The 112,124-nt window shown below is 61.1% G+C and carries 110 protein-coding genes, 4 tRNA genes and 2 pseudogenes (1 of these 116 running past the window's edge); 48 read left to right on the plus strand and 68 right to left on the minus strand.

Annotated elements, in window-relative coordinates; translation table 11 throughout:
• Both BB029_RS15790 and BB029_RS15795 read left to right on the plus strand, forming a co-directional pair.
• Positions 1–612, plus strand: the 3' portion of a protein-coding gene (locus BB029_RS15790) for a hypothetical protein (protein ID WP_065939905.1). Its footprint begins 15 nt before the window's first position; only the last 612 of its 627 coding nucleotides appear in the window; the start codon falls outside the window, past its left edge; it ends in the stop codon at positions 610–612.
• Between the two features lie 147 nt (positions 613–759).
• Positions 760–2,499: a dipeptidase gene (locus tag BB029_RS15795; protein WP_065939995.1), complete on the plus strand. Its 1,740-nt coding sequence runs from the start codon at positions 760–762 to the stop codon at positions 2,497–2,499.
• Between the two features lie 62 nt (positions 2,500–2,561).
• Here the strand turns inward: BB029_RS15795 and BB029_RS15800 are convergent, their stop codons facing one another.
• The 5 genes from BB029_RS15800 to BB029_RS15820 form a co-directional block, all read right to left on the minus strand.
• On the minus strand, positions 2,562–3,299 hold the full coding sequence (locus BB029_RS15800; protein ID WP_065939906.1) for a hypothetical protein: 738 nt from the start codon (positions 3,297–3,299) through the stop codon (positions 2,562–2,564).
• Positions 3,300–3,443: 144 nt separating this feature from the next.
• Positions 3,444–3,519, minus strand: a tRNA-Gly gene (locus BB029_RS15805).
• Between the two features lie 3 nt (positions 3,520–3,522).
• Positions 3,523–3,598: transfer RNA gene (locus BB029_RS15810), tRNA-Glu, on the minus strand.
• Between the two features lie 105 nt (positions 3,599–3,703).
• A tRNA-Gly gene (locus BB029_RS15815) sits at positions 3,704–3,779 on the minus strand.
• A 3-nt stretch (positions 3,780–3,782) separates the two neighbouring features.
• A tRNA-Glu gene (locus BB029_RS15820) sits at positions 3,783–3,858 on the minus strand.
• A 359-nt stretch (positions 3,859–4,217) separates the two neighbouring features.
• Between BB029_RS15820 and BB029_RS15825 the strand changes: the two genes are divergently transcribed.
• Together BB029_RS15825 and BB029_RS15830 are read left to right on the plus strand one after the other, a co-directional pair.
• Positions 4,218–4,988 carry a hypothetical protein gene (locus BB029_RS15825; protein WP_065939907.1) on the plus strand — a complete coding sequence of 257 codons (771 nt, stop codon included), beginning with the start codon at positions 4,218–4,220 and terminating at the stop codon, positions 4,986–4,988.
• A 126-nt stretch (positions 4,989–5,114) separates the two neighbouring features.
• On the plus strand, positions 5,115–5,927 hold the full coding sequence (locus BB029_RS15830; protein WP_065939908.1) for an alpha/beta fold hydrolase: 813 nt from the start codon (positions 5,115–5,117) through the stop codon (positions 5,925–5,927).
• A 34-nt stretch (positions 5,928–5,961) separates the two neighbouring features.
• Here BB029_RS15830 and BB029_RS34295 read toward each other — a convergent pair whose 3' ends face one another.
• The 4 genes and pseudogenes from BB029_RS34295 to BB029_RS15845 form a co-directional block, all read right to left on the minus strand.
• Positions 5,962–6,843, minus strand: a complete 882-nt coding sequence (locus tag BB029_RS34295) for a methyl-accepting chemotaxis protein (RefSeq protein ID WP_371914624.1) — start codon at positions 6,841–6,843, stop codon at positions 5,962–5,964.
• A pseudogene (locus BB029_RS34300) lies at positions 6,823–7,929 on the minus strand (HAMP domain-containing protein); the annotation flags it as partial. The pseudogene BB029_RS34300 and the gene BB029_RS34295, both read right to left, overlap by 21 nt.
• A gap of 115 nt (positions 7,930–8,044) precedes the next feature.
• Positions 8,045–9,457, minus strand: a complete 1,413-nt coding sequence (locus BB029_RS15840; protein ID WP_065939910.1) for a PLP-dependent aminotransferase family protein — start codon at positions 9,455–9,457, stop codon at positions 8,045–8,047.
• Positions 9,458–9,659: 202 nt separating this feature from the next.
• Entirely contained in the window at positions 9,660–10,421 is a 762-nt protein-coding gene (locus BB029_RS15845) for an SDR family oxidoreductase (protein ID WP_065924512.1), read from the minus strand.
• A gap of 228 nt (positions 10,422–10,649) precedes the next feature.
• On the opposite strand from BB029_RS15845, the gene BB029_RS15850 reads away from it, so the two are divergent.
• On the plus strand, positions 10,650–11,657 hold the full coding sequence (locus BB029_RS15850; protein WP_065939911.1) for an NADP-dependent oxidoreductase: 1,008 nt from the start codon (positions 10,650–10,652) through the stop codon (positions 11,655–11,657).
• Between the two features lie 49 nt (positions 11,658–11,706).
• On the opposite strand, the gene pyrF is transcribed toward BB029_RS15850, so the two are convergent.
• Positions 11,707–12,405, minus strand: coding sequence for an orotidine-5'-phosphate decarboxylase (gene pyrF, locus BB029_RS15855; protein ID WP_065924510.1), 699 nt, complete (start codon positions 12,403–12,405; stop codon positions 11,707–11,709).
• A gap of 208 nt (positions 12,406–12,613) precedes the next feature.
• Here pyrF and BB029_RS15860 point away from each other — a divergent pair, with 208 nt between their 5' ends.
• Positions 12,614–13,429 (plus strand): response regulator, encoded by an 816-nt coding sequence (locus BB029_RS15860; protein WP_083236427.1) that lies wholly within the window; start codon positions 12,614–12,616, stop codon positions 13,427–13,429.
• Complete coding sequence (locus BB029_RS15865) at positions 13,429–14,466, plus strand: HAMP domain-containing sensor histidine kinase (RefSeq protein ID WP_065939912.1); 1,038 nt, start codon at positions 13,429–13,431, stop codon at positions 14,464–14,466. The genes BB029_RS15860 and BB029_RS15865 overlap by 1 nt, the downstream gene beginning before the upstream one ends.
• On the opposite strand, the gene BB029_RS15870 is transcribed toward BB029_RS15865, so the two are convergent.
• The 8 genes from BB029_RS15870 to BB029_RS15905 all read right to left on the minus strand — a co-directional run bounded on the left by BB029_RS15870 (position 14,463) and on the right by BB029_RS15905 (position 20,660).
• Positions 14,463–15,524 carry an AI-2E family transporter gene (locus BB029_RS15870; RefSeq protein ID WP_027607081.1) on the minus strand — a complete coding sequence of 354 codons (1,062 nt, stop codon included), beginning with the start codon at positions 15,522–15,524 and terminating at the stop codon, positions 14,463–14,465. The genes BB029_RS15865 and BB029_RS15870 overlap by 4 nt on opposite strands.
• Before the next feature lie 71 nt (positions 15,525–15,595).
• On the minus strand, positions 15,596–16,414 hold the full coding sequence (locus BB029_RS15875; protein ID WP_065939913.1) for a DUF4892 domain-containing protein: 819 nt from the start codon (positions 16,412–16,414) through the stop codon (positions 15,596–15,598).
• 102 nt (positions 16,415–16,516) lie between these two features.
• The gene (locus BB029_RS15880; RefSeq protein WP_065939914.1) at positions 16,517–17,371 is read right to left on the minus strand and encodes an alpha/beta hydrolase; all 855 of its coding nucleotides are present in this window, start codon (positions 17,369–17,371) and stop codon (positions 16,517–16,519) included.
• Positions 17,368–18,171, minus strand: a complete 804-nt coding sequence (locus BB029_RS15885) for an alpha/beta fold hydrolase (RefSeq protein WP_027607078.1) — start codon at positions 18,169–18,171, stop codon at positions 17,368–17,370. The genes BB029_RS15880 and BB029_RS15885 overlap by 4 nt, the downstream gene beginning before the upstream one ends.
• A gap of 97 nt (positions 18,172–18,268) precedes the next feature.
• A complete protein-coding gene (locus tag BB029_RS15890; protein WP_027607077.1) occupies positions 18,269–18,712 on the minus strand; it encodes a hotdog fold thioesterase in 444 nt (147 codons plus the stop codon).
• A gap of 118 nt (positions 18,713–18,830) precedes the next feature.
• The gene (gene sixA / locus BB029_RS15895) at positions 18,831–19,280 is read right to left on the minus strand and encodes a phosphohistidine phosphatase SixA (RefSeq protein ID WP_065939915.1); all 450 of its coding nucleotides are present in this window, start codon (positions 19,278–19,280) and stop codon (positions 18,831–18,833) included.
• Positions 19,277–19,624 (minus strand): DUF4389 domain-containing protein, encoded by a 348-nt coding sequence (locus BB029_RS15900; RefSeq protein ID WP_065939916.1) that lies wholly within the window; start codon positions 19,622–19,624, stop codon positions 19,277–19,279. The genes sixA and BB029_RS15900 overlap by 4 nt, the downstream gene beginning before the upstream one ends.
• A gap of 10 nt (positions 19,625–19,634) precedes the next feature.
• Positions 19,635–20,660 (minus strand): NAD(P)H-dependent glycerol-3-phosphate dehydrogenase, encoded by a 1,026-nt coding sequence (locus BB029_RS15905; protein ID WP_065939917.1) that lies wholly within the window; start codon positions 20,658–20,660, stop codon positions 19,635–19,637.
• 195 nt (positions 20,661–20,855) lie between these two features.
• Between BB029_RS15905 and BB029_RS15910 the strand changes: the two genes are divergently transcribed.
• From BB029_RS15910 to fabB, 5 genes are all read left to right on the plus strand, one after another.
• On the plus strand, positions 20,856–22,976 hold the full coding sequence (locus BB029_RS15910) for a TonB-dependent siderophore receptor (RefSeq protein ID WP_083236428.1): 2,121 nt from the start codon (positions 20,856–20,858) through the stop codon (positions 22,974–22,976).
• Position 22,977: 1 nt separating this feature from the next.
• A complete protein-coding gene (locus BB029_RS15915; protein ID WP_065939919.1) occupies positions 22,978–23,907 on the plus strand; it encodes an ABC transporter substrate-binding protein in 930 nt (309 codons plus the stop codon).
• Positions 23,904–25,805, plus strand: a complete 1,902-nt coding sequence (locus tag BB029_RS15920) for an ATP-binding protein (RefSeq protein ID WP_065939920.1) — start codon at positions 23,904–23,906, stop codon at positions 25,803–25,805. The genes BB029_RS15915 and BB029_RS15920 overlap by 4 nt, the downstream gene beginning before the upstream one ends.
• 249 nt (positions 25,806–26,054) lie before the next feature.
• On the plus strand, positions 26,055–26,570 hold the full coding sequence (fabA, locus tag BB029_RS15925) for a 3-hydroxyacyl-[acyl-carrier-protein] dehydratase FabA (protein WP_003210552.1): 516 nt from the start codon (positions 26,055–26,057) through the stop codon (positions 26,568–26,570).
• An 11-nt stretch (positions 26,571–26,581) separates the two neighbouring features.
• Positions 26,582–27,802 (plus strand): beta-ketoacyl-ACP synthase I, encoded by a 1,221-nt coding sequence (gene fabB, locus BB029_RS15930; RefSeq protein WP_027607070.1) that lies wholly within the window; start codon positions 26,582–26,584, stop codon positions 27,800–27,802.
• Between the two features lie 106 nt (positions 27,803–27,908).
• Here the strand turns inward: fabB and BB029_RS15935 are convergent, their stop codons facing one another.
• Entirely contained in the window at positions 27,909–28,931 is a 1,023-nt protein-coding gene (locus BB029_RS15935) for an amidohydrolase family protein (RefSeq protein ID WP_065939921.1), read from the minus strand.
• Positions 28,932–29,071: 140 nt separating this feature from the next.
• On the opposite strand from BB029_RS15935, the gene BB029_RS15940 reads away from it, so the two are divergent.
• Positions 29,072–29,488 carry an OsmC family protein gene (locus BB029_RS15940; protein WP_065924497.1) on the plus strand — a complete coding sequence of 139 codons (417 nt, stop codon included), beginning with the start codon at positions 29,072–29,074 and terminating at the stop codon, positions 29,486–29,488.
• 64 nt (positions 29,489–29,552) lie between these two features.
• On the plus strand, positions 29,553–30,419 hold the full coding sequence (locus BB029_RS15945) for a pirin family protein (protein WP_065939922.1): 867 nt from the start codon (positions 29,553–29,555) through the stop codon (positions 30,417–30,419).
• Between the two features lie 46 nt (positions 30,420–30,465).
• Here BB029_RS15945 and BB029_RS15950 read toward each other — a convergent pair whose 3' ends face one another.
• The 4 genes from BB029_RS15950 to BB029_RS15965 form a co-directional block, all read right to left on the minus strand.
• Positions 30,466–31,194: a dienelactone hydrolase family protein gene (locus BB029_RS15950; protein ID WP_065939923.1), complete on the minus strand. Its 729-nt coding sequence runs from the start codon at positions 31,192–31,194 to the stop codon at positions 30,466–30,468.
• Between the two features lie 179 nt (positions 31,195–31,373).
• Positions 31,374–33,278 (minus strand): molecular chaperone HtpG, encoded by a 1,905-nt coding sequence (gene htpG, locus BB029_RS15955; RefSeq protein WP_065939924.1) that lies wholly within the window; start codon positions 33,276–33,278, stop codon positions 31,374–31,376.
• A gap of 89 nt (positions 33,279–33,367) precedes the next feature.
• Positions 33,368–33,820 (minus strand): PaaI family thioesterase, encoded by a 453-nt coding sequence (locus BB029_RS15960; protein ID WP_065939925.1) that lies wholly within the window; start codon positions 33,818–33,820, stop codon positions 33,368–33,370.
• A complete protein-coding gene (locus BB029_RS15965) occupies positions 33,817–34,293 on the minus strand; it encodes a PaaI family thioesterase (RefSeq protein ID WP_027607063.1) in 477 nt (158 codons plus the stop codon). Before BB029_RS15965 ends, BB029_RS15960 begins: the two co-directional genes overlap by 4 nt.
• Before the next feature lie 158 nt (positions 34,294–34,451).
• Here BB029_RS15965 and BB029_RS15970 point away from each other — a divergent pair, with 158 nt between their 5' ends.
• On the plus strand, positions 34,452–34,703 hold the full coding sequence (locus BB029_RS15970; protein WP_010211724.1) for a hypothetical protein: 252 nt from the start codon (positions 34,452–34,454) through the stop codon (positions 34,701–34,703).
• A gap of 94 nt (positions 34,704–34,797) precedes the next feature.
• On the opposite strand, the gene BB029_RS15975 is transcribed toward BB029_RS15970, so the two are convergent.
• The 11 genes from BB029_RS15975 to sdhC all read right to left on the minus strand — a co-directional run bounded on the left by BB029_RS15975 (position 34,798) and on the right by sdhC (position 48,730).
• Complete coding sequence (locus BB029_RS15975) at positions 34,798–35,535, minus strand: DUF599 domain-containing protein (protein WP_065939926.1); 738 nt, start codon at positions 35,533–35,535, stop codon at positions 34,798–34,800.
• A gap of 143 nt (positions 35,536–35,678) precedes the next feature.
• Complete coding sequence (brnQ, locus tag BB029_RS15980) at positions 35,679–36,992, minus strand: branched-chain amino acid transport system II carrier protein (protein WP_065939927.1); 1,314 nt, start codon at positions 36,990–36,992, stop codon at positions 35,679–35,681.
• 355 nt (positions 36,993–37,347) lie between these two features.
• Positions 37,348–38,229: a succinate--CoA ligase subunit alpha gene (gene sucD / locus BB029_RS15985; RefSeq protein ID WP_003172813.1), complete on the minus strand. Its 882-nt coding sequence runs from the start codon at positions 38,227–38,229 to the stop codon at positions 37,348–37,350.
• Positions 38,229–39,395 (minus strand): ADP-forming succinate--CoA ligase subunit beta, encoded by a 1,167-nt coding sequence (gene sucC / locus BB029_RS15990; RefSeq protein ID WP_003233235.1) that lies wholly within the window; start codon positions 39,393–39,395, stop codon positions 38,229–38,231. The genes sucD and sucC overlap by 1 nt, the downstream gene beginning before the upstream one ends.
• Positions 39,396–39,599: 204 nt before the next feature.
• On the minus strand, positions 39,600–41,036 hold the full coding sequence (gene lpdA, locus BB029_RS15995) for a dihydrolipoyl dehydrogenase (RefSeq protein ID WP_027607060.1): 1,437 nt from the start codon (positions 41,034–41,036) through the stop codon (positions 39,600–39,602).
• A gap of 101 nt (positions 41,037–41,137) precedes the next feature.
• Positions 41,138–42,364, minus strand: coding sequence for a 2-oxoglutarate dehydrogenase complex dihydrolipoyllysine-residue succinyltransferase (gene odhB, locus BB029_RS16000; RefSeq protein ID WP_065939928.1), 1,227 nt, complete (start codon positions 42,362–42,364; stop codon positions 41,138–41,140).
• Between the two features lie 44 nt (positions 42,365–42,408).
• Positions 42,409–45,240 carry a 2-oxoglutarate dehydrogenase E1 component gene (locus tag BB029_RS16005; RefSeq protein WP_065939929.1) on the minus strand — a complete coding sequence of 944 codons (2,832 nt, stop codon included), beginning with the start codon at positions 45,238–45,240 and terminating at the stop codon, positions 42,409–42,411.
• 261 nt (positions 45,241–45,501) lie between these two features.
• Positions 45,502–46,206 carry a succinate dehydrogenase iron-sulfur subunit gene (locus BB029_RS16010; protein WP_003172807.1) on the minus strand — a complete coding sequence of 235 codons (705 nt, stop codon included), beginning with the start codon at positions 46,204–46,206 and terminating at the stop codon, positions 45,502–45,504.
• An 11-nt stretch (positions 46,207–46,217) separates the two neighbouring features.
• A complete protein-coding gene (gene sdhA, locus BB029_RS16015; protein WP_053255229.1) occupies positions 46,218–47,990 on the minus strand; it encodes a succinate dehydrogenase flavoprotein subunit in 1,773 nt (590 codons plus the stop codon).
• 3 nt (positions 47,991–47,993) lie between these two features.
• The gene (gene sdhD, locus BB029_RS16020; RefSeq protein ID WP_003172805.1) at positions 47,994–48,362 is read right to left on the minus strand and encodes a succinate dehydrogenase, hydrophobic membrane anchor protein; all 369 of its coding nucleotides are present in this window, start codon (positions 48,360–48,362) and stop codon (positions 47,994–47,996) included.
• The gene (gene sdhC / locus BB029_RS16025; RefSeq protein WP_003172804.1) at positions 48,356–48,730 is read right to left on the minus strand and encodes a succinate dehydrogenase, cytochrome b556 subunit; all 375 of its coding nucleotides are present in this window, start codon (positions 48,728–48,730) and stop codon (positions 48,356–48,358) included. Before sdhC ends, sdhD begins: the two co-directional genes overlap by 7 nt.
• 365 nt (positions 48,731–49,095) lie before the next feature.
• Here sdhC and gltA point away from each other — a divergent pair, with 365 nt between their 5' ends.
• On the plus strand, positions 49,096–50,385 hold the full coding sequence (gene gltA / locus BB029_RS16030; RefSeq protein WP_027607056.1) for a citrate synthase: 1,290 nt from the start codon (positions 49,096–49,098) through the stop codon (positions 50,383–50,385).
• A 163-nt stretch (positions 50,386–50,548) separates the two neighbouring features.
• On the opposite strand, the gene BB029_RS16035 is transcribed toward gltA, so the two are convergent.
• The 3 genes from BB029_RS16035 to BB029_RS16045 all read right to left on the minus strand — a co-directional run bounded on the left by BB029_RS16035 (position 50,549) and on the right by BB029_RS16045 (position 53,629).
• Positions 50,549–52,207: a cation acetate symporter gene (locus BB029_RS16035; protein ID WP_065939930.1), complete on the minus strand. Its 1,659-nt coding sequence runs from the start codon at positions 52,205–52,207 to the stop codon at positions 50,549–50,551.
• A complete protein-coding gene (locus tag BB029_RS16040) occupies positions 52,204–52,515 on the minus strand; it encodes a DUF485 domain-containing protein (protein ID WP_027607054.1) in 312 nt (103 codons plus the stop codon). The genes BB029_RS16035 and BB029_RS16040 overlap by 4 nt, the downstream gene beginning before the upstream one ends.
• Positions 52,516–52,777: 262 nt before the next feature.
• On the minus strand, positions 52,778–53,629 hold the full coding sequence (locus BB029_RS16045; RefSeq protein ID WP_027607053.1) for a glycine betaine ABC transporter substrate-binding protein: 852 nt from the start codon (positions 53,627–53,629) through the stop codon (positions 52,778–52,780).
• Between the two features lie 332 nt (positions 53,630–53,961).
• Between BB029_RS16045 and BB029_RS16050 the strand changes: the two genes are divergently transcribed.
• Positions 53,962–55,515, plus strand: a complete 1,554-nt coding sequence (locus BB029_RS16050) for a glycosyl hydrolase family 17 protein (RefSeq protein ID WP_065939931.1) — start codon at positions 53,962–53,964, stop codon at positions 55,513–55,515.
• Between the two features lie 35 nt (positions 55,516–55,550).
• On the opposite strand, the gene BB029_RS16055 is transcribed toward BB029_RS16050, so the two are convergent.
• Complete coding sequence (locus tag BB029_RS16055; protein ID WP_065924484.1) at positions 55,551–55,919, minus strand: hypothetical protein; 369 nt, start codon at positions 55,917–55,919, stop codon at positions 55,551–55,553.
• Between the two features lie 236 nt (positions 55,920–56,155).
• Between BB029_RS16055 and BB029_RS16060 the strand changes: the two genes are divergently transcribed.
• From BB029_RS16060 to BB029_RS16075, 4 genes are all read left to right on the plus strand, one after another.
• Positions 56,156–57,454 (plus strand): serine/threonine protein kinase, encoded by a 1,299-nt coding sequence (locus BB029_RS16060; RefSeq protein ID WP_065939932.1) that lies wholly within the window; start codon positions 56,156–56,158, stop codon positions 57,452–57,454.
• Positions 57,447–58,235, plus strand: coding sequence for a VacJ family lipoprotein (locus BB029_RS16065; protein WP_027607049.1), 789 nt, complete (start codon positions 57,447–57,449; stop codon positions 58,233–58,235). Before BB029_RS16060 ends, BB029_RS16065 begins: the two co-directional genes overlap by 8 nt.
• 192 nt (positions 58,236–58,427) lie before the next feature.
• A complete protein-coding gene (locus BB029_RS32910; protein WP_141696556.1) occupies positions 58,428–58,907 on the plus strand; it encodes a hypothetical protein in 480 nt (159 codons plus the stop codon).
• 211 nt (positions 58,908–59,118) lie between these two features.
• The gene (locus tag BB029_RS16075; RefSeq protein ID WP_065939933.1) at positions 59,119–59,622 is read left to right on the plus strand and encodes a hypothetical protein; all 504 of its coding nucleotides are present in this window, start codon (positions 59,119–59,121) and stop codon (positions 59,620–59,622) included.
• Positions 59,623–59,694: 72 nt separating this feature from the next.
• Here BB029_RS16075 and BB029_RS16080 read toward each other — a convergent pair whose 3' ends face one another.
• Positions 59,695–60,609: a DUF808 domain-containing protein gene (locus tag BB029_RS16080; RefSeq protein ID WP_065939934.1), complete on the minus strand. Its 915-nt coding sequence runs from the start codon at positions 60,607–60,609 to the stop codon at positions 59,695–59,697.
• 135 nt (positions 60,610–60,744) lie between these two features.
• On the opposite strand from BB029_RS16080, the gene BB029_RS16085 reads away from it, so the two are divergent.
• The gene (locus tag BB029_RS16085) at positions 60,745–61,350 is read left to right on the plus strand and encodes a TetR/AcrR family transcriptional regulator (protein WP_065939935.1); all 606 of its coding nucleotides are present in this window, start codon (positions 60,745–60,747) and stop codon (positions 61,348–61,350) included.
• A gap of 119 nt (positions 61,351–61,469) precedes the next feature.
• Here BB029_RS16085 and BB029_RS16090 read toward each other — a convergent pair whose 3' ends face one another.
• Positions 61,470–61,910, minus strand: a complete 441-nt coding sequence (locus BB029_RS16090; RefSeq protein ID WP_065939936.1) for a heme-binding protein — start codon at positions 61,908–61,910, stop codon at positions 61,470–61,472.
• 256 nt (positions 61,911–62,166) lie between these two features.
• On the opposite strand from BB029_RS16090, the gene gcl reads away from it, so the two are divergent.
• The 8 genes from gcl (at position 62,167) to BB029_RS16130 (ending at position 71,464) form a co-directional block, all read left to right on the plus strand.
• Positions 62,167–63,942 carry a glyoxylate carboligase gene (gene gcl, locus BB029_RS16095; protein WP_065939937.1) on the plus strand — a complete coding sequence of 592 codons (1,776 nt, stop codon included), beginning with the start codon at positions 62,167–62,169 and terminating at the stop codon, positions 63,940–63,942.
• 10 nt (positions 63,943–63,952) lie between these two features.
• Positions 63,953–64,735, plus strand: a complete 783-nt coding sequence (gene hyi, locus BB029_RS16100) for a hydroxypyruvate isomerase (RefSeq protein ID WP_065939938.1) — start codon at positions 63,953–63,955, stop codon at positions 64,733–64,735.
• 200 nt (positions 64,736–64,935) lie between these two features.
• The gene (locus BB029_RS16105; protein WP_065939939.1) at positions 64,936–65,826 is read left to right on the plus strand and encodes a 2-hydroxy-3-oxopropionate reductase; all 891 of its coding nucleotides are present in this window, start codon (positions 64,936–64,938) and stop codon (positions 65,824–65,826) included.
• Between the two features lie 52 nt (positions 65,827–65,878).
• Complete coding sequence (locus BB029_RS16110) at positions 65,879–67,159, plus strand: glycerate kinase (RefSeq protein ID WP_065939940.1); 1,281 nt, start codon at positions 65,879–65,881, stop codon at positions 67,157–67,159.
• Positions 67,149–68,564 carry a pyruvate kinase gene (gene pyk, locus BB029_RS16115; RefSeq protein WP_065939941.1) on the plus strand — a complete coding sequence of 472 codons (1,416 nt, stop codon included), beginning with the start codon at positions 67,149–67,151 and terminating at the stop codon, positions 68,562–68,564. Before BB029_RS16110 ends, pyk begins: the two co-directional genes overlap by 11 nt.
• A 67-nt stretch (positions 68,565–68,631) precedes the next feature.
• Positions 68,632–69,507, plus strand: a complete 876-nt coding sequence (locus BB029_RS16120; protein ID WP_065939942.1) for an urea transporter — start codon at positions 68,632–68,634, stop codon at positions 69,505–69,507.
• A 31-nt stretch (positions 69,508–69,538) separates the two neighbouring features.
• Complete coding sequence (locus tag BB029_RS16125; protein WP_027607039.1) at positions 69,539–70,363, plus strand: ion transporter; 825 nt, start codon at positions 69,539–69,541, stop codon at positions 70,361–70,363.
• Between the two features lie 96 nt (positions 70,364–70,459).
• Entirely contained in the window at positions 70,460–71,464 is a 1,005-nt protein-coding gene (locus tag BB029_RS16130) for a sulfate ABC transporter substrate-binding protein (protein WP_065939943.1), read from the plus strand.
• 55 nt (positions 71,465–71,519) lie between these two features.
• Here the strand turns inward: BB029_RS16130 and BB029_RS16135 are convergent, their stop codons facing one another.
• Positions 71,520–72,134: a DUF5666 domain-containing protein gene (locus BB029_RS16135; RefSeq protein WP_065939944.1), complete on the minus strand. Its 615-nt coding sequence runs from the start codon at positions 72,132–72,134 to the stop codon at positions 71,520–71,522.
• 141 nt (positions 72,135–72,275) lie between these two features.
• On the opposite strand from BB029_RS16135, the gene BB029_RS16140 reads away from it, so the two are divergent.
• Positions 72,276–73,472: an MFS transporter gene (locus BB029_RS16140; protein ID WP_065939945.1), complete on the plus strand. Its 1,197-nt coding sequence runs from the start codon at positions 72,276–72,278 to the stop codon at positions 73,470–73,472.
• Here BB029_RS16140 and BB029_RS16145 read toward each other — a convergent pair.
• Positions 73,469–73,873, minus strand: a complete 405-nt coding sequence (locus BB029_RS16145; RefSeq protein WP_065924469.1) for a type II toxin-antitoxin system HicB family antitoxin — start codon at positions 73,871–73,873, stop codon at positions 73,469–73,471. The genes BB029_RS16140 and BB029_RS16145 overlap by 4 nt on opposite strands.
• An 11-nt stretch (positions 73,874–73,884) precedes the next feature.
• A complete protein-coding gene (locus BB029_RS16150; RefSeq protein ID WP_065939946.1) occupies positions 73,885–74,073 on the minus strand; it encodes a type II toxin-antitoxin system HicA family toxin in 189 nt (62 codons plus the stop codon).
• 194 nt (positions 74,074–74,267) lie between these two features.
• Here BB029_RS16150 and BB029_RS16155 point away from each other — a divergent pair, with 194 nt between their 5' ends.
• A complete protein-coding gene (locus BB029_RS16155; protein WP_065939947.1) occupies positions 74,268–75,149 on the plus strand; it encodes a LysR family transcriptional regulator in 882 nt (293 codons plus the stop codon).
• A 30-nt stretch (positions 75,150–75,179) separates the two neighbouring features.
• Here BB029_RS16155 and BB029_RS16160 read toward each other — a convergent pair whose 3' ends face one another.
• The 4 genes and pseudogenes from BB029_RS16160 to BB029_RS16170 form a co-directional block, all read right to left on the minus strand.
• A complete protein-coding gene (locus BB029_RS16160; RefSeq protein ID WP_065939948.1) occupies positions 75,180–76,655 on the minus strand; it encodes a M10 family metallopeptidase C-terminal domain-containing protein in 1,476 nt (491 codons plus the stop codon).
• 395 nt (positions 76,656–77,050) lie between these two features.
• On the minus strand, positions 77,051–77,623 hold the full coding sequence (gene phnN, locus BB029_RS16165) for a phosphonate metabolism protein/1,5-bisphosphokinase (PRPP-forming) PhnN (RefSeq protein WP_065939949.1): 573 nt from the start codon (positions 77,621–77,623) through the stop codon (positions 77,051–77,053).
• A pseudogene (locus BB029_RS33820) lies at positions 77,623–77,739 on the minus strand (PhnM protein); the annotation flags it as partial. The gene phnN and the pseudogene BB029_RS33820, both read right to left, overlap by 1 nt.
• A 129-nt stretch (positions 77,740–77,868) precedes the next feature.
• The gene (locus tag BB029_RS16170; protein WP_083236431.1) at positions 77,869–78,459 is read right to left on the minus strand and encodes a histidine phosphatase family protein; all 591 of its coding nucleotides are present in this window, start codon (positions 78,457–78,459) and stop codon (positions 77,869–77,871) included.
• A gap of 68 nt (positions 78,460–78,527) precedes the next feature.
• Here BB029_RS16170 and BB029_RS33265 point away from each other — a divergent pair, with 68 nt between their 5' ends.
• The gene (locus BB029_RS33265) at positions 78,528–78,701 is read left to right on the plus strand and encodes a DUF6124 family protein (RefSeq protein ID WP_168166822.1); all 174 of its coding nucleotides are present in this window, start codon (positions 78,528–78,530) and stop codon (positions 78,699–78,701) included.
• A gap of 175 nt (positions 78,702–78,876) precedes the next feature.
• On the opposite strand, the gene BB029_RS16175 is transcribed toward BB029_RS33265, so the two are convergent.
• The 10 genes from BB029_RS16175 to ccmA all read right to left on the minus strand — a co-directional run bounded on the left by BB029_RS16175 (position 78,877) and on the right by ccmA (position 86,228).
• Positions 78,877–79,272 carry a hypothetical protein gene (locus BB029_RS16175; protein ID WP_065939950.1) on the minus strand — a complete coding sequence of 132 codons (396 nt, stop codon included), beginning with the start codon at positions 79,270–79,272 and terminating at the stop codon, positions 78,877–78,879.
• A gap of 16 nt (positions 79,273–79,288) precedes the next feature.
• Positions 79,289–80,473 (minus strand): c-type cytochrome biogenesis protein CcmI, encoded by a 1,185-nt coding sequence (ccmI, locus tag BB029_RS16180; protein WP_065939951.1) that lies wholly within the window; start codon positions 80,471–80,473, stop codon positions 79,289–79,291.
• Positions 80,466–80,939, minus strand: a complete 474-nt coding sequence (locus BB029_RS16185) for a cytochrome c-type biogenesis protein (RefSeq protein ID WP_065939952.1) — start codon at positions 80,937–80,939, stop codon at positions 80,466–80,468. Before BB029_RS16185 ends, ccmI begins: the two co-directional genes overlap by 8 nt.
• Positions 80,936–81,472, minus strand: a complete 537-nt coding sequence (locus tag BB029_RS16190; RefSeq protein ID WP_010211784.1) for a DsbE family thiol:disulfide interchange protein — start codon at positions 81,470–81,472, stop codon at positions 80,936–80,938. The genes BB029_RS16185 and BB029_RS16190 overlap by 4 nt, the downstream gene beginning before the upstream one ends.
• A complete protein-coding gene (locus tag BB029_RS16195; protein ID WP_065939953.1) occupies positions 81,469–83,457 on the minus strand; it encodes a heme lyase CcmF/NrfE family subunit in 1,989 nt (662 codons plus the stop codon). Before BB029_RS16195 ends, BB029_RS16190 begins: the two co-directional genes overlap by 4 nt.
• Before the next feature lie 3 nt (positions 83,458–83,460).
• The gene (ccmE, locus tag BB029_RS16200; protein ID WP_027607026.1) at positions 83,461–83,916 is read right to left on the minus strand and encodes a cytochrome c maturation protein CcmE; all 456 of its coding nucleotides are present in this window, start codon (positions 83,914–83,916) and stop codon (positions 83,461–83,463) included.
• Complete coding sequence (ccmD, locus tag BB029_RS16205; RefSeq protein WP_003172771.1) at positions 83,913–84,089, minus strand: heme exporter protein CcmD; 177 nt, start codon at positions 84,087–84,089, stop codon at positions 83,913–83,915. Before ccmD ends, ccmE begins: the two co-directional genes overlap by 4 nt.
• Positions 84,086–84,841: a heme ABC transporter permease gene (locus BB029_RS16210; RefSeq protein ID WP_065924459.1), complete on the minus strand. Its 756-nt coding sequence runs from the start codon at positions 84,839–84,841 to the stop codon at positions 84,086–84,088. Before BB029_RS16210 ends, ccmD begins: the two co-directional genes overlap by 4 nt.
• Positions 84,842–84,927: 86 nt before the next feature.
• Positions 84,928–85,596: a heme exporter protein CcmB gene (gene ccmB / locus BB029_RS16215; protein WP_065924458.1), complete on the minus strand. Its 669-nt coding sequence runs from the start codon at positions 85,594–85,596 to the stop codon at positions 84,928–84,930.
• On the minus strand, positions 85,593–86,228 hold the full coding sequence (gene ccmA / locus BB029_RS16220) for a cytochrome c biogenesis heme-transporting ATPase CcmA (RefSeq protein WP_065939954.1): 636 nt from the start codon (positions 86,226–86,228) through the stop codon (positions 85,593–85,595). Before ccmA ends, ccmB begins: the two co-directional genes overlap by 4 nt.
• A gap of 199 nt (positions 86,229–86,427) precedes the next feature.
• Here ccmA and BB029_RS16225 point away from each other — a divergent pair, with 199 nt between their 5' ends.
• Positions 86,428–88,005 carry a flagellar hook-length control protein FliK gene (locus BB029_RS16225; protein ID WP_065939998.1) on the plus strand — a complete coding sequence of 526 codons (1,578 nt, stop codon included), beginning with the start codon at positions 86,428–86,430 and terminating at the stop codon, positions 88,003–88,005.
• Complete coding sequence (locus BB029_RS16230) at positions 88,002–88,331, plus strand: EscU/YscU/HrcU family type III secretion system export apparatus switch protein (protein WP_065939955.1); 330 nt, start codon at positions 88,002–88,004, stop codon at positions 88,329–88,331. Before BB029_RS16225 ends, BB029_RS16230 begins: the two co-directional genes overlap by 4 nt.
• A gap of 220 nt (positions 88,332–88,551) precedes the next feature.
• On the opposite strand, the gene glp is transcribed toward BB029_RS16230, so the two are convergent.
• Entirely contained in the window at positions 88,552–89,778 is a 1,227-nt protein-coding gene (gene glp, locus BB029_RS16235; RefSeq protein ID WP_065939956.1) for a gephyrin-like molybdotransferase Glp, read from the minus strand.
• Positions 89,762–90,301, minus strand: coding sequence for a molybdenum cofactor biosynthesis protein B (gene moaB / locus BB029_RS16240; RefSeq protein WP_027607019.1), 540 nt, complete (start codon positions 90,299–90,301; stop codon positions 89,762–89,764). Before moaB ends, glp begins: the two co-directional genes overlap by 17 nt.
• A 76-nt stretch (positions 90,302–90,377) precedes the next feature.
• Here moaB and mobA point away from each other — a divergent pair, with 76 nt between their 5' ends.
• Both mobA and BB029_RS16250 read left to right on the plus strand, forming a co-directional pair.
• A complete protein-coding gene (gene mobA, locus BB029_RS16245) occupies positions 90,378–90,980 on the plus strand; it encodes a molybdenum cofactor guanylyltransferase MobA (RefSeq protein WP_065939999.1) in 603 nt (200 codons plus the stop codon).
• Between the two features lie 81 nt (positions 90,981–91,061).
• Positions 91,062–91,283, plus strand: coding sequence for a YgdI/YgdR family lipoprotein (locus BB029_RS16250; protein ID WP_010211805.1), 222 nt, complete (start codon positions 91,062–91,064; stop codon positions 91,281–91,283).
• A 55-nt stretch (positions 91,284–91,338) separates the two neighbouring features.
• Here the strand turns inward: BB029_RS16250 and BB029_RS16255 are convergent, their stop codons facing one another.
• The 3 genes from BB029_RS16255 to BB029_RS16265 all read right to left on the minus strand — a co-directional run bounded on the left by BB029_RS16255 (position 91,339) and on the right by BB029_RS16265 (position 92,943).
• Complete coding sequence (locus tag BB029_RS16255; protein WP_065940000.1) at positions 91,339–92,229, minus strand: pseudouridine synthase; 891 nt, start codon at positions 92,227–92,229, stop codon at positions 91,339–91,341.
• A 67-nt stretch (positions 92,230–92,296) separates the two neighbouring features.
• On the minus strand, positions 92,297–92,632 hold the full coding sequence (locus tag BB029_RS16260) for a hypothetical protein (RefSeq protein WP_003209087.1): 336 nt from the start codon (positions 92,630–92,632) through the stop codon (positions 92,297–92,299).
• Positions 92,633–92,706: 74 nt separating this feature from the next.
• Positions 92,707–92,943 (minus strand): glutaredoxin family protein, encoded by a 237-nt coding sequence (locus BB029_RS16265; RefSeq protein WP_065939957.1) that lies wholly within the window; start codon positions 92,941–92,943, stop codon positions 92,707–92,709.
• Between the two features lie 194 nt (positions 92,944–93,137).
• Here BB029_RS16265 and BB029_RS16270 point away from each other — a divergent pair, with 194 nt between their 5' ends.
• Positions 93,138–94,874 (plus strand): monovalent cation:proton antiporter-2 (CPA2) family protein, encoded by a 1,737-nt coding sequence (locus tag BB029_RS16270; RefSeq protein ID WP_256558332.1) that lies wholly within the window; start codon positions 93,138–93,140, stop codon positions 94,872–94,874.
• On the opposite strand, the gene BB029_RS16275 is transcribed toward BB029_RS16270, so the two are convergent.
• A complete protein-coding gene (locus BB029_RS16275; RefSeq protein ID WP_065940001.1) occupies positions 94,861–96,069 on the minus strand; it encodes an ammonium transporter in 1,209 nt (402 codons plus the stop codon). The genes BB029_RS16270 and BB029_RS16275 overlap by 14 nt on opposite strands.
• Before the next feature lie 347 nt (positions 96,070–96,416).
• Between BB029_RS16275 and BB029_RS16280 the strand changes: the two genes are divergently transcribed.
• The 8 genes from BB029_RS16280 to BB029_RS16315 all read left to right on the plus strand — a co-directional run bounded on the left by BB029_RS16280 (position 96,417) and on the right by BB029_RS16315 (position 105,195).
• Complete coding sequence (locus tag BB029_RS16280; protein ID WP_012723021.1) at positions 96,417–96,731, plus strand: YqjD family protein; 315 nt, start codon at positions 96,417–96,419, stop codon at positions 96,729–96,731.
• Between the two features lie 3 nt (positions 96,732–96,734).
• Entirely contained in the window at positions 96,735–97,118 is a 384-nt protein-coding gene (locus BB029_RS16285) for a phage holin family protein (protein ID WP_065939958.1), read from the plus strand.
• Complete coding sequence (locus tag BB029_RS16290) at positions 97,115–97,453, plus strand: hypothetical protein (RefSeq protein WP_065939959.1); 339 nt, start codon at positions 97,115–97,117, stop codon at positions 97,451–97,453. Before BB029_RS16285 ends, BB029_RS16290 begins: the two co-directional genes overlap by 4 nt.
• Positions 97,454–97,543: 90 nt before the next feature.
• Complete coding sequence (locus BB029_RS16295) at positions 97,544–98,707, plus strand: EAL domain-containing protein (protein WP_065939960.1); 1,164 nt, start codon at positions 97,544–97,546, stop codon at positions 98,705–98,707.
• Positions 98,708–98,778: 71 nt separating this feature from the next.
• Positions 98,779–100,110 carry a deoxyguanosinetriphosphate triphosphohydrolase gene (locus BB029_RS16300; RefSeq protein WP_065939961.1) on the plus strand — a complete coding sequence of 444 codons (1,332 nt, stop codon included), beginning with the start codon at positions 98,779–98,781 and terminating at the stop codon, positions 100,108–100,110.
• Between the two features lie 171 nt (positions 100,111–100,281).
• Complete coding sequence (locus BB029_RS16305) at positions 100,282–100,677, plus strand: response regulator (protein WP_065939962.1); 396 nt, start codon at positions 100,282–100,284, stop codon at positions 100,675–100,677.
• A 256-nt stretch (positions 100,678–100,933) separates the two neighbouring features.
• A complete protein-coding gene (locus BB029_RS16310) occupies positions 100,934–101,554 on the plus strand; it encodes a response regulator transcription factor (RefSeq protein ID WP_065939963.1) in 621 nt (206 codons plus the stop codon).
• A gap of 8 nt (positions 101,555–101,562) precedes the next feature.
• Entirely contained in the window at positions 101,563–105,195 is a 3,633-nt protein-coding gene (locus BB029_RS16315) for a transporter substrate-binding domain-containing protein (RefSeq protein ID WP_083236432.1), read from the plus strand.
• 29 nt (positions 105,196–105,224) lie between these two features.
• Here the strand turns inward: BB029_RS16315 and BB029_RS16320 are convergent, their stop codons facing one another.
• Complete coding sequence (locus tag BB029_RS16320; protein ID WP_065924449.1) at positions 105,225–105,707, minus strand: GAF domain-containing protein; 483 nt, start codon at positions 105,705–105,707, stop codon at positions 105,225–105,227.
• Positions 105,704–106,594: an ATP-binding protein gene (locus tag BB029_RS16325; RefSeq protein WP_027607006.1), complete on the minus strand. Its 891-nt coding sequence runs from the start codon at positions 106,592–106,594 to the stop codon at positions 105,704–105,706. Before BB029_RS16325 ends, BB029_RS16320 begins: the two co-directional genes overlap by 4 nt.
• Before the next feature lie 163 nt (positions 106,595–106,757).
• On the opposite strand from BB029_RS16325, the gene BB029_RS16330 reads away from it, so the two are divergent.
• A complete protein-coding gene (locus tag BB029_RS16330) occupies positions 106,758–109,067 on the plus strand; it encodes a response regulator (RefSeq protein WP_065939965.1) in 2,310 nt (769 codons plus the stop codon).
• On the opposite strand, the gene BB029_RS16335 is transcribed toward BB029_RS16330, so the two are convergent.
• From BB029_RS16335 to msrB, 3 genes are all read right to left on the minus strand, one after another.
• Entirely contained in the window at positions 109,021–109,512 is a 492-nt protein-coding gene (locus BB029_RS16335; RefSeq protein ID WP_065939966.1) for a MarR family winged helix-turn-helix transcriptional regulator, read from the minus strand. The two genes, BB029_RS16330 and BB029_RS16335, sit on opposite strands and share 47 nt — an antisense overlap.
• A complete protein-coding gene (locus BB029_RS16340) occupies positions 109,509–109,994 on the minus strand; it encodes a glutathione peroxidase (RefSeq protein WP_027607003.1) in 486 nt (161 codons plus the stop codon). Before BB029_RS16340 ends, BB029_RS16335 begins: the two co-directional genes overlap by 4 nt.
• Before the next feature lie 218 nt (positions 109,995–110,212).
• The gene (gene msrB / locus BB029_RS16345; protein WP_065939967.1) at positions 110,213–110,605 is read right to left on the minus strand and encodes a peptide-methionine (R)-S-oxide reductase MsrB; all 393 of its coding nucleotides are present in this window, start codon (positions 110,603–110,605) and stop codon (positions 110,213–110,215) included.
• Between the two features lie 202 nt (positions 110,606–110,807).
• Here msrB and BB029_RS16350 point away from each other — a divergent pair, with 202 nt between their 5' ends.
• Entirely contained in the window at positions 110,808–112,019 is a 1,212-nt protein-coding gene (locus BB029_RS16350; protein WP_065939968.1) for a pyridoxal phosphate-dependent aminotransferase, read from the plus strand.
• Positions 112,020–112,124: the final 105 nt, after the last annotated feature.

The following is a 112,124-nucleotide window of genomic DNA, read 5'->3' on the forward strand; positions in this document are numbered from 1 at the left end:
TTTTTCACCCATGACCACCTGACCGCCGAGCTTGAAGTACTCAGTTGCACCCCCTGCGAGGGCCAGTTTGCGGTCGTTTTGCAATCGACGATTTTCCATCCCCAAGGCGGCGGCCAGCCGTTCGATACCGGCTGGCTGGGCGACAGCCAGGTGCTGCGAGTCACCCAGGAAACCGATCGCGTGGTGCACTATGTCAACCAACCGGTGGAACCGGGCCCCATCACCGCGCGGGTCGACGAACCACGCCGCGCCCTGCACACCCGCCTGCACTCCGCCGGGCATTTGATCGGCAACGCCGGCGAAACCCTGGGTTGGATGCCGATCAAGGCGCACCACTGGCCAGGTGAAGGCAAGATCACTTTTATCCGTGGCGAAACCGCGCAAGCCATGGACGCCGAGATCATTCAACAGCAGATCAACCAATGGATCGCCGCCGACTATCCGCGCCATATGGCCCTGGACGACGGCACCCGCGAAGTGGGCTTCGGTGATCTGCCCACCTACGCTTGCGGCGGTACCCATGTGCAAACGCTGAGCGAGTTGGGTCAGGTAACGATCCTGGCGCTTTCGGAGAAAAAGGGCGCGTTGTCGGTGCGTTACAGCCTGGACTAAGGCATAGGGTCGAGGGTGCTATCGAGTTTTTAGATAAGCCTCTCAGTGGTCTCCCGGGCACACCTGGGCAGTGGTAGTGTGTCGAAATATTTCTGACATGTTGATCAGGAATCCCCTATTTCCCTTTGCAAAGGAATGCCCCTGACCATGCATTTTCGACTCAAGCAATTGGCGGCTGCCACCCTGTTCGCGGCCGGCCTTTCGGTGATGACCACACCTGCCTTTGCCAACATCACCCCAGAGCAAAGCACGGCGATTCTGAAGAGCTTCAGCGAAACGTCGGTCACGGATTTCCGTGGTTTCCTCGGCACCCTGGCCAAAGGCGACCTGGGCAAGGCCGACGACGTAGGCCCGGCGATCGGTGCCTTCCTCGATAACAAAACCCTGAGTGCCGACCAGCAGAACGAGATCCACCGCCTGCTGGGTATTTACACCCGAGTGAAATACGGCAAGGCCGCCTTAGCTACCCTGCGCGAACTGGTAGAAATCCCGACCTTCAATGTGGACGGCGTGCCGCAGTACAAAAATCCGGAATTCATCCGGATTGCCGACAAGATCCAGGCCTTGGCCAAGACCTTCAACCTGAACTTCCGTAACGTCGACAACCGCGTGTACGAGATCTCCCTGGAAGGCAGCGGCGACGAAGTGGTGGGCATCCACGCTCACGCCGACGTGGTGCCGGTGACGCCGGAGAACTGGGTGTTGAAAGACGGCACCAGGCTCGACCCGTTCAAGGTCACGCTGATCGGCGACCGCATGTATGGCCGGGGCACCGAGGATGACAAAAATGGCATCGTGGTGGCGATGTACGCCATGAAGGTGATCAAGGAAGAGAAGTTGCCGCTGGCGCGCAATTTCAAGCTGCTGGTGGACACCACCGAAGAAACCTCCGGCGACGCGATCCCCTATTACTTCGAACGCAACCCGACGCCGCAGTACAACCTGGCGCTGGATGGCGGCTACCCGGTGGTGATTGCCGAAAAAGGTTATGGCACTGTCATGGCCACCTTCCCGCGCCGCAAAGGGGAAGGCAAAGGCGCGGAAATCATCGCGATGACCGGCGGCATGGCCACCAACCAGATTCCCTCGGCCTCGGTTGCCACGTTGATCAGCGACACGCCTGCCGAACTGGCCGCCAGCCTGCAAAAAGCCGGCGCGGAGTATGCCAAACGCAACGGCGGTGATTTCGAAGTGACAGCCAAGGTGGTTGGCAAAGAGGTCAAGCTGACAGTGACCGGGGTTTCCGCGCACTCCTCCGAGCCGCAATCCGGTATCAACCCGGTGTCGCGCATGCTGGAACTGATCCACAGCGTCGACGGCACGATCGCCCTCAAGCACAACCACATCACCGACGCGGCCCGTTATGCCTCGGACAACTGGGGCCTGGATTATCTGGGCGGCAAATTGGGCGTGGGTTTCTCCGATGATTTCATGGGGCCGCTGACCACCTCGCTGACCTTTGTCGGCCTGGATGACAAAGCCTTCAAGCTGGCGGTGAACCTGCGTGTACCAAAGGGCAAATCGCCGGAGAAACTGAAAGCCGAGATTTCCGACAAGTTGAGCGCCTGGGACAAGCAAACCAAGGTCAACGTGGACTTCACCTACTCGGTCGCCGAACCGATGTACCGCAACCCGGAAGGTGAGTGGGTGAAGGCCTTGTTGGCCGTGGCCAGCGAAAACCTCGGTATGGAGCACAAATTCGGCACCTCAGCCGGTGCGACGTCCGTGCATGAACTGCCCAATGGCGTGCAATTCGGCCTGGCGCGGCCGGAAGTGAAATACACCGGGCACACCGACAATGAGTTCAAGACGGTCGACCAGTTCTTGCTGGATCTGCAGATCGTCACCGAAATGATGGGGCGTGTCGGACAGTTGCCGAAGCTCTGACAGCGATTGAAGTGTGCGAAAAAACGCCGATCAGTGATGATCGGCATTTTTATTCAGGTTCTTCATGCGCCCAGGTATCGCTTGCGCTCCTGTTCCCGCTGCAACATGTCCAGAGGTGGGTAGTAGATATACAAGGAAGACTCGATGGCAAACCATGCCGACGCCAACATCACCCCGCCCGCTACCACGACCATACTGGCCAAAAACAGCCCCGTATCACCCAGTACATGCATGGCCGAAAAAATCAGTGAACCCGTGCCGAATCCAAAATATGGCACCGCCCAATCCACGACGGACAGCACCAAACAACCAAACACCAAGTGCGCGACTTTGTTCATCATCAACCGGTGCTGTTCTCGCAACTGCACATGCCGCTGATACCAGCTAAGCAGGAAGTCACTGTTTTCCTTCAGTGCCAAGTCCAGAAGGTCGTTGGCCCACACATAACCGATCCCCCTTGAAGGAGGTGTATAGGCATCACCCAAGAGCTTTGGAAAGGCCATTCGCAACCTTGTGCCGATCCCACGAACGATTTCCGTCAACAGCGGCAGAACGAAAGACACCACCAGCGCAAAAGAGGCCGCGGTGACCGCCAGGAACCCCAAGTCAGCGAGCAATGCATCGCTGCTGGTCGTCCACTCCACCAAGGGTGTACGGGTACGGATTAGCAAAGCGATATCGAGAAACAGCACAACGCTGACAAAGCGCATTGCCCAATGGAAATCCCATGCTTTTTCCAAGGCGCTGATACCCAATGGGGCGACCTTGGTTTCACCGGACGATTGAGAGGTTTCTGCCATCACGCCTGCTCCTTGAACTCAAACGCCAGACTATATCTCGAACACGCCAGGATCTGAGCCAGGAAGATGACAGGTTCAGGCAGGTGAACAAATAACGCACAAACAAAAACGCCGATCATCACTGATCGGCGTTTTTGTTGAATATGGAGCGGGAAACGAGACTCGAACTCGCGACCCCGACCTTGGCAAGGTCGTGCTCTACCAACTGAGCTATTCCCGCAAATGGCGTCCCCTAGGGGACTCGAACCCCTGTTACCGCCGTGAAAGGGCGGTGTCCTAGGCCACTAGACGAAGGGGACACGCTACTGAAACACATGGTGTGTATTTCAGTGCCCAGAGGCCTCGCCCGAAGACTTGGTCCTGGTTTCACTCAGTGCCGCCCGAAAGCCACACTGCTTGTAAATTGGAGCGGGAAACGAGACTCGAACTCGCGACCCCGACCTTGGCAAGGTCGTGCTCTACCAACTGAGCTATTCCCGCATATGGCGTCCCCTAGGGGACTCGAACCCCTGTTACCGCCGTGAAAGGGCGGTGTCCTAGGCCACTAGACGAAGGGGACACACGTACAACATTCACTCCCTACCGCGTTTCGCTGTGTGCTTTACGCTGTAAGTGGCGCGCATTCTATGGATGGATTGAAAGGTCGTCAACCCCCAAGGATAAATTTATTTAAATCAATGACTTCGCCCGTGTTTACCGGCCCGCGCGGGGCATTCTGCCCGTCCAGGCCTTGACGCCTATATTCTGGCGTCCGACAAGGCGCTATAGTTCGTTCCAGCAAGTGATGGCAATGTGCATCTACGCAGGGAGCGGCTACTTATATAGAAGAACTACCTGGGTAACTGGTCGATCAGTCCTATCCGTCGACAAGCCCAGTCACTACACTCCACTGTAAACCCTATCAAAGAGGTCACACCGGTGACACCACTCATGATCACCCTGCTGGTAATTGCCGGGATCGTAATACTGATCGCCATTGGCTACATGAACCACGTGGTGGAAAACAACAAGCTGGAAAAGAAGCGCACCGAGATCGAGCTTAATGATCGCCTGCGCCGTTGCGGTGAGATCACCGAGACCTTCCCTGGCCAACTGATGACCCCGGCGCTCAAGCTGTTATTGGCCCGCCTGGAGCTCAACGTCAATCAGCGCCTGTTGAACCTCAACAAGACCAGTGCACCGCTCAAGGCCCGTATCACCGAGCTGAACACGCTGGTGGCCCAGGGCGAGTCCATACCGGTGAACAACCCGCCGGCGCCGATCCAGACCGAAGCCAAGGCCAAGGACGTGCGCTTCCTGCTGGAAGCCCTGCATGGCCAGGTCACCCGCGCCGCCCAGGACGGGTTCCTGCCGACCAACGAAGCCAAGCACTGGATCAAGGAAATCCGTCATATCCTGGTGCTGTTGCACATAGAGTTCTTCAACAACCTCGGCCAGCACGCCTTGCAGCAGGGCCAGCCTGGCCAGGCGCGCCTGGCCTTCGAGCGTGGCGTGCAATACCTGCGCAAGCAGCCGGAGCCGGTGCTCTACAGTGCACAGCTGCAATTGCTGGAAGGTCAACTGGCCCGCGCCAACTCGACCGTGCTGGCTAACAGCAAACAGGCGGCGGAGGAAGTCAACGAATTGACCGAAGGCATGAAAGAAGTCGAGGCCGATGCCGAGTGGAAAAAGAAAGTCATCTACGACTGATCTGCCCACTCCCCTGTGGTGAGCGGGCTGCCCGCTCGCCCCAACATGCCATCAGTTTGCATCTATCGCCCCGCCCCCGAATAGCGTAAAAAAGTGCCCCTCACTCCGTGAAGCCAGAGGCCCGCTATGCCTATCGCCGTCATTGATGGACAACCGCTGCATTACGTCGACCAGGGCATCGGCCCTGTCGTCCTGCTCGGCTCAAGCTACCTGTGGGACCGCGACATGTGGGCCCCACAGATCGAAGCCCTGTCGCAACAGTACCGGGTCATCGTGCCCGAACTGTGGGGCCACGGCGAATCGGGCCAGCTCCCCACCCCCACCCACACCCTCGACGACCTTGCGCGCCAGGTCCTGGCCCTGCTTGACCATCTGGAGATCACACAGATCAACCTGGCAGGCCTGTCAGTGGGCGGCATGTGGGGCGCACGCCTGGCGTTGCAGGCCCCCGAGCGGATCAACAGCCTGGTGCTGATGGACACCTACCTAGGTGCCGAGCCAGAGGCCACGCGCCAGTATTACTTCTCGTTGTTCAAGATGATTGAAGACGCTGGCGCCATTCCTGAGCCGTTGCTGGATGTGATTGCGCCGATCTTCTTTCGCCCGGACATCGACCGCGAATCGGCGCTCTACCAGGATTTTCGCAAGTCACTGCAGGACTTTCCCCGGGAACGCCTGCTGCACAGCATCGTACCCCTGGGTCGATTGATCTTCAGCCGCGAAGATGTGCTGGAACAACTACCGCAGCTGGACGCCGATACCACCTTGGTGATGTGTGGCGAACAGGACAAGCCTCGGCCACCCGCCGAATCCAAGGAAATGGCCGAACTGATTGGCTGTGCCCTGATCCTGATTCCAGACGCCGGGCATATCTCCAGCCGGGAGAACCCGGATTTCGTCAACGAAGCGCTGCTGACCTTCCTCGCCAACCACGCCTGATCGCCCCCCTTCGATCGCCGCCTCTGTGCGGCGCTCAAAGGCGGAAGTGCCCCACCATCCCCTTGAGCTCCGCCCCCAACTGCGCCAGCTGGATGCTCGACGCCGCATTACCCTGCATGCTCAACGCCGATTGATCGGCACTCGCACGAATACTGGTGACGCTACGGTTGATCTCTTCGGCCACCGAACTCTGCTCCTCAGCCGCAGCGGCAATCTGCTGGTTCATCTGCTGGATCAACGACACCGCTACCGCAATGCTGCCCAGGGCACTTTCGGTTTCCAACGCATCGCTGACCGCCAGTTTGACCAGTTCGCCACTTTGCTGGATCTGCTGCACCGATGATTGCGCAGCGCTGCGCAAGGTACTGACCAGCCGCTCGATTTCTTCGGTCGACTGCTGGGTGCGCTTGGCCAGTGCCCGGACTTCATCGGCCACCACCGCAAACCCCCGGCCCTGTTCGCCTGCGCGGGCGGCTTCGATGGCCGCGTTCAGGGCCAGCAGGTTGGTCTGTTCGGCGACGCTTTTGATCACGCTCAGCACGGTGCCGATATTCTGGATTTCAGCACTGAGGCTCTCGATACTGGTGCTCGCACGGGTACTGGACGTGGCCAGCAATTCGATACGCTGCAAACTCTGGCGCACCACCTGCTGGCCGCTGTCGACTTTTTCATCCGCCGTCTGCGCAGCTTGCGCGGCCTGTTCGGCGTTGCGCGCCACATCGTGCACGGTGGCGGTCATCTGGTTCATCGCCGTGGCGACCTGCTCGGTTTCTTCCTTCTGGCTGCTGACCTCGACGTTGGTCTGTTCGGTCACGCTGGACAGCGACTGCGCCGAGCTGGCCAATTGTTCGATACCGGCCTGCAGGCCGCTGACCATCTGGCTGAGGCCGCCGCCCATCTGTTGCATCGCCTGCATCAACTGGCCGATTTCATCACGACGACTGACCTCCATGCGCCCGCTCAGATCCCCGTCGGCAATCTGTCGGGCTACCGCGATCACACTGCGCAGCGGCGCGACTATCAAGCGGGTAATCACCCAGGCCGCAATCAACCCCATCAGCAAAGCCAGGGCCGACGAGCCAATGATCAACATCGCGCTTTTCTTCAGTTGCGCCTGCATCGACAGGTCTTCAGCGTCATAGGCCTGGTTGACCCGGCTGACGACCTGGTCAGCTCGATCATGCAGTTGTTTGTAGACGACTTTTTCCTGGGCCAGCAGGCCGGTGTATTCCCCCAGCTTTTCGCTGAAGGCGGCGATATGCCCGGAGACTTCGTTGAGCACCGTCTGATAACCAGGGTCCTTGACCGACGTTTTCAATTGCTCGACCTGGGCCAGGGCCTGGTCGGCCTGCTCGATCTTGCCTTGCTCGGCGTCGTCAGCATCCGCCTTGCGGCTCTGGTCCAGGCGCACATGGGCTTCGTTCATGGCCTGCAACATCAAGCGTGAAACCTGACTGATCTGGCCTGCCTGCTCGATGAACTCGGCGCCCTCCTTACCTTGGCTTTCCTTGAGGCCATAGGCGCCGTCGTCCGCCAGCCCGGCCTGCAATACATCCAGGTTATTCGCCACGCTGGACACCGACCAACTGGCCATTTCCAGCGCCAGGTCCTTGGTCTGCGTCAGCTCGACAAACTCATCGAACGCCTTCCGGTAGGCTGCCAGAGCCTGCTCGACCTCGGCCATCACCGGCACATTCGCCGCAGACTGGGCCTTGAGGCCGGCCGCCTGGGCCGCCAGGGCATCGAGACTTTCATGCAAGGCGTCGACGGCCTTGGGGTCGGCGTGCAGCGCGTAATCCTGTTCGATCAGGCGCACCTTGAGCAAGCCGCTGTTAAGCGACGACATGGCCTTGAGGCCTTCAAAACGCAGGCCAACGGTTTGCAGGGACCACACGCCGATAGCCGCGACCAACGCCGTCAGCAGCAGCACCAGGGTGAAGCCCAAGCCCAGTTTTTTCGCCATACCCAGGTTGGCGAAACGTCGTTGCACGCCTGAAATCATTGCACTTGAATCCTCTTGCAATGGCGGACGCCATCAAGTCCGATGGACAAGCAACGAGATTCGCAACCAAAAGGCACTGAGCACAAGGCACTGGCGCCACAATAATGGCAAAAAGCTACACGCTCGTCGTTTTCAGAATGGTCGAGGTCGATCTGGCGGGCCCCATCGCACGAAACAACGCCAAGGCACGTTGATCAGTAGCATAGGCGACATTGAGGCGTAGCCACTCACTGTGACTACCGCTTGGACTGAACAACGCCCCGGGCGACAGCAACACCCCCAACTGCCGGGCGCACGCCTGCAACCGCGAAGGCTGCGCCGCCCCCGGACGTGCCCACAGGAACATACCGCCGGTGGGTACGGCGAACACCTCCCACTCTTCGTCCTCCAGCACTTGCAGGGTCACGGCCATTTCACTGCTCAACCGCTTGCGCAGGCGCTGCACCCACTTGCGATAGGTACCATTGGCCAGCAACGTGGCGACCACCGCTTCAGCAAACCGGGAGGTGCCGAAACCGGTCAAGGTCTTGAGGCTGGCCAATTGCGTGATGATTGCGCTGCTGGCGCAGAGGTAGCCCACACGCAAGGCGCTGCTCAGGGTCTTGGAAAAACTCGCGACGTAGATCACCCGATCATCATGGGGCAATGCCGAAAGCCGCGTGCAACTGGCCTGTTGCAGGTCGCCGTAGACATCTTCCTCAATGATCAGGAAGTTTTCGCGGTGTGCCAGTTCCAGCAAGCGCTCGGCCACCACCCGGCACAGGCTGGTGCCCGTGGGATTGTGATAGAGGCTGTGAATGAACAGGCACTTGGGATGATGGTGCTGCAGCAGCGCTTCAAGTGCCGGGAGGTCAGGGCCGCCTCGGGTACGCGGTACTTCCAGCAGTTTCACGCCCTGAAACGCCAGCTGCCGGTAGAGATTGGCATACCCGGGGGTTTCGACCACCACGCTGTCGCCGGCCTTGAGCAGCGTACGTATCAGCAGGTCCTGGGCATGGCTGGCACCTGCGGTGGTCAGGATGCGCTCCAGGCTGGTGGCGATGTGAATCTGGGTCAGGCGCTTGAGCAGTTGCTCGCGCAGCGCGGGCAACCCCAGGGGAGTGCTGTAGTTGAACAGGCCGGCCGTGTCGGTGCGGGTGACTTCACGAATCGCGTAACTGATGTCATCGCTTTCGCGCCAGGCATCGGGCAACCAGCCACAGCCCAGCTTCAACTCGCCCAACGGATTGTCGGCAAAGGCGCCCCACTCGCGCTCCGCCCCCTCATACCAGTTGCCTTCGTGGCAGGCAGCCGGCTGGGCCACCACAAATCCCGAGCCCTGCCGGGGCGCCAGCACCCCTTGGGCGACCATCCGTTCGAATGCTTCGATCACACTGGATTGGCTGAGCAGGTTGTCCAGGGCCAACTGGCGGACGGACGGCAAGCGTGTTCCGGGGCTCACGCCGTCCTTGCGAATCCATTGCACCACTGCACTGACGATTTGCTGCACTACCGGTACAAGGGCCTGTCGATCGATCCCTAAATCCATGAGCCACTCACTTCAACTGTCTGTTATCAACCCGGAGAGTTAAGCACAGAAGCCGCAGGTTGCCGGCCGCATAAATTTATTAAAGTATTGATTTTATTGACTTATTTACCTACTGACACATATTCGATCACAGCGTTTTGCCAGCTCTGGAAAAGCCCCACGCGCCCCCAGACGTTTTCGAACAAGGGGCCGGCGCCAGGTCCTAGATAGCCGTCGCGCCACCGTCCACGGCCAAGGCGTGGCCGGTGGTGAACGCCGCTCCGTCGCTGCACAGGTACAGCACTGCGCTGGCAATCTCCTCCACCTTGCCGATACGCCCGACCGGGTGCATGGCGGCGGCGAATTCGGCCTTGCGGGGGTCGGCTTCATAGGCGCGCCGGAACATATCGGTATCGATCACCGCCGGGCAGACGGCATTGACGCGGATTTTCTTCTTCGCGTACTCGATCGCCGCCGATTTGGTCAGGCCGATCACCGCATGTTTGGAGGCTGCATAGATACTCATCTTCGGCGCCGCGCCCAACCCCGCCACCGACGCGGTGTTGACGATCGCCCCACCGCCCTGGGCCAGCAGCAGGGGCAACTGGTACTTCATGCACAACCACACACCCTTGACGTTGACGCCCATGATCGCGTCGAACTCATCCAGGCTGCCGTCCGCCAGCCTGCCCTTCTCGATCTCGATGCCGGCGTTATTGAACGCATAGTCCAGGCGACCATAGGCCCCAATGGTCTGTGCCATTAACTGCTGCACATCCGCCTCCTGGGTGACGTTGCAACGCACGAACAGTGCCTCGCCTCCGGCCTGGTGGATAAGCGCGACCGTGCCCTCGCCGCCGGCTACGTCGAGATCGGCGACCACGACCTTCAAGCCTTCGGCGGCGAACGCCAGCGCAGTGGCGCGACCAATACCGGCGGCGGCGCCAGTCACCAGGGCGACCTGGCCGGAAAACGTCATGCTCATGGAGGATGTCCTATAGGGGTTAATTGCAGTGAACGGAGTCTAGCCAACGCCAAGACAGAGCTGTCAGCACTATCAGAAGGCCGGTTAGTGCCGTATGAGTCATGGTGATAAGGCAACCCGGCTCACTATCAATGGCACCTATCGATGAGCATTCGCACCCTCGGCTGACCTTGCCCCCGGGCCGTCCAAGGTCTATCAATCATGCTTCACTTCTAAAGAGTCCTTGCCATGACCGCCCAGACCAACCGCCAATTCCTGCTCGCCAAACGCCCGGTCGGCGCGGCCACGCGGGAAACCTTCACTTACCAGGTCGTGCCGGTGGGCACGCCCGAGGACGGGCAGGTGCTGGTGCGCAACGAATACCTGTCCCTCGACCCGGCCATGCGTGGGTGGATGAATGAAGGCAAGTCCTACATTCCGCCCGTAGGCCTCGGCGAGGTCATGCGCGCGCTGGGTGTGGGCAAGGTGATTGCCTCGAATAACCCGAAATTCGCCGTCGGAGACTACGTGAATGGCGCCCTGGGCGTGCAGGATTACTTCCTTGGCGAGCCGCGCGGCTTCTACAAGGTCGACCCCAATCTGGCGCCCCTGCCCCGCTACCTGTCTGCGCTGGGCATGACCGGCATGACCGCCTACTTCGCGCTGCTGGACACCGGCGCGCCCAAGGCCGGTGAAACCGTGGTGATCTCCGGCGCGGCCGGTGCCGTGGGCAGCATTGCCGGGCAGATCGCCAAGCTCAAAGGCTGCCGCGTGGTCGGCATTGCCGGCGGCGCCGACAAGTGCAAGTTCCTGGTGGATGAGCTGGGCTTCGACGCCGCCATCGACTACAAGAACGAAGACGTGCCCGCCGCCCTGAAGCGCGAGTGCCCCAAAGGCGTGGATGTGTATTTCGATAACGTCGGCGGCGACATTCTTGACGCGGTGCTCAGTCGGCTGGCGTTGAAAGCCCGCGTGGTGATTTGCGGGGCCATCAGCCAGTACAACAACAAGGAAGCGGTGAAAGGCCCGGCCAACTACCTCTCACTGCTGGTCAACCGCGCACGGATGGAAGGCTTTGTGGTGATGGATCACGCGGCGAACTTTGCCGCCGCCGGGCAGGAAATGGCCGGCTGGATGGCCCAAGGCAAGCTCAAGAGCAAGGAGGATATTGTCGAGGGGCTGGAGACGTTCCCGGAGACGCTGATGAAGCTGTTCAACGGCGAAAACTTCGGGAAACTGGTGCTCAAGGTCAGCTGATACACGGCAGATCCGCGCGTTCCCACGCGAACGTGGGAACGCGCATCGATCAGGCGATCTCGGCGACTACCGCCGCCAACGCCTTGGCCGGATCCGCCGCCTGGCTGATCGGACGGCCGATCACCAGGTAGTCGGACCCCGCGTCCAGTGCCTGGCGCGGGGTCAGAATGCGGCGCTGGTCGTCCTGGGCACTGCCCGCAGGGCGAATCCCCGGGGTCACCAGTTGCAACGACGGATGGGCGGTCTTCAAGGCCTGGGCTTCCAGCGCCGAGCACACCAGGCCATCAAGGCCGGCTTTCTGCGCCAGGGCCGCCAGACGCAGTACCTGCTCCTGAGGCTCGATATCCAGGCCAATACCCGCCAGGTCCTCGCGCTCCATGCTGGTCAGCACGGTCACGCCGATCAGCAACGGCTTGGGGCCGCTGCGCTGTTCCAGCACTTCGCGGCAGGCGGTCATCATGCGCAGACCGCCGGAGCAGTGTACGTTGACCATCCACACGCCCATCTCGGCCGCAGCCTTGACCGCCATGGCGGTGGTGTTGGGGATGTCGTGGAATTTCAGGTCGAGGAACACCTCGAAGCCTTTGTCACGCAGGGTGCCGACGATTTCCGCGGCGCAGCTGGTGAACAGTTCCTTGCCGACCTTGACCCGGCAAAGCCTTGGGTCCAACTGGTCAGCCAGCTTCAGTGCGGCGTCACGGGTGGGGTAATCCAGGGCGACGATGATAGGAGTCTGGCAGACGGACATTGGAATGGGCTCTCAGGCAAGTCGAAATCGGCGCGGATTGTAGCGCAAGCAGCGCCGTTGCGGGATCCGATGATCGGTAAATACTGACCAACCGCCATCAGCCGGGCATTCCAGATGATTATTTCAAAGCAGATACATTCATGACATGCCCACAACACGCCCTGCCGCTAGCCTCGCCCGCACGACCCACCGACCAGCACTACCAGCCATGGGGCTGGGCGCCTATGCTGAGCGCAACAACCAGGCAGATGATCGCACTATGCATACCCCTTCCGTCCCTGTGAATGACGAGCCCAAAGGCGCGGTGGTCGCCGATGACAAGCGCTGGAACACCCGTGCGCTGATCGTCGACGACGACGTGCCGATCCGCGAATTGCTGATCGACTACCTGGCACGCTTCAATATCCTCGCCACCGGCGTGACCGACGGCGCCGCCATGCGCCTGGCCATGCAAGCCGAAACCTATGATGTGGTGGTACTCGACCTGATGCTGCCGGGGGAAGACGGCCTGACGCTGTGCCGCTGGCTGCGCGCCGAATCGGATATCCCGATCCTGATGCTCACGGCCCGCTGCGAGCCCACCGACCGCATCATCGGCCTGGAACTGGGGGCCGATGACTACATGTCCAAGCCCTTCGAACCCCGTGAACTGGTAGCTCGCATCCAGACCATCCTGCGCCGCGTACGCGATGACCGTACCGAACAGCGCGCGAATATCCGCTTCGACAACTGGCGCCTCAACAGCGTGTTGCGTCAATTGGTGGCCGACGATGGCCTGGTGGTGCCGCTGTCCAACGCGGAATTCCGCCTGTTGTGGGTGTTTATCGAACGCCCGCGCCGGGTGCTGAGCCGGGAGCAACTACTCGATGCCGCCCGTGGCCGCTCGATAGAGGCCTTTGATCGCAGTATCGACTTGCTGGTGTCACGCCTGCGGCAAAAACTCGGGGATGACCCCAAGGCACCGCAGTTGATCAAGACCGTGCGCGGCGAAGGCTACCTGTTCGACGCCCGGGATATTGGCTGATGCGCGCGCCCTTCAACACGCTGTTCGGTCGGCTGTTCGGCGTGTTGCTGGTGGCGATTGTGCTGGCCCATGGGCTGGCGTTCTTCTGGTTTCACCACTACGGCCAACCGCCGCCGCCCCCTCCTGAGCGATTTATCGAGCAGCCGGACGGGACCCTGGCGCCGATGCGCGACAAGCACCCCCGCCCCTGGTTTGGCGGCCCGGTGGTGCCCCTGACCTTTCAATTCGTCTCGTTGATTATCGCGGCCTGGTACGGTGCCAAACTGCTGAGCCGGCCGATACAGCGCCTGAGTGAAGCGGCGGAACGCTTGAGCCTGGACCTCGACAGCCCACCCCTCGATGAATCCGGCCCGAGGGAAGCACGGCAGGCCGCCTCGACCTTCAACCTGATGCAAAGGCGCATTCGCGAGCAGGTCAGCCAACGCGCGCGCATGCTCGGCGCCGTCTCCCATGACCTGCGCACCCCGCTGTCACGCCTCAAGCTGCGCCTGGAGCAGATCGAGGACACCCGGCTTCAGGGCCAGATGCGCCAGGACCTGAACGACATGATCGGCATGCTCGACGCCACCCTGAGCTACCTGCACGAACAGCGCACCAGTGAAACCCGGCATTGGCTGGATGTGCAGGCGCTGGTGGAGTCCATGAGTGAAAACGCCCAGGACCAGGGCTCCGATGTGCAATATGCGGGCAGTTGCCTGCCCTTGCAGGTGCAACCGATGGCCCTGCGCTCATGCCTCAACAACCTGATCGACAACGCCTTGCGTTATGCCGGCACCGCCCGCGTGGAGCTGGAGGACAGCCGCGAAGCGCTGGTCATCCGTGTGATCGACCACGGGCCGGGGATCGCGGTCGATAAGCGTGAGGCAGTGTTCGAGCCGTTCTATCGGCTGGAAGGTTCCCGTAACCGCAATTCCGGCGGCGTTGGCCTGGGCATGACCATCTCTAAGGAAGCGGCAGAACGCCTGGGCGGCCGCCTGAGCCTGGAAGAGACCCCAGGCGGCGGCTTGACCGCCGTGATGTGGTTGCCCAGGGCTTAAAGGGGCTTGTCTTCACGTCGAACCTGGGCCTGGGTTGCGCTCCAATCCATCAGCAGGCTGTAGGCCACGGCCAGCAGGGTCGGGCCGATAAACAGGCCGATAAAGCCAAAGGCAATCAAGCCGCCGAAGACCCCGAGCAACACGATCACCAGCGGCAGGTTGCCGCCACGGCTGATCAGGTACGGCTTGAGCACGTTGTCCACGCCGCTGATGATGAACGTCCCCCACACGCCAAGGAATACCGCGTAGGTGTAGTCGCCTTTCCACGCCAGCCAGGCCGTGGCCGGGATCCATACCAGCGGCGGGCCCATCGGGATCAGGCTGAGCAGGAACGTCACGATCCCCAGCACCAACGCACCCGGCACGCCGGCGATCAGGAAGCCGATCAGTGCCAGCAGGGCCTGGGCGGCGGCAGTGCCGATCACACCGTTGACTACCCGCTGCACCGTACCGGCCACCAGCTCGATGTAGTAGCCGGCACGGTCACCGATCAGGCGCTCCAGCAAACGATGCACGAACATCGCCAGACGCGGCCCGTCGCGATAAAAAAAGAACACGAACACCAGGCTCAGGGTCAGTTCGAGGATGCCGCCGCCGATCTGCGCACTGCGCGCCAACAGCCAGTTACCCACCTGCCCCAAGTACGGCTTGAGGCTGACCATCAGCGCCGCGCCCTGCTCGTCGATGCTGTTCCACATGCCGACCAGGCGTTCCCCCACAAAGGGAATCGCCGCCAACCAGGTTGGCGCCTCGGGCAGCCCATCGACCTGAATATCCTTGATCAATGCCACGGCATCGCGCACATGGTCCGCGAGATTGAACCCCAGCCATACCAGCGGCACCGCCACCAGCAACATCCAGCCCAAGGTCAGGATGCCGGCGGCCAGGGATTCACGGCCACCCAGCCAACGGGTCAGCAGCACCATCAGCGGCCAACTGGCAAACGCCAGCACCGCCCCCCAGAACAGCGCCGACCAGAACGGCGCCATCACCCAGAAGCTGGCACCAAACAGCACCAGCAGCAGGATTTGCACCAGCAGGCGATCGTTATTGAGCATGGGGTATCTCTAGAAAAGGCTGTAGGAAGAGAGCTTAGGCGAACGGCACGGGTCCGTTCGCCCTGTTACGGTCAGCGTATCAGATGCAGGTGCAAGCCTTTGGTTTCAGTGGTGCCGGTTTCCAGGCGAGCGGCGCGCACGCCTTTGTCGACCAGGGCCTGGCGCCAGGCTTCGGCTTTCGGGCCGGTCAGACTGACGCGCAAGGTCGTATCGAGGTTCAAGCCCCGGGAAATCAGGGTCAGCCAGGTGTCGTCCGGGTCGCCGCCAAGCGCGGGAAAATCCAGCTCACCGGTGCTTTTGAGCTCGCGCAACAAGGTGGCCGAGGTGGGCAGCAGGTCGCCCAGCGGTGCGCCGGCATCCAACTGCTCCACATGCAGGTAGGCACGACGGTTGCCTCGGGTGATGCCGTACATGGCCACCAGGGAGTTTTCCTGCGGGGCGGCCAGGCGCAGAAGCAGGTATTCCTGCTGCCCGTCGGCCCCTACCAGCTTGGCATTACCGAACACTTCGTTGGCCCACAGGCTGCTTTCACCGCAATCGCGGGCCTGGCACCAGAACAACAACTGCGCGCCGTTGGCCTGCAACGCTTCGCGCGTCGACGTGAACGCAGCACTGGAGGTGTGTTCGGCAGGCAGTTCGTAGGTAATCGCTGTGGCTCGCCCACGGGCAATGGCCTGGCCCTCGTAACGCAACTGGCCGCTGATCTTGCGGATCGCCCCCATGGGGTAGATGCGTTCCTTTTCTTCAGCGGGGCGGTAATCGACGATCTGTGCGTCGACCTGACGGGCCACGGCAGGCAGGTCCTGGCTTCCCGGCACATCGGCGGCGAACACCAAGGGGCTGAAACAGCACAGTCCAAGGGCACGTATACATCCTTTACGCAGGCTCATCGGATCGATGAGCCCTGGCCATCGGAGGTCGCAGCAGTGTTGAGTTGGTTCATGGTTGACTCCCTTTCAATCCGCCCAGCCTCGGCAGTTGACCGCCCCAAGTCAAGGCGCGGAGAAGAACCGATTGAAACAGTCTGCAACAAGGGCCGCACCGGGCTCATCATTCAGGTGTAAATGATGGCCACCCGGCAACGTGGTTACCGTAAAGGGTAGCTGGGAAAGCAATTCGGGATGTTTCGCCAACATGCCATCGGCGGCGACCACCAACTGCGTAGGGCAACCCACGCGGCGCACGAAAGCCATCGCCTGCTCATCGGTCAGGCGCATCGGCGAAGCCAGGGTCAGGCGACTGTCAGAGCGCCAGGTATAACCGCCCGGCACCGGCATCAAACCGCGCTGGGCCAGCAGTTCCGCGGCTTCACGGCTCACGGCGACCAAACCTTTCATGCGCGCCTCAACCGCCCGGTCGAGGGTGGTGTAGACCGGCTTGCGCTTATCCTGCAGGTTCAATTGCGCCTGCAAGGCCATGCCCAGGCGCTCGGCGGCGTTCTCACCGCTGGCCGTGGGCGGGATCACGCCGTCAATCAAACCCAGGTGCGTCACCCGTTCCGGCAAGGCACCGGCCAGCACCAGGGACACGATGGCGCCGAGGGAGTGGCCGAGTAATGCAAAACGTTTCCAGCCCAGTTGCTCGGCAACGTGCAGCACGTCGTGGACGTAATCCCACAAGGCATAACCGGCACCTGTAGGACGATGCGCCGAATGCCCATGGCCGGCCATGTCCAGCGCCACGATACGCAAACCCGCAAGCTTCGGCGCCAGGCGTGCAAAGCTGTTGGCATTGTCCAGCCAGCCATGCAGGGCGATCACCGGCAAACCGTCCTCGGGACCAAACAGATGGGCCGCCAACTCAATGTGCGGCAGGCTCAGGCGAACCTCTTCGACGGGTGTGCTCATGCGCAGCTGCGCTCCCGGGCTTCCCAGCGCGCGAACAGGGTCTTGATCAAGGTCGCGGTGTCCTGGGGGCGTTCGAGGGGAAACATATGGCCGCCGGGCATGGTGAGCATTTCGCCCATGGGCAGACGGTCGACGCCGCTGGCGTGGTGACGCATCACCACACGGCTCTGGCGACCGCGCACCACCGCCAGCGGCACTTTCAATTGGCGCACCTGGCCGGGGCTGGTGTGGGGCACGCCCCGGTAAATGCTGATTTCGGTGGCCGGGTCGAAACGCAGGCGCAGGCGATCGCCCGCCTGGTACAGGCCGTGTTGCAGGTAGGCGTCGAAGCATTCCGGGTCGAAGCCTCGGAACAGGGTCTTGCCGGCGAAGTAGCTGCGCGCGGCGTCCAGGTCGCTGAATTCTTCACGACGGCCCAGGGTACGGCCGGCCGGCGTGAGTCGGTCGATAAAACCGAAACGCTTGGCGGCGCGGATCACCCAGCGGTCGGCGCGGGTCAATACGGGCGAGTCGAGCATCACCACCCCGCGATACAGCTGCGGGCAGCGCAGGGCCGCGTGCAAATGCAGCACGCCACCCAGGGAATGGCCCACGCCCCATACGGGCTGCGGTTGCTGCTCCAGATGATGGATCAACTCGTCCACCAGGTTCTGCCAGTTATCGTCCACTGGGAACCTGGGGTCGTGACCGTGCTGCGGCAAGTGAGCCACCGCATACTCCGGAGCCAGGGCGGCAAACAGCTTGCCGTAGGTGGCCGAGGGGAAGCCATTGGCGTGGGCAAAAAACACGTGCTGCGACATAGCGGACCCATCTGCAAAAACCGAGATTGATTGTCACCAGCCCCAAGCCCCACAGCAATGACTGTAACTGCCAGGAATGATGACACTCACGCCACACCTATCGCGCCGGCGGGGTTTCGCCCAGAGGCACCACGGCCATGGTCAGCCGTGAGACACAGTTGCACTTGCCGTCATCGGTGGTCAGGCGAATATCCCAGACCTGGGTGGTGCGGCCGATATGGATCGCCTTGGCCACCGCCGTCACCCGCCCGCTGCGCACACCGCGCAGGTGGTTGGCGTTGACCTCCAGCCCCACGCAATAGAACTTGCTCGGGTCGATGCACAAATAGGCCGCCACGGAGCCGACGCTCTCGGCCAGAACCACCGACGCACCGCCATGCAGCAGACCGTAGGGCTGGTGAGTGCGGTGGTCGACCACCATGCTGGCGGTGAGGGATTCGTCGTCGAAGCTTTCAAAACGGATGTCCAGCAATTCACCGATGGTGTTTTTCTGGCCGGCATTGAGTTGTTCGATATTCGGTTGGGTGCGCCACAAGCTCATGGAATTGTCCTTATTGGTTTTATTACGACCCTAATCCTGCCACACAACTGCCTCGCTGCGCTCGCTCCAACGAAAAGCGACGGACATAAGACCCGATCCTCTGTGGCACGGCGATAGCCTACGGATTCTTCACGCTGACCAGGCTCATCAACCCCGCCAGCGGGAAGTCGCCCTCAAGCTCCGCCAGGCTGGCGGTGGACATCGGCTGCGGCTGGCGCTGATGACCATGCTGCAAAAAGCTGATCAAACTGCCGACCAGCGGCTGATGACTGACCAGCAGCACGTTGTCATCGCTGTCGAGCTTGCTCAGGACCTCCAGCGGATTACCCTCCGGCGTGAGCCAAGGCACCGTGCGGATATCCGGTTCGAAACCCAACGCGTCCCGCACCAACTGCGCAGTCTGCTGCGCCCGCACGTACGGGCTGGCAATGATCGCGCTGAGCGGCTGGCCGATCAGGTACGCCGCACTGCGCAACACCTCGGCGCGGCCATGCTCGGTGAGGTTGCGCTCGGCGTCCGTGCGGGCATGCCCCTCGGCCTCACCGTGACGCAAGACCCACACTTTCATAGCTTCGGCTCCTCATCCCGCACCGGGTGCGGCGCCGGCGGCACACTGTGGGCGGCTTCGCCCTCGGGAGCGCGCGGGGTTGGCCAGTCGGCGAACGGCCAAGGCTTCTGCTCGGTGTGGAAGCTGCCAAAGCGGCCGATCTGGGCAAGAAACTGGCTGAGGCTGTCGCCGAAGTTCATCAGGCCCAGGTTCGGCGCGCTGTAGACCAGGCGGTAGATCAACTGCACCACCACCAATGCGCCGAGCAGGAACTGCGCCACCTGCCACACCAGGGCAAACACCAGCATCCACAGGATACGCAGGACAATGGACTCGTACTTGGGAGCAGCTTTTGGATCGTTCATGGCGCGTTCCTCAGTTGAAACCACTGGTGGAAATAAAGTCGACGTCGGTTTTGGGCTCGGCCCGCATCAGCAACTCGATGACCTGGTTCAAGGTGCGCCCTTCAAACAGGATCGCGTGCAGCCCGGCGACCAGCGGCATGTACACGCCGACTTCCTGGGCCTTGGCCTTGAGCACCTTGAGGGTGTTGACCCCTTCGGCCACTTCGCCCAGGCGCGTCACCGCGTCTTCCAGGCTCAGGCCCTGGCCCAGGGCGAAACCCACCTGGTAGTTGCGGCTTTTCGGCGACGAGCAGGTGACGATCAAGTCGCCCACGCCGGCCAGGCCCAGGAAGGTCATGGGGTTGGCGCCCTGGTTCACCGCGAAACGGGTCATTTCCGCCAGGGCGCGGGTAATCAGCATGCTCTTGGTGTTTTCGCCCATGCCCAGCGCCACCGCCATGCCGGCAATGATCGCATAGACGTTTTTCAGCGCCCCGCCCAGTTCCACGCCAAAGCGGTCGCCACTGGCGTACACGCGGAAGGTCCGGCCATGCAGCACCGCCTGGACGCGCTCGCACAATGCCTCATCTTCGCTGGCGATCACCGTGGCGGTCAGTGCGTGCTCGGCGACTTCCCGCGCCAGGTTCGGCCCGGACAGCACGCCAATGCGCGCCTGGGGGGCGATCTCGGCGAGGATTTCGCTCATCAGCTTGAAAGTCTGCGCCTCGATGCCCTTGGTCAGGCTGACCAGCAGCTTGCCCGCCAGGCGCTCGGCATGGGGCGCCAGCACCGAGCGTAAGGCGCTGGAAGGCAGCGCAACAAAGCACAGGTCGCAGTCCGTCAGGGTGGCCAACAGGTCGGTGACCGGCTCGACCGCCGGATGAATTTTGATGCCTTTCAGGTAACGCGGGTTTTCGCGGTGTACGCGAATGGCCTCGGCCTGCTCGGGATCGCGCATCCACTGGCGCACCGCATGACCGTTCTCGGCCAGCAGGTTAGCCACGGCGGTACCAAAACTTCCGCCTCCCAGGACCGCAATAGGGCGCTGTTCAGTCATATGCAATCCGTTAATCCATACCAGTGGCGATGGCGGCATTATACGGGGCGACCCGCTTGCGGCCAGCCCCCGTATCAAATCGTGGGCCTGTCGAAAACTGCCATGTCCGTGTGACGGAATTGCAAGGGCGACGACTGGCAAATAGCCTCACCTCGGTTAACATGGGCGGCTATCCGTCATTATCAAGGCCATGTCGTGTATTTGGGCCCTCCTTCCCGTTCATCTCTACTGCTTGTGCTGTTGTGCAGTACACCTGCGCTGGCTGACGACCTGTTCCTCGACAGCCAGCCGCTGCCGCAGGTATTGACCGCCACGCGCCTCAAGCAATCGGCCGCCGCCGTGCCGGGCAGCATGACTGTGATCGACAGCGAGTTGATCAAGGCCAGCGGCGCAAGGGATATCAGCGAGCTGCTGCGCCTGGTGCCGGGGATGATGGTCGGCTACACCACCGGCAACCAGGCGGCGGTGAATTACCACGGCACCAGTGCCAGCGACGCGCGCCGCATGCAGGTGTTGATCGACGGGCGTTCGGTGTACCGCGCCGGCCTGGCCACGGTGGACTGGAGCGACATCCCGGTAGCAATGGAAGACATCGAGCGCATCGAGGTCTTCCGCGGCCCCAACACCGTCAGCTACGGGGCGAATGCCTTGATGGCGGTGGTCAATATCCTCACGCGCTCACCGGCCAACAGCCATGGCTCACGGGTGAAGGTGATTCGCGGTGAGCGCGGCATCAATGACTTTTATGCCAGCCAGGGCGTGGGCTGGGAAACCGGCGATCTGCGCCTGTCGCTGTCCGGGCAACAGGACGATGGCTTTGACAGCGATGCCGCTGGCGCCGACCGCCGGGACGGCCGTCGCCTCAACCGCTTCAGCCTGGCAGTGAGCCAGACCTTGAACGCGCAACAGAGTATCGACTGGCAACTGAATGCCAAGGAAGGCACCAACCAGCGCCCTTACACCTACACCCCGGTATTCGCCGGGATTACCGAAGGCGGCGACAATTCCGATGTCACGGCCAAGGACTACGCCGGCTCCCTGCGCTGGAACTTTGATTTCAACCCCGATCACAGCCTGTATATCCAAGGCTCGGCCCAGCAGTGGGACCGCCGGCAAATCTGGAAGGCCTGTGACGCCAAGGTCTCGTTCAGCCCCGAGCTGACCCAGTTGTGGCAGCTCAACCCCAACTATGCCGAACGGCTGGCCCGGCATATGGACACCTACAGCCAGGGCACCGCGCCACCGGGCAGCGCCGCCGAACAAGCCTTGGCCAACCAGGTATTGGACCAGTGGCGCAACGGCGCCAACCAGAGCGTATGCGGCGACATCGACCAGAGCACCCGCGAAAGCCGCTACGACGTGGAAATCCAGGATACCCTCAGCCTGTCCGACAGCCTGCGTCTGGTCAGTGGCATGAACTACCGCTACGACCGCGCCGACTCCGATACCTACTTCAACGGCACCCTGGACGACACCACCTGGCGTCTGTTCGGCCAGTTGGAATGGCGCGCCAGTGAACATTGGCTGCTGCAAGGCGGCGCCATGTTCGAAGACACGCACCTGAGCGGCCCTTCGCTGACGCCCAGGGTGGCGGTCAACTATTTGATCAACCCGCGCCACGGCTTGCGCGCGGTGTACTCGGAAGCCATCCGTTCGCCGGACATGTTCGAGAACAATGTCAACTGGAGCTACCGCGTCACCAACCTCAGCTCACCGACCTATGGGCAGAGTTCCGGACAGTACTTCGTGAAGACGCGGGGCCCGGGCAACCTCGACAAAGAACTGATGCGCTCGCGGGAACTGGGCTACAACGGCTTCTTTGCCGACATCGGGCTGAACATGGACGTGAAGGTGTTCTACGACGAAATCACCGACATGATCAGCTCGCCGCTGCGCAATAACCAGTACATTGCCAGCAACGCCAACAGCTCACGCTTCACCGGCGCCGAGTCCCAGTTCGACTGGCGCGTGAGCAACGCCGACCGCCTGCGGCTGACTTACGCGTATGTCGACGCCACCACCAGCAACCCACTGGACAAAGCACAGACCGCGCGTAACAGTGGCTCGGCCGGCTGGTTGCGCGAATGGGGCCAAGGTTGGTCAAGCGCGCTGTTCTACTATGGCGACGACGCACTCAACCAATATCGTTTCGAACGGGTCGACCTGCGGGTGGCCAAGCGCATTGCCCTGGGCAAAGCCAACGTGGAGCTGGCCGGCATGTTGCAACAACGCCTCGATAACCAGCCCACCACCTGGGCCGACAACACTTACGACCATCGTCACGTACTCTACTTCAGCGCGGAGTTAGAGTTCTGACATGGGCGACTCGTCACGGATGACCTTCTTCTTTATCTATAGGCTGCGGCGACTCGCCGGGCTGCTGGCCGGCCTGTTGCTGTGCGCACCGGCATGGAGCGCCGAGATCCTGCTGACCGCCGCCGAAGACAGCGCCGGGGTGCAGGCCTTTACCCAGGCTCTGGCCCGGCAACGCCCCGAAGACCGCGTCACCTTCACGTCCCTTGCGGCCTTGCCGGCACCCAGCCACCTGCCCGCCGGTACGCGCCTGATCCTGCTCGACCTGCCCGGCCTCGACTGGCGCCTGCGGGATACCCAAGGGCCGCCGACGCTGGTACTGCGCATCAGTCGGCTCCAAGCCCATCAGCGCCCGGAGGCCTCACGGCACGCGCGGGTCAGCCTGTTGTGGAGCGACCCGCCGCTGGAGCGGCAGCTGCGCCTGATCACCAGCGTCCTGCCCCAGGCACGGCGCATCGGCGTGCTCTACGGCGCCGACAGTGAATTCCTGCTGCCCGAATTGCGCCAGCATGCGGCGGCCCTGGAGTTGGAGATCGTGCCGCAGCGCTGGGACAACACTAACGACAGTCGCCCGCTGCAAACCCTGTTCAGGAACAGCGACGTGCTGCTCGGCCTCGATGACCCGCAGCTGTACAACCCGAAGACCGCGAAAAACCTGCTGCTGAGCAGCTACGCCCAGCAATTGCCGCTGTTCGGGCCCAATGCAGGGTTTGTGCGCGCCGGCAGCCTCGCCAGCACCTACAGCGACCAGGACGATTGGCTGGCGGTACTCGATCGTTTGCTCGACCAGCCGCCGGCCGCTTGGCCACGCGCGCTGTACCCCGACCACTTCAAAGTCGTGGGCAACGCGCAGGTCGCACGCTCACTGGGCATCGAACAGGTGGACGAAGCCAGCGTCGCCGCCCGAATGGCCGAAGGAGAAAAACGCCCATGACCTTGCGTCGTCGTTGGGACATCAATACCCGCACCCAGCTCATCACCCTGGGCCCGGCGCTGTTGCTGACGTTGCTGTTGATCAGCTTCTTCACCTTCGTGCGTATCCAGGACCTGCGCCAGGAACTGGACCACACCGGCCAATTGATCGCCAACCAACTGGCACCGGCCACCGAGTATGGGGTGATCTCGGGCAACAACGACGTGCTCGACAGCCTGCTGCGCGCCACGCTGGCCACGCCCCATGTACGTTTCCTGGAGATTCAGGACAGCAGCGAAAATATCCTCGTGTACGTCGAGCAACCCTCGGAGAAACACGACCGCGCGCTGTCGGTAAAAGTGTTCCAGGCGCCGATTCGCCTGCAGCATATCCAGCTGGGCAACGACTTTTTCCAGGACAACCTCAACGAACCCAAGGCCCCCCGCGCGGACTACCTGGGCCGGGTGATCGTCGGCATGTCCAATGACGCCTTCAGCCAGCGTCAGCAGGAGATCCTGTTCAAGGCCGGTATCCTCGCGCTGTTCGCCCTGCTGTTTACGTTCCTGCTCGCCCGGCGCCTGGCGGCGAGCCTGTCGCAACCGATCAGCGCCATGGGCCATGCGGTCAAGGCCATCCAGCAGGGCGACTACAAGACGCCGCTGCCGATTGTGGATGATTCGGAGCTGGGCGACCTGTCGCGGCATATCAACAACCTCGCCGAAGGCCTCAACCAGGCCAGCCGCGAACAACAGCAGGCCATGGCCCAGTTGATCCAGACCCGCGAAGAGGCCGAGCGGGCCAACAATGCCAAGTCAGACTTCCTGGCGATGATGAGCCACGAACTGCGCACACCGATGAACGGCGTACTGGGCATGCTGCAACTGCTGGAAACCACCGACATGACCGAGGAACAGACCGAGTACGCGGCGCTGGCCTCCGAATCCACCGAGCATTTGCTCAAGGTGATCAACGACATTCTCGACTTCTCGCGCATTGAACGCGCGGCCCTGGAACTGGAACATATCCCCTTCAACCTGGCAGACCTGATCAACAGTTGTGCCCAGGCCTTCCAGCACAGCGCCCAGCAGCGCGGGCTGGCGCTCAAGCTGCCGATCCCGCCCGGTATGGACGCACTGCAGGTACAGGGTGATCCGACGCGGATCCGCCAGATCCTGGTGAACCTGATCGGCAATGCCTTGAAGTTCACCGAACACGGCACCGTCAGCGTGGAGCCCCACTGGCAGGTGCTCGACCATGAGTTGGTGTGGTTCACCTGCACCGTGCGTGACAGCGGCATCGGGATTTCCGCCGAGCGCCTGGAATTGATGTTCGATGCGTTCCAGCAAGCCGACAGTTCCATTTCAAGACGTTACGGCGGTACCGGTCTCGGGCTGCCCATCGCCCGTACCCTGGCCGAACGCATGGGCGGCACGCTGCGCGCGCAGAGCGAAGAAGGCCGTGGCTCGGTGTTTACCCTGGAGATCCCCCTGGCCATCGACCCGCACAGCCAGCCGTCGCTCGCCCTGGATGCCGAGGGCAAGCACAGCACCGGCGAGGGTCGCCATGTGTTGCTGGTGGAGGACAATCCGGTCAACCGCACCGTGGTCGAAGCCATGCTGCGCAGCCTGGGCTTTGAAGTCAGCCTGGCCACCGATGGCGCCGAGGCGATCCGCAGTGCCGAGAGCCTGATTTTCACCGCGATCCTGATGGATTGTCGCCTGCCCTTGATCGACGGCTATGAAGCCACCCGGCAGATTCGCCAACTGCCCGGCTGCGCCGATCTGCCGATCATCGCCCTGACGGCCAATGCCTTGCAGGGCGACCGGGAAGCCTGCCTTGCGGCCGGAATGAACGATTACCTGGCCAAGCCGTTCAAACGCACGGATTTGCAGCAAATCCTGCAGCGCTGGGTGCAATAGCGGCGCGCCATCAGCCAACTCCGACTGGCGTGAAAGACGAAAGTGCGGCAGTCTTAGGCACCCGAACGGGCCCCTGAACGGGCTCGGTTTAAAATTTCAGTGAACAAGTGTACATTCAGTACCTTGCCGCTGTGACTTTCACTACAACGCAATAGTCTATGTGTAGGCTGCCGACATGAGGCATGAACGCTTCATTCGGTTCGGGAAGATTTGCCCTACCCTGCCGCATGGGATTATTGAGGAGCTCGCATGACCAAACAAAACGCCTTTACTCGGGAAGACCTGCTGCGCTGCAGTCGCGGTGAGCTGTTCGGCCCAGGTAACGCGCAACTGCCCGCCCCGAACATGCTGATGGTGGATCGCATCACCCATATCAGCGAAGAGGGTGGCAAGTACGGCAAAGGTGAATTGGTCGCCGAGCTGGATATCACCCCGGACCTGTGGTTTTTCGCCTGTCACTTCGAAGGTGACCCTGTCATGCCGGGCTGCCTGGGCCTCGACGCCATGTGGCAACTGGTCGGCTTCTATCTGGGCTGGCAAGGCCTGCCAGGCCGTGGCCGCGCCCTGGGTTCGGGCGAAGTGAAGTTCTTTGGCCAGGTCCTGCCGACCGCCAAGAAAGTCACCTACAACATTCAAATCAAGCGCGTCCTCAAGGGCAAGCTGAACCTGGCCATCGCCGACGGTTCGGTGACTGTCGACGGTCGCGAGATCTATACTGCCGAAGGCCTTCGGGTCGGCGTATTTACTTCCACTGACAACTTTTAAGGGTTATCCGCATGCGCCGCGTCGTTATCACTGGTCTGGGCATTGTTTCTTGCCTGGGCAATGACAAAGAGACCGTCACCGCTAACCTGCGTGCAAGTCGCCCTGGCATCCGCTTCAACCCGGAATATGCCGAAATGGGTCTGCGTAGCCAGGTTTCCGGCTCCATCGACCTGCCCCTCGAAGAACTGATTGATCGCAAGATCTATCGCTTCGTGGGCCATGCTGCCGCCTACGCCTACCTGGCCATGAAAGACGCAATCGCCGACTCCGGCCTGAGCGAAGACCAGGTATCGAACGTACGCACCGGCCTGATCGCCGGCTCCGGCGGCGCATCGACCCTCAACCAGATGGAAGCGCTGGACATCCTGCGCGAAAAAGGCGTGAAGCGCGTTGGCCCGTACCGTGTCACGCGGACCATGGGCAGCACCGTTTCGGCCTGCCTGGCCACGCCGTTCCAGATCAAGGGCGTGAACTACTCGATCTCCTCCGCATGCGCTACCAGTGCACACTGCATCGGCACCGCCGTCGAGCAGATCCAACTGGGCAAGCAGGACATCGTGTTTGCCGGCGGCGGTGAAGAAGAACATTGGAGCCAGTCGTTCCTGTTCGACGCCATGGGCGCCCTGTCCACCCAGTACAACGAAACCCCGGAAAAGGCCTCCCGCGCCTACGATGCCAAGCGTGACGGTTTCGTCATCGCCGGCGGTGGCGGCATGGTGGTGGTCGAGGAACTGGAACACGCCCTGGCCCGTGGCGCCAAGATCTACGCGGAAATCGTCGGCTACGGCGCCACTTCCGATGGCTACGACATGGTTGCGCCAAGCGGTGAAGGCGCCATCCGTTGCATGCAGATGGCCATGTCCACCGTGGACACCCCGATTGACTACCTGAACACCCACGGCACCTCGACTCCGGTCGGCGACGCCAAGGAAATGGAAGGTGTACGCGCGGTGTTCGGCGACAAGGCACCGGCCATCAGCTCCACCAAGAGCCTGTCGGGTCACTCCCTGGGCGCCGCCGGCGTTCACGAAGCGATCTACTGCCTGCTGATGATGGAAGGCAACTTCATGGCCGGTTCGGCCAACATCGACGAGATCGACCCGGTCGTCGCCGATATGCCGATCCTGACCAAGACGGTTGAAAACGTCAAAGTCGACACCGTGATGAGCAACAGCTTCGGCTTCGGTGGCACTAACGCCACCCTGGTGCTGAAACGCTGGCAGGGTAAGTAAGCCCCGCAGGTTGATCACATGAAAAAGCCCCGACTGGTTCGGGGCTTTTTTATGGGCGACTGGATTTAAGACCGCAACCGCATTTGCGTGAGACGAAAACGTAATATCAACGCGCACCCTCATCGCCGCGAGGTTTAGGCAGGATAGCCAGGAAGTTGTCCCTCGCCACTTTGCGGGCAACGTCCTCAGTCAATGCATCAAGGAAGACATCAAAGCGGTGCATTTCCTCACCCAGCTTGTTGAAACGCCCGACGACGTCCGAACCCAGCATAAAGCGCTCCGGGAAGCGTTCCACCAGCGTTACCCACTCCGGCCGAGGCTTGCCCCCATCATCCAGCAAGTAAGGCGTGAGCATGCTCCAGGACAGGTCGATATACAGGTTGGGGTAAGCCTCGAGCATACGGCTCAAGGTGGGCAGCAAAAAGTCCATCTGCACCTGGTGGCGGTGTATTTCCTTGCTGGTACCGGCGTGAGCCCAGATAAAGCGGGTGTGCGGGTGGTTGCGCAGCGGCTCTTCCACTTCGGCGAGGTACAGCGGGTTACGCTCGCGTTTGGAGGTGATATTGGAGTGCAGCATCACCGGCAAGTCGTTTTCCGCCGCCAGGTGATAGATGCGCGTCATGGCTTCGTTGTTGGCGCGCGGGGTATCCCCCGATGTGAGGGCGGTAAGGTCGTCGTGACGGGTAAACACTTCACCGATGCCTTGCCACAGCCCTGGGTTGAGGTCGAGCATGCGCTGGATATGGGCATCCGAATTCTTGTCATTGGGGTTGAAGCCGGACAGAAACGGATGAAAGTGCTGGCGCTGTTCAGGCGTCAGTTTACTTACCGCTGCAGCAACAATCACGTCCGTGGCGCTGTACCAATAGGCATCCGCGTCATCACCGGCGTAGTAGCGCGGGCGCTTGGGTTCGTCTTCGTGCCATTTCTTTGCGACGGGAATGCCGGAAATCATGACATGCTCGATGCGATTTTCTGTCATCGCCTTGAGCAACGTGTCCATTCCCGCCGTTTCCTGGAAGAAATCCACGTAGTGCAGGTGGGCATCGCTGTAGGCATAGGCGCGAGCCTGCGCGGCAAGGCTGTTGGCGGCGAGCAACAGGGCGAGACTCAGGCGGGTCCAGGGCACGGTATAACCTCGATAAGGGCGAATACCGGTAGACCTTGCGTGTCGTACCGGGGTTCAGCCGGCAAAAAATGTGGAACACCCCCGTGCCAGCATGCTCTATAACTGCATGACCTTCCTTCTGCCACCCCGTGAGGTTTGCCATGCCTGTTACCGTCAATACGCTGAACGCCGACAACTTCCGCCACAGCGTCAATATCAATAATCACGAGCTGTTTACCGACCTGCCCAAGAGCCTGGGTGGTGACGACTCCGCGCCCTCCCCCCACGATTACTTCGACGCCGCGCTGGCATCGTGCAAGGCGCTGACCGTCAAGCTCTACGCCCAGAAAAAAGACATCCCGCTGACCGGCGTCACCGTGGAAGTCACCCACGACGCCAGCGAAGAGCAAAAGGGCAAATACAGGCTCAACGTCAAGCTGACGCTCAAGGGCGTACTCACCGACGAACAGCGCGACGAGCTGCACCGCGTGGCCGATCGCTGCCCGGTACACAAGCTGATGACCACCGCCGAGGTCACCATCGAAACCCGCCTCTCTGAAGGCGCGTTCAGCCAATAGCGGCAACCTCCCGTCGAGCGGGTTATGCTCATTACCCTACAACCCGCTCAGACTGGGACGCACCATGACCACCCTCACCGTGATCCGCCCACGCCCCGAAGATGTCGAAGGCCAGCCGATCCTGCGCCCGCTGCCCTCGCGGGAATGTCGCAGCGTCGGGCCCTTTGTGTTTTTCGACCATATGCTGCCTACCCGCTATGCACCGGGCAGCGGCATGAACATCCGCCAGCACCCGCATATCGGCCTGTCCACCCTCACCTATCTGTTCGAAGGCGCACTGCAGCACAAGGACAGCCTGGGGTCGGATCAAGTGGTAGAGGCCGGCGATGTCAGCTGGATGACCGCAGGCGGTGCAATCGCCCATGTCGAGCGCACACCCGAGGCACTCAAGGCCCGTGGTTTCAGCATGCATGGCCTGCAAGTATGGCTGGCATCGCCCAAGGACCACGAAGAGGGGCCGGGACACTACAGCCATCACCCTGCAGCGAGCCTGCCGGTGAGTGACAACCTGGGCGTGCGGATTCGCCTGATCGCCGGCAGTGGCTTCTGCCTCAAATCACCGGTGCCGGTGCTGTCGCCTACGTTGTATGCAGATGTACACATGCAAACGGCCACGACCCTGCTGATTCCTGACGAGCACGAGGAACGCGCGGTGTATGTGCTGGAGGGTGAAGCACAGCTGGAGGGGGAACAACTTGAGGTGCACAGCCTGGTGGTATTGCCGGCCGGGCAGGCAATGACCCTGTTCGCCGAAAGCGATTGCCAGTTGGTGGTGTTGGGCGGAGCACCGCTGGATGGGCCACGGCGGATCAATTGGAATTTTGTCGCGAGCGATCCGCTGAAGATTGAGCAGGCCAGGCAGCGCTGGGCCGCTGGGGATTGGCCGACGGTGCCGGGTGAAGCTGAAAGAATTGAGTTGCCGCTGAGATAGCTATCGGGGGCAAGCCCCCGATGACGCCGGAACAGGCGCTGAAGATTCAGCCCTTGAATACTTCATCCAGCAAGTTATGCATCGACCGGAACGCCCGTGCAGCGGTCTTGGCGTCATACATCATCTTGCCCGGCACATTGGCATCCGGGTCAGTGAAGGAATGCACCGCACCGCCGTAGCTCAGCAATTGCCAATCCACGCCGGCTGCGTTCATTTCAGCTTCGAACGCCGGCAGTTGCTCTTTCGGCACCAATGGATCGGAAGCACCGTGCAGCACCAGCACTGAACCCTTGATTTTTTTCGCGTCTGCCGGGTTCGGCGTGTCGAGGGTGCCGTGGAACGATACGGCAGCCCTCAATGGCGCACCGGTCCGTGCCAGCTCCAGGGAGCAGCAACCGCCGAAGCAGAAACCAAAGGTGGCCAGCTTCGAGGTGTCCACTGCCGCCTCGGTCTGGCCCTGCAGCTGCTCAAGGGCAGCCTGCATGCGCTTGTTCAGCAACGGGCGATCATTCTTCAATGGCATCATTGCGGCACCGGCTTCATCGCCATTCGACGGGCGCACGGTTTGCCCGTAGAGGTCGGCGATCAGCACTACGTAGCCCTTGGCGGCAACGCTCTTGGCGATCTCCTCGGCCCCCGCACTCACCCCCATCCAGTTCGGCGCCATCAGCAGGCCGGGCAGCGGGTTCTTTTGGCTGGCATCGAACGCCAGGCGGCTTTCATAAGTCTGGCCATCAATCTGATAGACCACGGAACGCACGGTGACTTGGCTCATCATTTTCTCCAGTTGAAGATCACTAGAACGGAAATAGGCTGTAGGTGCGAGCTTGCTCGCGAAGAACCTCAACGATCACGCGGGCAACCTGACACCCAGCGTCGCCCGCAGGTTTTTCGCGAGCAAGCTCGCTCCTACAAACGAAAAAACCCGCCGAAGCGGGTTTTTCTACAACGGTATCAAACCGACAGTTCAACCAACAGCTTGTTCAGTCGGCGCACGTAGGCGGCCGGGTCCTTGAGGCTGTCGCCAGCGGCCAGGGCCGCCTGGTCAAAGAGGATGTGGGACAGGTCGCCAAAGCGCTCTTCGCTCTGCTCGCCGTCGAGCTTCTCGATCAACGGGTGAGCCGGGTTGAATTCGAAGATCGGCTTGGAGTCCGGGACCTTCTGGCCGCTGGCTTCGAGGATCTGGCGCATCTGCATGCCCAGGTCCTGCTCGCCGATGGCCAGGATCGCCGGGGAATCGGTCAGACGGTGGGAAACCCGCACTTCGCTGACGGCATCGCCCAGGGACGCCTTGATCCGCTCAACCAGGCCTTCTTTGGCCTTGGCGACTTCCTCGGCTTCTTTCTTCTCTTCCTCAGAGTCCAGGTTACCCAGGTCCAAGTCGCCACGGGCCACGTCGACAAAGGATTTGCCGTCGAACTCGTTGAGGTAGCTCATCAGCCACTCATCGATACGGTCGGTCAGCAGCAGCACTTCGATGCCTTTCTTACGGAAGACTTCCAGGTGCGGGCTGTTCTTGACCTGTGCGTAGGTTTCGCCGGTCAGGTAGTAAATCTTGTCCTGGCCTTCCTTGGCACGTGCCAGGTACTCGGCCAGGGACACCACCTGCTCGCCCTCTTCACCCTGGGTGGAAGCAAAGCGCAGCAGACCGGCGATTTTTTCCTTGTTGGCAAAATCTTCCGCCGGGCCTTCTTTCATGACCTGGCCGAAGTTTTTCCAGAAGCCCTTGTATTGCTCAGGCTCGTTCTTCGCGAGTTTTTCCAGCATGTCGAGCACGCGCTTGGTCAGCGCCGACTTCATGGAATCGATGATCGGGTCTTTTTGCAGGATTTCCCGCGACACGTTCAGCGACAGGTCATTAGAGTCGACCACGCCCTTGATAAAGCGCAGGTACAGCGGCAGGAACGACTCCGCCTGGTCCATCACGAACACGCGCTGCACGTAGAGCTTCAGGCCTTTCGGCGCTTCACGCTGGTACAGGTCGAACGGCGCACGGGCCGGCACGTAGAGCAGCGAGCTGTATTCCAGCTTGCCTTCGACCTTGTTATGGCTCCAGCTCAGCGGGTTTTCGTAGTCGTGACCGATGTGCTTGTAGAACTCCTGGTATTCCTCGTCCTTGATCTCGGTACGCGGACGGGTCCACAGGGCACTGGCGCGGTTGACGGTTTCCCATTCCTGGGCAGGCTTCTCTTCACCTTCGGCAGCCGTTTGTTCTTTCGGCAGCTCGATCGGCAAGGCAATATGGTCGGAGTACTTCTTGATGATATTGCGCAGGCGCCAGCCATCAGCGAACTCGTCTTCACCGGATTTGAGGTGCAGGACGATACGAGTACCGCGGTCAGCCTTGTCGATGGTGGCGATTTCAAATTCGCCCTCACCTTTGGAAGCCCAATGCACGCCTTCGCTGGCGTCAAGGCCGGCACGACGGCTGAACACTTCAACCTTGTCGGCCACGATGAAGGCCGAGTAGAAGCCCACACCGAACTGACCGATCAGGTGCGAATCTTTCTTCTGGTCGCCGGACAGGTTTTTCATGAAGTCGGCGGTACCGGATTTAGCGATGGTCCCAAGGTGGGTGATCGCATCTTCACGGCTCATGCCGATACCGTTGTCTTCGAGGGTGACGGTATTGGCGTCTTTGTCGAAGCTCACACGGATTTTCAGTTCCGCGCCACCTTCCAGCAGTTCAGGCTTGGACAGGGCTTCGAAACGTAATTTGTCGACAGCGTCAGAGGCGTTCGAGATCAATTCGCGAAGGAAGATTTCCTTGTTGGAATACAGCGAATGGATCATGAGGTGCAGCAGTTGCTTCACCTCGGTCTGGAAGCCCAGGGTTTCCTTTTGAGTTTCCACACTCATGGTCATCAAACTCCAATTGGATGGCAGTGGCCGCGCCCTGAAGGGTTGGCGGCGGGTTGTCATCAAAGTTGGGGGCTAAGAGCAGGATTTCAAGGGCGGACCACGTCCTCGATCTTGAAATGCGCACGGGCGGTGGCGATGGGCTCGGCGGCGGTGGTTTGCCAGGCGGTGATCGCCACATTCGCCACCCGTCGGCCCTGGCGCCACACCTGGCATTTGGCGTAAGTGTCGCGAAACTGGCCGGCGCGCAGGTAATCGAGGGAGAAATCGATGATTTTCGGGAGGCCCGGCGCTCCGGTAAACACCAGCAGGTGCAACGCCGCTGCCAGCTCCATGAAGCCGGCAATCACCCCGCCGTGAAGCGCCGGCAATATGGGGTTACCAATATTGTCCTTGTGGGCCGGCAGGCGAAACAGCAATTCATCCCCCAGCCGGGTGCATTCGATCCCGATCAGTTTGGCGTAGGGGATCAGGTCCAGCAGCGCCTCGTAGCTGCCGCGCTGATGGGCCTGCTCCAGGCGGGTCTTGAATCGATGGGTCATGCCTGCTCTCCTTTGATGGCGCGCCCCAACCCTTGGGTGCCCTTGAGACGCTTGCCCATGCGCATGAAGGTGCCCACCACATGGGCGATGGGTTGTTGCGGGTCGTCCTGGTAGGCAAAACCACGGGTGAAGATCACGTCGGTGGTCACCCGGTAGCACTGGGCGAAACCATATACCGGCTTATGGGGCTCGGCGGGATGCATATAGTCGACACGCAGGTCCAGGGTCGGGCACACCTCGAACTCCGGCAGGACACACAGGGTGGCCATGCCGCAGGCGGTATCCATCAAGGATGTCAACGCGCCACCGTGGATCACGCCGGTCTGGGGATCACCCACCAACTGCGGCGCGTAAGGCATGACCAACGTGATGCCCTCCTCGCTGGCATGATGAACGCTGATACCCAGCACCTGACAATGGCGCAAGGCCGAGACAAAGCGCGTCGCGCGCTCTAACAAGGGATTTTCGGTCATTCGTTGCAGACTCTTATTAGTGTTGATGGGCGAAATAGACGGTGCGGGCGAAAGTTCCTTTGAGGTCGTTGTTTATATATCTGTGGAATAAAAGGAACTAATGCTGAACGGCCATGCTCGAAAGGCCAGTAGATATCTTCACTAAGGAGAAACACCCCATGCGTAAGACTTTAGCTATTTCCATGATGTTGGCCGCTGCCCTCGGTCTCGCTGCTTGCGACAAGAAATCCGAAGACAAAGCCCAAGATGCCGCAGCGCATTCTGAGCAAGCTCAAAAAGACATGGCGAAAGCTCAGGATAAAGTGAACGACGCTGCGAAAGAAAACGCCGATGCTGCCAAAGCTCAGGCTGAATCGAACGAAGCCGCCGCAAAAGAAGCAGCACCAGCTACTCCTGCCACCGGTTCCTGATACCGCGGCATGAAATAGCTTCGCTGCAAAAAGAAAGCCCGCTTATATAGCGGGCTTTACTTTGCCTGTTGTTTTTAACTCAGCGCGTCACGCATTAAATCTCCTCTTTGGCCGGCTCAGGCATCGTTGTATCCGTCTGCGTATACACCATCACTTGCAGTACGTCGGAATGAAACTCCCTGCGATACAACACAAACACCACCCCGGCACTCATCAACATGAACAACCAGGGGCTGACGAACCACGCCAGCATGGTCATGCCGAAGTAATAAGAACGCAGGCCAAAGTTGAACTGGTTGGCAGCCATGGAGATCACCCGCGCCGCACGCAGGGCAAACGCCTTGCGCTCCAGCTCCGACACATGCCGTTCACCGATCATCGGTGCCGACCCGACCAGCACAGCGGCAAAGTTGTACTGGCGCATGCACCAACTGAAGGTGAAGAAGGCATAGACAAAGACCAGCGCCAGGCAGAGCAGCTTGATCTCCGACATGCCCTGGGAGGCCTGCTGCACCATGGGTATGTCCGCCAGCAATGACACCGCCCGTTCGGAGGCCCCCAGCACCGTGAGAATGCCGGCGAGGATGATCAAGGTGCTGGAGGCGAAGAATGAGGCATTACGCTCCAGGTTGCCGATCACGCTGGCGTCGGCGATGCGGTTGTCGCGCAGCAGCATGCGGCGCATCCAGTCCTCGCGATACAAATGCAGCACGCTGGCCAGGCATGCAGTGTCCCGCGCCTTCCAGGTGGCATAACGGGTGTAGCCGCCCCAGCACAGGATGAACCAGAGGGCGGCAAGCAGGTGGATCTGATTGGCTTCGACGAACGACATGCGGGTCCTTGCAGAAAGAAGATTGAGAAACTTTTTGCGTCTGTTCGACGTTAGCGCAGAGAAAAAGACACTGCCTTGCGCTCAAAAAAAATGCCCCGTATCGATTGATACGAGGCATTTCCGTACTGCATGAAACCCGCTTGTTATGCGATGGCTTCGCTGCGCTTACCCAGCATGCGATCAATGACGACCGCCACAACCAGCGTCATCACCGACGGCACCAGCCACGCCAGGCCTTGCTCGCTCAGCGGCAGGTTCGCCAGCTGCGAAGGCATCCAGCCTGCCAGGCCTGCGCCCTTGAGCGCGTCGATGCAGCCAAAGATGAACGACACCAGCATCACCGGACCGACGATACGGCCCTGCTCCTGCCAGAAGTCTTTGCAGAAACTCAACGCCACCAGCACGATGCACGGTGGGTAGATCGCAGTGAGTACCGGGATCGAGAACGCAATCAGCTTGGTCAGGCCCAGGTTCGACACGAACAGCGAGAACAGCGCCAGGATCACTACCAGCGCCTTGTAGGACAGCGGCAGGATTTTGCTGAAGTACTCGGCACACGCGCAAGTCAGGCCGACGGCTGTGACCAGGCATGCCAGGGAGATCAATACAGCCAGGAACCCACTGCCCAGGGAGCCGAAGGTGTGCTGGACATAAGCGTGCAGTACTGCGGCACCATTGGCAGCGCCGGCAGCGACTTCATGGCTGCCCGACCCAAGGCGGAACAGGCTGACATACACCAGCGCCAAACCGACGCCGGCAATCAACCCGGCAATGATCGCGTAGCGGGTGATCAGCTTGGGCGATTCGACCCCACGGGAACGGATCGCATTGACGATCACAATGCCAAACACCAGCGCACCCAGGGTATCCATGGTCAGGTAGCCATTGATAAAGCCCTGGGAAAACGGTGCGGCGACGTATTCCGGGGTGGCGACACCCACCTCACCTGCCGGCAGGGCAAAGGCGGCAATGCCGAGGATGGCCAGGGCGATGATCTTCAGCGGCGCCAGGAAGCGACCCACGGTGTCCAGCAGTCGGCCCGGGTACAGGGAGACAAAGAACACCACCAGGAAATACACCGAGCTGTAGAGAAACAACGCCAGCGGGCTTTCGCCGGTCAGCGGCGCCAGGCCCACTTCAAACGACACGGTCGCGGTACGCGGGGTGGCGAACAGCGGTCCTACCGCCAGATACGCCGCCGCCGCGAGCAGGCCACCGGCGATCTTGCCGATCGGGCTGCTCAGCGCGTCCATGCCGCCACCGACCTTGGCCAGGGCGATCACGGTGACCACCGGCAGGCCAACGGCGGTGATCAGGAAGCCCAGCGCCGCCATCCAGACATGAGGCCCGGACTGCAAACCAACGATAGGCGGGAAGATGATGTTGCCGGCGCCCACAAACAGGGCGAAGGTCATGAAGCCCAACGCCAGGATGTCCTGGCTTTTCAACACTTTCATTTGAGGAAATACCACACTACTGAATCGGAATTTAGAGAGGGATTCCCTATGGATGAGGGAAATGCTGCCGGCCCTTATGGGCACCGGCCGGTCTAGCGCGCAGCTTCCTTTTGGGAGGCGGACGCATAAAGAGGCGGCTAGGGTACAGAATTAGGCTGACAAACGCACTGTTGCGGGGCGGACTGTCCGATAAGCGACATCTTGATGTCGCGTTTTCATACTTAATTTGGCAATACAAACAAAATTGTGGGAGGGGCTTGCCCCCTCCCACATTTGAATCGTCAACAATCTGCAGAATGCACAAAGGCCACCCGAAGGTGGCCTTTGCTGGTAAAGCGTCAGCTAAGCGCGAGGCTTACTTGACAGCCCAACCGGTCAGCTCGGCCAAGGCCTTGCCGATGTCTGCCAGCGAACGCACGGTTTTAACGCCTGCGTCTTGCAGTGCAGCGAATTTCTCGTCTGCAGTGCCTTTGCCGCCAGAGATGATTGCGCCAGCATGGCCCATGCGCTTGCCCGCAGGGGCAGTCACACCAGCGATGTAGGAAACAACCGGCTTGGTCACGTGTGCCTTGATGTAGGCAGCCGCTTCTTCTTCAGCCGAACCGCCGATCTCACCGATCATCACGATCGCTTCGGTCTTCGGGTCTTCCTGGAACAGCTTCAGGATATCGATGAAGTTGGAGCCTGGGATCGGGTCACCGCCGATGCCGACGCAAGTCGACTGACCGAAACCGGCGTCAGTAGTTTGCTTCACAGCTTCGTAGGTCAGGGTGCCGGAACGGGAAACGATACCGACTTTACCTGGCAAGTGAATGTGACCTGGCATGATGCCGATCTTGCATTCGCCTGGAGTGATCACGCCTGGGCAGTTAGGGCCGATCAGGACTACGCCCAGCTCGTCGCACTTAACTTTAGCGTCCAGCATGTCCAGGGTAGGAATGCCTTCGGTGATGCACACGATCAGCTTGATGCCGCCGAATGCCGCTTCCAGGATCGAGTCCTTGCAGAAAGGAGCTGGAACATAGATCACGCTGGCGGTGGCGCCAGTGGCAGCTACAGCGTCTTTCACGGTGTTGAACACTGGCAGGCCCAGGTGCTCGGTGCCGCCTTTGCCCGGCGTTACGCCGCCAACCATCTTGGTGCCGTATTCGATGGCTTGCTGGGTGTGGAAACTACCTTGCGAACCGGTAATACCCTGGCAGATAACTTTGGTGTCTTTATTGATCAGGACGCTCATTATTTGCCCTCCGCAGCTTTGACAACTTGTTGAGCAGCGTCGGTCAGGCTGGTAGCCGCGATGATGTTCAAACCGCTTTCTGCCAGTACTTTAGCGCCCAGTTCAGCGTTGTTGCCTTCAAGGCGAACAACAACCGGGATTTTAACGCCGACTTCTTTCACTGCACCGATGATGCCTTCGGCAATCATGTCGCAACGAACGATGCCGCCGAAGATGTTGACCAGTACTGCAGCGACGTTGGAGTCGGACAGGATGATCTTGAAGGCTTCGGTTACGCGTTCTTTGGTAGCACCACCGCCTACGTCGAGGAAGTTGGCTGGTTTGCCGCCATGCAGGTTGACGATGTCCATGGTACCCATGGCCAGGCCGGCACCGTTGACCATGCAACCGATGTTACCTTCCAGGGCTACGTAGTTCAGTTCGAACTTGGCAGCGTGCGCTTCGCGCGGATCGTCCTGCGACGGATCGTGGAAAGTCTTCAGCTTAGGCTGACGGTACATGGCGTTGGCGTCGATGTTGATCTTGGCGTCGAGGCAGTGCAGATCGCCGTCAGCCTTGATCACCAGCGGGTTCACTTCCAGCAGGGCCAGATCGTGATCTTGGAACAGTTTGGCCAGACCTACGAAGATCTTGGCGAACTGGGCAACTTGCTTGCCTTCCAGGCCCAGCTGGAAAGCCAGCTCGCGACCCTGGAATGGCTGGGCGCCAACCAGTGGGTCGATAGTGGCTTTCAGAATTTTTTCTGGGGTTTCGTGAGCGATCTTCTCGATGTCCACGCCACCTTCGGTGGAAGCCATGAACACGATGCGACGGCTCGAACGGTCAACGACAGCGCCCAGGTACAGCTCTTTAGCGATATCAGTGCACGATTCAACCAGGATCTTGGTGACTGGCTGGCCATTGGCATCAGTCTGGTAAGTCACCAGACGCTTGCCCAGCCACTGCTGTGCGAAGGCCTTGGCGTCTTCTTTGCTGCGAACCAGCTTAACGCCGCCCGCTTTACCGCGACCACCAGCGTGGACCTGGGCTTTGACAACCCACTCGGTGCCGCCGATTTTGTCGCAAGCTTCTGCTGCTGCTTCCGGGGTGTCTACTGCGTAGCCCTTGGAAACTGGCAGGCCGTATTCAGCGAACAGCTGCTTACCCTGATACTCGTGAAGATTCATGCTTTTTACCGTCTTCGTTAGGTACTGCGCATTCGGCGCTGCGCTCATTATGAGTGCCGCGCCACCTGTGACTGCTGCTTGCGCAACTTGCGGGGCTCAAGGCCCGTAAAGCTGCGCAAGACTGCGTCCAGCGGATATTCCGCGGTGAGTCTTGCGCGCAAGGCTCACGACGGGCAACTCCGCCGTGGTTTCTTATTATCTCGCTTAGCGCTTCTTCTTGTTGGCGATGTGGATGGCATGGCCATTCACTGCCAACGCGGCTTCGTGCAGCGCTTCGGACAGGGTCGGATGGGAGAAGACCATCATGCCGATGTCCTCGGCACTGGTGCCGAATTCCATACCGATCGCGCCCTGCTGAACCAGTTCTGCTGCGCCTGGGCCAATCACGTGGACGCCCAATACGCGGTCAGTCTTGGCATCAGCGATGACTTTGACAAAACCACCGGTGTCGTTGGCTGCCATGGCACGGCCAGAAGCGGCGAACGGGAAGGTGCCGACGTTAACTTCAACGCCTTCAGCTTTCAACTGCTGTTCGTTCTTGCCGACCCATGCAATTTCCGGGTGGGTGTAGATAACCGATGGGATCAGGTCATAGTTCATCTGGGTCTTGTGACCCTTGATGCGCTCGACCACCATGATGCCTTCTTCGGAAGCCTTGTGCGCGAGCATCATGCCGCGAACCACGTCGCCGATGGCGTAGACGCCAGGAACGGTGGTAGCGCAGTGATCGTCAACGTGGATGAAACCACGCTCGTCGATGTTCACGCCGCTGTCGGAAGCCAGCAGGTCGGTGGTCACCGGACGGCGGCCCACGGCGACGATCAGCTTGTCGAACGTGATGGTCTGTTCGCCATCCTTGTCGGTGTAGGTCACGACCACTTCTTCGCCGTTGACCTTAGAGCCGGTCACGCGAGCGCCCAACTTGATGTCCAGACCTTGTTTGGTCAGGGTTTTCAGCGCTTCCTTGGATACCGCGGTATCGGCAGCCAGCAGGAACGTGTCCAGGGCTTCCAGCACGGTCACTTCGGAACCCAGGCGGGACCAGACCGAACCCAGTTCCAGGCCGATGACGCCAGCGCCGATCACGCCCAGGCGCTTAGGCACGGCCTGGAATTCCAGGGCGCCGGTCGAATCAACGATCACGTTCTGGTCAACCGGAGCCGGTGGAATGTCGATTGGACGCGAACCTGGGGCCAGGATCACATTCTCGGCTTCGATGACTTCTACCGAACCGTCCGGCTTGGTGATCTCAACTTTCTTGCCGGCCAGCAGTTTGCCGTGGCCTTGCAGGGAAGTCACACCGTTGGCCTTGAACAAGGTCGCAACGCCGGAAGTCAGGCCTTTGACGATGTTGGCTTTACGGCCGACCATTGCTGGCACGTCCATGGTCACGCCGGCATGGTTGATGCCGTGGATCGCGAAACCGTCCTGGGCTTCGTGGAATTTCCAGGAGCTGTCCAGCAGCGCCTTGGAAGGAATGCAACCGACGTTCAGGCAAGTACCGCCCAGTGCCAGTTTGCCTTCCTTGTCGGTGTATTTTTCGATGCAAGCAGTCGAGAGGCCCAGTTGTGCGGCCTTGATGGCGGCAACGTAGCCGCCAGGACCCGCACCAATCACTACAACGTCAAATTTCTGCGACATGAAAATAGTTCCTCTATTTAGCAGCAAGCTTTCAAGCCGCAAGCCCCAAGCCCAACTGCCTTATCCGGCAATCTGTCACTTGAAGCCTGCAGCTGCTTCTATCAGATATCCAGCAGCAGACGAGCCGGGTCTTCCAGCAGGTTCTTGATGGTCACCAGGAAAGTCACGGCTTCTTTACCATCGATCAGGCGGTGATCGTAAGACAGCGCCAGGTACATCATTGGGCGGATCACGACTTGGCCGTTGATGGCCATCGGACGCTGGATGATGTTGTGCATGCCCAGGATCGCGGCTTGTGGCGGGTTAACGATCGGCGTCGACATCATCGAACCGAAGGTACCACCGTTGGTGATGGTGAAGGTACCACCGGTCATCTCGTCGATGGTCAGCTTGCCGTCACGGGCTTTCTTGCCGAAGCCGGCGATGCCGCCTTCGATTTCAGCCAGGCTCATCAGTTCGGCGTTACGCAGGACCGGGACCACCAGGCCACGGTCGCTGGACACGGCAACGCCGACGTCTGCATAACCGTGGTAAACGATGTCGCCGCCGTCGATGGAAGCGTTGACTGCCGGGAAGCGTTTCAGCGCTTCGGTGGCCGCTTTCACGAAGAACGACATGAAGCCCAGGCGCACGCCGTTGTGGGACTTCTCGAACAGATCCTTGTACTTCGAACGCAGGGCCATGACTTCGGTCATGTCGACTTCGTTGAAAGTGGTCAGCATCGCCATGTTCGACTGTGCTTCAACCAGGCGCTTGGCCACGGTGGCACGCACGCGGGTCATCGGTACACGCTTCTCGGTGCGGTCGCCGGCAGCGAACACAGGCGCAGCGGCAGCCGGGGCAGCAGCCTTGGCAGGCGCGGCAGCCGGAGCGTTTTTCTTGGCTTCAACAGCAGCGACCACGTCTTCCTTGGTCACACGGCCGTCTTTGCCGGTGCCTTTGATGGACGCCAGGTTGATGCCGTTTTCTTCAGCCAACTGGCGAGCAGCCGGTGCAGCGATTGGATCTTCTGCGCCAGCAGCCGGAGCGGCGGCAGGCGCCGAAGCGGCGGCCGGTGCAGCAGCGGCAGCAGGAGCAGGAGCGGCAGCGCTGCCCTCTTCGATCGAGCCCAGTACCTGGTTCGACAGAACGGTGGCGCCCTCTTCGGCAACGATTGCGCCCAGCACGCCGTCAGCCTCGGCCAACACTTCCAGCACGACTTTGTCGGTCTCGATGTCGACGATCAGGTCGTCACGCTTTACAGCCTCGCCTGGTTTCTTGTGCCAGGTGGCAACGGTGCCATCGGCAACCGATTCCGGGAATGACGGGGCTTTGATTTCGATAGCCATTATCTGTGGGTCCTTAAAATTCGGTTTCAGTCAGCGCGAAGGCGTTAAACAGTGAAAGCATCTTGCAGCAGTTTTTCCTGCTGCTCGGCGTGCATCGACGCATAACCACACGCAGGTGCAGCGGAAGCATCACGGCCGGCGTACTCCAGGCCCAGGGCCTTGTTGTGGTTGCCGATGCTGCGACGCAAGTGATGCTGGCTGCTGTACCAAGCGCCCTGGTTCATCGGCTCTTCCTGGCACCACACCACGTTAGTGAGGTTGGTGTAAGGCGCGATGGCCTCCATCAGGTCGTCTTCCGGGAACGGATAAAGCTGCTCGATACGCACGATGGCGATGTCTTCGCGGCCTTCGGCACGGCGTTTTTCCAGCAGGTCGTAGTAGACCTTGCCGCTGCACAGCACCAGGCGAGTCACCTTGGCCGGATCCAGCGTGTCGATTTCTGGAATAACGGTCTGGAACGAGCCATCGGCCAGATCTTCCAGGGTCGAGATGGCCAGTTTGTGACGCAGCAGCGACTTCGGCGTCAGCACTACCAGCGGCTTGCGCAGCGGGCGGATTACCTGGCGACGCAGCAAGTGGTAAATCTGTGCCGGGGTGGTCGGCACGCATACCTGGATGTTGTGCTCGGCGCACAGTTGCAGGTAACGCTCCAGACGGGCCGAGGAGTGCTCAGGGCCCTGACCTTCATAGCCATGTGGCAGCAGCATGGTCAGACCGCACAGGCGACCCCACTTGTGCTCGCCGCTGGTGATGAACTGGTCGATAACCACTTGGGCGCCGTTGGCGAAGTCGCCGAACTGGGCTTCCCAGATCACCAGCGCGTTCGGCGTGGTGGTCGAGTAACCGTATTCGAACGCCAGTACGGCTTCTTCGGACAGGAACGAATCGTACAGGTCGAAACGTGGCTGGCCTTCGTAGAGGTGCTTCAGCGGAACGTAGGTGCTTGCGTCTTTCTGGTTGTGCAGAACCGCGTGACGGTGCGAGAACGTACCACGGCCGATGTCCTGGCCAGTCATGCGGATCGGGTGACCTTCGAACGCCAGGGTCGCGTACGCCATGGTTTCGGCGTAACCCCAGTTGATCGGCAGGCCGCCGGCTTGCATCTTCTGACGGTCTTCGTAGATCTTCGCAACCTGGCGCTGCACCACGAAGCCTTCCGGAATTTCCAGCAGCTTGGCGGACAGTTCCTGCAGGGTCTTCAGATCGAACGAGGTGTCGTGACGCGCCGTCCAGGTGTGACCCAGGTACGGACGCCAGTCAACGAACAGCTCTTTGTTCGGCTCCTTGACCAGGCTTTTTACGACATGCAGACCATTGTCCAGCGCGTTGCGGTATTCATCGATCTTCGCCTGAACACGTTCATCGTCAACGATACCGGCCTTGGTCAGGCTTTCGGCATACAGCTCACGGGTAGTGCGCTGCTTGGTGATCTGCTGGTACATCAACGGCTGGGTGCCGCTTGGTTCGTCGGCTTCGTTGTGACCGCGACGACGGTAGCAAACCAGGTCGATCACCACGTCACGCTTGAACTGCATGCGGTAGTCGACAGCCAGTTGGGTCACGAACAGCACGGCTTCCGGATCATCGCCATTCACATGGAGGATCGGCGCCTGGATCATCTTGGCAACGTCGGTGGCGTACTCGGTGGAACGCGCGTCCAACGGGTTGCTGATGGTGAAGCCCACCTGGTTGTTGATGACGATGTGAACGGTACCGCCGGTCTTGAAGCCGCGGGTCTGCGACATCTGGAAGGTTTCCAGGACCACGCCTTGACCGGCGAATGCCGCGTCACCGTGGATGGAAATCGGCAGGACCTTTTCACCGGTGGTGTCGTTACGACGATCCTGGCGAGCACGGACCGAACCCTCGACCACTGGAGAAACGATTTCCAGGTGGGATGGGTTGAAGGCCATGGCCAGGTGAACTTCACCGCCGGTGGTCATCACGTTGGACGAGAAGCCCTGGTGGTATTTAACGTCACCGGAACCCAGCTCGACCTTCTTCTTGCCTTCAAACTCGTCGAACAGCTCACGCGGGTTCTTGCCGAAGGTATTGACCAACACGTTCAGGCGACCACGGTGGGCCATGCCGATCACGATTTCCTTGGTGCCGTAGGAACCGGAACGCTGGATCAGTTCGTCGAGCATCGGGATCAGGCTTTCGCCGCCTTCCAGGCCGAAACGCTTCGTGCCCGGGTATTTGGTACCCAGGTATTTTTCCAGGCCCTCGGCTGCGGTCACGCGCTCAAGCAGGTGGCTGCGCACGTCGGCGGACAATACCGGACGGCCACGCACGCCTTCCAGGCGATACTGGAACCAGTGGCGTTGCTCGGAATCGGTGATGTGCGTGAACTCAGCGCCGATGGTGCGGCAATATGTCTGCTGCAACGCTTCGTGAATTTCGCGTAGGCTCGCTTCCTCTTTGCCGATGAACAGGTCGCCGGCACGGAAGGTCGTATCAAGATCGGCATTGGTCAAGCCGTAATGATTGATCGACAGGTCTGCAGGTGCAGGACGCTGCCACAGCCCCAGCGGGTCAAGCTGGGCTGCCTGGTGGCCACGCATACGGTAGGCCTGGATCAGTCGCAGTACTTCAACTTGCTTCTTCTCGTGCTCACTGCTCACGCTGCCGGCGGAAACCGGTTGGGCGCGGCGCTGGTTCTTTGCCAGCAGCACGAACTGATCGCGAATTGTTGCGTGCGATACATCGGTGGCAGCGTTGCCGTCTGAAGACAACGTCTGAAATTTGGTGCGCCATTCTTCTGGCACAGCGTTAGGGTCGTGCAGGTAGAGCTCATAAAGCTCTTCCACATAGGCAGCGTTACCACCTGAAAGATAGCCGCTGTTCCACATGCGCTGCATCACGCTTTCTTGCATGCTTGGTCACCCTCGATTTGGGGACACCACCGGCGAAAACACCGAGTTTGCTTGCAAAAGGCCAAGTGCAGCGACCAAAACAAGCCACTTAGGATCACGCTGATAGTTCGGGTACCAACCCGAATGCCCCTGCTTGTCTCATTTCTTCAAAATAAGAGCTGCGGCTTTGTAAGTCGCTGCTCAAGTTAAAACTACGGCGCCGGTTGAAGCCTGCGCCGTAGCATTTACGGGCACAACGGTCCTGCTTTGTTACAACGTCAGTTACACACCGCTTTGCAGCAGCATGTTACGGATGTGACCAATGGCCTTAGTCGGGTTCAGGCCTTTAGGACATACGTTGACGCAGTTCATGATCCCGCGGCAGCGGAATACGCTGAACGGGTCATCCAGCGAAGCCAGGCGCTCGGACGTCTTGGTGTCGCGGCTGTCTGCCAGGAAGCGGTACGCTTGCAGCAGGGCAGCTGGACCCAGGAACTTGTCCGGGTTCCACCAGAAGGACGGGCACGAGGTCGAGCAGCAGGCGCACAGGATGCACTCGTACAGGCCATCGAGCTTTTCACGCTCTTCAGGGGACTGCAGACGCTCGATGGCCGGAGCCGGCGTGTCGTTCTGCAGGAACGGCTTAACTTTCTCGTATTGCTTGTAGAAGATGCTCATATCGACGACCAGGTCACGGATAACCGGCAAACCTGGCAGAGGACGAACGATCAGCTTGTTGCCTTTGACAACGGCGGACAGCGGCGTGATGCACGCCAGGCCGTTTTTGCCGTTGATGTTCATGCCGTCGGAACCGCACACACCTTCACGGCAAGAGCGACGATAGGAGAAACCTTCGTCCTGCTCTTTGATCAGTGCCAATACATCCAGCACCATCAGGTCTTTACCACCGGTATCGACCTGGAACTCCTGCATGAACGGCGCAGCGTCCTGATCAGGGTTGTAGCGATAAACACTGACTTTCAACATGGCAGCCACCCTTAGTAAGTCCGAATCTTCGGTTCAAACGTCGGAACCGTCTTCGGCGAGAAGTTCACGGCACGCTTGGTTACGCGCTTGTCACCCGGGAAGTACAGGGTGTGGCACAACCAGTTTTCGTCATCGCGATCTTCAAAGTCTTCACGAGCGTGGGCACCACGGGATTCCTTACGAACCTCGGCGGCGATCGCAGTCGCTTCAGCCACTTCCAGCAGGTTTTGCAGTTCAAGGGCTTCGATACGAGCGGTGTTGAACGCCTGGCTCTTATCGTTGATCTTGACGTTGGCGATGCGCTTGCGCAGATCGGCCAGCTGGGCAATCCCCTTCTGCATGTATTCGCCGGTACGGAATACACCGAAGTAGTTCTGCATGCAGTTTTGCAGCTCGCGACGCAGGGTTGCCACGTCTTCGCCATCAGTGCGCTCGTTCAGAGCGTTCAGGCGCGCCAGGGCGGCCTCGATGTTGGCGTCGGTGGCGTCATCGTATTCGATGCCGTCGGTCAGGGCTTTTTCCAGGTGCAGGCCAGCCGCGCGGCCGAATACCACCAGGTCGAGCAGCGAGTTGCCGCCCAGGCGGTTGGCACCGTGTACCGATACGCAAGCCACTTCGCCTACCGCGAACAGACCGTGGATGATCTCGTCCACGCCTTCGGCGTTCTGGGTGATCGCCTGGCCATGAATGTTGGTCGGAACACCGCCCATCATGTAGTGGCAGGTTGGAACCACCGGAACCGGAGCAACCACCGGGTCCACGTGGGCAAAGGTCTTGGACAGCTCACAGATACCCGGCAGGCGGCTGTGCAGCACTTCTTCACCCAGGTGATCGAGCTTCAGCAGTACGTGGTCGCCATTCGGGCCACAGCCGTTACCGGCGATGATTTCCTTGACCATCGAACGGGCAACGACGTCACGACCCGCCAGGTCTTTCGCGTTCGGAGCATACCGCTCCATGAAACGCTCGCCATGCTTGTTGATCAGGTAACCACCTTCACCACGGCAACCTTCGGTGACCAGTACACCGGCGCCGGCGATGCCGGTCGGGTGGAACTGCCACATTTCGATGTCCTGCACCGGCACGCCGGCACGCAGTGCCATGCCGACGCCGTCACCGGTGTTGATCAGGGCATTGGTGGTGGAAGCATAGATACGGCCTGCACCGCCGGTCGCCAGAACGGTAGCCTTGGCGCGGATGTAGGTGGTTTCACCGGTTTCGATGCAGATGGCGATCACGCCAACGAATGCACCGTCGGCGTTCTTCACCAGATCCACTGCGTAGTATTCGTTCAGGAACGTGGTGCCGGCTTTCAGGTTGCCCTGATAAAGCGTGTGCAGCAGCGCGTGACCGGTACGGTCGGATGCGGCGCAGGTACGGGCAGCCTGGCCGCCTTTACCGTAGTCCTTCGACTGGCCGCCGAATGGACGCTGGTAGATACGACCTTGCTCGGTACGGGAGAACGGCAGACCCATGTGGTCCAGCTCGAACACCGCGGCCGGGCCTTCTTGACACATGTATTCGATAGCGTCCTGGTCACCGATGTAGTCGGAACCCTTGACGGTATCGTACATGTGCCAGCGCCAGTCATCGTTCGGGTCGGCGGACGCGATGGCACAGGTGATGCCACCCTGGGCCGATACGGTGTGGGAGCGCGTCGGGAATACCTTGGTGATCACGGCAGTCTTGTGACCGCCCTGGGCCAGCTGCAGCGCTGCGCGCATGCCAGCACCGCCGCCACCAATAATGATGGCGTCGAAGGAAATAGTTGGAATGTTAGCCATGAATCAGATACCCCAAAGAATCTGCACACCCCAGACGAAGTAAGCGAACATCGCGACGCCGCATACTGCCTGGAAGAGGAAACGGACTGCGGTCGCGGACTTGCCCAGCGCCATCGGCGTCAGGTAGTCGGTCGCGATGGTCCACATGCCGACCCAGGCGTGAGCGCCCAGGGCTACAAGGGCCAGCAGGCTGAAGATTCGCATCGCATTGTGGGAAAACAGCCCGTGCCATTGCTCGTAGCCAATGCCCGGGTTTGCGACGAGGTATCCGATCAGGAAAATGAAATAAGCCGCGAGAACGACCGCAGACACACGCTGCGCCATCCAGTCATAGAGGCCCGAACGCGATAGGTTCGTAACGCTGGTTACCATATCCAAACTCCTGCCAGAACGATCAGCACCACGGAAATGGCGATGATGATTTTCGAGCCCAGGCGGCCGCCTTCCAGCGTCTCACCGATGCCCATGTCCATGATCAAGTGGCGCACACCGGCTACCAGGTGATACAGCAGAGCGGACAGGAGGCCCCATGCTACGAACTTGGCCAGCGGGCTGGTCAAGCATGCCTTCACCTCGGCGTATCCTTCCTCGGAACCCAGGGATTTGCTCAATGCATAAAGCATGATGCCCAAGCCCAGGAACAGGATGATGCCGGAAACACGGTGCAGGAACGACGTAACGCCGGTGATGGGGAGTTTGATGGTCCTTAGGTCTAGGTTTACAGGTCGTTGGCTATTCACGGCTTTTTTTCACACTGAAGAGCCCCTAACAATCAGGGCAAAGTTGTTGGGGAGTGCGACTGGTCAGGTAAGCACCACCCAGGGAGTGCGACCCCCAATGAAAGCAAGCCCAAAAGCCCTTGGCGGTCGGTGGCCGAGTATAGACAGTTAGGTTACTAATGACAACGCGCGCACCTCACCCTAATAGCGGATTGCGCTGGCGGGATAAAAGGCGTAAATGGCGGGCAATTTCGAGGAAAAAGTCCGGTTAAAGCCTTCTGGGGCAAGACTTTAGGCAAATTGACATCTGAATTTATCTCACTATAGTGGTGCGGGCCCTGCGTGGGGGGTCTGTCTGATGATTTGAAGCATAAATAGGAGGCCACATGGCTGACAAAAAAGCGCAGTTGATCATCGAGGGCGCAGCCCCCGTCGAGCTGCCCATTTTAACCGGCACCGTTGGTCCCGATGTTATCGACGTACGGGGCCTGACGGCCACGGGCCGTTTCACTTTCGACCCAGGCTTCATGTCGACCGCCTCTTGCGAGTCGAAGATCACCTATATCGACGGCGACAATGGCATCCTGCTGCACCGGGGCTACCCGATCGAGCAACTGGCGGAAAAATCGGACTATCTGGAAACCTGCTACCTGCTGCTAAATGGCGAATTGCCAACAGCCGAGCAAAAAGCCCAGTTTGTCAGCACCGTGAAGAACCACACCATGGTTCACGAGCAGTTGAAGACCTTCTTCAACGGCTTCCGTCGCGACGCCCACCCGATGGCCGTCATGTGCGGCGTGGTCGGCGCCCTGTCGGCCTTCTATCATGACTCCCTCGACATCAATAACCCGCAGCATCGCGAAATTTCCGCGATCCGCCTGGTTGCCAAGATGCCGACCCTGGCCGCAATGGTTTACAAGTACTCCATGGGCCAACCCATGATGTACCCGCGCAACGACCTGACGTACGCGGAAAACTTCCTGCACATGATGTTCAACACCCCGTGCGAGATCAAACCGATCAGCCCGGTGCTGGCCAAGGCAATGGACCGGATCTTCATCCTCCACGCCGACCACGAGCAAAACGCCTCCACCTCTACCGTGCGCCTGGCAGGTTCTTCGGGTGCCAACCCGTTCGCCTGTATTGCCGCCGGTATCGCCGCACTGTGGGGCCCTGCCCACGGCGGTGCGAACGAAGCCGTATTGACCATGCTCGATGAAATCGGCGATGTGTCCAACATCGACACGTTCATCGCCAAGGCCAAGGACAAGAACGATCCGTTCAAGTTGATGGGCTTCGGTCACCGGGTCTACAAGAACCGCGACCCACGCGCCACCGTCATGAAGCAGACCTGCGACGAAGTACTGAAGGAACTGGGCATCAACAACGATCCGCAACTCGAACTGGCCATGCGCCTGGAAGAGATCGCCCTGACCGACCCGTACTTCATCGAACGCTCCCTGTACCCGAACGTCGACTTCTACTCGGGGATCATCCTCAAGGCGATCGGCATTCCAACCAGCATGTTCACCGTGATCTTCGCCCTGGCGCGGACCGTGGGCTGGATCTCCCACTGGAAAGAAATGCTCTCCAGCCCGTACAAGATTGGCCGTCCACGCCAGCTGTACACCGGCTACGAGTCGCGTGACATTACCAAGCTGGAAGATCGCAAGTAAGCACCTTTCAGCAGAACCGAAAACGGCCTCCCTCAGTGGAGGCCGTTTTTATTTGTGGCGCGTGATCTACCGCCATCGGGGTCAGTAGCAGCCCCCCCATAAACACCAGACAAAAAAATGCCCCGGCCTTTCGACCGGGGCACTTCCTTATCCAGTTATAACCTTAGTGGTTAACCGCCCCACTCGCCCCCAGCCCAGTCTGCGAACGCACAAACTGCGGGAAGTACAGCGCACGCTCTTTCTCTGCCGCCGCCGACTTGTCGGTGATGGAGAAGAACCAGATACCGATGAACGCAATGATCATCGAGAACAGCGCCGGGTATTCGTACGGGAAGATCGCCTTCTCGTGATGCAGGATCGAGACCCAGATGGTCGGACCCAGCACCATCAGGCCCACCGCACTGACCAGGCCCAACCAGCCGCCAATCATCGCGCCACGGGTGGTGAGGTTTTTCCAGTACATGGAAAGCAGCAACACCGGGAAGTTACAGCTGGCGGCAATCGAGAACGCCAGGCCGACCATGAACGCGATGTTCTGGCTTTCGAACAGGATGCCCAGGCCAATCGCCAGCACTGCCAGGGCGATGGTGGTGATCTTCGATACGCGAATCTCATCCTTCTCGTTGGCCTTGCCTTTCTTGATCACGCTGGCGTACAGGTCATGGGACACCGCCGAAGCACCGGCCAGGGTCAAACCGGCAACCACGGCCAGGATGGTGGCGAAGGCCACCGCCGAGATGAAGCCCAGGAAGATACTGCCACCCACCGCGTTAGCCAGGTGCACCGCCGCCATGTTGTTACCGCCCAGCAAGGCGCCTGCTGCATCCTTGAACGCCGGGTTGGTGCTGACCAGCAGGATCGCGCCGAAGCCGATGATAAAGGTCAGGATATAGAAGTAGCCGATGAAGCCCGTGGCATACAGCACGCTCTTACGCGCTTCCTTGGCGTCACTTACAGTGAAGAAGCGCATCAGGATGTGCGGCAGGCCGGCGGTACCGAACATCAGCGCCAGGCCCAGGGAGAACGCGGAGATCGGGTCTTTCACCAGGCCGCCGGGGCTCATGATCGCTTCACCTTTAGGGTGAACCTTGATCGCCTCGGAGAACAGCGTGTTGAAGTCGAAGTTGACGTGCTTCATCACCATCAGCGCCATGAATGAGGCACCCGACAGCAAGAGTACCGCCTTGATGATCTGCACCCAGGTGGTCGCCAGCATGCCGCCGAACAGCACATACAGGCACATCAGGATCCCGACCAGGATCACCGCCACATGGTAGTCGAGGCCGAACAGCAGCTGGATCAGCTTGCCCGCCCCCACCATTTGCGCGATCAGGTAGAACGCCACCACGACCAGGGAACCACAGGCCGACAGGCTGCGGATCTGGGTTTGCCCGAGACGATAGGACGCCACGTCGGCAAAGGTGTACTTGCCCAGGTTACGCAGGCGCTCGGCGATCAGGAACAGAATGATCGGCCAGCCCACCAGGAAGCCGATCGAGTAGATCAGGCCGTCGTAGCCGGAGGTGAACACCAGTGCGGAAATTCCCAGGAAGGACGCGGCCGACATGTAGTCGCCGGCAATCGCCAGGCCGTTCTGGAAACCGGTGATCTTGCCGCCGGCCGCATAGTAGTCGGCCGCCGACTTGTTGCGCTTGGACGCCCAGTAGGTGATGCACAACGTCGCGCCGACAAAGGCCACGAACATCAGGATCGCTGCGATATTCAGCGGTTGTTTGTGCACTTCACCGGTCAATGCATCCGCCGCCCACACCGCAGGAGCGAAGACCGAAGCGCCGAATACTGCCAATAGACGACGGATCATTGCGCAGCCTCCTTGAGAATCGCATTGTTCAGGTCGTCGAATTCGCCGTTGGCGCGTCGCACATAGATGCCGGTGAGGACAAAGGCCGACACAATCAGCCCGACCCCGATGGGGATGCCCCAGGTGATGGATGAGCCGGGGCTGAGTTTAGCCCCCAGTACTTGTGGCCCGTAGGCGATCAACAGGATGAATCCGGAGTACAGCCCTAGCATGATCGCCGAGAGAATCCAGGCGAACCTTTCCCTTTTTCTTACCAGCTCCTTGAAACGCGGGCTGTTTTGAATCGAGAGGTAAATGCTGTCGTTCATTGTTTTTATCCTCGCAGCACAGCTTTTTTATTATTGGAACGTATCCACTGTATGCGGCTACGGAACAGGTTCCAGACGACCTTAGTATTAGACGGAGTGTAGCGAGGGATTGAGAGGGCGCAGAAACATTTGCGGGTGACGAAAATAATGTGGGAGGGGGCTTGCTCCCGATTGCGGTGAGCCAGTCAGATCATTGACGACTGACACACCGCAATCGGGGGCAAGCCCCCTCCCACAGGGGGTGTATCAAAGCATTGGGGGGTTATTTACCGGTCCACTCGGCTACGCGCTCAGGGTGCTTGGCAACCCAGTCCTTGGCGGCTGCATCAGGCTTGGCGCCTTCCTGGATAGCGAGCATGACTTCGCCGATCTCATCCTTGGAGGCCCACTGGAATTTCTTCAGGAAGGCCGCGACTTCCGGCGCTTTCTTCTCCAGGCCCTTGCTGCCGATGCTGTTGACGGTTTCAGCAGCACCATAAATCCCTTTTGGATCGTCCAGGAAACGCAGTTTCCACTTGGCGAACATCCAGTGTGGCACCCAGCCGGTGACCGCAATGGATTCCTGCTTGTCTTCGGCACGGGTCAGCTCGGCGATCATCGCCGCACCCGAACTGGCTTGCAGTTTGTAGTCGAGGCCGTACTGCTTGATGGCTTCGTCGGTCTTGAGCATCACGCCTGAACCGGCGTCGATGCCGACGATCTTGTTCTTGAAGGTGGTGTCGGTCTTGAGGTCTTCGATGGACTTGGCCTTGACGTACTCCGGCACGATCAAGCCGATCTTCGCGTCCTTGAAGTTGGGGCCGTAGTCGACCACCTTGTCCTTGTTCTTGGTCCAATACTCGCCGTGGGTCACGGGCAGCCAGGCGGAGAGCATGGCATCGAGCTTGCCGGTGGCCACGCCCTGCCACATGATCCCGGTGGCGACCGCTTGCAGTTTGACGTCATAACCGAGCTTTTCCCTGATCACCTCTGCCGCCACATGTGTGGTGGCAACGCTGTCGGACCAGCCATCTACATAACCGATGCTCAGGGTTTTGCTGTCGGCGCTGGCCAGTGTGGAGCTCATCGCAACTACCAGAGTGGCAGCTGCGCCCAAGAGTCGTCGCATCTTCATCGTACTTCCCCGAAAGTGCTGCGCCCGACGGATGTCGAGCGACGTCAACCTGTTGTTATGTGGTGCGCCGCGCCCCCTTCACGCGCATCGATCCGGCTGCTGCGACATCAGTGGAGTGCTGACACGTCGATCATCAACCTGCCGCAGCCTTCGACCTGCTCTGTCAGCGACCTCATGCAAGCAAGAAACGACATCACATCGCCAGTAGGACTTTTTGTAGGACTTAACCCCACGATCCCGCCCGAACTTTGCATGTCAAAATTATGCAGCCCCACTGGGATAGCGCAAATCCGGGTAAGATGCGCGCCTTTGCTCCCCCAGATAAGCCGACCATGCCCGCCACTGCCCGCTTCCCTGCCCTGCCCTATTGCTTCGCTTTGATCCTCGGCCTGCTGGCCCTTGTCGGCTACTGGTATGGCCTCGGCCGCCCGGTGGTGCTGCCAGATGTGGCCAGTGCCAGTCACAAGCTGCAATGCGCGTCGTACACACCGTTCGACAAAGACCAATCGCCCTTCGACCAACCGTTCACACTGCGCCCCGCGCGCATGGACGCCGACCTGGCCCTGCTGGCCACCCGCTTCGAGTGCATCCGCACCTACTCCATGACCGGCCTGGAAGCCTTGCCGGACCTGGCGCGCAAGCATGGGTTAAAGGTGATGGCGGGCGCCTTGGTCAGCAGCGACCCGGTCGCGACCGAAAAAGAAGTCGACCAACTGATCGCCTCGGCTAACGCCAACCCCGATGTGGTCACCTCGGTGATCGTCGGCAACGAAGCGCTGCTGCGCAAGGAAGTCACCGCCAAACAGCTGGTGGCGCTGATCCATAAGGTCAAAAGCCAGATCAAGCAGCCGGTCACCTACGCCGACGTCTGGGAGTTCTGGCTGCAGCACCCGGAAATCGCGCCGGCGGTGGACTTCCTGACTATCCACTTGCTGCCCTACTGGGAAGATGACCCCTCCGGTATCGACCAGGCCCTCAAGCATGTGGGCGATGTACGCCAGACCTTTGGCAACAAATTCGCGCCCAAGGACATATTGATCGGCGAGACGGGCTGGCCCAGCGAAGGCCGCCAACGCGAAACTGCGGTGCCGAGCCGGGTCAATGAGGCCAAGTTCATGCGCGGTTTCGTGGCCATGGCCGAAGCCAATGGCTGGCACTACAACCTGATCGAAGCGTTTGACCAACCGTGGAAGCGCGCCAGTGAAGGTGCCGTGGGCGGCTACTGGGGCCTGTTCGATGCCGACCGCCAGGACAAGGGCATCCTCGCCGGGCCGGTGACCAATGTGCCGCACTGGCCGCTGTGGCTGGGGGTCGGCGGGATTATCCTGCTGGGCACGCTGGTGCTCGGTGGTCGCGTCCGCAGCACGCGCGCCGCGATCGCCCTGCCCCTGCTGGGTGCAGTGGCTGCCTGCGCCATCGGCACCTGGGCCGAACTGACCCGCGTGACTGCGCGCTTCAACGATGAATGGGCATGGGCCGGTTTACTCGTGGCGTTGAACCTGCTGGTACTGGCCCACGCCGCACTGGCCCTGAGTGCCCGTGAAGGCTGGCGCGAACGCCTGTTCAACTGGCTGGAACAACGCGCCGGCTGGCTGGTGGCAATCGCCGGATTCGCGGGCGCCGTGATGATGCTGGCACTGGTGTTTGACCCACGCTACCGCAGCTTCCCGAGTGCGGCGCTGCTGCTGCCGGCGTTGGTGTACCTGGTTCGTCCGGTGGCCGGGCCACGCCGGGAGATTGCCTTGCTGACCTTTATCATCGGGGCCGGCATTGCGCCACAGCTGTACCGTGAAGGCTTGCTGAACCAGCAGGCGTGGGGTTGGGCGGTGGTCAGTGGGTTGATGGTTGTGGCTTTGTGGCGGTGCTTGCGGGTGCGCAAGGCGTAAGAGCGCCATCGGGGGCAAGCCCCCGATTGGCCTTATCAGGCGCGCCGCGACTGCCTGACCAACCGCAACCCCGCAATCACCACCGCAAACACCGCAAACGAGGTGTTGTACAACGCCAGGGCCGGCAGCCCGAACACCAGCCCCAGTACCGCCAAGCCCCATCCCGCACGGCCCGGCACGAAAAACGCCAGCACCGAGGTCACCAGCGCGGCCCAGCCCAGCACCTTGAAGTGAATCATCAAGCCCAGGTTCGAACGCACCTGGCATTCCCAGCGGCTGGCCTCGTCGGCACAGATGCCGACCCACTGGCCATCTTCCATAAAGCCGTAACGCGCGCCATAACTGGCAGCCAGCCATAACGGCAGGGCAATAAGCAGCAAAATCAACGGCAAGCGGCGGGACATGGAGCACTCCGATAGGCAAAAACGGCGCTCAGCTTAATGCGCCAGCGGCCGTTAGCAAGGTGCATACACACAATTAGTGTTCACTAATGCATGGCAAAGTGTATCGTCTCGCTACTATTACCCCGAATCCGACGTTATTTTCCGACTTTTCGTGCCGAGAGCTGGCACTTCGGTGGCAACGCGGTGGTCATAGCCTGCGAACTTCATTAAGCACGTTTCCTCTTAGGGATTAAGTCATGCTCCGTTCCTTGCGCTGTGCTGCCTTACTGGGCAGCCTTTTTTTGAGTGCGTCAGCACTGGCCGTCGATATCGACCAAGCCAGCTATGGCTACCCTTTGACCAACCCATTCGAAGCGACCATCGCCACCACCCCGCCCGACCTTCGGCCGACATTGCCGACCGACGACCAGATCAACCAGTCCGACTACACCCTGAACATGCGCCCCGAGCGCGAGTTCAGCCTGCCGGACAATTTCTGGGCAGTGAAGAAGCTCACTTACCGCATCGCCAAGCAGGACCGCGCCGCGCCGCTGATCTTCCTGATCGCGGGCACCGGTGCGCGGTTTGACAGCAGCATCAACGAATACCTGAAAAAGCTGTATTACCAGGCCGGCTACCACGTGGTGCAACTGTCGTCGCCCACCAGCTTCGACTTCATCGCCTCGGCATCGCGCTTCGCCACCCCCGGTATCAGCCAGGAAGATGCCGAGGACATGTACCGCGTGATGCAGGCCGTGCGCGCACAGAATGCTTCACTGCCGGTGACCGACTTCTACCTTACCGGCTACAGCCTCGGTGCGCTGGATGCGGCGTTTGTCAGCAAGCTCGACGAGACCCGCCGCAGCTTCAACTTCAAGAAAGTGCTGCTGCTCAACCCGCCGGTCAACCTCTACACCTCGATCACCAACCTCGACAAGCTGGTACAGACCGAGGTCAAGGGCATCAACAACACCACCACCTTCTATGAACTGGTGTTGAACAAGCTGACCCGTTACTTCCAGCAAAAGGGCTACATCGACCTCAACGACGCCCTGCTCTACGACTTCCAGCAATCCAAGCAGCACCTGACCAACGAACAGATGGCCATGCTGATCGGCACCTCGTTCCGCTTCTCGGCGGCCGACATCGCCTTTACCTCGGACCTGATCAACCGCCGTGGCCTGATCATCCCGCCGAAGTACCCGATCAGCGAAGGCACCAGCCTCACGCCGTTCCTCAAGCGTGCGCTGCAATGCGACTTCGACTGCTACCTCACCGAACAGGTGATCCCGATGTGGCGCGCCCGCTCCGACGGCGGCAGCCTGTTGCAACTGGTTGACCAGGTCAGCCTGTACGCCCTCAAGGACTACCTGCATGCCAGCCCGAAAATCGCCGTCATGCACAACGCCGACGACGTGATCCTCGGCCCGGGCGACCTCGGCTTCCTGCGCAAGACCTTCGGCGATCGCTTGACCGTCTATCCCCTGGGCGGCCATTGCGGCAACCTCAATTACCGCGTCAACGCCGACGCCATGCTGGAGTTCTTCCGTGGCTAAATATCTTCTGCTGCTTGCCGCCCTGATGTGCGCAGGCGTTGCCAATGCCGACAACAGCAAAGCTCACGCGCCTGTGGTGATGGACTCCGACGGTTTCAAGGAGCCGCTGAGCAAACTCAAGTTCAACCCGGGCCTGGACCAGCGCGAATTCGAACGCTCGTCGGTCAACGCCCTCAACGTGTATGACCCGCTCGAATCGTGGAACCGCCGCGTGTACCACTTCAACTACCGCTTCGACCAATGGGTGTTCCTGCCGGTGGTCGACGGTTACCGCTACGTCACACCAAGCTTCCTGCGCACCGGCGTGAGCAACTTCTTCAACAACCTGGGCGACGTGCCCAACCTGTTGAACAGCTTGCTGCAGCTCAAAGGCCACCGCTCTCTGGAGACCACCGGGCGCCTGCTGCTCAACACCACCGTCGGCATCGCCGGCCTGTGGGACCCGGCGACCGCCATGGGCCTGCCGCGCCAGAGCGAAGACTTCGGCCAGACCCTGGGCTTCTACGGCGTGCCCGGCGGTGCGTATCTGGTGCTGCCGATCTTCGGCCCGTCGAACCTGCGCGACACCGGCGGCCTGCTGGTGGACTACACCGCCGAGTCCCAGATCAACTTCCTCAATGTCTCCGAAGTCAGCTCCAACCACCCAGAAATCTGGGCCCTGCGTGCGGTGGACAAGCGCTACCAGACCAGCTTCCGCTACGGTCAGATGAACTCGCCGTTCGAGTATGAAAAGGTGCGGTATATCTATACAGAATCGCGCAAGTTGCAGATTGCCGAGTAAATAGCGCCGACCAAAAAGGCCATTCGAATGAATGGCCTTTTTTTGCGCGCAGTGGCGGGTAACAGCAGCATGACGAGAACCAGCCGCACAGCCACGCCACACAGTGTCCAGGCCCCCCCCCACAGACATGCCTGACAAACATCAGGCGGATGAGGCGGATACCCACCTTGAACTTTGAGTGGATATTTCAATATGACGCAATCTATTTCCTCCAGCCCTTCCTCCACCCCTTCTGCGAATAGCATTCCAGCAGCCGAACCGCAGGCATCGAAGAACGCTGGCACGGGTGCTCCCACAGGTGCTTATGGCAGGCCTGCCGGCGATCACCGCGGCGCAGAAAAAATCTTCAGCGACAATCCGGCGCTCAAAGACGTGCTCAAGCAGGACGGCCCGTTCTCCAACGACTTTCTTAACAAGCTCAAACAGCAGACCGGCGATTGGGGCCCTGCCAACGACAATCCTGAATCCCGTGCGGATGCGGCCTATAACCTGTCGGAAGTGGTGAACCACATCGATGGTCGCGAAGGCCTCAAGCGGCAGGGTTCATCGCAACAAGGCGATCACGGCATGCAGGGCTTTGGCCAGTTCGGCAGTGTGTCCGCCGGTTCCGAAGCGCAGTTGCTCAAGGCTTTCAGCGAAAAAGGTTACAGCGCCTTGCAATACCCCTCCTGAAGCAAACGCGGCGGGCGTGCCTCTGAAGGGTACGCCTCGCGCCCGCAGACACCGATACTCACGAGCTCGGCGTAAACCGGTAATTTCCCCCACATGCAGACCACTAGATTTCCTAGGTCTACGGGAACCGTTTCATTCGGGAAAACCACTTAAGGCGCGAACCCACGGGTTCCCAATCAGACGCCTAATCATTGAAAAACGGAAAACCTTGATGGATGTAAGTAACTCCAGCGGCTCCAATCAATACAATACCGGATACGCCCAGGCAAACGGCCCGGCAGGCTCCCAGTCGTCGACAGGCCAGCAGGGGCAAGCCTCTATCAGTGCGCCTACCGGCAATACGGGCAGGGCACCTGGCGATCATCGCAGCGTCGACGCCATTACCAACAACCCGCTTTTTGCGAGCGCGCGCGAAGCGCTCAAGGATGACAAACTGACGGGGATCAAGTCTCAGACAGGCGATTGGGACGACATGAATGCATCGAACGATACTCGGGCCGACCGGGCCGCAAATGCCGAGCGCGTATTCCAATACGCCGATGCCAAGGGCGGCACCGAGTCGACACCCAATAACAACCAGATAGAAGGGACGCTTTACACCCGACCAATGACTGCAAGCGCCTCCTCTGACAGTAGCTATGACTACGTGAAAGGTTCAGAAGCAAACACGCTTTACAACTTCGAGCAGAATGGCTACAAGGCCTTCGCCCAGTAATCGGCAAGGTTGCAGGCAGCGGGCGTGACGACGCCCGCTGCGCTGATACACGTCGGTGGCCTGACTGAAATGTCAGGCCCTCGCCGTACGCCACAACCGACCGACCCCCGACACCACCACCAATACCGCCGCCCCGGCGACAATCCCCACACCCGCGTTCAACAGGGTCGGCATCAGCCACGCCACCCCACCGACACTCTGGCTCACCGTTTCCACCCAATGATGCACCACCGGCACACCATGGGTAAGGATGCCACCGCCGACCATGAACATCGCCGCCGTGCCGATCACCGACAGGCTCTTCATCATGTACGGTGCCGTGCGCAGGATGCCGCCACCGATACTGCGAGCCATCCGGCCAGGCTTCTGGGTAAGCCACAGGCCCAGGTCATCCAGCTTGACGATGCCAGCCACAAGCCCGTAGACGCCGATGGTCATGACGATGGCGATGCCCGACAGGACAACCACTTGCTGCATCAACGGCGCATCGGCCACGGTGCCGAGGGTGATGGCGATGATTTCCGCAGAGAGGATGAAGTCAGTCCGGATCGCGCCTTTGATCTTGTCCTTTTCAAAAGCCACCAGATCAGTAGCCGGGTTGGCCACCGCGTCAACCAGCTGCGTATGTTCGGCCTGGACTTCAGCCTTGCTGTGCAGGAATTTATGCGCGAGCTTCTCGAAGCCTTCGAAACACAGATAAGCGCCGCCGAGCATCAACAACGGTGTCACGGCCCAAGGAGCGAAGGCGCTGATCAACAACGCGGTGGGCACCAGGATCAACTTGTTGATGAAGGACCCCTTGGCAACGGCCCATACCACCGGGATTTCCCGCTCGGCACGCACGCCGGAAACCTGCTGGGCGTTGAGCGCCAGGTCATCGCCCAGCACGCCGGCGGTTTTCTTGGCGGCCATCTTGGTCATCAGGGCGACATCGTCGAGGACGGTGGCGATGTCGTCGATCAACACCAGCAAACTGCTTCCTGCCATGAAACGCACTTCCGTAAGAGAAAAGATGACGCGAGCATAGCGCGGCGCAAGGCGTTGCGGACACATTGTTGAGGCTCGCGGATAGCCGGTGCTAACATGCCCGACCGCCTGCACTGGCAAGGAAAACCCTGGTTTATGAGCACCATTCGCGAGCGCAACAAAGAAAAGATCCTGCGGGCGGCAAGCGAGGAGTTTGCCGACAAGGGCTTCGCCGCGACCAAAACCAGCGACATCGCCGCCAAGGCCGGGCTGCCCAAGCCCAACGTGTATTACTACTTCAAGTCCAAGGACAACCTCTACCGCGAGGTGCTCGAAAGCATTATCGAGCCGATCCTGGCGGCGTCCACGCCGTTCAACCCCGAGGGAGAGCCTTCAGCGGTGCTGAGCAACTACATCCGCTCGAAAATCCGCATCTCCCGCGACCTGCCCTTCGCCTCCAAGGTGTTCGCCAGCGAAATCATGCATGGCGCACCGCATCTGAGTGCCGAGCAGGTCCAACAACTCAATGCCCAGGCCAAGCACAATATCGACTGCATCCAGAGCTGGGTGGATCGCGGGTTGATCGCGGCTATCGACCCTCATCACCTGATGTTCAGCATCTGGGCGGCGACGCAGACCTATGCGGATTTCGACTGGCAGATTTCCGCGGTGACCGGCAAGGCCAAGCTGGATGAGGCCGATTATGAAGCGGCGGCGCAGACGATTATTCGGTTGGTGCTCAAAGGCTGTGCGCCGGACTGATGCACCGAGGTGCCTGTGCCAATCGGGGGCAAGCCCCCTCCCACCTATTGACCTGTGAATACGCTCAAGACTGTGGGAGGGGGCTTGCTCCCGATGAGGCCCTTACAGTCACACACGACTCAAGCTGACACCCCCGCATCCGCCCTCAACCCCAGCCCCTCGATCGCCGTGATCGCACACTGCTCATCAATATCCGACGTATCCCCGCTGATCCCGATCGCCCCCAGTACCGCCCCCGCCTGATCCCGAATCAACACCCCACCCGGCGCCGGCACCACGCTACCCTGCCCCAGGCTGTTCAACGCTGCGATAAACGCCGGCCGTTGCTGTGCGTCCAGCGCCAGCAAGCGCGAGCCCTTGCCCAGCGCAATCGCGCCCCAGGCCTTGCCGATGGCGATGTGCGGGCGCAACAGGCTGGCGCCGTCTTCGCGCTGCACGGTGATCAAGTGGCCACCGCTGTCGAGCACCGCAACGGTCAGCGGTGCGGCTGAGATCGTGCGCCCTGCGCTGAGGGCCTGGCCGGCCAGTTGGGTGGCAATCTTCAAGGTTAAAGCGCTCATGGTGCCGTCCTTCTTTTGTTATTGGGAAAGCGGTGGAGGTCTGTTTGATCAGATGCCCGATCAAACAAATAGAACACAATGACATTTATTTTTGTATACAATATTTTCAAACAAAGTCTCCATACGTCGAAAAAAGCGGTTCCGACGAACGCAAAGGCCAACCAATAAAATGGATTGACCTGCGCCGCCCGCCGTGAATACACTTTGGACAGACACCACTTGTATACAATTACAAAACGCAAGAGGCACCAAAATCATGAGCAAAATGAGAGCAATCGAAGCCGCCGTCCTCGTCATGCGCCGTGAAGGCGTGGACACCGCCTTCGGTATCCCAGGCGCTGCGATCAACCCGCTGTACTCAGCCTTGCAGAAGGTGGGTGGCATCGATCACGTCCTTGCTCGCCACGTTGAAGGCGCCTCGCACATGGCCGAGGGTTACACCCGCACCAAGGCCGGCAATATCGGCGTGTGCATCGGCACCTCGGGCCCGGCGGGCACCGACATGGTCACCGGCCTCTACAGCGCCTCGGCCGACTCGATCCCGATCCTGTGCATCACCGGCCAGGCACCACGGGCCCGCCTGCACAAGGAAGATTTCCAGGCCGTGGACATCACCAGCATCGTCAAGCCGGTGACCAAGTGGGCGACCACCGTCCTCGAGCCGGGCCAAGTGCCGTACGCATTCCAGAAAGCCTTCTATGAAATGCGCTCCGGCCGCCCTGGCCCGGTGCTGATCGACCTGCCGTTCGACGTGCAGATGGCCGAGATCGAATTCGACATCGACGCCTACCAGCCGCTGCCACTGGCCAAGCCCTTGGCCACCCGCATCCAGGTCGAAAAAGCCCTGGCCCTGCTGGATCAGGCGGAACGCCCGTTGCTGGTGAGCGGCGGCGGCGTGATCAACGCCGACGCCAGCGAGCTGCTGGTGGAGTTCGCCGAGCTGACCGGCATCCCGGTGATCCCGACGCTGATGGGCTGGGGCACCATTCCCGACGATCACCCACAGATGGTCGGTATGGTCGGCCTGCAAACCTCCCACCGCTACGGCAACGCGACGCTGCTCAAGTCAGACGTGGTGCTGGGTATCGGCAACCGTTGGGCCAACCGCCACACCGGTTCGGTCGAGGTCTACACCGAAGGCCGTAAATTCATTCACGTCGACATCGAACCGACGCAGATTGGCCGCGTATTCACCCCGGACCTGGGCATCGTGTCCGACGCCGGCTCCGCGCTGACGATGTTCATTGAAGTGGCCCGTGAGTGGAAAGCCGCCGGCAAGCTCAAGGACCGCAGCGCCTGGCTGCATGACTGCCAGCAGCGCAAGGCGACCCTGCAGCGCAAGACCCACTTCGACAACATGCCGGTCAAGCCGCAACGGGTGTACGAAGAGATGAACCAGGTGTTCGGCAAAGACACCTGCTACGTCAGCACCATCGGCCTGTCGCAGATTGCCGGCGCGCAGTTCCTGCATGTGTACAAGCCCCGCCACTGGATCAACTGCGGCCAGGCCGGCCCGTTGGGCTGGACCATTCCGGCGGCGCTGGGCGTGGTCAAGGCCGACCCTAGCCGCAAGGTGGTGGCGCTGTCCGGCGACTATGACTTCCAGTTCATGATCGAAGAGCTGGCCGTGGGCGCGCAATTCAAGCTGCCATACATCCACGTTGTGGTGAACAACTCCTACCTGGGGCTGATCCGCCAGGCCCAGCGCGGGTTTGAAATGGACTACTGCGTGCAGTTGTCTTTCGACAACCTCAACGCACCAGAGCTGAACGGCTACGGCGTCGACCACGTTGCCGTCGCTGAAGGCCTGGGCTGCAAGGCCCTGCGCGTGTTCGAGCCAGGGCAAATCCAGCCGGCATTGCGCCGCGCCGAAGAAATGATCGAAGAGTTCAAGGTGCCGGTGATCGTCGAGATCATTCTGGAGCGCGTGACCAATATTTCCATGGGCACCGAGATCAACGCCGTCAACGAATTCGAAGACCTGGCCCTGGTCGGCAACGATGCGCCGACCGCCATTTCCCTGCTCGATTAAGGAGAACCCTATGCCGCGCTTTGCCGCCAACCTGTCCATGCTGTTTACCGAGCAAGACTTTCTCGCTCGCTTCAAGGCCGCAGCCGATGCCGGTTTCCAGGGTGTCGAGTACCTGTTCCCCTATGAATTCAGCTCGGCTGAAATCAAGGCCCAACTCGATACCCATGGCCTGACCCAGGTGCTGTTCAACCTGCCGGCCGGTGACTGGGCCAAGGGCGAACGCGGCCTGGCGTGCCACCCGGACCGGGTCGAGGAGTTTCGCGCCGGGGTCACCCTGGCCATCGCCTACGCCCAGGTGCTGGGCAATACCCAGATCAACTGCCTGGCGGGGATTCGGCCCAAGGGTGTGGATGATGAAACCGTGGAAAGGACCTTTGTCGCCAACCTCAAGTACGCCGCCGACAAGCTGCAGGCGGCGGGCATCAAGCTGGTGATGGAAGCGATCAACACCCGCGACATTCCGGGTTTCTACCTCAACAACACTGCACAGGCCCTGTCGATTCGCGAACAGGTGGGCAGTGACAACCTGTTCCTGCAGTACGACATCTACCACATGCAAATCATGGAAGGCGACCTGGCCCGGACCATGGCGGCGCACCTGGAGGAGATCAATCACATCCAGCTGGCGGACAACCCTGGGCGCAATGAGCCGGGAACCGGGGAGATCAACTACCGCTTTCTGTTCGAACATCTGGACCGCATCGGATACGCGGGCTGGGTCGGCTGTGAATACAAGCCGCTGACCACCACCGAAGCGGGTTTGGGCTGGCTTAAAACCCACAACGCCATCTAACCGACACCATACAAAACCTTGTGGGAGGGGGTTGCTGTAGTGAGGGGGCTTGTCCCCCGACGGGTTCACCACAGACCCCATGGGGCTGCTACGCAGCCAGCGCGGGACAAGCCCGCTCACCACAACAAGCCCCTCACCACAACAAGCCCGCTCACCACCGCAAGCCCAGCGCCCACAAAGCATAAAAAGAGGATTTCATCATGGCTAAAATCGGATTTATCGGCACCGGCATCATGGGCCAACCCATGGCCGCAAACCTGCAGAAAGCCGGTCATCAACTGTTTCTTTCCGAACACCACGGCAAGGCGCCGGCCGAGCTGATCAGCGCCGGCGCAGTGGCCCTGGCCACCCCGCAGCAAGTGGCCCAGGAAGCCGAGTTCATTATCGTCATGGTCCCCGACACCCCGCAGGTCGACGACGTACTGTTCCGCGCCGACGGTGTGGCGGCGGGCCTGTCGCCGAACAAGGTGGTGATCGACATGAGTTCGATCTCTCCCACAGCCACCAAGGCGTTTGCGGCAAAGATCAACGAGCACGGCGCGCAGTACCTCGACGCCCCGGTGTCCGGCGGTGAAGTCGGCGCCAAGGCCGGTACCTTGAGCATCATGGTCGGTGGCGAGCCGCAGACCTTCGAACGTGCCCTGCCGCTGTTCCAGAGCATGGGCAAAAACATCACCCTGGTGGGCGGCAATAGCGACGGCCAGACCGCCAAAGTGGCTAACCAGATCATCGTCGCGCTGAATATCCAGGCAGTGGCCGAAGCGCTGCTGTTCGCCGCCAAGAACGGCGCCGACCCGGCCAAGGTGCGTGAAGCGCTGATGGGCGGCTTTGCCTCGTCGAAGATCCTCGAAGTGCATGGCGAACGCATGATCAAGGGCACCTTCGATCCGGGCTTTCGCATTAACCTGCACCAGAAGGACCTGAGCCTGGCCCTGGCCGGTGCCAAGGAACTGGGGATCAACCTGCCGAACACCGCCGGCACCCAGCAGGTGTTCAGCACCTGCGCGGCGCTTGGCGGCGGTAACTGGGACCACTCGGCGCTGATCAAGGGGTTGGAGCATATGGCGAACTTTTCGATTCGCGATAAGTAACCCCTTTGAAAGGGCTGTACCTCTAATAACAAAAATACCCGGGAGCCCGCTTATGTCGGTCGATCCGCAACACCTGCTTCGCGAGCTGTTTGCCACAGCCATCGATGCCGCCCACCCCCGGCACGTCCTCGAACCCTGCCTGCCCGCCGACCGCAGCGGCCGCGTGATCGTGATCGGCGCCGGCAAGGCGGCGGCCGCCATGGCGCTGGTCGTCGAGAATTGCTGGCAAGGCGACGTCTCAGGCCTGGTGGTCACCCGCTACGGCCACGGCGCCCCTTGCCAGAAAATCGAAGTGGTCGAAGCCGCCCACCCGGTGCCCGATGCCGCCGGCCTGGCGGTGGCCAAGCGCGTGCTGGAATTGATCAGCAACCTGGGCGAAGACGACCGGGTGATCTTCCTACTCTCCGGCGGCGGCTCGGCACTCCTGGCACTGCCTGCCGAAGGCATCAGCCTGGCCGACAAGCAGGCCATCAACAAAGCCCTGCTCAAATCCGGCGCCACCATTGGCGAGATGAATTGCGTACGCAAGCACCTCTCGGCGGTCAAGGGCGGGCGGCTGGCCAAGGCGGCCTGGCCGGCGACGGTCTACACCTATGCGATTTCCGATGTGCCGGGCGACCAGGCCACGGTCATCGCCTCCGGCCCCACGGTCGGCGACCCCAGCACTTCGCAACAGGCCCTGGCGATCCTCAAGCGCTATGGCATCGACGCACCGGCCGCCGTGCGCAGCTGGTTGCAGAATCCGGCCTCGGAAACCGTCAAGCCCGGCGACCCGGTGCTCGCCCGCAGCCACTTCCAACTGATCGCGCGCCCGCAACAATCCCTGGAAGCGGTGGCGGTGAAAGCGCGCCAGGCCGGTTTCAGCGCGCTGATCCTCGGCGACCTGGAAGGCGAAGCGCGGGAGGTGGCCAAAGTGCACGCCGGCATCGCGCGGCAAATCGTGCAGCACGGCCAGCCGTTGGCGGCGCCGTGCGTGATCCTCTCCGGTGGGGAAACTACGGTCACCGTGCGCGGCAACGGCCGTGGCGGACGCAATGCCGAATTCCTGTTGAGCCTGACCGACAGCCTCAAAGGCCTGCCCGGCGTGTACGCCCTGGCCGGCGACACCGACGGCATCGACGGCTCGGAAGACAACGCCGGCGCAATCATGACCCCGTGCAGCTATGCGCGCGCCGAAGCCCTGGGCCTGTCGGCCAGCGACGAGCTGGACAACAACAACGGGTATGGCTACTTCGCCGCCCTCGACGGCTTGATCGTTACCGAGCCGACCCGCACCAATGTCAATGACGTGCGCGCCATCCTGATCCTTGAGACTGCCCACCATGACGCCTGACAAGAAGGTCAAGATCCTCGCCACCCTGGGCCCGGCCACCGACGGTATCGACGACATCCGCGAGCTGGTGCAAGCCGGGGTGAATATCTTCCGCCTCAACTTCAGCCACGGTGAGCATGCCGATCACGCCCGGCGCTACCACTGGATTCGCCAGGTGGAGCGCCAGCTCAACTACCCGCTGGGCATCCTCATGGACCTGCAGGGACCGAAGCTGCGCGTCGGGACGTTTGCCGAAGGCAAGGTGCAACTGGTGCGTGGCCAGGCCCTGCGCCTGGACCTGGACCCGACGCCGGGTGACCAGCGCCGGGTCAACCTGCCCCACCCGGAAATCATCGCCGCCCTGGAACCGGGCATGGACCTGTTGCTCGACGACGGCAAGCTGCGCCTGCGCGTGATCACCCGGCACGCCGCTGCCATCGACACCACCGTACTGAATGGCGGCGAGTTGTCCGACCGTAAAGGCGTCAACGTCCCACAAGCCTTGCTGGAACTCAGCCCGCTCACCGTCAAGGACCGTCGCGACCTGAGCTTCGGCCTGGAGCTGGGCGTGGACTGGGTGGCGCTGTCGTTTGTGCAGCGCCCGGAAGACATCCGCGAGGCCCGCGAGCTGATCGGCGACAAGGCCTTCCTGATGGCCAAGATCGAGAAGCCTTCGGCCGTACAACGCCTGCGGGAGATCGCCGAGCTGAGCGACGCGATCATGGTGGCCCGGGGCGACCTGGGCGTGGAAGTGCCGGCCGAGAGCGTGCCGCAAATCCAGAAAGACATCATCCGCACCTGCCGCCAGTTGGGCAAACCGGTGGTAGTGGCGACGCAGATGCTGGAGTCCATGCGCTTCTCGCCGGCGCCGACCCGCGCGGAAGTGACGGATGTCGCCAATGCAGTGGCCGAAGGCGCGGATGCGGTGATGCTGTCGGCGGAAACCGCGTCGGGCGAGTACCCGCTGGAAGCCGTGCAGATGATGAGCAAGATCATCCGCCAGGTGGAAAACGGCCCGGACTACCAGACCCAACTCGACGTCAGCCGGCCCAAGGCCGATGCCACGGTGTCGGACGCCATCAGCTGCGCGATCCGGCGCATCAGCAGCATCCTGCCGGTGGCGGTGCTGGTGAACTACAGCGAGTCGGGCAGTTCCAGCTTGCGCGCAGCGCGGGAACGGCCGGTGGCGCCGATCCTCAACCTCACACCGAACCTGTCCACGGCGCGCCGCTTGAGCGTGGCGTGGGGCGTGCATTCGGTGGTCAATGATCGACTGAGGCAGGTGGATGAAGTGTGTTCCACCGCGCTGGAGATTGCCCAGGCCCAGGGCATGGCGCAGCGCGGGGATACCTTGGTGATTACCGCCGGGGTGCCGTTCGGGCAACCGGGGTCGACCAACTCCTTGCGCATAGAGACGCTGATCTAGCGCCTGCAGAGGCCCCATTGGGGGCAAGCCCCCGATGGGCCCAACTCGGTCCCACTGAATACCCATCATGCACACCCCAACCTGCCCCGACTGGGCCGAAGCCCTGCTCAACGGTTTCAGCCAGATCTTCCTGCAACGCCATCCGCTGTGCGGCCTGCTGTGCCTGTTGGCGATCCTGATCGGCGCTCCGGCCTTGCTCGGCGGTGCGCTGCTGGGTGGGGTCGCCGGGTTGCTCACGGCCCAGCGGCGCGACTATCCCAAGGCCGAGCGCCAGGCCGGGCTGTATAGCTACAACGGCGTATTGCTGGGCCTGTTGATCAGCCAGCATTTCACCTGGTCGGCCTTGTTGCCACCGCTGATCCTCGCGTGCGGCGGCTTGAGCGCGATCCTCACGCGGCACTGGCTGAAACACGCCAGCCGGCCGCACGACTTGCCCGCCTACACCGCGCCCTTTGTCGGCCTGGGCTGGCTGCTGCTGGGCAGCGTCCCACACAGTGCCTTGGCCCTGGGCGAGCCCGATACCCTGGCGGTGCTCGGCGCGCCGTTCACCGGCCTCGCGCAGATCATGCTGCTGGACCAGCCGCTGGCGGGCGCGCTGATTGCCCTCGGCCTGTGGCTGGCGAACCGGCGTGCCGCGGTCTGGGCCGTGATCGGCGCCAGCAGCGGCGTACTGATCGGATTGCTGCTGGACGACAGCAGCGCCGTCCTCCTCGGCCTGCACAGCTACAACCCGGCTCTCGCGGCCCTGGCGCTGAGCCAGGCACGGCGCCAACCCTGGCTGCCCCTGCTCGGCATCCTGCTGGCGATCCTTCTCACTCCGGGCTTTGCTGCCCTGCACCTGCCCGCACTCACCGCGCCGTTTATCCTCGCCTGCTGGCTGGTACTCGCCGGCGCCCGAATACTCAGGAAACCGCGCATGGACAGCCCCTTCGAATCCCCCTAGGCTTGCTCGATATTCGATTCAGGCGGGCTTTATGGACAGCAACAACGACTGGCGTCAGCGGCTCTACATCATGGTTTTTCAGAGCGACACCGTCGCCGGGCGGCGCTTTGATGGCATCCTGCTGTTGATCATCCTCGCCAGCCTGGTGATCGTGATGCTCGACAGCATCGACCAGGTCCACCAGAACTACGCCGACGTGCTGGCCTACATTGAATGGGGCTTCACCCTGATCTTCCTGATCGAGTACGGGTTGCGCCTGTACTGTTCGCCCAAGCCGTTGCGCTACGCCTTCAGCTTTTACGGGCTGGTGGATCTGCTCGCCATCGTGCCCGGCATCCTTGCGCTGTACTACAGCGACGCGCAGTACCTGCTGATCATCCGCATCATCCGGATGCTGCGGATTTTCCGCGTGCTCAAGCTCAGCCCGTACCTCAAGCAGGCCAACTACCTGATGGCGGCGCTGCGCGGCAGCAAGCAGAAGATCGTGGTGTTCCTGGTGAGCGTGTGCACCCTGGTGACGGTGTTCGGCACCTTGATGTATGTGATCGAAGGCCCGGAGCACGGCTTCACCAGTATCCCCAAGGGCATCTATTGGGCGATCGTGACGCTGACCACCGTGGGCTTTGGCGATATCGTGCCCAAGACGCCGTTGGGCCAGGTGATTTCGTCGCTGGTGATGATCACCGGTTACTCGATCATCGCCGTGCCCACGGGTATTTTTACGGCCGAACTGGCCAGTGCCATGCGCGGTGAGCAACTGCAACACGACTGCCCGGTGTGCAGGAAAAACAGCCACGAGCCCAACGCGGCGTTCTGTTCGCGCTGTGGCAGCGCTCTTTTTAAGAAAGTGGAATAAGCAAAGTTCTTTTTAATCTTTAAGCGACTAAGTGCCCCCGGCTATAGTCGCTGGCAATGTGCCTCCCCTCTTCTCCCGAACAACAAGGAATGAGCAGTGAAAAAACTCGTAAGCGCCTCTCTCCTGGCCGCCGGCCTTGCCCTCGCGGGCGCCGTCCAGGCTGCCCCGGTCACTCTGCTCAACGTCTCCTACGACGTGATGCGCGATTTCTACAAGGACTACAACGCCGCCTTCCAGAAGCACTGGGAAGCCGAGCACCCGAACGACAAGCTGACCCTGCAGATGTCCTTCGGCGGTTCCAGCAAACAAGCGCGCTCGGTGATCGACGGCCTGCCGGCTGACGTGATCACCATGAACATGGCCACCGACATCAACGCCCTGGTCGACAACGGCAAACTGGTGCCGGACAACTGGGTCACCCGCCTGCCGAACAACAGCGCGCCGTTTACCTCGGCCACCGTGTTCATCGTGCGCAAGGGCAACCCCAAAGCCCTGAAAGACTGGCCGGACCTGCTCAAGGATGGCGTGCAGGTGATCGTGCCCAACCCGAAAACCTCCGGTAACGGCCGCTACACCTACCTGTCGGCCTGGGGTTATGTACTCAAGAACGGCGGCGACGAAGACAAGGCCAAGGCCTTTGTCGGCAAGCTTTTCAAACAGGCGCCCGTGCTGGACACCGGTGGCCGCGCCGCCACCACCACGTTCATGACCAACCAGATCGGCGACGTGCTGGTGACCTTCGAGAACGAAGCCGAAATGATCGCGCGTGAATTCGGTCGCGATCAGTTCGAAGTGATCTACCCAAGCGTCTCCGCCGAAGCCGAGCCGCCGGTGTCGGTGGTGGATAAAGTGGTCGAGAAGAAAGGCACCCGCGAGGCAGCTGAAGACTACCTGAAGTACCTGTGGTCGCCGCAAGGCCAGGAAATCGCTGCCAACAACTACCTGCGCCCGCGTGATCCGAAGGTGCTGGCCAAGTACACCGACCGCTTCCCGAAAGTCGACTTCCTGTCGGTGGAGAAGACCTTTGGTGACTGGCGCACCGTGCAGAAAACCCACTTCAATGATGGTGGGGTTTTCGACCAGATCTACTCCGGTCATTAACTGACAAATGTGGGAGGAGGCTTGCCCCTCCCACATTTAGATCTGGGTTTTGCAGTTACATCGGCGGTGTCACGCCATCCTTGCCGGCTGAAATGGCTTGGGCAGTGATTTTCCCATCCGCCCCCTGCGCGGCAAACAACACCACCTTCACCCCCGGCTTGAGCAAGCTGCGGTCCCCCGGTTCCAGGTTGACGATCGGCACATCCTCCGGCACCACGATCTTCTGTTCGCCGCCCTTGTATTTCACGGTCAACGTCCGCCCTTTGCTGACCACCAGGTCGCCGACGGTGCCGTTGGTCATGCTGCTGCCTTCCTTCAGGTCAAACGCCCGATGCCCGTCGCCGGTGCCGGCCATGGCCGGTGGGAACACATGCACTTCCAGCGCCGTCAGGGTGCCGTCGGCGTTGGGCATGGCGGCCGAGCCGATGTAGCTGCCCGGCTTGATTTCATCGATTCTGGCCAGGGTGACGGCGCGCACCTGGGTGTCCTTGGTCAGGTGCACGGTGACGTCTTCACCGCTGTTGACCTTGACCTGCATCGCATCACCGTCCATCGCGGTGATTGCCCCGCGTACGCCTACGCGCGGCGCATCGGCGGCATTGGCCAGGCCCAGGGCCATCGCAGCAGCGAGGCTTGAAGCCAGGAGCATCTTGTTCAACGTGATTTTCATGGCGCTGGATTTCCTGTTTCGGCAGTTGTGTCTGAATGTATCATCACCCGGCATAAGTGATATCACCACAAGCGGCCTACTCGCCGTTGAACCTTGTCTTTACTCTCGCTCGCCATCTTCCTTCGCTTTTATGAGAACACCATGAATGCTACCCCCCACGCTACGAGCACCATGACCCGCGCGATGGTGATGCTGTTTGCGTTTTGCTGCGGCGCCATCGTCGCCAACATCTACTACGCCCAGCCGATCATCGAACTGATCGCCCCCGACATCGGCCTCACCCCCGCGATGGCCAGCCTGATCGTGTCCCTGACGCAAATCGGCTATGCCCTCGGCCTGTTCTTCCTGGTGCCTTTGGGCGACCTGCTGGAAAACCGCAAGTTGATGATCATCACGACCGTGGTGGCAATTGCCAGCCTGTTGGGCGCGGCCTTTACCGAACAACCGAACCTGTTCCTGCTGGTGTCGTTGCTGATCGGCTTCAGTTCGGTGTCGGTACAGATCCTGATCCCCCTGGCCGCACACCTGGCGCCCGCCGAGTCTCGGGGTCGGGTGGTCGGCAGCATCATGGGTGGGCTGCTGTTGGGCATCCTGCTGGCGCGGCCAGTGTCCAGCGTCGTGGCTGACCATTTTGGCTGGCGCGCGATGTTCATGGCGGCCGCCGCGTTGATGGTGTTTATCAGCGTGGTGCTGATGCTGACCATCCCCAAGCGCCAGCCGGACCACAGCGCCAGTTATGGTCAATTGCTGCGCTCCCTGGGCACCCTGTTGCGTGAACAACCGCTGCTGCGTCAACGTGCGTTTTACCAAGGCTGCATGTTCGCCACGTTCAGCCTGTTCTGGACCGCCGCCCCGCTGGAACTGGTGCGCAACCATGGCCTGAGCCAGACCCAGATCGCGATCTTCGCCCTGGTCGGTGCCATCGGCGCCATTGCCGCCCCCATCGCCGGACGCCTGGCCGATGCCGGCCACACCCACCGCGCGTCGCTGCTGGCCATGGTCTTTGCGGTATTGAGCTTCCTGCCGGCCTTTGTGCACCCGCTGTACAGCGTGATCGGCCTGGCGGTGACCGGCGTGGTCCTGGACTTCTGCGTGCAGATGAACATGGTCCTCGGCCAACGCGCCATCTATGCACTCGACGCCAACAGCCGCAGCCGCTTGAACGCGCTGTACATGACCAGCATCTTCATCGGCGGTGCCTTCGGCTCGGCGATTGCCAGCAGCGTGTACGAACACGGCGGCTGGCTGGGCGTGATGCTGGTGGGCAGCGCGTTCCCGCTGGTAGCGTTGTTGCGTTTCCTCAGTGCGTCGCGGCAAACGGCTGTCGCCACCGCCTAAGAACGCACCAACTTCTCCAAAGCCGCATCCGCCAGAAATGACGAGCGGCTTTTGACCTTGTGCTCGCGCACATAGCGGTCGATTCGCTGGATGACATAGCCGGGCAAGGTCACATTGACCTTCTCGGTCTTGCCCAGATAGGGCGAGATGTCCAGTTCGAGCATACCCCAGCCCATCCCGGCGTAATCTTCGTGGGTGTGATGATCGGCCACCGACGTTGGCATCGGAATCACCCCGCCTTCTGCGGCGATCTCTTGCAGCAGGATGTGCGCGACTTCCACCGCGGCGTTGTAGGCCTCTTCGAAACTGTCCCCGGCGGTGACTGCACCTGGAATATCGGGGATCTGGATACCGGTGGCGGTGAAGTCATCGCCCCATTCGATACAGATTGGGTATTGCATGAATGCTCTCCTTAAAACTGAAACAGCCCGGCACGTTTCCTGATGCTTCTGATGGTGCCCAGCGGCAGATACTTCTTCGGATGCGGCACCGGGATCGTGTACGGGTTATAGCGGTGGGTAAAAATAGGATGACTGCCCGTGACCCGATCCAGCACCCAACCCGCCTCTTGTAGCTCCTTGATCAATAGCCTGCTTTGCACCCCAGTCTCCTTGGCTTGGCCTAAAAAAGTAACCCTAGAGTTATCTTCACTCAAGCACAAAATAGGTCAGGCTGACTGATGGTTGTTTTGCGCCATGTTGAAAACCACCAACCGGATGACACTCCATGGGCATTACCCTTAGGCTTGTACGCCGCGCTGCCTCGCGATGCGCTCAATCCAGCAAGGAACACCCGATGGACCGTCTCACCGCCATGGAAACCTTCGTCCACGTTGTCGAGACCGGCTCGTTCTCCGCCGCCGCCAAGCGCCTGGGCATCGGTCAACCGGCCGTGTCCAAGAGCGTCGCGCAATTGGAGGCACGGCTGGCGGTACGCTTGGTGATGCGTTCGACAAGAGGCCTGACGCCAACCGAGGCGGGGCTGGCGTTTTTCGATAAAGCCAAGCGCGCCATCGATGAAGCCAACGCGGCCGACGAAGCGGCGCGCGGTGCAGGCTCCGGACTCTCGGGGAACCTGCGGATCAGCGCGCCGGTGACCTTCGCCCGCCTGCACATCATTGCGCACCTGGGGCCGTTCCTGGCGCAATATCCCGGGATGAACGTGGACGTGGTGCTCGATGACCGCAGCCTCAACCTGGTGGAAGAAGGTATCGACGTTGCCCTGCGCATGGGCAACCTGAATGATTCAAGCCTCACGGCGCGCAGGATCGGCGAATCGCCCTGCGTCATCCTCGGTACCCCCGCCTACTTCGAACGCTTCGGCGAACCCGCTACCCCCGCCGACCTGATGCAACACCAGGCAATCATCTACACCCGCGGCGAAGGCGCGCACTGGAACTTCACCCAAGGCGGTACCCTCGCCCCCATCGTCGCCCAGGGCCGTGTGCGCGTCACTGCAGCTGAAGGTGTGCGCGCAGCCGTGCTGAGTCATTTGGGGCTGACCCTGTCGTCAACCTGGATGTTTTCACCGGAGCTGGCCAGCGGCGAGGTCAAGGCCGTGTTGACTGACTGGGCATTGCCGTCGCGGGATTTATGGGCGGTGTTCCCTTCCGGGCGCATGGCAAGCGCCAAGGCGCGGGCGTTTGTCGACTATGTGCAGGCGCTGATCAAGGCCTGAGCCTGTCAGCGCCTCGCCATGTGGCATGTGTTATCGGCGGGCATCCGACTGGACGATACCTTGCATCCATTGCAACAAGGCCGCCAACGCCTTGGCCATCACCTCCTGTAACGCGACAAGCGGGTCCGTGTTGGTATCAAGTGGGGGCGCAGGGGCTGGTGTCGGGACAACCCTCGGGTTCACTTCCGGCTTTTGCCCCTGCCACTGCACATCGCCCGGTTTGATCTGGCCAATGCTCTTGATCACCAGGTCGGCGCTGCCGCTCCCCTTCAGGTCTATCTCCAGGCTTGAACGCCCCGTGGCTGCGTCGTGCCTGAGCAATGCCTCGCCGGCGCGACCCGTGAACCGATCAGTGAACGTCAGGGCACCGACGCGCGCCTCTCTCAATGCACCCGAGACGTCAATCTTGTCCGTCCCGCTGGTAAAGTCCTCGATCAGGTCAGGCTGCTGCGGTGTGGAGTCGCTGGCCTTGTCGTAGTCAAAAATATCCGCCCCGCCGCCGCCCCGCAGCCTGTCTGCACCCAAGCCGCCCTTGAGCCGATTGTCTGCCTCATTCCCCGTCAACACGTCACGTCCGGCCCCACCGATGGCGTTTTCAAGCACGCAGCCCTTGGCGATGGAAACATTGCCTTTCAAGCCGCCCACATCGGAAAACGACTCGGCGTTCAAATTGATGTTCTGGTTCTGGGAAAACCCGGAACAATCCAGGGTGTCGTTACCGCCACCATCCCATACGCAAAAGATAGGTTTATCCCTGGCGCTGGTGAGGGTCATGGCTTCGCAGCCGGTATTGGAATTGAAGCCATAGGTGGTGTCGGTGTTGCGGGTTTTGTGATTGGCCCCATAGAGCCGCTGAACGGCAGCGATGTCATCCATCATCGGGGCAGAGGGATTCGAATACCGAAAGTCGTGACCAGCCTGGTTTTTCTCCGACCAGTAGCTCATCACACTGCGCGCCTTTGTATCGCCGGCATATTTGGCACCATTGTTGTAATCAGCACCGCCGCCATTGTAATCACCAGGATGCTGCAGGCCGATGGCATGGCCGATCTCATGCACGGCAGTAACTGAAAAGTGGCTGCCCAGCGCAGGCGAACTACTTTCTCGCAGTGTGCCGACCGTGGCCGTGGTGGTGGTAATGCCGCGCGAGGGTGAGCTGGCGACGCCACGGTCACCGCGCGGGTTGTTTTTGATGTGAACCGTGCCATCGGCGCCGGCTGCCCGTTCCTTGAAACTGATGTTGGCCACGTCCTCCCAATGTTGCACCGCCTGGCGCACTCGGCGTTGCTGCGCGGCGCTGAACGTCGGGTCTACCGTATAGGAGAGGTCGGTGCGCTTGTCGCCATTACGGTCGTGGAAGTGCAGGTTATTGCGGGTGATGTACTTTCCGGCCTGCTCCGTTGTGAAGGTTGGTTTGCGACCGGCGCCCACACCATAGGGGCCAGAATCGGAAGGCGGCAGGTTTTCAAGTGATACGTTGAGACGAGAAAACTCAGAGTTAATCATGAGATAGCGCTCCCTACAGTAAGTTAATGAGCCGAGTCAATCAGAATCGACGCAATAAGCTCCCATGTAGAAAACACTCAGGACAGCACTGATTTAGTTCCTGCTGAAACACACTAAGGTGGCGCAACATGCGTTAAGACATGCAATAAACCGCTTGCACTTTAAACAACTGAACACACACTTTCGCGCCAAAAAACTTATTGGATTCTCAGAAAAAAAACAAAATCCTACACAATGACGCTGATTTGACTACACCAAATCCGCCCTCAGACAGATACATGCACTTAACTTTTTCCGCCGAGTTCACGGCCTGTCAGGATTTCGCCGCTTGACATGCCCCATGCCGCACTCGATCAATGCGCTGCGCGGTTGACGGCACAGGCTTGCATCATTGGTCAGGCGCATACGGAGTGCCCCGAGTTCAGGCAACACAGCAGGCGCTCGACCGTGTGTTCCAGTGGCCCGGAGTTATCCAGCACAAACAACCCTGAGCCATTGCCGGCGATCAGTTCGGTGGTGAACCGCGCATTGCGCGCCAGGCGCTCCTCGATATCCACCTGGGCCTCACGCCCCCGCGCCACCAGGCGCTGGCGCAATACGGCTTGATCCACCGTCAGCAACAGCACCCACATATCCGGGTAGCGCTCGCGGGTCTGCGCCAGGTGCGCGCGAGAACCATTGACCAGTACGTCTTCCCCCGCCGCCAGCCATTCGTCGATGACCTTGGGGATGCCGTAGGACAACCCGTTGGCGTGCCAACTGAGGGCAAACGCGCCCTCGGCCTGCATCACGGCGAATTGCTCCGGGCTGACACCCTGGGCCGCCTCGCCCACCGCTTCCGCCGAGCGCGTGATCACCCGGCGCACAATCCGGCAACCGCGCTCGGCCAATCGTGGGCGTGCAGCCTCCAACAGGCTGTCCTTGCCCGAACCCGATGGCCCGATGAGATAGATCAACCTGCCCGCCATCAAAACACCCTCTTCGCTTGTTGCCAGATTGGTTGCACCACGGGTAGCCCTGCGCGGCTCCTGGCTTGGACCAGGTCGGCGCGCAGGCCAATGGCGATGTTCCCCGCACTGGAAAGTATATCCAGCAATCCCTCGGCAGCGACCACGTTACTGAAGCGCGCGCCGCCTCAATATTTGCCGGGCTTAATACTTGCTCAACCCTGACGGGTTGGTGAGGTTTTTTGAAAGTCGCGTGTTGCGGTGATTCAGTCCGTTTCAAAGGGCGAGATAGCCGGAAGTATCTTCAATTCGAAATCTTCCAGAGCCAACATCGCCCCATTTGAAAGCTGCCAGGTGTAGAAATCCGAGAAGTCCCCTCTGGCCAATGCACGAATCACCTTTGCCACAAAACCATGTGCCACCAGCAAAACAACCTGTGTTGGATAAAGCGACGTTAACTGGACCAAGCCTTGGTGTACTCGCGTGACCACATCAGCTATCGACTCACCACCGTCAGGCCCTGCCGTCCATTGGCGCGTGATGTCCTGTGCCCAAAGCGCTGGATGCATGGCCTTGGCCTCCGCCTGAGTCAACCCTTCGAACACACCCACATCGCGCTCGCGGAAGCTGTCAATCGTCACAGGTTCAAGGTTTAACACACGGTTAAGAATCTGCGCCGTTTGCCGCGCCCGCAAGCGTGGAGAAACGATCAACACCTCAATACCGCCGGGTAGTTTTTCGCTGAGCAAAACAGCCTGTTCCCGGCCCCGCTCGGTCAGTTCCGGGTCGAGTGCGCCGAGGTAGCGATGCTCCGCGTTGGCCCACGTTTCGCCGTGGCGTATGACGTAGAGGTTCATGAGGGTCCATCTCGTTGAAGGGTGGGAAGTTAATCTGGTCCTGATCATATTGCCGCCTATGCACAGAAGTGGCCTTAAGCAATGCCAGCAAGATGCTGGAGTCGGCGACTGTGTGTGCCTACGACTGCCCCGAGCACTGGGATGGTTCAAGCCGCAAGCAGGTGCTGGCGGTGGTACAGATGGTTGAGATTGCGCAGTTGTTAGTGGGGGCGGCGCTGGAGCGGGAGTGTCCCGTGGCTTGATGGCTGAGGAGATCTCCTGTGGGAGGGGGCTTGCTCCCGATAGCGGTAGGTCAGTCAGACATTAATCAACTGAAACACCGCTATCGGGGGCAAGCCCCCTCCCACATTTGCCCTCCAGTGTTTGGAAGAATGGGTTTCACAGGCATGAAGAAGGCGACCCGAAGGTCGCCTTTTGTCATTGCGCGTACTGCTTGCTCAAGCCCGGCGGCACGCCCTGCACGTCGGTGTCTTCCCAGGGTCCGTTGGGGCTGATGGAGCGGCTCCAGCCGTTGCTCCAGCGGTAGTAGGTGCGCTGGCGGTAGAAGGTGTCGGGCTGGTCGTCGAGCACGTACACCTGCATCTTGCCGTCCCAGTGGCTGGCGGCGCCCGGTGGTGGGGCGAAGGTGGGCGATTTGGTCGGCAGTGGCTTCGGCGGCGGGGTCACCGGGCCAGAGGGCCTGGTGCTCGGCTGGGTCGACGGGCCTGACGGTGGGATGGTCGGGCCGGTCGGCGCGGGAGGTGGGCGGTGGACCGCACAGGCGCTCAGGCCCACTACCAGGCTGAGCAGGGTGATGCGTGCAAATGCGGTCATGGGCGTTTCCTCGAAATTACTTGTCCGGACTGTCGATGGTCAGCTGCTGCAGCGCAGTGGTGGTGCTGGCCAGGGGTTGGCTGCGGCCGATCCACTCGCCGGTGGTCGGTTGACCGGCCCGGGATATGCGCGCAACCAGTTGGACTTCGGGGAAGTTGGACAGTTTCAACTGCGGCATCATCGCGTCGGCATCGCCGAGTTCGACGGTGACGGGCAACTCGGCAACGGTGACGCGCTTGGCCGCCAGGGGTGCCGGCGGGCCTTTTACCGCGCGGGCGAAGATGAATACGCTGTCGGTGGGCAGGGCCTTGGCCTTGACCTCGGCGGACAGGTCCACGCGGACGTTCATCACCGCTTTCTGCGCCACGCTACCGCCGCCTTCCTTGAGTTTTTCCGCGGCACGGTCAATGCCGCCTTGCAGCGCCACGCGGGAATTGTCTTGCGGTGGCAGTTGCGCCAGCAGGCGGCTCCAGTAGTCGATGGCCTCTTGATAACGCTGGCCTTCGAAGGCGGCGATACCGAGCAGGCCGAGGCTGGTGACTTCCTTCGGGTCAAGCTTCAAGGCTTCGTCGGTCAGCGCCTGGACCTTGGGCGACCACTGTTTGTTGTCGGCAAAGTACTGCGCCTGGGCCCACTGGCCGAGCAGTTCCGGCTGGCGCCCGGCCAGCGCCACGGTACGCTCGAAGACCTTGGCGGCATCGGCGGAACGGTCCTGGGCCATATAGGCGCGACCGAGGAAGTACAGGCCTTCCGCCGAGTCCGGTTGGGCGGCGGCGGCGCGTTCCAGGCGCCGGGTCATGTCTTCCATGGACACCGGCGGTTGGGAAAACTCGCGGGTCAGTTCGACCTTGTCGCTGGCACCGAAATGCATATACAGGCCAAGGCCGAGCACCGGCACAAGGACGGCGGCGAGCAACGGCAGCGGCTTGCCCAGGCGCGATTCGCGGGGCTTTTCCACACCTTCGGTGTCGGCCAGCAGCTCGCGGGCGGCTTCGGCGCGGCCGCTGTCGAGCTGCGCGGCGTTGAGCACGCCTTCGTCCTGCTGCACTTGCAGCTCGGCCACACGCTCTTGGTAAAGCGCCACGTTCAGCGCGGTGCGATCCTCTTCACGCTGGGCACGGCGGCCACGCAACACAGGGATCAACAGGAAACTCAGGGCAATCAGAAGCAGCAAGCCGGCTGCGAGCCAGAAATCAATCATCAGTCTTGGTGTCCAGCAATTGGTCGAGGCGTTTACGCTCTTCGGGGGATAGCGCGTCGGAACCATCGGTAGGCGCGGCGCGGCGACGGCGGACGATCACGGCCATCACCACCACGCCGGCCAGCAGCAGCCCGGCGGGGCCGAACCAGAGCAGTGCGGTCTTGCCGGTGAGGGCCGGTTTGTAGCGCACGAAATCACCGTAGCGGTCGACCATGAAGTCGATGATCTGCTGGTTGTCCTTGCCCTCCCCCAGCATGCGGAAGATTTCCTTGCGCAGGTCGGCGGCGATGGGCGCGTTGGAGTCGGCGATGTCCTGGTTCTGGCACTTGGGGCAGCGCAGCTCCTTGGTCAATTCGCGGAAACGCTCGCGGTCACCGTCCTTGGCGAATTCGTAAGTGTCGATGGCGGCGTGGGCCACACCGGCCAAGCCCAACGCCAGCACGGCAACGGCTAACAGGCGCTTCATGGCTTGGCCTCGTCGACCAGGGCCTGGTACTTGGCGGCCAGTTGCTCGCGCCACACCACTTCGTCGATCACTCCGACGTATTTGTCGCGGATCACACCCTTGGCATCGATGAAGAAGGTTTCCGGGGCGCCATACACGCCGAGGTTCAAACCGAGGTTGCCGTCTTCATCACGGATATCAAGCTGGTAGGGATTATGGAATTCCGCCAGCCACTTCAAGGCCGCCGCGTTGTCGTCCTTGTAGTTGATGCCGTAGATCACCACGCCCTTCTCGGCCAGCTTGTTCAGCACCGGGTGCTCGACGCGGCAGGAGATGCACCAGGTGCCCCACACATTGACCAGCGCCGGTTTGCCGAGCAGGTCGGCCTGGGTCAGGGTCTTGTCACCCTGCACGGTCGGCAGGCTGAACGCGGGGAACGGCTTGCCGATCATCGCCGAGGGCAACTCGGCCGGGTCCAGGTACAAGCCGCGATACAGGAATACCGCCACTACGAGAAACAGGGCCAGCGGCACGACCATCAACCAACGCTTCATACCGCCGCTCCTTGCAGGCCCAGCGCTTCACGCACCCGGCTCTTGACCTTGACCCGATACCGGCGGTCCAGCGCCGCGAGCAAACCACCAAAGCCGGTGAGCAAGCCACCGAACCAGATCCAGCGCACGAACGGTTTCACATGCACGCGCACGGCCCAGGCGCCATCGCCCAAGGGTTCACCCAGGGCCACGTAGAGGTCACGGGTGAAACCGGCATCGATGCCGGCTTCGGTCATCATCGAGCTTTGTACGGTGTACAGGCGTTTTTCCGGGTGCAGCACGGCGATCTCTTTACCGTTACGGACTACGCGCACCGTGCCTTTGTCTGACGTGAAGTTCGGTCCTTCGAAGTGCTTGGCGCCTTCGAAGATGAAGTGGTAACCGGCCAGGTCCATGGACTCGCCCGGCGCCAGGCGCAGGTCGCGCTCGGCACTGTTCTGGCTGGAGAGCACCACACCAAGGGCGCACACGGCGATGCCGATGTGGGCGATCTGCATGCCCCAGTAGCTGCGGGTCAGGGTCGGCAGGCCTTTGACCAGGCCTTTGTGGCGGGTCTTGTCGACGATGTCACGCACACCGGCCAGCAGCACCCAGGCGGCGAGCAGGAACGTGGCGAGCACCGCCCAGTTGAAGTCGCCGTAGGCGATACCGGCGACCACGGCCAGGGCCACGCTGCCGAGCAGCACCGGCATCAGCATGCCGGCCAGCCATTTGACCGGGGTGTCCTTCCAGCGCACCAGCACACCGACCGCCATCACCACCATCAACAGCCCCATCAACGGAATAAACAACGCGTTGAAGTACGGCGGGCCGACGGACAGCTTGGCGCCGCTCAGGGCATCCAGCACCAAGGGGTACAAGGTGCCGAGCAGGATCATCGACGCGGCCACCACCAGCACCAGGTTATTGCCCAGCAGCAGGGTTTCCCGCGACCACAGGTTGAAGCCGACCTGGCTCTTGACCACCGGTGCGCGCAGGGCGAACAAAGTGAGGGAGCCGCCGACCACAAACAGCAGGAAGATCAGGATGAACACACCGCGCTCCGGGTCGGACGCAAACGCATGCACCGAGGTCAACACGCCCGAACGCACGAGGAAGGTGCCGAGCAGGCTGAGGGAAAATGCGGCGATGGCCAGCAACACGGTCCAGCTCTTGAACACGCCGCGTTTTTCGGTAACGGCCAAGGAGTGAATCAGTGCCGTGCCGACCAGCCATGGCATGAAGGACGCGTTTTCCACCGGGTCCCAGAACCACCAGCCGCCCCAGCCGAGTTCGTAGTAGGCCCACCACGAACCGAGGGTGATGCCGATGCCGAGGAACGCCCAGGCGACGATGGTCCACGGCCGCGACCAGCGCGCCCAGGCCGCATCGAGACGCCCGCCGAGCAAGGCGGCGATAGCGAAGGCAAAGGCCACGGAAAAACCCACGTAGCCCATGTAGAGCATCGGCGGGTGCACGATCAGGCCGATGTCCTGCAGCAGCGGGTTGAGGTCGTGACCGTCCGCCGGGATCTGCGGCAGGATGCGGGTGAACGGGTTGGAGGTCATGATCAGGAACAGCAGGAAGCCGATGCTGATCATGCCCATCACCGCCAGCACCCGTGCCAGCATGACTTGCGGCAACTGGCGCGAGAACACCGACACCGCGAAGGTCCAACCGCCGAGGATCAACGCCCACAACAGCAGCGAACCTTCATGGGCGCCCCACACCGCGCTGAACTTGTAGTACCAGGGCAAGGCGCTGTTGGAGTTATTCGCTACATAGGCGACGGAAAAGTCGTCGGTCATAAAGGCGTAGGTCAGGCAGCCGAACGCGAACACCAGGAACGCGCACTGGCCCCAGGCGGCCGGCTGCGCCAGGCTCATCCACAGGCGGTCACCGCGCCAGGCACCGAGCAACGGCACCACCGCCTGGACGATGGCAAAGCACAAGGCGAGGATCATCGCCAACTGGCCCAGCTCCGGAATAAACAGTGCGGACGTCATGGCTTAGCCCTCCTTGGCGGGGGTAGGTGCGGACTGGCCGCTGTCCTTGAGGGCTTTGGTCACCTCAGGCGGCATGTATTTCTCATCGTGCTTGGCCAGCACTTCATCGGCCACCACCACGCCGTCGGCGTTGAGCTTGCCCAGGGCGACGATGCCCTGGCCTTCGCGGAACAGGTCCGGGAGGATGCCGCGATAAGTGATGGTCACGGCCTTGTTGAAATCGGTAACCACGAAGGTGACGTCGAGGGAATCGCCGGAACGCTTCAGCGAGCCCTTCTCCACCATGCCGCCGGCGCGGATGCGCGTGTCCAGCGGCGCTTCGCCGTTGGCGATCTGGGTCGGGGTGTAGAACAGGTTGATGTTCTCCCGCAGGGCGCTCATCGCCAGGCCCACGGCAATACTGACACCGGCCAGGATGGCAAGGATGATCAACAGACGCTTTCTACGCAGCGGATTCACTTTTCGGTCTCCCGGCGCAGACGACGCGCCTCTTGTTGCAGGTAACGCTTGCGGGCCAGGATCGGCGCGGCGACGTTGAGGGCCAGCACGGCCAGGCAGATGCCATAGGCCGTCCAGACATACAGGCCGTGGTGGCCCATGGCGAGAAAATCACTGAAAGAAGCAAAACTCATCCGCGCGCTCCCAGGCAGCTTTGCACTTCGGCCTTGACCCAGCTGGCACGGGCTTCACGCTTGAGCACTTCGAGGCGCATGCGCATCAGCAGCACGGCGCCGAAGAAGCAGTAGAACCCCAGCACCATCAGCAACAACGGTGCCCACATTTCCACGGGCATCGCCGGTTTTTCGGTGAGGGTGAAGGTGGCGCCCTGGTGCAGGGTGTTCCACCACTCCACCGAGTACTTGATGATCGGGATGTTGATCACGCCGACAATCGCCAGCACCGCGCAGGCCTTGGCGGCGCTGTCACGATTGCTGATCGCGTTGCCCAGGGCAATAAGACCGAAGTACAGGAACAGCAGGATCAGCATCGACGTTAGTCGCGCATCCCACACCCACCACGAGCCCCAGGTGGGTTTGCCCCAGATCGCGCCGGTGACCAGCGCCACGGCGGTCATCCACGCCCCGATGGGCGCGGCGCATTGCAGGGCGACGTCCGCGAGTTTCATCTTCCACACCAGGCCGACGACGCCGCACACCGCCAGCATCACGTAGCAGGACTGGGCCAGCATCGCGGCGGGCACGTGGATGTAGATGATGCGAAAGCTGTTGCCTTGCTGGTAGTCCGGCGGTGCGAAGGCCAGGCCCCAGACCAGGCCGATGCCGATCAGCAACACGGCGGCGATGCTGAACCAAGGCAGCAGTCTGCCACTGATGCCGTAGAACCATTTGGGCGAGCCGAGCTTGTGAAACCAGGTCCAGTTCATTGCTGTTTCCATCACGGTTGCTTCTTGTCTTGGCAAGAAGCGTAGGGTCTTTACTGACTATGCGTATACCGCCCAGTCAGACCTCATTATTCACCGACGCTGATCTTCAGGCCGGCGGCTATAGCAAAGGGTGTCAGGGTTACCGCCAGGGCGGTCAGGCTGCCAAGCCACAGGAGGTAACCGGTCGCCGGCATGCCCATGAGCGCGGCTTGCAATGCGCCGCTGCCCAGGATCAGTACCGGGATGTACAAGGGCAGAATCAACAGGGCCAGTAACAGGCCACCCCGTTTCAAGCCGACGGTCAACGCGGCACCCACCGCCCCCAACAGGCTGAGTACCGGGGTGCCGAGCAGCAGGCTCAGCAACAGGATCGGCAGGCATTCGCCGGGCAATCCGAGCATCATCGCCAGCAGTGGCGAGAGCAAGACTAGCGCCAGGCCGGAAAAAGCCCAGTGTGCCAGTACCTTGGCCAGGACCAGAAGTGGCAGGGGGTGCGACGAAAGGACCCACTGTTCGAGGGAACCGTCTTCGAAATCACTGCGAAACAGCCCGTCCAGCGAGAGCAGGACGGACAAAAGGGCCGCGACCCACACCAGTCCCGGAGACAAGGTTTGCAACAGTTTAGTCTCCGGGCCGACCGCCAACGGGAACAATGCGATCACGATGGCGAAGAACACCAGCGGGTTGGCCAGTTCGGCCGGGCGACGGCACAGCAAGCGGGCTTCGCGGGCGACCAACAGGGCAAACACACTCATACCGACCACCGCCCCAGGTCGAGGTCGCGGTAACCGACGGGCATGCGCGCCAGGGTGTGGTGGGTGGTGAGCACCACCTGGCCGCCCTGCTCGCAGTGCTGCGCCAGGTGCTGTTCCAATTGGGTGACGCCTTGTTTGTCGAGGGCGGTGAAGGGTTCGTCGAGAATCCACAGCGGCGGGCCAGGCAGGTACAGGCGCGCCAGGGCCACGCGGCGCTGCTGGCCGGCGGACAGGGTGTGGCAGGGCACGTCTTCGAACCCCTTGAGGCCGACGGCGGCCAAGGCCTGCCAGATGGCGTCGCGGGTCGCAGGATGATGCAGGGCGCTGAGCCAGCTGAGGTTTTCTTCGGCGGTAAGCACGTCCTTGATGCCGGCGGCGTGGCCGATCCAGATCAGGTTGCGTGCCAGTTCGGTGCGTTGTTCGTCGAGGGGCCTGCCGTTGAGTCGAACTTCACCGGCCGTGGGCTGCATCAGGCCGGCCAGCAGGCGCAGCAAACTGGTCTTGCCGCTGCCGTTGGGGCCGCTGATCTGCACCATGTCGCCGCCCGCCACACGCAGGTCGAGGTGCTCGAACAGCAGGCGCAGGTCGCGTTCACAGGAGAGCGCTACGGCTTCAAGAAGAGGGCTGGTCAAGAGATCGCGGGCCTTTACGGTTCAAGTCGGCGGTGCAGCGGCCGTTATAGAAAGAAGCACAATAACGGCTTTGGCGACCGATTTTAGAGAGCTGGATCAAATAGTTGTGAGGTTTTTACCGCTCTCTTTGCAGACGGGCGGCATTATACATGCGATGCCCTACGCTAAAGAGGGCTATTTCCCAGAGACGATGCGCACGATGACCGGCGAGATCAACCTTCCTACGCTTCCTCCCACCCCGGCAGCCGGGCAAAGCCCTGCGCCTGCGCCCGGGGCGCTGCTGAAACTGCTGGAGCCGCAGACCGGGCTGATCGAACCGGGCAAAACCGTGAATGCCGAGGTGCTCGCCCTGAAACAAGGCGGTGAGGCGTTTCAGCTGTTGCTCAAGCTGACCCTTGAAGGCGGCCGCCAGACGCTGGTGCAAGCCAGCAGCCCACAACCCTTGCCGTTGGGCAGCAATGTGGCCGTGAGCCAGACGCCCGCAGGCAACCTGGCCATCAGCCTGCAACAAGCCCTGAGCGCCAACGTTGCCGCCCTCACCCGTATCGATACGGCCAAGATGCCGGAAGGCACCCTGCTGCAGGCCAAGGTGCTGACCACCCAGGCCCTCCCCCAAGGCACCGCGCAGCCGGCGATCTACCGTTCGTTGGTGAGCGTACTCAATAGCGCCATGGCCGGTGCGACGCTGACACTGGAAAGCCCGCAACCGTTGCGCGTGGGCAGCTTGCTCAGCGCCGTGGTACAGAACGCGCAAACCCTGAATTTTGTGCCGTTGAGCGGGCTCAAGGATCAACTGGCCGTCACCCAGCAATTGTCGACCCAGCAAAGTCGCCAGGGCTCCCTGGATGCGGTGTTCACGGCATTGCAAAATCTGCCCCGCGGCGACAGCACCTCCTCCGACCTGCGCGCTGCCGCCGACCGTTTGCTGGCGGCCTTGCCCGACCTGGCACAGGTGAGCAACCCCAAAGTGCTGGCCCAGGTTATCCAGAACAGCGGCGCCTTTCTTGAAGCCAAGCTACTCGCCGGGCAAAACCCGCAGGTGCCGCCGCTGGATATGAAGGGCGCGCTGCTGCGCCTGGTCGCCGACCTGCTGCCTGCCTTGCCCGCGAGCACCAACCTGAATGCCATTCTTGCCGCCAACACTCTGGCCCAGGTGCTGCCCAACTTCGTGCGCAGCCCATTGGGCACCCTCGGCCAGGTCGGCGCACGGCAGGCGCCGGTCAGCTTCCCACTGCCGGAGCGGCTGATGGCGAAACTGGAGGGCGAAGGCGACCTGGAAAACCTGCTGCGCCTGGCCGCCGGGGCCATTTCCCGCTTGCAGAGCCACCAGCTGTCGAGCCTGGAGCAAACCGGCACCACCGCCGATGGCCGCCTGCAAACCACCTGGCAGTTGGAGATCCCCATGCGCACCCTGCAGGACATCGTGCCGTTGCAGGTCAAGTTCCAGCGCGAAGAGCCGGCGCCGGACAAGGACCAGCCCGAACGCAAGGATTCCAAGGAGCCCAAACAGATGCTCTGGCGCGTCGAACTGGCCTTCGACATGGAGCCCCTGGGGCCGTTGCAGGTCCAGGCGCAGCTGACCCAGGGCAAGCTGTCCAGCCAACTGTGGGCAACCCGACCTTTCACTGCCAGCCTGATCGAAAGCCATTTGGGCAGCCTGCGCGAGCGCCTGGTGTCGTCGGGGCTCAATGTCGGCGACCTGGACTGCCACCTCGGCACCCCGCCACGCGGGCCGAAAACCGGACTGGAACAACGCTGGGTGGATGAAACCGCATGAACAACGCCAACCCGCCACGCCAGGCGATTGCCCTCAAGTACGACGGCCAACAGGCACCGACCCTGACCGCCAAGGGCGACGATGCCCTGGCCGAAGCCATCCTCAAGTTGGCGCGGGAAAATGAAGTGCCGATCTATGAAAATGCCGAGCTGGTGAAGCTGCTGGCACGCATGGAACTGGGCGACAGTATCCCGGAGGAGTTGTACCGCACCATCGCCGAGATCATTGCATTTGCCTGGACGTTGAAGGGCAAGTTCCCGGTGGGCTATGACCCGGATGCCGGGCCGGTGGAGCGGGATGTCACGGAGCGTGGCGACGATTACTGAATAGCCACGGGCATATACAGGTTCAAATGTGGGAGGGGGCTTGCCCTAAGGCTTTTTGTAGGAGCGAGCTCGCTCGCGAAAAACTCACAGGCGCCGCGTTCATTCAGGAAGCACGCGTTATCGTTGACGTTTTTCGCGAGCAAGCTCGCTCCTACAGGACGCGATGTACGCTTAACTGACTGGCATCAGGGCAAGCCCCCTTCCACATTTGGATTGGGGGTCAATTCAAGACTTCACTCAGAGGGATGAAATTGACTCGATCGCCGATGTCCAGCGTCGTCCCTTCCAACACCTCCACAAACCCCTCCGCCCACGCCGCGCTGCGCAGCACGCCGGAGCTCTGGTTGCGGTAGATGATCGCCTTGCCCTGTTCGATGCGCCCGCGCAGATACTCGCGGCGGTTGCCCGGCTTGGGCCAGGTGAACCCCACCGGCACGTCGAAACGCAGCGGCTCCACGTCTGCCACACCTTGGCGGCGCAGCAAGTAGGGGCGCGCCAACAACGCAAAGGTCACCAGGGTCGAGGCCGGATTGCCCGGCAGGCCGATCACCGGCACGCCACGGAAATGGCCAAAGGTCAGGGGTTTGCCCGGCTTGATCGCCAGCTTCCATAACGCCAGCTCACCCTCCTCGCGCAGGGCAATACCCAGGAAATCCGCCTCGCCCACCGACACACCGCCCGTGGACAAAATCAGATCAACCGCCCTCAAGCCTGCCAGGCGCGAACGGGTCTGCTCCAGGTCGTCCGGCAGGATGCCTGCGTCGATGACTTCGCAACCCATGCGCTCAAGCCAGGAACACAACACGCGGCGGTTGCTGTTGTAGATCTGGCCCGGACCGAGGGGCAAACCGGGCTCGATCAGCTCATCGCCGGTGGACAACACCGCGACACGCGGGCGGCGGATCACATCCAGCCGATCACGGCCAAGGGAAGCCGCCAGGCCCAGTTCGATCGGGCCCAGGCGCGTACCGACCGCGAGCACCAACTCACCGACGGTGGTTTCCTGGCCTTGGGGGCGGATGTTCTGGTTGAGCTGCAACGGTTCGCTGAAGCTCACGCGCTCATCGGCGTGGACCACGGCGTTTTCCTGCATTTCCACGCAGTCCGCGCCTTCCGGTACCGGCGCCCCGGTGAAGATGCGCGCACAGGTGCCGGCCGCCAGCGGCTGCGGCGCCTGGCCAGCGAAAATACGCTGGCTGACGGGCAAGGGTTCACCGGTCCAATCCGCCAGGCGCACGGCGTAACCGTCCATGGCGCTGTTGGGCCAGGGCGGCAGGTCGAGGGTGGAGACCAGATCCTGGGCCAATACACGGCCATCGCACTCGGCCAGGGGCAGCACGTGCTGCTCGCGGATCGGCGCGGCTTCGGCCATCGCCAGCAGCTGTTGCAGGGCTTGTTCTACCGGCATCAGGGCGCCGGTCTTGCCGGGCTTACCCACGGGATTCACAGGGTTCGGCCAGCTTCAGGTGCGGCACGAAGTTGCAGGGGCGATGACGGTTATCCAGTTGTTCGGCGAGGATGCCATCCCAACCGGTGCGCACGGCATTGGTGGAGCCCGGCAGGCAGCACACCAGGGTGCCGTTGGCCAGGCCGGCCAGTGCACGGGATTGCACGGTGGAGGTGCCGATGTCGGCCACGGAGATCTGGCGGAACAGTTCGCCAAAGCCGTCGACTTGTTTGTCGAGCAGGCAGCCGACCGCTTCGGGGGTGCTGTCGCGGCCGGTGAAGCCGGTGCCGCCGGTGATCAACACCACTTGCACCACGTCTTCGGCAATCCAGTGGGCGACCTGGGCGCGGATCTTGTAGAGGTCGTCCTTGAGCAGCACGCGCTCGGCCAGGTGGTGGCCGGCGGCGGTGAGGCGGTCGACGAAGACCTGGCCCGAGGTGTCGGTGTCCAGGGTGCGGGTGTCGCTGACGGTCAATACCGCGATATTCAGGGGTACGAAGGGTGCATCGGCCTTGGCTTTCATGGCACGGTCCGGTTGTCGAAGGAACGGCCCGATGTTATATCACAGGCCCCTGTTCAGCTGCCTGCGCGGAACCCACATGCCACTCGATTCAATGCCCCTGCCCTGTTCGATCCTGCTGTTGGCCGGTGGCCGCGGCCAGCGCATGGGCGGCCAGGACAAAGGCCTGCTGGACTGGCACGGCCTGCCCTTGATCGCGCACGTGCAGCGCCTGGTACGGCCACTGACCGATGACCTGATCATCTCGTGCAACCGCAACCAGGCGCAGTACGCCGCCTATGCCGACCAGTTGGTAAGCGACGACAGCCCGGACTTTCCCGGGCCGCTGGCGGGTATCCGCGCGGGACTGGCCGCCGCGCGCCATGGGCACCTGCTGATCCTGCCGTGCGATGTGCCCCATATCGACGCTCGACTCCTCGCCGACCTGCGTGAAACCGCACAACGCCATCCCTTGTTGCCGGTGATGGTGCGCCACGGTGAATTCTGGGAACCCTTGATCTGCATCATCCCCATCGGCCTGCAAGCCGAGGTAGAACAGGCCTGGCATGCCGGTGAACGCAGCCCGCGAAAGATCCTCCTGCAATTGGGCGGCGTCGGCGTGGAATGCCCAACCGATGACCCGCGCCTGGCCAACCTGAATACACCAGAGCTGTTGCGCCCAAGGTCTGACGTGTCAGAATGAACCTTCGCACAAGGAACTTTGGCGACGTCTCACACGTCACAAGGTCAGCAATCAAAAAGTATTCTCTTGGAGACAACACCCATGACTCAACGGACCATCGCCGCTCTCATGCTTGCACTGGGCCTGGCTACCCTCGCCGGTTGCGCCTCGCCGACAGTGATCACCCTGAATGACGGTCGCGAAATCCAGGCCGTCGACACCCCGAAATACAACGAAGATTCGGGTTTCTACGAATTCGAACAGCTTGATGGCAAGCGTACCCGCATCAACAAGGATCAGGTTCGCACCGTTAAAGACCTGTAAGTCTCAGCGCTTGCACACAAGGCCCGCCTCGCGCGGGCCTTGTCGTTTCCGGGGGTTACCAGTCGAGGGTGATGAGGCTGCGAAAACGGCGTTCTTCAGCGGTGACCGGGTCGATAAACCGCACGCCCTGGGCCAGCAGCTTGAGGGGATTGGCGTAATCGTCCACAGCATCCTTAATCACGTCGGGGTAGAACGGATCGTTGCAGATGCTCGCCCCCAGCGCGGTCATGTGCACGCGCAGCTGGTGCTTCTTGCCGGTCACGGGAAACAGGCCGTAGCGCCATAAGTCGCCGTTCTTTTCCCGCACCTCCACGGCTGTTTCGGTGTTGCTGGCGCCAGGGCCTTCCTGCATGCGGAAGAACGGTTCGCCATCCACCAGGCGGCTTTTGTGTACCAACGGGAATGTCAGTCCCGGTAAGGCCGGGGCAATGGCTTCGTAGAATTTATCGATCCGGCGCGTGGGAAACAGCTGCTGATAGGCCGAGCGGCTGGCCGGGTTGGCCGAGAACAACACCAGCCCGGCGGTGTGTCGGTCGATGCGGTGCAAGGGCACCAGCGCCGGGTTGTCCAAGCGGCGAATCAGGCGGCGCAGCAGGGTTTGCTCGACGTACTCGCCGGCCGGGGTCACGGGCAGGAAGTGCGGTTTGTCCGCCACCACCAGGTGCTCGTCGGCGTAGAGGATGGTTTCCTGCACCGGGATGACTTTTTCGTTGGGGACTTCACGGAAGTAATAGATGCACAGGCCTTCCTTGTAGGCCAGGTCCAGGGGGATCGGGCTGCCATTGACATCCAGCACCCGCCCGCGGGCGATGCGGTCCAGCCAGTGTTCGCGACTGATCGCCGCAAAATGTTCGCACAGGCACTCCAGCACCGTCGCCCAGGGGCCAGGTGGCAGGTACAGGGTGCTGGCTTGGTGCTGAGACGCGGAAAAAGCGGATGTGGACATGCTCGAAGCCTTGAAAAAACAGGCGGGCATTATCCCGCATCAAGCGGGATGAAACCTAGGGCGGATCTCAGGCCTTGGCCAATTCCGCGCGCAGGACCGGTGACGCACTCGCCGCCTCGGTGAACTCCTTGAGCCAGCGCAGCACGTCTACCGCTTCCCAGCGGCCGGGATCGTAAAGCGCGTACAACAGACCCTGGTAACCCACCACATCGAGCTGCTTGTGATAACCGGCGCGCTGGAACAGCGCCTCGATCTCGGCAAAGCAGGTATTGAAATGCACTTTGTTAAACGGCGTCTTGCCTTCCGTGACCAGGCCGTCGAGGCGCAGCTCGTTCACCGCGTCGCGCACGACATCGGCAGACATGCGATTGACGCTGCTTTTCAGTTGTTCAACATTCACCACGGGCGTTCCCTCTATTCAATCGCTGTACAAACATACAGTAACGTAATATTCGGAAACCCGCCATCGCATAAACGTCAGCGCAGGAAGGCGACAACCTGATCCGCATCGAAGGGCCAATCCAGTTCAGCCCCCGTGTCCACCCGCCGAAGCACCGGAATCCTTAGGCCGTAGGCGTCGGTCAGGTCGTCGGGGGTGGTGATATCAACCAGCTCGACCAGCAACCCGTGTTCGACGAGTGGCATGATTTCGGCTTCGGCAATTTCACAAAGATGGCAACCCAGGGTGCCGAACAACTGGCATTCAGGAAGCATGGCAAATGGCCCCGATCAGTAAGTAGACGAGCATTCTAAGCCTGACAAAAACCTGTGGCGAGCGGGCTTGCCACAGGTACAGCGTTCACTCTCCGGAAATCCGCCAGCCACAATAAACCCTGACCCAGATCACCATGGCCTATAACTGATTCAGCGATTCTCGCGGCTTTTTGCCCGCTCACCCTGCAACGGAGATGCTTGTGTTCGCCAACCTGCTGATCATTCTGGCCTCATCCCTGGTGGTGATTGCGCTGTTTCGCCGGCTGCAACTGCCCCCCGTGCTGGGCTACCTGTGCGTGGGCCTGGCCGTAGGGCCGACGGCCCTGGACTGGGTGAATGACAGCGAAGAGCTGCCCGACCTCGCCGAACTGGGCGTGGTGTTCCTGCTGTTTTCCCTGGGCCTGGAGTTTTCCCTGACCAGGATGCTCGCCCTGCGCCGCGTGGTGTTTGGCCTGGGCAGCTTGCAGGTGCTGGGGTGCAGCGTGCTGCTGGGGGGCCTGTTGATGGCCTTTGGCGTGGCGCCGGGCATCGCCTTGTTGCTGGGTGCGGGCTTGGCGCTGTCGTCCACGGCGATCGTCAGCAAGGAACTGACCAGCCTCGGCGAAATCTTCAGCAGCCATGGCCAGAACGCGATCGGCGTGTTGCTGTTCCAGGATGTGGTGGCGGTGTTGCTGCTGACGCTGGTGCCGGTGTTCGCCGGCAGCAGCGAACAGGCCTGGTACTGGGCGTTGCCGCTGACGCTGGGCAAAACCGTGGTGTTGTTCGTGGGCCTGTTGCTCGCCAGCCGCTGGTTACTGCCGCGCTTGTTTCATGAGGTCGCCGCTTCCCATTCGGCAGAGCTGTTTGTGCTGCTGGCGCTGGTGATCGTCTTGCTGACCGCCTGGCTCACCCACTTGCTGGGCCTCTCCCCTGCCCTCGGTGCCTTCCTGGCCGGCATGCTGCTGGGCGAAAGCCATTACCGCCATCAGATCGAAGCGGATATCCGGCCCTTTCGCGACATCCTGCTGGGGCTGTTTTTCGTCAGCATCGGCATGCTTATCGACCTGCAGTTGTTCGTCAGCCACAGTCTGTTGATCCTCGGCATGACCCTCGCGCTGATGCTGATCAAAGGCAGTGTGGTGGCCGCGCTGGTCAAGCTGCGCGGCAGCGACAGTGAAACCGCCTGGCGCAGCGGCCTGGCCCTGGCCCAGGGCGGTGAGTTCTGTTTCGCCCTGATGGCGCAGATGCAACAGAGCCGGCTGATACCCGATGAGTTCAACGGTTTGCTGCTCGCCGCCACGTTCTGTTCGATGCTGTTGACCCCACTGCTGCTGCGCGCCGCGCCGGCGATGGCGCTGCGCCTGCACCGCAAGCCCAACCAACAGGTACAACTTGAAGAAATTACCGCCCTCAATGCGCAATTACGCGGGCATGCCGTCATCTGTGGCTATGGCCGGGTCGGGCAATCCATCGGACGCTTTCTGCGCAATGAGCAACAGGCGTTTATCGCCCTGGATGACGACCCGGAACGGGTCCAGGAAGCCGCCACCGAAGACAGCAGCGTGCATTACGGTGACTGTCGCCGTGGCGCCTTGCTCAGTGCCGTGGGCCTGGAACGCGCGCGCCTGGTGGTGATTGCCGTGGACAACAGTGAGGTGGCCCTGGCAGTGCTCAAGGAAGCCCGCCATATCAACCCCGACGTGCCGATCCTGGTGCGCACCCGCGATGACAGCCAACTGGCTGAGTTGAAAGCTGCGGGCGCCAGCGAAGTGGTGCCCGAGCTGCTGGAGTCGAGCCTGATGCTCGCCTCCCACGCCTTGATCCTGCTGGGCCTGCCGGACCAACAGGTCCAGGCGCGGGTCGATGAAGTCCGGCACAACCGCTATCGCCTGCTGCACGGTTTCTACACGCACCCGAGCACCGACGAAGAGGCGCCGATCAATCCTGACTGACCGCACCGATCTTGTGGATCGACAGGTCTGCGCCGTAATACTCCTCTTCCTGGCTCAGGCGCAGCCCGTGTACGCGCTTGATCACGCCGTACACCAGCAGGCCGCCGCCGAGCGCGACGGCCACGCCGAGCCCCGTACCGATCAATTGGCTGATCAGGCTCACACCGCCCAATCCACCCAGCGCGGTCTGGCCAAAGATGCCGCAGGCAATCCCGCCCCATACACCGCACAGGCCATGCAGTGGCCACACCCCCAGCACGTCGTCGATCTTCCAGCGGTCCTGGGCCGCGATAAAGCACCACACAAACAGTCCGCCAGCGACCACGCCGGTGACCAGCGCGCCCACCGGATGCATCAGGTCGGACCCGGCGCAGATCGCCACCAGCCCGGCCAACGGACCGTTATGCAGGAAGCCGGGGTCGTTGCGACCGATCACCAGGGCGGCGACGGTGCCACCGACCATGGCCATCAGCGAGTTCACCGCCACCAGGCCGCTGACGCCGTCCAGGGTTTGCGCGCTCATCACGTTAAAACCGAACCAGCCGACAATCAGGATCCACGAGCCCAACGCCAGGAACGGAATGCTCGACGGCGCAAACGCCACCAGGCGCCCTTCGCGGTAGCGCCCATTGCGCGGGCCCAGCAGCAGCACCGCCGCCAGCGCCAGCCAGCCGCCCATGGCATGCACCACCACAGAGCCGGCAAAGTCATGGAAGCTGGCGCCGAACGTCTTGAGCAACCAGGCCTGCAAACCGAAATTGCCGTTCCACACCATGCCTTCGAAAAACGGATAGATAAACGCCACGATCAACGCAGTGGCGCACAACTGCGGAGCGAACTTTGCACGCTCCGCAATACCGCCGGAGATGATCGCCGGGATCGCTGCCGCAAACGTCAGCAGGAAGAAGAACTTCACCAGGCCATAACCATGGTCGGCGCTGATCACGGCCGCCGGTTGCATGAAGCTCACGCCGTAGGAGATCCAATAGCCTATAAAGAAATAGGCCAGCGTGGAGATGGCGAAGTCGCTGAGGATCTTCGACAGAGCGTTGACCTGGTTCTTCTGGCGCACCGTCCCGACTTCCAGAAACGCGAAGCCGGCGTGCATGGCCAGGACCATGACCGCACCGATCAGGATAAACAGGGTGTTGGAGCTGTGGACGAGGGTATCCACTGCACTTTGCAGATTTTCCATGGAGGTTGGCAGGCCTGCGTTAAAGGCAAAAAGCACCAAAGCGGTTCAAGCCAGGGGTTGCGCGCACTAAATTGGCACCACCGGCGCCGCCCCTCTTCAGAGGGCGTGAACCGCTTTAGGGCAGCGTTCAACACAACAGGCCGTTGCCGACAGGGTTTTTCCGCGAGTTTCAATTATTTAGGGTAAGGTTTTTCGAGACTTGAGCCCCGACCGCCCGGATTCAGCGCAAGCCCCAGGGCGTGCGCACCAAGGCAAAGCAAAAGCTGTACCAGACAATTGCACTGAACCTTCACCGATACCGGTGACTCGAAACCACACGTACCGATCAGCCAATCACGGAGATAACCATGGCCAGAAGAACTGCAAAGACTGCTCAAGAAATACTGATGGCGGATTTTCAAACCCTGGTCACTGACACCGAAAGGTTGCTGGACGACACCAAGGTGCTTGCGGGCGACCAGGCCGATGAGCTGCGCGCCAAGATTCATGACACGCTGCTGCAGGCCCGCGAAACCCTCAAGCAAACCGAAGACTCCCTGCGCGAACGCGGCCAGGCGGCGGTCACCGCAACCGAAGATTACGTGCAGGCCAACCCTTGGCAGTCGGTAGGCATTGCCGCCGGCGTGGGCTTTTTGATCGGCCTTCTGGCTACAAGGCGCTAAATCATGTCTATCGGCGAAAGCAGCTCGTCCACGGGCTCAACTTCACGACGCCTGGGCGCGGCCGTTCTTGGTTTGCTGCACAGCCACGTCGAACTGTTTGGCATCGAACTGCAGGAGCAGAAGGCCCGTACCGTCAGCCTGCTGCTGTTTGCCGGCCTGGCGCTGGTGTTTGCCCTGTTGTTGCTGGTGGGGTTGTCGACGCTGGTGATGATCCTGGTATGGGACACCGGCTACCGCCTGACCGGGATCATCTGCCTCTGTGTGTTCTACAGCCTGGCCGCTGCCTTCTGCGGGGTGCGCTTGAAAGCGGCGGTGTTCGATGAATCCACGCCGTTCCACGCCACCCTCGAAGAGCTGGCCAATGATCGGGAGCGCCTGCTGCCATGAGCTCGAATGAAATCCAGCAAACCTCCCGCCGGGAAATGCGCAAGGCGTTGATCCGCCTGCGCATGGAGATGCACCGCCAGGAAATTCGCCACGAGTCCCAGCAATTGATGGTGCCGTTGAACAAGGTGCGCAACATGGGCCAGAGCTTTCAGGGTGGCCTGGGCATCAAGCACGCGCCGCTGTGGGGCGTGGCCGCGGTGACGCTGATGGGGTTCTTGACCGGCAAAGGCGCCAAGGGCGGCGGTATCAGCAGCGTGACGCGCCTAGTGCGCCTCGGTGCCGGCCTGATCCCGCTGATCAAACTGGCCATGCAGGGCAATTCACGCAAAAGTTGAGCCTGCTGGCTGCATTCTTGCTAACAGAATGGCCCGGTCCTCGTTTTCGAGGACCGGGCCTTTTTTCGCCAGTGCTTTTAAGGAGGCCCCGTGATCGACGGGCAACCGCTCGCCTGCTTCCAACCGTTTATCGATACCGCCACCGGGCGCATTGCCGGCGTCGAGGCCTTGGGGCGTCTACGCCAGGCTGATGGCCGCCTGCAGTCCGTTGGCCCGCTGTTCGCCGACCCACGCACGCCAGGCGCGACCTTGCGCCGTCTCGACCGGCAGATTCGCGACAATGCCTTGAGCCGCCTGCATGAAGCCCCGGAAGACTGGTTCCTGAGCCTGAATATCTCGCCGCGCTGGATCAACCAATTGCGTCCGGGCCAGGCGCTGCCGAGCCTCAAACAGATCCACAGCCATGGCGTCGACCCGCAGCGCATCGTGTTCGAGATCACCGAACTGGGCGGCGACATCCAGCGCCTGGCCGAGGTGGTGGCGCGCTATCGCGAGGCCGGTGCGCGCATCGCCATCGATGATTTCGGTGCCGGCTATTCCCAGCTTGACCGGGTACTGGCGCTGCAGCCGGACATCCTCAAGCTGGACATGCGCCTGTTCCAGCAAGCCGCCAGGGGCGGACCGAGCAGTGACGTCGTGCGGGCGCTGGCACAGATGGCGGAAAAGACCGGCTGCTGGATCATTGCCGAAGGCGTGGAAACCGAGGCGCAGCTGAGCTTCGCCCTGGAATGCGGTTCGCGCTACGTGCAGGGCTATCTGTTTGCCCAGGCGCACTTGGACTGGTTCGCCACCGACGCCTTCGTGCCGCGCTTTGACCAACTGCGCGCGGCGTATGTCCAGCAGAAGCTGGCCGAACGCGGGCGCATCATGCAACTGCGCCAGCAATTGACCGAACTGATGAAGATCCTGCAATCCTGGGCACAGGCCCAAGCCCCGCTGGATCACTTGCCCCAACTGCCGGCCTTCCCCTGGCTGCTGCGCTTTTACCAGTGCGACCGGCATGGCACCCAGCTGACCCCCAACTTCGAATGGCGCCAGGACGCCTGGCAGGCCGACAGCCGCTACCTGGGCCACAACTGGTCATGGCGCCCGTACTTCTATCACCTGCTGGCCGAAGGTTGGGAGGAGCGTCGCCTGACGCTGTCCTCGACCTACCGCGACGCCACCACCAACCAGTACTGCCTCACCGCCGGACAATTCTTCGATAACGGTCAGCGCTTGCTGTTAATCGATATCGACGCGGCCGGGCTGTAGATTTTCGCTTGCCCCGCCAAGGCGGAACCGGGAAGCTGGGAGGGTCATTCACCGTACGGAGAGTACCCGCCTTGGATTGGCCCACCCTGCTTACCCGCGAACGCCTTGGAAAACCCCTGCACAGCCCGGAAGAACTCGGCCGCAGTCCGTTTCACAAAGACCATGACCGCATTATCTTCTCCGGCGCGTTTCGCCGCCTGGGCCGCAAGACCCAAGTGCACCCGGTGTCCAGCAACGACCATATCCATACACGCCTGACCCACTCCCTGGAAGTCAGTTGCGTAGGCCGCTCTCTCGGCATGCGCGTGGGCGAAACCCTGCGCAGCGCCCTGCCCGACTGGTGCGACCCGAGCGACCTGGGCATGGTGGTGCAATCGGCCTGCCTGGCCCATGACATCGGCAACCCGCCGTTCGGGCATTCCGGCGAAGACGCCATCCGCCACTGGTTCCAGCAGGCAGCAGGGCGCGGCTGGCTGGACGACATGAGCAGCGCCGAGCGCAATGACTTCCTCAACTTCGAAGGCAATGCCCAAGGCTTCCGGGTACTGACCCAACTGGAATACCACCAGTTCGACGGCGGCACGCGCCTGACCTACGCGACCTTGGGCACGTACCTCAAGTACCCCTGGACCGCCCGCCACGCCGACTCCCTGGGTTACAAGAAACACAAGTTCGGCTGCTACCAGAGCGAACTGCCGATCCTCGAACAGATCGCCAGCAAGCTCGGCCTGCCGCAACTCGAGGAACAACGCTGGGCTCGCCATCCCCTGGTCTATCTGATGGAGGCGGCAGACGACATCTGCTACGCCTTGATCGATCTGGAGGACGGCCTGGAGATGGACCTGCTGGAGTACACCGAAGTCGAGTCACTGCTGCTCGACCTGGTGGGCGACGACCTGCCGCAGACCTACCGGCAACTGGGCGCCCAGGACTCGCGCCGACGCAAGCTGGCGATCCTGCGCGGCAAGGCCATCGAGCACTTGACCAACGCCGCGGCGCGCGCCTTCGTCGAACAACAGGATGCCTTGCTTGCCGGCACCCTGCCCGGAGACCTGGTGGAACACATGCACGGCCCCGCCAAACGCTGCGTGCTGGATGCCAAGGACATGGCGCGCAAGAAAATCTTCCAGGACAAGCGCAAGACCCTGCACGAGATCGGTGCCTACACCACCCTGGAAATCCTGTTGAACGCCTTCTGCGGCGCGGCCCTGGAGCAGCACGGCGGACGCACGCCATCGTTCAAGAACCGGCGCGTTCTCGACCTTCTGGGCAACAACGCGCCGGACCCTGCGTGGCCGCTGCACAGGTCGTTCCTGCGGATGATCGACTTCATCGCCGGCATGACCGACAGCTATGCCACCGAGATGGCACGGGAGATGACCGGGCGCTCCAGCCCTCAATAACCTGGCTGATCACGCCGCCTGTTCACTGAACAGAATCTGCCTACGATGGGAACAGAGCGGCCTGATCGAATTCGCACAAGCACCCGAAGAATAATCGCGCACGCTCCGGGCAGGTCTGGCGAACAGTTCCTACGTGCCCCCTATCGACGCTTGACTCACCGTGTGCCTTCTATGCCCCGTTACCCCCTTCGGATCCTGTTGGTGGAGGACCATCCCTTTCAACTGCTCGCCACCCAATGCCTGCTGAGGAGCTTCGGCTTCGAGCACCTGGTCCCGGCCGAAAACGCCGAAGAGGCAATCCGTTTGATGACCCAGGCCGAAGCGCCCTTCGACATCATCCTCTGTGACCAGTGCCTGCCCGACCTGCCTGGGCTTGAATTGATTGAAATCGCCAGTCGCCAACGCTTTATCAAGACCGCCATCTTGCTCAGCGGACTTCCCGAGGCAGAACTTTCAGCGTTGCAAACCCAAGCCCACAAACGTGGCCTGCCATTGCTCGGTTACTTACCAAAGCCGTTGAATAAAGATGAGCTTGCACGTTTGACCCATACATTACTCACGTTATAAATGTAGGACTTTAAACAAATTGATCAGTCAGAAAATTCGCGCACAACAACCGTAAAGTCCCTGCCACGTTCCTTCAGCCCGCGCCTCTGCGGAGCATTGGCCTTTCGCGTTACGACTCCTTAGAGATGGGTAGGCTTTTACCTTTTTTAATGTAGGAACTTTCCTGTTTTATACCTGTTGCCACCCAAGTTCATGCTTACCCATCGGCTTCTGAGCTAATGTGCCCGCTTTATTTGTACCTGCATGGAATATGATCATGAACACAGTTTTTATTATTGATGACCATCCCGTTATAAGACTGGCCATACGAATGTTGCTGGAGCACGAAGAAAACTTCAAAGTAGTCGGCGAAACGGATAACGGATGCGACGCCATACAAATGGTCCGCGAATGCATGCCGGACCTGATCATCCTCGACATCAGCATTCCAAAACTCGATGGCCTGGAAGTGCTGTGCCGATTCAACGCCATGAACGCCTCGATGAAAACCCTGGTTCTGACGGCTCAATCCCCCACCCTGTTTGCCACGCGCTGCATGCGTTCGGGGGCCGATGGCTACGTGTGCAAGGAAGGTGACCTGAGCGAGCTGATGAGCGCCATCCGCGCCGTACTGTCCGGTTACAACTACTTCCCCAGCCAGGCCTTGACCCCCTGCGATGAAAGCGGCAAGGAACTTGAACTGTTCAAGGCCGTAAATGATCGCGAGTTGATGGTATTGCAACTTTTCGCACAGGGCCGCACCAATAAGGAAATAGCTAAAGGTATGTTCCTGAGCAACAAAACAGTAAGCACATATAAAAAGAGGCTGATGCAAAAACTTCAAGCCAAGTCCTTGGTAGAACTTATCGAGATGGCAAAACGAAACGCGCTAGTGTGAGAAACCGGATGCCCAGGCGTATAAAGGACTATTTGATTATATTGAGTGCCGGTTTGTGCTTCAGCACCGCCGTGCCTGCAACCCCTCCAGCGAGCCCAGAGCATTTCAACCTATTGAGTCGCGCGAGCTCCGTGCAGCTGGAACCCTACCTGAACAAGGCCCAACGCCAATGGCTCCAGAACAAACGCGAACTGGTACTGGGCGCGGCGTCTCCTGACTACCCGCCCTTTGACCTCACCTCCAGCGGGCGTGACTATGAGGGACTCACCGCCGACTACGCCGGCCTGCTGGCAATGGCGCTGGACGTGCCGGTAAAAGTGTTGCGCTACTCCTCCCGAGAGACCGCCATTCGTGCCCTCGAAGCAGGGGAAATCGATTTACTGGGTTCCTCCAACAGCTTTGAAGCGGCAAATCCCAACCTGACGCTGTCAGAACCGTACGCCGTGGACCGGCCGGTATTGGTGACCCGCGAAGGCGAAACCCGCAGCCTGAATGATGGGCTGGCCGGCATGCGCCTGGCACTGGTCTATCACTATCTGCCACTGCACGAAGTGGAAAGGCTATACCCCAAGGCAATCATCCGTGCCTACCCTTCTTATCAAAACGCCTTGAATGCCGTGGCTTTCGACCAGGCAGACGTCTTTCTCGGCGATACCATTTCCACCCACTACATGATCAACAAGGGTTACCTGAAAAACATCCGCATGGCGAATTTCGGCAAACATGAAGCCTATGGATTCAGCTTTGCAATGCCCCAGGACCAGCAGACACTGTTGAGCATCGTCGACGCCGTGCTGAGGGCCGTGCCCACTGCCGAACGGGAAACGATTGCCAAACGCTGGAGTGCCGGCAGCGACATCCTCCTGACCGACCAAAAGTTGCAACTGAGCCTTCGCGAAGAACGTTGGCTGAGAGAAAACCCGGTCGTCAAAGTGATCGTGAACCCCACCTTTGCGCCGCTGACCTTCTTCGACGCCGATGGCACTTTCCGCGGCATTACGGCCGACCTGCTGGAACTGATTCGCCTGCGCACCGGGTTGCGCTTCGAGATTCAGCGCGGGCGTGATGTGAACACCATGATCGAGCACGTTGAAACCGGCAAAGCGGACATCGTCGGAGCAATCATCCCCAGCGTCGAGCGAGAAGCCCAACTGAACTTCAGTCGTCCCTACCTGGAAAACTCCTACGTGATGCTGACACGCAAGGACGGCCAGGCCCCCACAGGCCTTGAGGAAATGGAGGGCAAGCGCCTGGCGATCACGCAAGGCAGCCCGCTGAAAAAATTCCTGCGTGAGCACTTCCCAAAGATTCAGCTGGTAGATACCGGCGACACGTTCAAGTCAGCCGAACTGCTGGTACAAGGCCATGTAGAGGGCGCGGTGAATACCCTGGTGGTCGCCAATTACTTCCTGTCCTCGCAGATACTCCAGGACAAGATCCAAATCAGCTTCAGTATTGGCACGATGCCGGCCACCTTCGGGCTGGCGACCTCCCGCAGCGCCACCGAACTCAGCTCGATTCTCGACAAGGCGTTGCTCAGCATCGCCCCGGACGAACTCGGCGTGATCAACAGTCGTTGGCGCGGCTATACCGCCGCCTCGGACAGTTACTGGCGCGACTATCACCAACTGATTGCGCGCATCGTTATCGGCACCGGCCTGCTGCTGCTGATTTCCCTGAGCTGGAACGCGTACATGCGCCGCCAGATCAAGCAACGGAAAATGGCCGAGCGCGCCCTCAATGATCAGTTCGAGTTCATGCGCGCCCTGGTCAATGAAACCCCGCACCCGATCTACGTACGTGACAACAAGGGGCTGCTGCAGACCTGCAACGACAGCTACCTGCAGGCGTTCGACGTCAAGCGCGAGGACGTGATAGGTAAAAGCGCGGTCCAGATCAGCACAGCCCTCGCCGTCGAGGCGGCGCAATACCATGCCGACTATCGGCGCGTGGTGGCCGAGGGCAACCCGCTGATCCTGGACCGCACCCTGCATATTCGCGGAAAAAAACTGACGATCTACCACTGGATCCTGCCGTACCGCGACTCCGTCGGTGAAGTTCAGGGCATCATCGGTGGCTGGATCGATATCAGTGAACGACGCCAGTTGTTCGACGAACTCCGCACCGCCAAGGAGCGGGCCGACGAGGCCAATCGGGCCAAAAGCACATTCCTCGCCACCATGAGCCACGAAATCCGCACGCCGATGAACGCGGTGATCGGCATGCTCGAGCTGACCCTCAAACGGGCGGACCAGGGCCACCTCGACCGCCCGGCCATTGAGGTTGCCTACAACTCGGCCAAGGATCTGCTCGAGCTTATCGGCGACATCCTGGACATCGCGCGGATTGAATCCGGTCGCCTCAGCCTGGCACCGGAACGCGTCAACCTGAGGGAGGTGATCGAGTCGGTGGTGCGTGTCTTCGACGGCCTGGCACGCCAGAAAACCCTTAGCCTGCTGCTGGAGTTCACGCCTGATCTGGAACACACCGAAGTGCTGATCGACCCGCTGCGCTTCAAGCAGGTGCTGTCCAACCTGATCAGCAACGCCATCAAGTTCACTGAACGTGGCCAGGTAAAGATCAAGGTGGAAGTATCAGCCACCGAACTGCCGCAGCAGGTCGAGATGAAACTGGTGGTGGAGGACACCGGCATCGGTATCAGCCGGGACGACCAGATGCGCCTGTTCGAACCCTTTGCCCAGGCGGACAACTCAGGACAGCTGGCCAGGAGCGGTGCGGGCCTCGGGCTGGTGATCTGTCGCAGCCTGTGCGCGATGATGGGCGGGCAACTGAGCCTGAGCAGCGTGCCCATGGTGGGCACCCAGGTGCATGTAAGCCTGAAAATGAATCGCCTGCCGGCGCTGCAGGTGGCCGAAGAGCTCAAGCCCGCCGCAACCTCGAACGTGCCGGTGCTCAATGTGCTGGTGGTGGACGATCACCCGGCGAATCGCCTGTTGATGTGCCAGCAGCTCGGCTACCTGGGTCATCAATACACCGCCGCCCAGAACGGCGCCTCCGGCTTCCAGGCCTGGCGCCAGGAGCGCTTTGACCTGGTGATCGCCGATTGCAACATGCCGATCATGAATGGCTACGAGCTGAGTCGTTCGATACGCGAATACGAGGAACGCGAACAGCTGACGCCTTGCGTGGTACTGGGTTTTACTGCCAATGCCCAGCCCGAAGAGAAACAACGCTGTGCGCAGGCAGGCATGGATGACTGCCTGTTCAAACCCATCAACCTTACGGCGCTGGAGCGGCAATTGGCGAAGATAAGTCCTCAACCCAGCGGCATGACCCTGGACATCGGCAACTTCGAGGCCCTTACCGGTGGCGATCCGCACATGAGCCGCCTCTTGCTGGAAGAGTTGCTGAGCAGCAGTCGCCAGGATCGTCAGGAACTGGTCGCACTGATCGCAGCGCAGGCCTTGCCCGAAGAGATCATCGAACAGGCTCACAAGATCAAGGGGGCCGCGCGCATCGTTCAAGCCTCTGCGCTGGCCTCGCAATGCGAAGCCGTCGAACAGGCCTGCGCCCGGGGCGATGATCGGCCCCTGATCGAAGCGGGTGTGAAATCCCTGGAGAAGCTGATGCTGGAGTTGGAGAGGATGCTGCAAGTGCGGCTTGAGGAACTGGGTGGCTGATAAGGGGCGGGTCGCGCCCCCTATTTCGATCAGCAGTCGGTCAACCGCAGGAAAATCGCCGCCAGCTGTTCGATACCGGCCTGATCCTGGGGGGTAAAGCGGGCCAACGACGGGCTATCGAGGTCAAGGACACCAATCAATGTGCCGTCCTTGACCAGTGGCACCACCAATTCGCTGTTGGACGCGCTGTCACAGGCGATATGCCCGGGGAACGCGTGCACATCGTCTACTCGCTGGGTTTGCCGCGAGGCCGCGGCCGCGCCGCACACCCCACGGCCGAACGGAATACGCACACAGGCGATCTGCCCCTGGAACGGGCCAAGCACCAGCTCTTCATTGCGGTTGAGGTAAAAGCCCGCCCAGTTCAGGTCATCCAGCTGGCTGAACAGGAAAGCCGAAAACTGGGCGCTGTTGGCGATGAAATCACGCTCATCGGCCAGCAGCGACTCCAGCTGGGCACTCAGCAGGGCATAGCCACCGAGGCCGGTGCCGGCTTGTTGTAAATCGATCATGGTTGACGCTCCAGCAATTTGAGACCCACCCAGTAACGGGCGAATTGATACGCGCAACGACCGTTGCGGTTGCCGCGCCCGGTGGCCCAGCGCACGGCGAGAATGTCGAGGTCCTCATCACGCTGCCACTGCAAACCCGCCTTGTTCGCCAGCTCACCGATCCAGTGCTCGACAACATCCAGGAAATGTTCCTGGGTGAACGGGTAGAACGACAGCCACAAGCCAAAGCGGTCGGACAAGGCAATCTTGTCTTCCACCGCCTCGCTCGGGTGCAACTCACCGTCCACGCGCTTCCAGTTATCGTTGTCGCTCTGGTTTTCCGGCACCAGGTGGCGGCGGTTGGACGTGGCATACAGCAGCACGTTTTCAGGGGCCTGTTCCAGGGAGCCATCCAGCACGCTCTTGAGCACCCGATAGTCGCCTTCGCCGGCTTCGAACGACAAGTCGTCGCAGAACAGGATGAAACGTTGCGGCAACTTGAGCAGTTGCTCAACCACCCGCGGCAGGTCGGCCAAGTGGTCACGCTCGATTTCGATCAGGCGCAGACCGGCCTTGGCGTGTTGGGCGAGCAAAGCGCGCACCATGGACGATTTACCGGTGCCCCGCGAACCCCACAGCAACGCATGGTTGGCAGGCAGGCCATCCAGGAACTGCTGGGTGTTGCGCGCCAGGGTTTCACGTTGCTTGTCCACGCCGATCAGGTCGGACAAGCGCATGTCCAGGCTCACGTCCAGCGGCAACAGGAAGCCACTGCGGCCCTCGCGCTGCCAACGGGCGGCCAGGCACTGGTTCCAGTCGATGGTTTGGCGCGGCGCGGGCAACAAGGGTTCCAGGCGGGCGAGCACGGCATCGGCTCGCTCCAGAAAGGCACTCAATCGAGAATCCACGATTATTCCTCTGGCAAGTTCTTGCAAAAGATGGCGTATTGGCAACCCTGCGACAGACCGCTTGGGGCTGCGTAAAAAACGATTCATGCCGGGCAGGCCTGGGCTTGTGGATGTTCAGCTATGCTTGCCGGGCGAAGGGAAACGTGAAGTGGTTCAACACTCAATGGATATCAAGTTCGCCCACCGCTTGTCTTATAAACAAGCCAGATTGACGGTACTGGTCGGTTTCGTCTTGGGAACCTTGCTCAGCCTGATCCAAATCGGCATTGATTATGCCAGCGAAGACGCATCCATCAACCGCGAAATACGTTCGCTGATCGAAATCAGCCATAACCCCGCGTCACGTATCGCCTACAACATCGATGCCGAACTGGCCCAGGAACTGACCCTGGGCCTGCTGCACTCCCCCGCCATCATTCGCGCGCAGTTGATCGACAACAACGGCGTGGTGCTGGCCGATGTCGACCGGCCACGCAAGGAAAGCACCTACCGGCCCATCAGTGACTTCATGTTTGGCGCCAACCGCCAGTTCGAAGACCAACTGTTCCTGAGCCACATGCCCAACGAGTCACTTGGCGTACTGCGCCTGGACGTCGACACCTACGCCTTTGGTAGCCGGTTCCTGCGCCGCGCCGAGATCACCCTGCTCAACGGGTTCGCGCGCAGCCTGCTGCTGACCGGGATTTTGCTGGGCCTGTTCTACGTCATGCTGACCCAACCGCTGGTGCGCATTATTCGTGAGCTGAGTACCCGCAAGCAGGCACGCCTGGACTGCCCGCCAGGACATGAGCACGATGAAATCGGCGTGCTGGTGGACGTCGCCAACCAGCAATTCGAAAACATGGAAACCGAAATCCAGCAGCGCCGCCACGCCGAGGATCGGCTGACTGAATACCTGGGGCAACTGGAACATATCGTGTCCGCGCGCACCCTTGAACTCAAGGCCAGCAACCAGCGGCTGACCCAGTCCAACGATGAGCTGGAAGCCGCCAAGATGCATGCATTGGGCATGGCCCAGGCCCGGGCGGCCTTCCTGGCGAACATGAGCCACGAAATCCGCACCCCGCTCAACGGCCTGCTGGGCATGATCGCACTGTCGCTGGACAGCCCGTTGAACGCCGAACAACGCCAGCAACTGTCTATCGCCCATGACTCCGGCAAAGTGCTGGTGGAACTGCTCAACGATATTCTCGACCTGTCCAAGTTCGACGCCGGCCAGTTGGAGCTGGAGCGCATCCCGTTCGACCTCGGCGCACTGGTGGAAGACACCGCCAACCTGTTATCGCAGAACGCCGCACCGAGTGTGGAACTGAGCTGCCTGATCGACCCGCAGTTCCCGGCCCAGGTGCTGGGTGACCCGACCCGTGTGCGGCAGATTGTCAGTAACTTGCTCTCCAACGCCTTGAAGTTCACCCGCTTTGGTCGGGTTGATGTGCGCCTGCGTACCCATGAGGGCGGGGTGCGCATTGAAGTCTGCGATACCGGCATCGGTATTGCGCAGGAGGCCCAAGTGAAAATCTTCCAACCGTTCACCCAGGCCGGCGCCGGCATCACTCGCCAGTATGGCGGGACGGGCCTGGGCCTGGCACTGACGCACAACCTGTGCGAAGCGATGAAGGGGTGCTTGAGTATCAGCTCGGAGGTGGGCTTTGGCAGCCAGTTCTGCGCAGACCTGCCACTGCCCGCCCATTTGCCCGCGGTCCAGCCAGCGCCTCTCAAAGGCGAGGTCATCGCCATCACCAACGCCGGCAGCGGCCTGACAGAGTTGCTCACGACCCTGCTGCCCTGCTGGGGACTGTCCCTGCGCTGTTTCACCATGGATGACGATTTGAGCGGGCAAACCCCCGATCTGCTGATTACCGACTGCCCGGAATGCCTGTTCCGCATACGGCCGGGCATTACCGCGCCCATCCTGCTGGTGACCGCCTATGGCAACTTCATGCCCAGCGAAGAAGTGGCGGCACTGGCGCCGTTGCACCAACAGGCACGCCCCTTGAGCCGCAACGCGCTGTACCAGATCCTGCAACGCAACTTGCGCACCGACGCGCACCTGGTGCTTGACCCCGTCCAACTGGATGCCGCACCGCTCGCACATCGGGCGCGCATCCTGCTGGTGGAGGACAACCCGGTCAACCAACTGGTGGCCAAGGGCATGCTCAGCAAACTGGGCTGCGAAGTGATCGTGGCCGCCCACGGTGGCGAAGCGCTCAAGTTTCTTGAAGAACAGCGCTTCGATATGGTGCTGATGGACTGCAACATGCCGGTGATGGATGGCTATGAGGCCAGCCGGCAGATTCGGCGCAGCGGGCGCTGGCCGGACCTGCCGATTGTCGCGTTGACCGCCAACGCTTTGTCCGAAGAACGCGAGCGCTGCCGTGCGGCGGGGATGAATGACTACCTGGCCAAGCCGTTCCGCCGCGAAGAACTCAATGCCCTGCTGGACTTGTGGGTGCCTGGGACGACAAGTCTTTAAGTTGCACAAGCAACTGGTCGAGACCGTCGCGCAAGGCATCGGCTTGATTCAGGTCGATGCCGCGATCACACAGCAGGCGGGTTTTCAGGCCATGGGCCTGGTCCCGCAGTTGCACACCGGCCTCGCTCAGGCTCAAGTGCACTTCACGCTCATCCCTGGCACTGCGCCGACGCGCCACTAACTCAAGCTGTTCAAGGCGCTTGAGCAGCGGCGTCAGCGTGCCCGAGTCGAGCATCAGGCGCTCCCCCAGGGCCTTGACCGTCGGCTGCAGCGCAGGCGTGGCGTGCCACTCCCACAACACCAGCATCACCACATATTGCGGGTAGGTCAGACCCAACTGGTCGAGCATCGGCTTATAGGCACGGGTGACAGCGCGTGACGCAGCGTAGAGCTTGAAACACAGCTGGCTGTCCAGGGCCAGGGACACACTGGGCAAGTCGGTCATTTGAGCAAGGCTTCGATCTCTTGGGTCAAGTCCTGCGGCTTGGTGGCAGGACCGAAGCGCTTGACCACCTGGCCGTCGCGGCCGATGAGGAACTTGGTGAAGTTCCACTTGATGCCCTTGGACCCCAGCAGCCCCGGCGCCTGTTTTTTCAGTTGCACGAACAGTGGATGGGCATCGCTGCCATTGACGTCGATCTTCTTGAACAACGGGAAGCTGACACCGAAGTTCAGCTCGCAGAATTCGGAAATCGCCCCTTCGTCACCGGGCTCCTGCTTGCCGAACTGGTTGCAAGGAAAGCCCAATACCACCAGGCCCTGGTCCTTGTACTGCTGCCAGAGTTGCTCCAGGCCCTTGTACTGCGGGGTGAAGCCGCATTTGCTGGCGGTGTTGACCACGAGGACGGCCTTGCCGGCGAAATCGGCCAAGGTCTTTTGCTCACCCTTGATGGTGGTGCAAGGGATGCTCAGCAGGTTGTTGCTCATGGCAGTGCCTCGATAAGGAAGAAAGAGGATGAAACATAGTAGGCAATTCAATTGTGTGCAATTTAATTGACCGCACTGATGACACCTCATCAACACTCTGTAGGAGCGAGCTTGCTCGCGAAAAACTCAAGGACACCGGGCTGAACCAGAATGCCCGTGTAATCGTTGACGACTTTCGCGAGCAAGCTCGCTCCTACAGGGGCCCGCCGTCAGTCGAGTTAACGGGGTACAAGGTCCAGGCACACCGAGTTGATGCAATACCGCAGCCCCGTCGGCGGCGGACCGTCCGGGAACACATGGCCCAGATGCGCATCGCATTTGGCGCAGGTGACTTCGGTGCGGATCATGCCGTGGCTGACGTCACGGATCTCGATCATTGCGCTGTCGGCGATCGGCGCGTAGAAACTCGGCCAGCCGCAGCCGGAGTCAAACTTGGTGGTCGAATCGAACAGTGGCGCATTGCAGCAGATGCAGTGATACACCCCATCGGTCCGGGTCTCATTGTACTTGCCGCTGAAAGGGCGCTCGGTGCCCTTGAGACGGCACACGTTGTACTGCTCCGGATCGAGCATTGCCTTCCATTCTTCAACGGTTTTCTGCAACTTTTCCATCGGTACACCTCGGCAACTGAAAAAGCCTGATCTGTATCTTTTCCATGGATCAGGCGGCACGTATGATTGCGCCTCTTCAAAACGCCAGTCTGGCACCCGCGCTACCGGCATTCAAACGTATTTATGGGTGCGGGCCTTGCAGCATTCACAGTACGGTAGTGCCCACACCGTCTGGATCGTTCATTTTCAGGATCACATCGCCATGCAGGTCAGCAAATCGAACAAGCTCGCCAACGTCTGCTACGACATTCGCGGCCCGGTGCTCAAGCACGCCAAGCGCCTGGAAGAGGAAGGCCATCGCATCCTCAAGCTGAACATCGGCAACCCGGCGCCCTTTGGTTTCGAAGCGCCGGATGAAATCCTCCAGGATGTGATCCGCAACCTGCCCACCGCCCAGGGCTACAGCGACTCCAAGGGCCTGTTCAGCGCGCGCAAGGCCGTGATGCAGTACTACCAGCAGAAGCAGGTCGAAGGCGTCGGCATCGAAGACATCTACCTGGGTAATGGCGTGTCCGAGCTGATCGTGATGTCCATGCAGGCCCTGCTCAACAACGGCGACGAAGTGCTGGTGCCAGCACCCGACTACCCACTGTGGACCGCCGCCGTGACCCTGGCCGGCGGCCACCCGGTGCACTACCTGTGCGACGAGGGCGCCGACTGGTTCCCGGACCTGGCCGACATCAAGGCCAAGATCACACCGAACACCAAGGCCCTGGTGATCATCAACCCGAACAACCCCACCGGTGCGGTGTACTCCAGGGAAGTGCTGCTGGGCATGCTCGAGTTGGCACGCCAGCACAACCTGGTGGTGTTCTCCGACGAGATCTACGACAAGATCCTCTACGACGATGCGGTGCATATCTGCACCGCTTCCCTGGCGCCGGACCTGCTGTGCCTGACCTTCAACGGCCTGTCCAAGTCCTACCGCGTAGCGGGCTTCCGCTCCGGCTGGATCGCGATTTCCGGGCCCAAGCACAATGCCCAGAGCTACATCGAAGGCATCGACATGCTGGCCAACATGCGCCTGTGCGCCAACGTGCCGAGCCAGCACGCAATCCAGACCGCCCTCGGCGGCTACCAGAGCATCAATGACCTGGTCCTGCCCCAGGGCCGTCTGCTGGAACAGCGCAACCGCACCTGGGAGTTGCTCAATGCAATCCCGGGCGTGAGCTGCGTCAAGCCCATGGGCGCGCTGTACGCCTTCCCGAGGATCGACCCGAAGGTCTGCCCGATCCTCAACGACGAGAAGTTCGTGCTCGACCTGCTGCTCTCGGAAAAGCTGCTGGTGGTCCAGGGCACGGCGTTCAACTGGCCGTGGCCGGATCACTTCCGAGTGGTGACCCTGCCGCGCGTGGATGACCTGGACATGGCCATTGGCCGTATCGGCAACTTCCTCAAGTCCTATCGCCAGTAACCGGCATGGCGCTGTACGACCGGCATTCGGTCGTACAGCGATTATCTGGCAACACTTCTCTGGCTATACACTTTCCCCGTACTGCACTTGCGTTTCTACATCCAT

The organism is Pseudomonas sp. S3E12 (assembly GCF_001702295.1).
GTDB lineage: Bacteria > Pseudomonadota > Gammaproteobacteria > Pseudomonadales > Pseudomonadaceae > Aquipseudomonas > Aquipseudomonas marginalis.

Bases quoted from the DNA above. Each gene is read 5' to 3' on its own strand.
- BB029_RS15875 (WP_065939913.1), bottom strand. From the start codon at position 16,414: ATGAGCCTGCGTAAAGGATGTATACGTGCCCTTGGACTGTGCTGTTTC.
- BB029_RS15905 (WP_065939917.1), bottom strand. From the start codon at position 20,660: ATGACTGAACAGCGCCCTATTGCGGTCCTGGGAGGCGGAAGTTTTGGT.
- BB029_RS16255 (WP_065940000.1), bottom strand. From the start codon at position 92,229: ATGTCCACATCCGCTTTTTCCGCGTCTCAGCACCAAGCCAGCACCCTG.
- BB029_RS16110 (WP_065939940.1), top strand. From the start codon at position 65,879: ATGTCGGTCGATCCGCAACACCTGCTTCGCGAGCTGTTTGCCACAGCC.
- pyk (WP_065939941.1), top strand. From the start codon at position 67,149: ATGACGCCTGACAAGAAGGTCAAGATCCTCGCCACCCTGGGCCCGGCC.
- sucC (WP_003233235.1), bottom strand. From the start codon at position 39,395: ATGAATCTTCACGAGTATCAGGGTAAGCAGCTGTTCGCTGAATACGGC.
- BB029_RS16335 (WP_065939966.1), bottom strand. From the start codon at position 109,512: ATGACCGACTTGCCCAGTGTGTCCCTGGCCCTGGACAGCCAGCTGTGT.
- BB029_RS16035 (WP_065939930.1), bottom strand. From the start codon at position 52,207: ATGATCCGTCGTCTATTGGCAGTATTCGGCGCTTCGGTCTTCGCTCCT.
- BB029_RS16140 (WP_065939945.1), top strand. From the start codon at position 72,276: ATGAATGCTACCCCCCACGCTACGAGCACCATGACCCGCGCGATGGTG.
- BB029_RS16040 (WP_027607054.1), bottom strand. From the start codon at position 52,515: ATGAACGACAGCATTTACCTCTCGATTCAAAACAGCCCGCGTTTCAAG.
- BB029_RS15975 (WP_065939926.1), bottom strand. From the start codon at position 35,535: ATGTCGTTCGTCGAAGCCAATCAGATCCACCTGCTTGCCGCCCTCTGG.
- BB029_RS15945 (WP_065939922.1), top strand. From the start codon at position 29,553: ATGACCACCCTCACCGTGATCCGCCCACGCCCCGAAGATGTCGAAGGC.
- BB029_RS16330 (WP_065939965.1), top strand. From the start codon at position 106,758: ATGGATATCAAGTTCGCCCACCGCTTGTCTTATAAACAAGCCAGATTG.
- BB029_RS16250 (WP_010211805.1), top strand. From the start codon at position 91,062: ATGACTCAACGGACCATCGCCGCTCTCATGCTTGCACTGGGCCTGGCT.
- sdhD (WP_003172805.1), bottom strand. From the start codon at position 48,362: ATGGTAACCAGCGTTACGAACCTATCGCGTTCGGGCCTCTATGACTGG.
- BB029_RS16225 (WP_065939998.1), top strand. From the start codon at position 86,428: ATGACCGGCGAGATCAACCTTCCTACGCTTCCTCCCACCCCGGCAGCC.
- BB029_RS16050 (WP_065939931.1), top strand. From the start codon at position 53,962: ATGCCCGCCACTGCCCGCTTCCCTGCCCTGCCCTATTGCTTCGCTTTG.
- BB029_RS16090 (WP_065939936.1), bottom strand. From the start codon at position 61,910: ATGAGCGCTTTAACCTTGAAGATTGCCACCCAACTGGCCGGCCAGGCC.
- BB029_RS15950 (WP_065939923.1), bottom strand. From the start codon at position 31,194: ATGAGCCAAGTCACCGTGCGTTCCGTGGTCTATCAGATTGATGGCCAG.
- BB029_RS15970 (WP_010211724.1), top strand. From the start codon at position 34,452: ATGCGTAAGACTTTAGCTATTTCCATGATGTTGGCCGCTGCCCTCGGT.
- BB029_RS16270 (WP_256558332.1), top strand. From the start codon at position 93,138: ATGCTTGTGTTCGCCAACCTGCTGATCATTCTGGCCTCATCCCTGGTG.
- BB029_RS15840 (WP_065939910.1), bottom strand. From the start codon at position 9,457: ATGGATTTAGGGATCGATCGACAGGCCCTTGTACCGGTAGTGCAGCAA.
- BB029_RS15890 (WP_027607077.1), bottom strand. From the start codon at position 18,712: ATGAGCTTGTGGCGCACCCAACCGAATATCGAACAACTCAATGCCGGC.
- BB029_RS16155 (WP_065939947.1), top strand. From the start codon at position 74,268: ATGGACCGTCTCACCGCCATGGAAACCTTCGTCCACGTTGTCGAGACC.
- BB029_RS16305 (WP_065939962.1), top strand. From the start codon at position 100,282: ATGCCCCGTTACCCCCTTCGGATCCTGTTGGTGGAGGACCATCCCTTT.
- BB029_RS15800 (WP_065939906.1), bottom strand. From the start codon at position 3,299: ATGGCAGAAACCTCTCAATCGTCCGGTGAAACCAAGGTCGCCCCATTG.
- BB029_RS16075 (WP_065939933.1), top strand. From the start codon at position 59,119: ATGGATGTAAGTAACTCCAGCGGCTCCAATCAATACAATACCGGATAC.
- BB029_RS16170 (WP_083236431.1), bottom strand. From the start codon at position 78,459: ATGAACCTCTACGTCATACGCCACGGCGAAACGTGGGCCAACGCGGAG.
- phnN (WP_065939949.1), bottom strand. From the start codon at position 77,623: ATGGCGGGCAGGTTGATCTATCTCATCGGGCCATCGGGTTCGGGCAAG.
- fabB (WP_027607070.1), top strand. From the start codon at position 26,582: ATGCGCCGCGTCGTTATCACTGGTCTGGGCATTGTTTCTTGCCTGGGC.
- gcl (WP_065939937.1), top strand. From the start codon at position 62,167: ATGAGCAAAATGAGAGCAATCGAAGCCGCCGTCCTCGTCATGCGCCGT.
- BB029_RS16105 (WP_065939939.1), top strand. From the start codon at position 64,936: ATGGCTAAAATCGGATTTATCGGCACCGGCATCATGGGCCAACCCATG.
- BB029_RS16265 (WP_065939957.1), bottom strand. From the start codon at position 92,943: ATGCTTCCTGAATGCCAGTTGTTCGGCACCCTGGGTTGCCATCTTTGT.
- BB029_RS16315 (WP_083236432.1), top strand. From the start codon at position 101,563: ATGCCCAGGCGTATAAAGGACTATTTGATTATATTGAGTGCCGGTTTG.
- BB029_RS16120 (WP_065939942.1), top strand. From the start codon at position 68,632: ATGCACACCCCAACCTGCCCCGACTGGGCCGAAGCCCTGCTCAACGGT.
- pyrF (WP_065924510.1), bottom strand. From the start codon at position 12,405: ATGTCCGTCTGCCAGACTCCTATCATCGTCGCCCTGGATTACCCCACC.
- BB029_RS16285 (WP_065939958.1), top strand. From the start codon at position 96,735: ATGTCTATCGGCGAAAGCAGCTCGTCCACGGGCTCAACTTCACGACGC.
- msrB (WP_065939967.1), bottom strand. From the start codon at position 110,605: ATGGAAAAGTTGCAGAAAACCGTTGAAGAATGGAAGGCAATGCTCGAT.
- BB029_RS16275 (WP_065940001.1), bottom strand. From the start codon at position 96,069: ATGGAAAATCTGCAAAGTGCAGTGGATACCCTCGTCCACAGCTCCAAC.
- odhB (WP_065939928.1), bottom strand. From the start codon at position 42,364: ATGGCTATCGAAATCAAAGCCCCGTCATTCCCGGAATCGGTTGCCGAT.
- BB029_RS16055 (WP_065924484.1), bottom strand. From the start codon at position 55,919: ATGTCCCGCCGCTTGCCGTTGATTTTGCTGCTTATTGCCCTGCCGTTA.
- BB029_RS15845 (WP_065924512.1), bottom strand. From the start codon at position 10,421: ATGAGCATGACGTTTTCCGGCCAGGTCGCCCTGGTGACTGGCGCCGCC.
- BB029_RS16320 (WP_065924449.1), bottom strand. From the start codon at position 105,707: ATGATCGATTTACAACAAGCCGGCACCGGCCTCGGTGGCTATGCCCTG.
- ccmI (WP_065939951.1), bottom strand. From the start codon at position 80,473: ATGATTGATTTCTGGCTCGCAGCCGGCTTGCTGCTTCTGATTGCCCTG.
- BB029_RS16195 (WP_065939953.1), bottom strand. From the start codon at position 83,457: ATGACGTCCGCACTGTTTATTCCGGAGCTGGGCCAGTTGGCGATGATC.
- ccmD (WP_003172771.1), bottom strand. From the start codon at position 84,089: ATGAGTTTTGCTTCTTTCAGTGATTTTCTCGCCATGGGCCACCACGGC.
- sdhA (WP_053255229.1), bottom strand. From the start codon at position 47,990: ATGGCTAACATTCCAACTATTTCCTTCGACGCCATCATTATTGGTGGC.
- BB029_RS32910 (WP_141696556.1), top strand. From the start codon at position 58,428: ATGACGCAATCTATTTCCTCCAGCCCTTCCTCCACCCCTTCTGCGAAT.
- BB029_RS15795 (WP_065939995.1), top strand. From the start codon at position 760: ATGCATTTTCGACTCAAGCAATTGGCGGCTGCCACCCTGTTCGCGGCC.
- BB029_RS16125 (WP_027607039.1), top strand. From the start codon at position 69,539: ATGGACAGCAACAACGACTGGCGTCAGCGGCTCTACATCATGGTTTTT.
- BB029_RS15900 (WP_065939916.1), bottom strand. From the start codon at position 19,624: ATGAACGATCCAAAAGCTGCTCCCAAGTACGAGTCCATTGTCCTGCGT.
- sixA (WP_065939915.1), bottom strand. From the start codon at position 19,280: ATGAAAGTGTGGGTCTTGCGTCACGGTGAGGCCGAGGGGCATGCCCGC.
- BB029_RS16005 (WP_065939929.1), bottom strand. From the start codon at position 45,240: ATGCAAGAAAGCGTGATGCAGCGCATGTGGAACAGCGGCTATCTTTCA.
- fabA (WP_003210552.1), top strand. From the start codon at position 26,055: ATGACCAAACAAAACGCCTTTACTCGGGAAGACCTGCTGCGCTGCAGT.
- BB029_RS15850 (WP_065939911.1), top strand. From the start codon at position 10,650: ATGACCGCCCAGACCAACCGCCAATTCCTGCTCGCCAAACGCCCGGTC.
- BB029_RS16175 (WP_065939950.1), bottom strand. From the start codon at position 79,272: ATGACCGCATTTGCACGCATCACCCTGCTCAGCCTGGTAGTGGGCCTG.
- BB029_RS15880 (WP_065939914.1), bottom strand. From the start codon at position 17,371: ATGAGCACACCCGTCGAAGAGGTTCGCCTGAGCCTGCCGCACATTGAG.
- htpG (WP_065939924.1), bottom strand. From the start codon at position 33,278: ATGAGTGTGGAAACTCAAAAGGAAACCCTGGGCTTCCAGACCGAGGTG.
- BB029_RS16290 (WP_065939959.1), top strand. From the start codon at position 97,115: ATGAGCTCGAATGAAATCCAGCAAACCTCCCGCCGGGAAATGCGCAAG.
- BB029_RS16045 (WP_027607053.1), bottom strand. From the start codon at position 53,629: ATGAAGATGCGACGACTCTTGGGCGCAGCTGCCACTCTGGTAGTTGCG.
- hyi (WP_065939938.1), top strand. From the start codon at position 63,953: ATGCCGCGCTTTGCCGCCAACCTGTCCATGCTGTTTACCGAGCAAGAC.
- BB029_RS16010 (WP_003172807.1), bottom strand. From the start codon at position 46,206: ATGTTGAAAGTCAGTGTTTATCGCTACAACCCTGATCAGGACGCTGCG.
- BB029_RS16085 (WP_065939935.1), top strand. From the start codon at position 60,745: ATGAGCACCATTCGCGAGCGCAACAAAGAAAAGATCCTGCGGGCGGCA.
- BB029_RS15915 (WP_065939919.1), top strand. From the start codon at position 22,978: ATGGGCGACTCGTCACGGATGACCTTCTTCTTTATCTATAGGCTGCGG.
- BB029_RS16145 (WP_065924469.1), bottom strand. From the start codon at position 73,873: ATGCAATACCCAATCTGTATCGAATGGGGCGATGACTTCACCGCCACC.
- BB029_RS15870 (WP_027607081.1), bottom strand. From the start codon at position 15,524: ATGCTCAATAACGATCGCCTGCTGGTGCAAATCCTGCTGCTGGTGCTG.
- BB029_RS15965 (WP_027607063.1), bottom strand. From the start codon at position 34,293: ATGACCGAAAATCCCTTGTTAGAGCGCGCGACGCGCTTTGTCTCGGCC.
- BB029_RS16310 (WP_065939963.1), top strand. From the start codon at position 100,934: ATGAACACAGTTTTTATTATTGATGACCATCCCGTTATAAGACTGGCC.
- BB029_RS16340 (WP_027607003.1), bottom strand. From the start codon at position 109,994: ATGAGCAACAACCTGCTGAGCATCCCTTGCACCACCATCAAGGGTGAG.
- BB029_RS16280 (WP_012723021.1), top strand. From the start codon at position 96,417: ATGGCCAGAAGAACTGCAAAGACTGCTCAAGAAATACTGATGGCGGAT.
- BB029_RS16080 (WP_065939934.1), bottom strand. From the start codon at position 60,609: ATGGCAGGAAGCAGTTTGCTGGTGTTGATCGACGACATCGCCACCGTC.
- BB029_RS15960 (WP_065939925.1), bottom strand. From the start codon at position 33,820: ATGACCCATCGATTCAAGACCCGCCTGGAGCAGGCCCATCAGCGCGGC.
- BB029_RS34295 (WP_371914624.1), bottom strand. From the start codon at position 6,843: ATGCAGGCGATGCAACAGATGGGCGGCGGCCTCAGCCAGATGGTCAGC.
- BB029_RS15860 (WP_083236427.1), top strand. From the start codon at position 12,614: ATGGGGCTGGGCGCCTATGCTGAGCGCAACAACCAGGCAGATGATCGC.
- BB029_RS16230 (WP_065939955.1), top strand. From the start codon at position 88,002: ATGAACAACGCCAACCCGCCACGCCAGGCGATTGCCCTCAAGTACGAC.
- mobA (WP_065939999.1), top strand. From the start codon at position 90,378: ATGCCACTCGATTCAATGCCCCTGCCCTGTTCGATCCTGCTGTTGGCC.
- BB029_RS16210 (WP_065924459.1), bottom strand. From the start codon at position 84,841: ATGAACTGGACCTGGTTTCACAAGCTCGGCTCGCCCAAATGGTTCTAC.
- BB029_RS16190 (WP_010211784.1), bottom strand. From the start codon at position 81,472: ATGAAGCGTTGGTTGATGGTCGTGCCGCTGGCCCTGTTTCTCGTAGTG.
- brnQ (WP_065939927.1), bottom strand. From the start codon at position 36,992: ATGAAAGTGTTGAAAAGCCAGGACATCCTGGCGTTGGGCTTCATGACC.
- BB029_RS16060 (WP_065939932.1), top strand. From the start codon at position 56,156: ATGCTCCGTTCCTTGCGCTGTGCTGCCTTACTGGGCAGCCTTTTTTTG.
- BB029_RS15865 (WP_065939912.1), top strand. From the start codon at position 13,429: ATGCGCGCGCCCTTCAACACGCTGTTCGGTCGGCTGTTCGGCGTGTTG.
- moaB (WP_027607019.1), bottom strand. From the start codon at position 90,301: ATGAAAGCCAAGGCCGATGCACCCTTCGTACCCCTGAATATCGCGGTA.
- lpdA (WP_027607060.1), bottom strand. From the start codon at position 41,036: ATGTCGCAGAAATTTGACGTTGTAGTGATTGGTGCGGGTCCTGGCGGC.
- BB029_RS16160 (WP_065939948.1), bottom strand. From the start codon at position 76,655: ATGATTAACTCTGAGTTTTCTCGTCTCAACGTATCACTTGAAAACCTG.
- BB029_RS16185 (WP_065939952.1), bottom strand. From the start codon at position 80,939: ATGAAGCGCCTGTTAGCCGTTGCCGTGCTGGCGTTGGGCTTGGCCGGT.
- gltA (WP_027607056.1), top strand. From the start codon at position 49,096: ATGGCTGACAAAAAAGCGCAGTTGATCATCGAGGGCGCAGCCCCCGTC.
- BB029_RS15920 (WP_065939920.1), top strand. From the start codon at position 23,904: ATGACCTTGCGTCGTCGTTGGGACATCAATACCCGCACCCAGCTCATC.
- sucD (WP_003172813.1), bottom strand. From the start codon at position 38,229: ATGAGCGTCCTGATCAATAAAGACACCAAAGTTATCTGCCAGGGTATT.
- BB029_RS15830 (WP_065939908.1), top strand. From the start codon at position 5,115: ATGCCTATCGCCGTCATTGATGGACAACCGCTGCATTACGTCGACCAG.
- BB029_RS16135 (WP_065939944.1), bottom strand. From the start codon at position 72,134: ATGAAAATCACGTTGAACAAGATGCTCCTGGCTTCAAGCCTCGCTGCT.
- BB029_RS16350 (WP_065939968.1), top strand. From the start codon at position 110,808: ATGCAGGTCAGCAAATCGAACAAGCTCGCCAACGTCTGCTACGACATT.
- BB029_RS15885 (WP_027607078.1), bottom strand. From the start codon at position 18,171: ATGTCGCAGCACGTGTTTTTTGCCCACGCCAATGGCTTCCCCTCGGCC.
- BB029_RS15940 (WP_065924497.1), top strand. From the start codon at position 29,072: ATGCCTGTTACCGTCAATACGCTGAACGCCGACAACTTCCGCCACAGC.
- ccmB (WP_065924458.1), bottom strand. From the start codon at position 85,596: ATGAGTGTGTTTGCCCTGTTGGTCGCCCGCGAAGCCCGCTTGCTGTGC.